Source organism: Nocardia terrae (assembly GCF_009760405.1).
Lineage (GTDB): Bacteria > Actinomycetota > Actinomycetes > Mycobacteriales > Mycobacteriaceae > Nocardia > Nocardia terrae.
Map to the genome: position 1 here is coordinate 1,134,795 of NZ_WRPP01000001.1, position 114,571 is coordinate 1,249,365.

The following is a 114,571-nucleotide window of genomic DNA, read 5'->3' on the forward strand; positions in this document are numbered from 1 at the left end:
TCGCCACCGCGATCGGCACCCTGATCGGCACCGTCGTCGGCGGCGCGCTGGGCTGTGTCGCGGGCATCGTCGTCGGTACCCCGGGCCTGCTGCCCGGCTGGATCGGCGGCTGCATGGCCGGTGCGGCGGTCGGTATCACCCTGGGCGCCGCGGCCGGTCTGGTGCTGGTCGGCGTGCCCGCGGCGATCATCGTCGGCATCGTCTTCCTGAACCGCATCAACGACCCCGCCGAGCAGTAGCCCGAAATTCGCGGCATCAAGGCCCGTGTCCCCCTGTCATTCGGGTGTGACGCGGGCCTTTCGGTGTTCCAGAAAGTTGCCGGGGTCACACAGGAAACTGCCAGCGAACACCCTCTTTACGCAAAACATACTTCTGAAACGCTTTTGGATACGGTTTGGCAACAGATCGGCAACATTAGCTGGCTTATCTTGTCTCGGGTGCCTGATGAGGACCTCGCTCCCTGGAGGGAAGCGCCCGTTCAAGAAAGCGACGAAAATCCATGCGTTTCAAGAAGTTTGCTGCCACCTCGGCCCTGGCCATCGCGGCCCTCGGTATCAGCGCCGGCACCGCCTACGCCGATCCCGCCCCGGCCCCCGCTGCCGACGCGGCCGCCATTCACTGGGACGCCAAGATCGAAGGCGCTTCGGTCGTCCTGAAGACCGATCTCGGCTCCCTGGACACCCAGGACGGCCAGTTCCAGGTGCGTGACGACCAGGGCGCGCTGGTGACCGCGTTCCCGCTGTCGTTCCAGATGGACGGCCTGGCCCACCCGGTGGCCGCCCAGATCGACGGCAACACCGCCACTTTCACCCCGAACATGGACCCGGCCGCCGCCACCCCGGCGCCGCTGCTGCACGACGTCGCCAGCCAGGCCGACCAGGATTCCGCCTGGTCCAACGCGTCGTCGCAGTTCGGCATCGCGACCGGTATGGGCACGCTGATCGGCACCCTCATCGGCGGCGTCGGCGGCTGCGTCCTGGGCGCGGTCCTGGGCACCCCGGTGCTGCTCCCGGGCTGGGTCGGCGGCTGCATCATGGGCGCCGGCATCGGCATCCCGCTGGGCGCCGCGGCGGGCCTGGTGCTCACCGGTGGCGTCGCCGCCGTCGCGATCGGCATCGGCCTGTTCAACCGCCTGAGCGCTCCCGACGCCCCGGCCGCCTCGTAATGAGTTGACCGACAACGCAATCCGGGCCGGATCGTCGAGGACGATCCGGCCCGGATCCGTATGCGAGGACCCCGGGGTCAGGTGTCGGGGTCCCGCGCGGGTGCTACGAGCAGGAGGCGTTGAACGAGTCGATCGCGTCGCTCAGGTCGGTGACATTGTCGTCGATGAGCGCGGTGGCGAACGCCGCGATGGCCGCCTTGTCGTGGGCGTTGGCGTCGATGGCGAGCAGCTGGGCGGCCAGCGACTTCTGGCCGTCGTTGTCGATGCCGTTCGGGTACTGGTCGATGGCCGCGTTGATCAGGTCGACGGCGGAGCCGCAGGCCGCGGACTGGGCCTGGGCGGTGCCGGCCGGCAGGGCCAGCAGGGCGGCCGCGGCGACGGCCACGACGGCGGACGGCAGGATCTTGCGCATGGATGTCTCCGGTTACTCGGTACTGCGTTTTACTCGGTACTGCGTTGTGACGGCAGCGAGTGTGCCGGAAGACACCGACAAAACCCGAATTGCCCTACCGAACTGGTCGGTAGGGCAAGGGATTTCGCGAACGAACTAGCGCGGGCGGCGCGAGAGGATCGAGTCGCGGATCAGGATGAACGCGAGACCGGCCGCGAACAGGATCAGGAAGATGTAACCGACATTGCCGGTGCCCGACGAGCTGCCCTGCTGGTTCTCGAACAGCATGGCCAGCAGGATCACGACGACGACCCAGCCGGCGGCGCGGGCGGTCCGGCGCGATTCACCGCTCCAGCCCCACGCGGCGGACGGAACCTCGGCGGTGTCGACCTTGGTGACGACATCCTTCGGGTGCGCGGGTTCCAGTTCCGTGGCGGCCACTTTGGCTCCTTTACGGCTCGAATCGATTGCTGGGCAATATCGTGACATACGACCCGCTGTCGTAGCGACCAGGGGGCTGACAACTCTCGTAACTCTCAGGGGCAAGCCCCTGAAACCCCAGGAAGAGGCGGGGCGTGTCGCCATCTCTCGAGGCCGCCGTGGGTTGCTCGGTGGGGTACCCCTCAGAGTGACGAGAGTTGCCCACTCGCACGGGGTTGGATTGGGGCGGGGCGGAATCGAGATTCGGACAGGAGAGAATGGGCGCGTGTCCGACGTTGTGAGAGTTCTGCTGCTGGGCAGCACCGGGTCGATTGGTACGCAGGCGCTGGAGGTGATCGCGGCCAATCCCGACCGGTTCGAGGTCGTCGGTTTGGCGGCGCGAGGGGGTAACGCGGAGCTGTTGGCACAGCAGATCGCGGCGACCGGGACCGCGAACGTGGCGGTGGCCGACGCGGCGGCCGCGGCGAAACTCGGTGTGGCGCTGGCGGGTCCGGACGCGGCGACCGAGCTGGTGCGGCGCACCGACGCGGACGTGGTGCTGAACGCACTGGTCGGTTCGCTCGGGCTGGGGCCCACCCTGGCCACCCTGGAGTCGGGGCGGCGGCTTGCCTTGGCCAACAAGGAATCTCTGGTGGCGGGCGGCTCGCTGGTGACGCGGGCGGCCAAGCCCGGGCAGATCGTGCCGGTGGACTCCGAGCATTCGGCGCTGGCGCAGTGCCTGCGCGGCGGACGCGCCGACGAGGTGGCCAAGCTCGTGCTCACCGCCTCGGGCGGGCCGTTCCGGGGCTGGACCACCGAGATGCTGGAGTCGGTGAATCCGGCCGAGGCCAAGACGCATCCGACCTGGTCCATGGGTCCGATGAACACGCTGAACTCGGCGTCGCTGGTGAACAAGGGCCTGGAGCTGATCGAGACGCACCTGCTCTTCGGCGTCCCCTACGAGGACATCGACGTGACCGTGCACCCGCAGTCCATCGTGCATTCCATGGTCACCTTCACCGACGGCTCGACCCTGGCCCAGGCCAGCCCGCCCGATATGAAGCTGCCCATCGCGCTGGCCCTGGGCTGGCCGGACCGGGTGCCCGGCGCGGCCGCCGCATGCGACTTCTCCACCGCTTCCACCTGGACCTTCGAACCGGTCGACAACGAGGTGTTCCCGGCGGTCGAGCTGGCCCGCCGCGCCGGTTTGGCGGGCGGCTGCGTGACCGCGGTCTACAACGCCGCCAACGAGATCGCGGTGCAGGCGTTCCTCGACGGGCTCATCCGATTCCCCGACATCGTGCGCACGGTCGCGCGCGTCGTGGAGTCCGCCGACCGCTGGGCCGCCGAACCCGGTAGCTTGGACGAGGTGCTCGCGGCCGATACGTGGGCGCGCGACACCGCACGCACGATCGTGCGCGGCTGACAGCAGGAGGGTTCGGAAACCGAATGGGCTACGCGATCGGCTTCGTACTGTTCGCCCTCGGCATCACCGCATCGGTCGCCTTGCACGAATGCGGCCACATGTGGACCGCGCAGGCCACCGGAATGAAGGTGCGGCGCTACTTCATCGGCTTCGGACCCAAGGTCTTCTCCTGGAAGCGCGGCGAGACCGAATACGGTCTCAAGGCGCTGCCGCTGGGCGGTTTCTGCGATATCGCGGGCATGACCGCCCTCGACGAACTGGAGCCCGAGGAACTCGACCGGGCCATGTACCGGCAGTCCACCTGGAAGCGGCTGCTGGTTATGTCCGGCGGCATCCTGATGAACTTCCTGATCGGCTACATCCTCATCGTGGTGCTCGCTGTCGGCTGGGGTCTGCCGCGCTTCGATTCGCCGCCGGAAACCCAGCTCTCCCAGCCGTCCTGCGTGTCCGACCAACTCCCGGACCAGAAGGCCAAGGGCTGCACCGGTGAGGGCCCGGCGCAGTTGGCGGGCCTGCGGCGGGGCGACCAGGTGACCGCGGTCAACGGAGTGCCGGTGAAGACCTGGAAGGAATTCACCACCGAGACCCAGAAGCAGACCGGCACCTTCACCTACACGGTGAAGCGCGACGGCCAGAGCCTCGAGATCCCCGTCACCCCGCAGATGGCCGTGATCTACCCGGACAAGAACGGCGCTCCGAAGACGGTCGCCAAGGTCGGTGTGGGACAGGACTACTACGATCCGGTCCAGTACAACGTCCTCTCCGCCATCCCGGCCTCCGGCGCGTTCACCGGCCATTTCGCCGTTCTCACGGTGCAGTCCCTGGCCAAGATGCCGACCAAGGTCGTCGATCTGTGGCACGCCGTCACCGGCGGTGTCCGCGATCCGGAGACTCCGGTCTCGGTCTACGGCGCCAGCAAGATCGGCGGCGAGACCGCCCAACACCACCGCTGGTCCATTTTCGTGGTGACCCTGGCCAGCCTGAACTTCTTCCTCGGCGCCTTCAACCTGCTCCCGCTGCTGCCCCTCGACGGCGGCCACATCGCCGTGGTGCTCTACGAGAAGCTGCGCAACCTCTTCCGCCGCCGCAAGGGCCTGCCCGACGGCGCCCCGGTCGACTACCTGAAACTACTGCCCGCCACCTACGTGGTCGTGGTCCTCGGCGGCGCGTACATGATCCTCACCCTGGTCGCCGACATCGTGAACCCGATCAAGCTGTTCCCCTAGCGTCGGGGGATTCGACGAAAACCGTGTCCGGGCTGAGGTCGTTCAGTCCGGCCTCCGCGTGTAATCCCGCTGCACGCAGGATGGCGATGATGGCCGAGCTCATAGCCACACTGATCTCGAGGCTCTGGCGGGCGGCCGCAGACTCGAATTCTCCCGCTTGCGCGGCGGCGACGACGGCATCCGTCAGTGCGGGAGCCGGTCGCCAATCGATGAATACGCCGCCGATCATGTCGTTTCCGGAATCGACGCCGACAGCGGCCCCACCCGTACGAGCGTCACGGAAGGCGTCATGGGCGGGAAGGCCCGCCCGTCGGAGTTCGGCACGCACACGATCGGCCAATAGGCGGCGTCGCTCGATCTCCTCGGTAGGTGCTACATCTGAATCGGACACTAGCCTCCTGCTTTCTCGATCATCTGCGCGAGCAGCTCATCCCAGCTTTTTCGCATCGTGGGATTCCTGGGCCAGGGCACGGACCAGGTCACCGGGGTACCCGGTGCCAAACTGTTCTCCAGCATGCCCTCGCATTTCTCGGGACAGGGCTGGCGCTCACTGTAGAGGGCGGTGATCGTCTTGGGATCGATCCCACGAGCGCTCAACTTGTCCAGGATGTCGTCCTCGGAGTGGAACGCCTTGCCATTCTTGGACCCTTTGCTGAAACCGATGACCAGATCACCCCATTCGGGATCGTTCCACCCGGGCACCCGGGCAACGGCCACGTTCCTGCCCTTGGACCAGTCGTTCTTGATCCGAGCTCGCAGGGCCGCCCTGCTCAGTTCATCGCTGTTGTAGGGAATTTGCCCGGTGGTGCAGTTGTGCACCAGCACAGGGGTGTTCGCGGCGAGGACGAAGTAGGTCGGGACGCCGTCGATCGAGAGGTTGAAGGTTCGGGCGGTGGCCGAATAGGTCTCGATGGACTCGACAACCGCTGTGCCGGTGGGGGTTCGGAGGAGAAGGCCGGGGGTCAGTGCTGCGGCTTCGGTCCACGTGGCCGCGGTGGCGTTGTAGAAGAGATGGGCGGCGGTCGACTCGATCGTGCCGATGCCGTCGGGTCCCGAGACCGTGAGCCGCACGAAGTCGTGGTCGGCGTCGGTGACGTGGATATCGGTGACGCGGTGGGAGGATGGGTCGGAACCCGCTGCGGCATTGCGGATTTCGTCGCCGGGTCGGATGTCCTCGATCGGCCGGTGCGTGCCGTCGGCCATGAGGACGGGTGTGTCGGCGACGAAACTGTTCTTCGGGCAGGGCGTCAGGCGATTCGTGTCGGCCTGCTCGGCCCGTTCGGCCCCGACCGCCTGGTCGATCTCGGCCTGGATCAGCGCGATGGCCCGCAGGTCGGTGTGGGAGGCGAAGTGGAGGGTGTAGGGAAGTGAGACATCGCGGCCCGACGCGCGGGCCTGGGCGTTGGCCTTGGCCTGGTACTCGGATTTGATCTGGGCGACCACCGGGGCCACGCCGCCGACCACGCAGCTGAGTACGCCGCTGCCGTTGACCGGGAGGGATCCGGTCTGGCTGCAGCCGCCCGCGGGGCGGTCGTCGACGGTGACGGTCGACGTCATGGACACCGTGACGTTGCCGGACAGCTTCGCGCCGCGCTTGGCGGTGGTCGAGGTGGTGGCGTTGGCGGTGACCGTGCAGCTGCTGTCGTTGCAGTCCAGGTTGCCGGTCTGGCTGAAGTTGAAGTTGATGCCGAGGTCGACGGCGTCGCCGAGGGACTGGGTCTGGGTGATGAGGTCGGCGAAGGTCCGATCGATATCGGCGGGGGACATGGGCACGAAGTCGATCGGGCCGTAATCCGTTGAGAGGGGCGACTGTTCGGTGGTCGGCGCGGCCGGTTGGCTGCCGCCCGGGTCGGCCTGGGTGGTGGTCGGGTCGGGCTCGTCGGTATCGGTCGGCGTCGGCGCGGGTGTGCGGGTGGGGGTTGTGGCGAGGTCGGGGCTGGCGGGTGTGAGCCGCAGAACGTGGTAGGGCTCATTCGCGGAGACCGCGAGTGTTCCGATCGGAGTGGCCACCTCGAGCGCCTGCTCGGAGCCGATCTGCACGGTCGGTGCGCCGTAGCGGGGGAAGTCGGCGGTCCGCTCGAGGGCGTCCAGCAGTGCGGCACCGATCGTGATCGGGGACCAGGAGCCGGTCGGAATTCCCGCGGTGAGGCCGTCACTGCCGGTGAGCCACTTGCCGGTGACGGAATCGGCCGACACGTTCGAGGGCAGGGCGCTCTGCACCGCCGAGGCGGGTGGTTTGACGTAATTGCGTCCGCTGACGGTCAGCGCATCGGACTTCTGCCCGGCCGAGGTCACCGATCCGATCGCCTCGCCGCCGGTCGTGGCGCGCATATCCCAGGTCGAGCCGAGCCCGGGGATGGAACTGGTGTAATGCCCGACCGATTGCGTCACCAGGTCGGAGACCGCGGCGTAGAACGGGAGCTGATTCTGCTGGGGGATCGGGTGTCCGGGCACGGTGGCGCAGCCGGTGAGCAGGGCCACGATGCCTGTGAGCACCGTCGCGATCACCGCCGCACGGGCACGCGACCGCCTTCCCGATCCTGCACGACGCTGGAATTGTGCTGCGACACTCCGCATTCGACGATCCCCCCACTACGCGATCTCGATCGCGCATATTGTGCACCAGGCCCGCCGCCCGCGCGCGGCGAGCCGGGCTCAGTGGGCGGGGTCGGTTGCGATGTCGCGCAACAGGGTTCGGCAGAGGTGGTCGGCTCGGCGGGTGGTTTCGGGTTGGCGGAATTCGGGGGTCAGGGCGAGGACCTGGGCGCAGGCGGTGTCGAGGTCGATCAGGTGGCCGATCGAGACGTAGACGGGCTTGACGCCGGTGCGGGTGCGCAGGGCGCGCCCCACCGGGTCGCCGTCGATGGTGATGACGCTGGAGGAGCCGCGTTCGGGTGCGGGGTCCTCGACATCGCCCCAGGCGTTCTTGGCGACGCCGATGGTGGGGACACCGGTCAGCAGGCCGATGTGGCAGGCGAAGCCGAAGCGGCGCGGGTGGGCCAGGCCCTGGGAGTCGCAGATGAGCAGATCCGGTGTGATGGTGAGGTTTTCGAGGGCGGTGAGGGTGGTGGGGAGTTCGCGGAAGGCGAGCAGGCCCGGGACGTAGGGGAAATCGGTGGTGCCGCACGCGGTGGCGACCTCGACGGTCTCCAGGGTTGTGGCGTCCAACACTACGACCGCCGCGACCACGTTGCCGGCGTCGTCATAGGCGGAGTCAAGGCCCGCTACCGTCCGGAAACGCGGTGGCCGGGGGTTCTCCGCGATCACCCGCTCGCGCAGGAGATCTTGCAGTGCCGCAGCCTCTTCGGGGCTGGCCGGCCACGAATCCGGTTTCGCTACCTTCACAATTCAGACCGTAAACCTTCGCGTCACTTGCAACGAATAAGAACTGTAGGTCCCGGCCGATTCCGAGTCCTGCATCCGGCCCGGGTACCCTTGTCGCCGCCGTCACAGGGCGACCGGTATTCGAGCCTCGGTAAGCTCGGAGCCGGTAAGGGTGAGGACTTAGTCGAAAGTAGGCAGCCGATCGTGAGCAGTGCCATCGCTTTGGGGATGCCGGCCGCACCGGCGGCAGTCCTCGCACCGCGGCGCAAGACGCGCCAGCTGATGGTGGGCAATGTCGGAGTGGGCAGCGAGTTCCCCGTCTCGGTCCAGTCGATGACCACCACCAAGACCCATGACGTCAACGCCACCCTGCAGCAGATCGCGGAGCTGACCGCGTCCGGCTGCGACATCGTGCGCGTGGCCTGCCCGCGTCAGGAGGACGCGGACGCGCTGGCCACCATCGCGCGCAAGTCCCAGATCCCGGTGATCGCCGACATCCACTTCCAGCCCCGCTACATCTTCGCCGCCATCGACGCCGGATGTGCCGCGGTGCGCGTGAACCCGGGCAACATCAAGGAATTCGACGGCCGCGTCAAGGAGGTCGCCAAGGCGGCCGGGGCCGCGGGCATCCCGCTGCGCATCGGCGTCAACGCCGGCTCGCTCGACAAGCGCCTGCTCGAGAAGTACGGCAAGGCCACCCCCGAGGCGCTGGTGGAGTCCGCGCTATGGGAGGCGAGCCTGTTCGAGGAGCACGGCTTCGGCGACATCAAGATCTCGGTCAAGCACAACGACCCGGTCGTCATGGTCGAGGCTTACCGTCAGCTCGCCGCCAAGTGCGACTACCCGCTGCACCTGGGCGTGACCGAAGCGGGTCCGGCGTTCCAGGGCACCATCAAGTCCGCCGTCGCCTTCGGCGCGCTGCTGAGCGAGGGCATCGGCGACACCATCCGCGTCTCCCTGTCCGCCCCGCCCGCCGAGGAAATCAAGGTCGGCACCCAGATCCTGCAGTCGCTCAACCTGCGTCCCCGCAAGCTCGAGATCGTCTCGTGCCCCTCCTGCGGCCGCGCCCAGGTCGACGTCTACACCCTCGCCAACGCCGTCACCGCGGGTCTCGAAGGCATGGAAGTCCCGCTGCGCGTAGCCGTCATGGGTTGCGTCGTGAACGGCCCCGGCGAGGCCCGTGAGGCCGACCTCGGCGTCGCCTCCGGCAACGGCAAGGGTCAGATCTTCGTCAAGGGCGAGGTCATCAAAACCGTCCCCGAACACCTCATCGTCGAAACCCTCATCGAGGAGGCCATGCGCCTCGCCGAGGAGATGGGCGACACCACCGAATCCGGCGCGCCCATCGTCACGGCAGGCTAGCCCGCGGCCGCACCCCGGCCAAGCCCCGAGAATCTGTGGCCCGGACTTCGACATTCGTCGAGGTCCGGGCCAATTCTTGTGCGGCGCACGGGCTCTCGCCGTGTTAGTTTTCTCCAAGATCAATACTGCCGAATCCCCGGGGGATCGATGGTCACCTTCGCCGAGCTTCGCGATGCGAAGCCGACGTCCTGGACGACCGCCGCGGATGACCTGCTGGCGGCCGCCAAGCAGTGCGAGCGGATCAAGGACGACATCCACGACAACGGCGTGAAGCCCCTCGACGACAACTGGCGCAGCGCCGCCTACGGCCGGGCGCGCGATGTTCTGACCAAGGTCGCCGACCGGGCCGAGGTCGCCGCCATCCTCGGCAGGTCCGCGGTCGACCCGCTCGACACCCTGTCCCACTCCGTCCAGATCGCTCAGAACGAACTGCACACCGGCATCGAGATCGCCGAACAGGCCGGACTCGTCGTCGATCCGGTCACCGGTGCGGTCTCCGCGCCACCGCACACCTCGCGCATCGACCGGGAGGACATGGCGAAGGCACGCTCGGACGCGCAGCGGATCATCGACGACGCCGTCGAGGCGGCCACCCAGGCCGACACCCTGTGTGCGCAAGCCCTGTTCGACGCCTTCACCCCCGACATCACGAAAACCAGCGTCGACGAGGCCAAGAAGATCCAGGCCGACAATACGAAGAAGGCCCTGGAGGAAATCCGGGACACGCTCCCGGACGGACTGTCCCCCGATCAGGTCACCGCGTGGTGGAACGGACTCACTCCCCAGGAGCAATACGATCTGTCGCGGGCCAGCCCGGTCGAGCTGTACGACCTGCCCGGGATTCCGGATTCGGTGAAGAAGAGCCTCGATCGGCCGGAGCTGGGCTACAGCTCCATCGGCACCGTGCGCTACGCGCTCGACAACTGGGACAACCACCGGCTGGACTGGGTGGACAAGGACAACTGCACGAATTTCGCGTCGGATGCCCTGAAGTACGGAGGCGGCATGAAAGAGAAGGAAAGCGACTTCGGGCTGATCCCAAGGCATTTCGACGACGATGGCTGGAGTGACGGCTCGAACGGGGAAGGTGACGACATCACCCCGCCCGGCTGGTCGCACACCAGGTCCTGGGGCGGTGCGCAGCGGAACCACGACTTCTTCGTGAAGAACGGCGGCAAAGAGGTCTCACCCGATCAGGCGAAGCCGGGCGACGTCATGTACTACGAGGGCGCGAACGACCCCGGCAACCCGCATCCCGGCGAGGTCCACCACACGGTCATCGTCACCGGCGTGCTCCCGGATGGGCAGATCCTGTACACCCAGCACTCGGGCGACGCCAAGAACTATCCGTTGAACGGCCGACTACCCGAATTCCAGCAGGATCTCGGGCGGCAGGACATCAAGATCGTGCAGCCGCAGGTGACCTGGTGAGGCACGGGCGGTGGATCGCGGTGCCGATCGTTTCGACGGTCGTGCTGCTCGTGCTGCTCGCGCTGCGTATCCGCATCGTCATCCAGCGCACCGGCCACTGGTCCGGTGAGACCTGTGTGATCGGTCCGTACAACCCGGCCGAGCGCACCTACCTGTACGTGATCACCGCGGTATTCGTGCTCACCGTGGTGAGCGCCGTGGTCGTCGCAGTCCGAACCGGGCCCGGCGCGGTCCGATGGACCGCGATCGCGCTGCTGGCCCTGTGCGCGGTGATCGGGCTCTATCTGCTGACCGTCTGGGGTGGCCTGGAGTCCAACAACAAGCCGATTCCCGAGGAGCCTTGCCCGACCCTGAAAGAACGGCACGCCAATGAGTGACGACGATCTGTACATCGAGCCCGGAATGGTCAGTGCCGCGGGCAACCAGTTGGCCGATATCGCCGCGCAGGCCATCAAGCAGACGAACCAGTATTTCGATTCGCAAGCCGTCGCCGCGCGGGACAATCCGGGATTCGCCAGTGGCGCGAAGCTGATCGATTTCGCGGACAAGTTCCACGGCGAGATCACCGGATTCATCACCGATCTCGATACCAACGCACAGCAGATCGTGGCGGCCGCGCAGTCCTACCAGACGACAGATGCCGACAATGCGGGGTTCCTGCGGGAACTGAGCGCCCTGAACGGGCAGACGAAACCGGAGCTCCCCGGGCGCTGACCATCGACGTTTTGGCTGGTCAGTGGGCGGTTGGGGACAATACGCGGCGTGCGGGCGGAAGTTCTGGCAGGCTGTCAGCGTGCGGAGTGTGCTGGAGCCGACTCGCCGGGGCCGGGTGTCCGGAGCCCGTCAGCTCGCGAACCGCGATCTGACACAAGTGTTGCGCGTGCTCGACACCGATCCGGTGGCGACGTGCATGGTCGCCGCGCGCCTGCAGGAATTCGGGCTGGACCCGCGGGGGACGTACGGGGAGTTGTGGAGTCGGGGCGGTCCGGGGGAGTCGCTGTGCTTCTCGGGGGCGAATCTGGTTCCGCTGCGCGGTGGCCGTGCGGATATGAAGGCGTTCGCCGAGCGGGCGGTCAAGGGGCCGCGGCTGTGTTCGTCGGTGGTGGGGCGGCGGGAGCTGGCCTTGCCGCTGTGGGAGTTGCTGAGTGAACACTGGGGTCCGGCGCGCGAGTTGCGGGAGGATCAACCGCTGCTGGCGTTGGAGCGGCCCGCGAGTATCGCCCCGGATTTGCGGGTGCGGCGGGTGCGGCCCGAGGAGATCGATCGCTACATGACCGCGGCGGTCGCCATGTTCACCGAGGAGATCGGGATCGACCCGCGGGCGGGCGACGGCGGGCGCAGCTATCGGCGCCGGGTGGCGGGTTTGATCGAATCCGGCCGGGCCTGGGCGCGTTTCGAGGACGGCGAGGTGGTGTTCAAGGCCGAGGTGGGGGCGTTGTCGCGGCGGACCGGGCAGATTCAGGGGGTCTGGGTGCATCCGGACAAGCGCGGTCGGGGCTGCGGCACCTCGGGCACCGCGGCTGTCGCGAATGTCGTGGTTTCTTCCGGTCGCACGGCCAGCCTGTATGTCAACTGCTACAACGAGGTTGCGCGCCGCGCCTATCGGAAGGTCGGATTCCGGCAGATAGCTACCTTCGCGACCGTGCTGCTGGATTGATCCGATTTCTGTGATGTAGTCGTGAAATCCGTTCCGGTGCAGTGTGTCGCCCCGGTTTGCCGATAGTTGGCTCTAGCATCTGACCCGATGTCAACACGGGTCTTCACCTCGCTGATCGCCGCCGCGGTCGCCCTCCCGGTCGCCGCGCTCGCGGCCGGCTGCTCCTCGGGTCCGCAGGGCCCCGCGCAATCGGCCGAGGCCTTCGTCTCCGCCTTCGCCGACCATGACGCCCAGGCGGCCGCCGAGCGCACCAGTCAGCCCGAAAAGGCCCGTGCCGCTATGACTTCGGCGTGGGATCAGCTGCAGGCCGAGAAGCTGGTGGCCACCACCGGCGACGCCCGCGTCACCGACGACACCGCCGTCGTCGACTACACCTACGAATGGCATCTGCCCAAGGACCGCGTCTGGACCTACAAGGGCCAGTTGCAGATGGGCCGCACCGACGGCCGCTGGGAGGTGCGCTGGTCCGCGGCCGACATCCATCCGCGGCTCGGCAATACCCAAACCCTGCAACTGCGTTCGACCCCGGCCCCGCGCGCCCGCGTGAACGAACGCGCGGGCAGCGACGTGCTGGTGCCGGGGTCGCTGTACCGGGTGCTGTTCAAACCGTCGGCCTCCGCCGATCCGCGCCGCGTCTCGGCCACGCTGGCGAACACCCTGCGGCGCTTCGACGAACACCTCACGCCGGACTCGCTGCTCACCGCCGCGCGCAAGTCCGACGGCGCCTACACCGCGGGCCTGCTCACGGAATGGGAGTTCGGCGAGGTCAATTCGGAGTTGCTGGGCCTGTCCGGGGTCACCTTCAGCAAGGAATTCGATCTGGTCCCCACCGACCGCCGCTTCGCCCCGGACCTGATGACCCAGGTCCGCAAGACCGTGATCGACGAGGTCGACGGCAAGGCGGGCTGGAGCGTGGTGACCGTCAATGCCAACGGCGTCGACACCGATGTGCTCGCCGAGGTCGATCCGCAGGCCTCCCCGTCGTTTTCGCTCAGCGTCGACCGCAATGTCCAGAACGCCGCCCAGCGTGCGGTGGACGCCCGCACCGAGCAGACCATGATGGTGGTGCTGCAACCGTCCTCCGGCGCGATTCTGGCCATCGCGCAGAACGAGGCCGCCGACGCCGACGGCCCGATCGCGGCGACCGGCCTCTACCCGCCCGGCTCGACCTTCAAGACGGTGACCGCCGCCGCGGCCATGACCACCGGCCACGCCACGCCCGACACCTCGGTCCCGTGCCCGAGCCAGATCGTGGTGGGCCAGCGCACGATTCCCAACTACAACCTCTTCAGCGTCGGCACGGTGTCGATGGCCACCGCCTACGAGCGCTCCTGCAACACCTCCTTCGCCAAGCTGGCCTCGGAGCTGGGCGGGCGGGATCTGCGCACGGCGGCTTCGGCGCTGGGGCTGGGCCCGGATTACACGGTGGCGGGCCTGCCGACGGTGTCGGGTTCGGTGCCGCCCGACGACAACGAGGTGCAGCGCGCCGAGGACGGCATCGGTCAGGGCAAGGTGCTGGCCAGCCCGTTCGGTATGGCGTTGGTGGCGGCGACGGTCGCGCACGGTTCGACGCCGGTGCCGTATCTGATCGCGGGCCATCAGACCCGGGTGTCCGGGGATCGCGCGCAGTTGTCCCCCGAGGTGATCGACGGTCTGCGCCTGATGATGCGCAAGGTGGTGCTCGGCGGTACGGCCGAGCGCATCGTCGATCAGGGAGAGGTCTACGGCAAGACCGGTGAGGCCGAGGTGGACGGCGGTTCGCACGCGTGGTTCATCGGATACCGCGGTGATCTGGCCTGGGCGACGCTGCTGGTGCGCGGCGGCAGTTCGGACAACGCGGTCGCGGCGACCCGGGACATGCTCACGGCGCTGCCCGCCGGGTACTGACTGTCAGCGGTCGTCGCCGTAGCGGCCGTCGAGCCGGACGCAGGCGGCGGGGTAGATGCCGCCGGTGCTGTCGGTGACGAAGCGTTGTGCGGCCAGGGATTTGGCGGGCGGTGCGTCGCCGGAGGCGTCGCCGATCATTTCGGTGACCCCGGCACCGGCGAGAATCATGCCTGCGGTGGTGACCAGCAAAAGGGCCGAGCGCTTCATGTCCCTCTCCCTTGTTTGGGGATGAGTTAGGAAGCCCGAACGGTCTGTTACGGGGTTCCGTGCTCATTAGGGTTGGCTGACTGTTTGCCAATGCAAGGAACGGTAATCGGTCATTTATGCCGAAGCAAGACATAAGTGTGCCGCCGCACACCCGTCAAAAGAGGGGGCAGCAGGTCGCGGCCGAGTTTGCTACGAGAAGTTCGCCGTCAATTCGCACGCTGCATGGTCGCGGCCAGATGGTGGGTCAGCGGTTGCTGGACCGCCGCCATTCGCAGCGAGTACTCGAGGGTGTCGCCCGCGACGGTGATGGTCCGGCCCAGCGCGGTCACCGATTTGGCGCTGCTGCTCAGCCCGATCGAGGTGGAGTCGAGTTCGAGCCGCAACTCACCGTCCTCGTTGACGAGGCGCCCCTCGCAGATCTCGGTGATCCCGGTCGGATGGGCCAGGATCAGCTCGATCCGATCGGGCCCGGTGGCCCGCAGGTATCCGGTCTCGCTGTGCATGGGCCGGCTGCCGTCGGCCGCGCGGGTGCGCTGCCGGTAGGTCAGGAACGGCCGCCCGACATGCCCGAAGTGCACTTCCTCCAGATACTCGAACGATTCGATGGTCGGGTATTCGCCTCGGCCGCGACCACGCCAGGTCCCCAGCAGCGGGGCGAGGTGGGCGATATCGGGATGGGGCGCGACGGCGGTTTCGGGTTCGAGCACGGCGGTCAGCTTAATCCGCTCGCCCGATCCCGGTAGCCCCTCGACGCGCCGACCGCGAGGTATTTACGGAAAGGGGGATGGACCGCGGTCACTTCACACAGGGGACGCCGCTGGAGTCCATGGTCGACAGGTCGGTCGGGGCCGGGGCGTTGTCGCCGGTCTGGGTGGCCGCGACCGGGGCCGGCGGCGGGGTGGTGGCGGTCGTCTTGGTCGTCGTGGCGGTGTCACTGACGGTGGCGGCGAGATCGGCGATCGGACCCGTGGCGGCCGAGTCGCTGCCGACCACCAGTTCGATCGTGTTCGAGGCCAGACTGCTGGACTTGGTGGCGGTCAGGCCCAGCTGGGAGGCGAGTGCGTTGGCCGCCATGTCGGCGCCGGGGGCGTAGCTGAGGGTGCTCGATGTGCGGTCGGCGCCCGTGGTCGCCGTGCCCGGGGTGAATCCCTTGGCCGCCAGCGCGGTTTCGAGCTTGCCCGCCAGACCGGAGACGCCGGAGCTGTTGGTGACGTCGATCGTCATGCTGGTCGCGCCGGGGATGGTGGTCGAGGCCGGGGTCGCCGAGGTGGCGGCGTTCGACGAATTGGGCTGGGGGAGCAGGCCCTTCACGATGCCGTGGATCTCGTCCAGATCCACGATATTGATGTCCTCGCCCTCCTCGTTCTGCCCGAAGTCCTTGACCGGCAGGGTGAACAGCGACATGCCGCCGCCCATTAGACCGGTCGCGCGGTGCATGAAGTCGATCAGATCCAGCGAGTCGTCGAACCACATGTTCTGCTTGGCGACATCGAGCAGCTTCTGCAGCGTGCCGGTATTGGCCAGCGTGCCGTTGTTGTTGAGCTTGTGCGCCAGCGACACGATGAACGCCTGCTGGCGGCGGGTGCGGTCGAGGTCGGTGAAGTTCAGCGTCTCGTCCGGATCGCGACGCTGGCGCACGAAGGCCATGGCCTGCGAGGCGTCGATGTCCTGGGAGCCCTTCACGAAGTCGGCGCCGGAGAAGTTGTCGGAGGTCTTCTCGTTCAGGCACACCGTGATCGGCTGCACCGCCTGCGCGATCTGGAAGAACGCGGCGAGGGTCACCTCCACCGAGTTGTTGACCTTCACGTTGTTGCCCAGGAAGGTCTTCACCGTATTGATCTCGGCCACCCGGCCCGCATTGCGCGCCTTCTGCTCGAGTTCCTCGTCCACCGGTTCGGCGGTGGTGGAGGTCGAGGCCGACTTGCTGGTGGTCTTCCCGGCCGCCGCCTGGAGCTTCTCCTTTTCCTTCTCGTAGGCGAAACCGTAGGCCTGCTTGATCTTTCCCTTGCACGGGCTGCTGTAGAGGCAGGCGGCCGGGTCCAGGGTCACGTAGTCGTCGCGGGGAATCGAGATTCCGGTGGCCTTCGACCCGTCACCCGGAATGTGCAGCAGGATCAGCACATTCGAGTTGTAGCCGCCGACGCTGTCGTCACCGGCGTGGATCGCGTCGTACATGTCCTGCGGCAGCGGATACCCGCGCTCGTCCAGGCGACTGTCCAGGCCCATGATCAGAATGTTCTGATCCGAATGTTTGCCGGGATCCGGCTTGTCGAGGACGTCGATGTGCGAGGTATTGACGTTCTTCATCACATGGTCGTATTCGCGCCAGGTGAACCCGGTGGTCACGAACACCGCGGCCGCGAGCACCAGACCCGCGCCCCGCCCGGCGAGCAGCGCCCGCCGCGCCCGCGGCGGCGTCGCTTTCCGCCGCCGACGCGCACCGCGCGGACCACCCGGATTCGGACCCCCCTGATACGGGCGCAACGGTGTCGTCACCGGGTCTTCGATCGCCCGGCGGCTCGCCCGTGTGTAGCTCATAACGATCGAATATAGGCATCGACGGCGATTCGGACCATTTGTCCAACTCGCCGGACCTTTATCCGGCGGGAAGGGTCAGCGCCGGCTGGCTCGGCGGTAGCCGTAGGCGGCGGGCACGGCGAAGACGACGATCAGGCCGAAGGACCAGGCGAGGGTCTGGGTCAGCGGGGAAGCGATCGGCCCGCCTTCGGCCAGGGCGCGCATGGTGTCGACGGCGACGGACATGGGCTGGTGGCTGACCACCGGTTGGATCCACTTGGGGTAGGCGCCCAACGGGACGAAACCGCTGCTGAAGAACATGAGCAGGGAAGAGAGCAGGGCGATCGCCTCGACCAGGGTCGATTTGGCGGTGAAGACCGCGATGGCGGTGACCATGGTCGCGAAGGCCAGGCCGAACAGGACCGGAAGCCACAGGAAGGCGAAGGCTTGCAGCGGGCCTTGCCGAAAGCGGAAGCCCAGCGCCATCCCGAACAGGATGATGACGACGGTCCCGGCGAAGATGCGGCAGCCCTCGGCGAGAATGCGGGCGGCCAGCCCCGACGCGCGATGCACCGGCAGGACCCAGAAGCGGGACAGGATCCCGGCCTCGCGTTCGCGGCCGAGCATGACGCCGCTGGCCACGGTTCCCGAGAGCGCGCCGACCAGCGTCACCATGGGCGTCGAGCCGTAGAGGGCGCTGTGGCCGGAGAACTTCTGGATCTGCGAGCCCACCACGATGTCGAGCATGAGCAGCAGCAGGCACGGCACGATGAGCGTTTCGAGCAGCGTGATCGGGTCGCGGACCCAGCGCAGCAGCAGGCGCTGGGTTTGAATCCAGGTGTGCCGCAACAGGGCCGGGACGGTGGCCTCGCCGAAGTCGAGGGTATCGGTGAGTCTGGGGCGGTCGAGGGTTGCCATCACGACCTCTTCAGGTTTTGCCGGGCGATGAAGTAGCAGGACACCGCGATGATGGCGGCGATCCACAGCAGCGGCGGCGTCATGAGCGACCAGGTGACCGGATGCGCCTTGCCGAGGCTGTCGCCGCCGAGCGCGCGCAGGCCCTCCGCGAACTGCGATACCGGCTGATTACGCACGAAAAGCTGGACCCAGTGCGGGAATTGGTGGGCGGGGGCCAGTCCGGTGGAGAGCATGCCGAGGATGAGCGGCGGCAGCACCAGCATCTGGGTGGTGGCCTCGGGGCTGCGGGTCCAGGTGCCGATGGCGTCCGCGCCGAGACAGAACGCGATGCCGATGAGCAGTGAGAGGGCGAGCATCCCGAGGCTGTGCGCGGCCCCGCCGTGGAAGCGGAACCCGATCCAGTAGGTGCTCGCCACGGCCGAGGCGATGCCGATGAGCAGTCGGAAGACGTTGGAGGACAAGCGCGCCGCGGCGGGGACGAGCGGGTGCATGGGCATGGAGTCGAAGCGCCGATCCAGCCCGGAGACCGCGTCGGTGGCGGCCCGGAAGGCGGCTGAGACCGCGGTGAAGGCGGCGGCCTGCAGGAAGACGATGGGCGCCATGAACTGCGCGTAGCTCGAGAATCCCAGTCCGGCGAAGGTCATCACGCGGTTGAGGGGGATATAGAAGCTGACGGTGAAGGTGATGGGCGCGAGGATGGCGGTGGCGATCTCGCCGGTCTGCACCGAGGGCACGATGAGCCGCACCGTGAGCACCCACCACTGCGCCAGGGTGGATTGTGTGGCGCGGGCATCGGTGAGCCAGCCGTTGGGCGCGGCTGCCACGGCGGTCATGCCCGGGTCCGATCCTCGACGGTGAAGCGCCCGTCCGCCGTCCGGAACCGCACGGACGGCGAATCCTCCTCCGGTTCCTCGGTTTTGGCGATGTGCCCGGTGAGTTCGAGGAACACGTCGTCGAGTGAGGGCCGCCGCAGCGCGATGTCGACCAGTTCCATTCCGGCCGCGTCCAATCGGCGCAGCGCCTCGGCGAGGGTCTTGGCCCCCTCGGGTGCGGGGATGGCGATCCGGTCCGAATCGCCGGTCAGCGCTTCGCGATTGGCGGCGGGCAGCAGATCGCCGAGCGCGCGGGCGATGAACGGCAGGTCCTCCATGCGCAGCGGCACGATCTCGCAGTAGCTGCCGCCGGTGCGGGCCTTGAGTTCGTCGGCGGTGCCGTCGGCGATGACCACGCCGTGGTCGATGACGATGATGCGGTCGCACAGCGCGTCGGCCTCTTCCAGGTACTGCGTGGTGAGCAGCGTGGTGATGCCGTGCTTGCGGAAGCCGCCGACCAGGTCCCAGACGCCTTGGCGGCTGCGCGGATCCAGTCCGGTGGTGGGTTCGTCGAGGAACACCACCTCGGGCCGCACCACCAGCCCGCAGGCGATGTCGATGCGCCGCCGCATACCGCCGGAGTAGGTGCCGACCCGGCGTCCGGCGGCCTGCACGAGGTCGAATTCCTCGACCAGTTCGTCGGCGCGGGCGCGGGCGGCGCGTTTGCGCAGCCCCATGAGGCGACCGAACATGACGAGGTTCTCGTACCCGGACAGCGCGTCGTCGAGCGCGGCGAACTGCCCGGTCAGCATGATGGATCGGCGTACCGCGGCGGCGTCGGTGACCACGTCGTGCCCGGCGACCAGAGCGCGTCCGGCATCGGGGGCGATGAGGGTCGAGAGGATATTGACCGTGGTGGTCTTGCCCGCGCCATTGGGCCCGAGAATGCCGAGCACCTCCCCGGGCGCGGCCCGGAAGGTGATGCCGCGCAGCGCCTGCACCGCGCCGAACGATTTCTCGACGTTCTCGACCACGACGCCGTCGAAACTGGTTTCCACGTTTGTTGTATCGGGTTTGCCATTGTCGGTGTTCACGGCGTCCCTCCCCAATGTGTGTCGAGCACGCGCGCGATGGCCGCGAGCGCGTGCGGTGCGGTCAGCTCGTCGTGACTGACGTCGATGTCGTGGTTGGTGATGGTCCCGGTGATGTAGGGCCGCCAGCCGGTCGGCCCGAAGATCTCGGAGGTGTGCACGGTGGCGCTGAAATACAGTGCGTCGCCGTGGAATACGGGTCGTTGATAGCCGGTGCGGGTGTCGGCGGAGGCGTTGTAGGAGGCGGCCATGCGTTCCAGCGTCGCGGCGTCGACGAGGGAGACCCCGCCCATGCGTTCGCGGATCAGGGCGGCGGCCTGTTCGGCGCTGGTGTCGGCGGGAATGTCGGTGATGCCGAAGACCGACCCGAAGGCGGCGACGAACGATCCGGCGGTGAGCTTGTCGATGCTGCCGCCGTCGATATCGGTGCTGTCCGCGTCGAGTAGGGCCAGGGTGGCGACCTCGTCTCCGGTTGCCTCGAGCTGGGCGGCGACGGCATGCGCGATGAGGCCGCCGAAGGACCATCCGAGCAGATGATAGGGGCCGTGCGGCTGCAGTCGGCGGATTTCGGACACGTAGCGGTCGGCGAAGTCGGCGATGGAGCGCGCGTGCGCTGCGCCCGAGAGGTCGGGAGCCTGCAGGCCGTAGATGGGCCGGCCGGGCGCCAGCGCGTCGGCCAGGCCGAGGTAGGTCCAGGCGATGCCCGAGGACGGGTGGATGCAGAACAGGGGAGCCTCGTCGCCGTCCGCCCGGATGGGCAGCACCACGTCCAGCCCGAGTCCCGGGTGCGAATCCGCCCGGGCCGCGGCCAGTTCGGCGGCGGCCTGCTGTTCGCGCAGCTCGGCCATGGCCTGGCGTTCGGCCTCGGCGGCGAGTTCGGCGGCCGGGGAGACGGCGAAAGCGGCTGCGGCCGAGAGCGCGTCGGCCCACAGGTGGGCGAGCATGGTGATCTCGTGCCGGGGCAGCAGGGTTTCGGGGAAGCTGAAACTCGCTTGCAGCCGGTCGCCGATCACGACGGCATTGATCTCGATCTCGGCGGTGACGGGCACGTCGGGGTGTTCGGTGGCGTGCAGGTCGCCGAATTCGTCGGTGGGCAGCCAGCCCAGATCCTCCAGTCCGGCCGGAATGTCGGCGGTGGCGTAGCGGCCCAGGTAGTTGAAACCGATGCGGCCGGGCACCCGGGCCGGGAGTTCACCGGCGGTGTCGGTGTTGAGGTAGCGCAGCATGCCGTAGCCGATGCCCTTGTCGGGTACGGCCGCCAGCTGGTGTTTCACCGCGCGGATGGCGTCGCCCATGGCCGGTCCGCCGGCGAGCGCGTCGCGAATCGGGATGCCGGACAGGGCGATCCGCACCGGATAGACGGTGGTGAACCAGCCGAGGGTGCGCGAAAGGTCCGCGCCCGCGATGATTTCCTGCTGCCGTCCGTGGCCTTCCAGACGCAGGAGTACGGCGTCGATCGGCTCCATGCGCCAGCGCCGGATGGCCAGCGCCAGCCCGGCCAGCAGGGCGTCCTCCACGGTCCCGTCGAAAAGCGCGGGCAGCGTGGTGAGCAGCGCGGTGGTGGTGTCCGCGTCGATCTCGATATCGACCGTGCGCACCGCCGCGACGCGATCGACGGCCGGATCGAGCTCGCGCGATCCGAGGCGCGGGTCCGGCGTGGCGGCGATCTCGCGCCAGTAGTCCAGTTCGGCGATCCGGCCGGGCTGCCGCGCGGCCTCGTCGAGCGCATGGGCCCAGCGCCGCATGGAGGTTCCGGTCTCGGCGAGGATCGGTTCCGCGCCGCCGCTGATCTGGGCCCACGCCGCGATGAGATCCGGGATGAGGATCCGCCACGACAGCCCGTCGATCACCAGGTGGTGCGCCACCAGGATCAAGCGCCCGCGGCGGTCGGGCGGGCTGTCGGGCGCGGGATCCAGCCACACCAGGCGCAGCACGTCCCCGCGGTCGGGATCGAGCCGTGCGAGCGCGGAATCCAGTTCGGTGACGGCGAATTCACGCAGTTCGACGGGGTCGCCGGTATCGAATTCGATGCGCTGCAGCAGCGCGTCCACATCCACCGTGCCGGGCGGGCGGGTGCGCAGCCGCCAGTCGCCGTCGACGACGGCGAGCTGGGCGCGCAGCATGTCGTGCTGGTCGACGACCGCGGTGACGGTGGCGACGAGCTGTTCGCGGCCGATGCCGCGCGGCAGCTCCAGGACCGCGGTCTGCGCGAATCTGCGGTGGTCGCCGCCGCGTTCGAGCATCCAGCGCACGATCGGGGTGAGCGGCATTTCGCCGACTCCGCCGCCGGGCAGTTCCTCGAGCACGACCGTCTCGCCCGCGGCCGCCGCGAGCGCGGCCAGTGCGGCGACGGTCCGATGCTCGAACACCTGCAGCGGGGTGAGTTCGATGCCGCGCAGCCGGGCGCGCGACACCAGCTGGATGGCGAGGATGCTGTCCCCGCCGAGGGCGAAGAAGGAGTCGTGCACGCCGACCCGGTCCCGGCCCAGCAGTTCGGCGACGATCTCGGCGAGCACGGTCTCGAGTTCCGTGGTGGGAGCCCGGTATTCGGTCTCGGCTTCGAAGGCCGGCTCGGGCAGCGCCCGGCGGTCGAGCTTGCCGACCGCGTTGAGCGGGATGGCGTCGAGGACCACGAACGCCGCCGGCACCATGTAGCCGGGCAGCCGGTCGGCGGCATGGGCCCGCACCGCCGCGAGGTCGATCGCGTGTCCCGGCTCGGCCAGCAGATAGGCGGCCAGCGCGGTGGCCCCGCCGGGTCCGGGAACGCCGAGGGTGACGGCGAATTCGACGCCGTCGGCGGCCGAGAGCGCCGCGTCGATCTCGCCGAGTTCGATGCGCTGTCCGCGCACCTTGACCTGGAAGTCGGTGCGCCCCAGGTATTCCAGGCGCGGCTCGTCGAGGTAGCCGGTCCAGCGCACCAGATCGCCGGTGCGGTAGAGCCGTTCGCCGGGCCGTCCGTACGGGTCGGCCACGAAGCGGGCGGCGGTGAGGCCGGGCCGATTGTGGTAGCCGCGGGCCAGCGCGGGCCCGGCCAGATACAGTTCGCCCGCCACGCCCATGGGCACCGGCCGCAGCCGGTCGTCGAGGACCAGGGTGCCCGCGCCGCGGATCGGGGTGCCGATGGTGACCGGCTGCCCGTCCGCCAAGGGTTCGGAAGCCGTTGCCCAGATGGTGAATTCGGTCGGGCCGTACAGGTTGATCAGGGTGCGCCCGGTCGACCAGCGGGCCACCAGATCCGGGCCGATGGCCTCGCCCGCCACCGCCAGCACCCGCACGCTCGTCACGGCGTCCGGGTCCAGGGTCGCCAGCGCGGACGGGGTGATGACCAGGTGGGTGACGCCCTGCGCGGTGATGAGATCGGTGAGCGGCTGCCCGCCGAACACCTCCGGCGGGGCGACGACGGCGGTGCCGCCGGACCCGAAGGCCATCAGCGCCTCGAAGGCCGAGGCGTCGAAACTCGGTGAGGCGACCTGCAGCACGCGGCAGTGCTCGCCCAGGGCCAGCAGTTCCCGCTGCGCCCGGACCAGATCGGCGATCCCGCGGTGCGAGACGGACACGCCCTTGGGGGTGCCGGTGGAGCCGGAGGTGTAGATCAGCCACGCGGGCTGGTCGGGATGGGTGGTCATGGCGCGAATACGGCCGTGCCCCAGGTCGATCCGCACACTGGAGGCGGCGGGATCGTCGAGGACCAGCCACCCGACCGTGTCCGGCAGCAGCGCCCGGTGCGCGCTCGTGGTGAGTCCCAGCACCGCCCGCGAGTCGGTCAGCATGTGGTCGATGCGATCCAGTGGATGCCGCGGATCGATGGGCAGGAACGCGGCCCCGGCCTTGGCACAGGCCCACATGGCGGTGAGCAGCTCCGCGCCCCGGGACAGCGCCAGCGCCACAATGCTTTCCGATCCGGCTCCGGCCGCCGAGAGCTGCATGGCCAGCCGCTGCGAGGCGGTGTCCAGCTCCCGGTAGGACACCGTGCGCCCATCGGCGATGATGGCCGGGCACAACCGGTGCGCGGTGGCCGCGGCCCGGAAAACCTGTGCCAGCGTGGTGGTTTCGGTGTGCCCCGGCCCGCGCACCGGCACGAGCGCGGTGCGCTCGGCCGCGTCGAGCAGATCGATCTCCGACAACCGCACGCCCGGATCGGCGGTGATCGCGGTGAGTACCCGCTCCCACCTGGTCACCAGCCGCGCCGCCGTGGCCTCGTCGAACAGGTCGACGGCGAAGGTGAGGGTGCCGTCGAGTCCCTCGATTCCCGAACCCGGCAGCGGCGCACGCAGATCGAAGGTCAGATCGAACTGCGAGGCATCCCGCTCGATCGGCTCGACCTCCACCCGCAGTCCCGGGAATTCCACGGTCGGCGGCGTGAAGTTCTGCAGCGACAACGACACCTGGAACAATGGATGCTGGGCGGTCGACCGCGGCGGATCCAGCACCTGCACCAGCCGCTCGAACGGCACTTCCGCATGCGCGAACGCATCCAGGTCGACGGTCCGCACCTGTCCGAGGAACTCCCCGAACCCCTTGGCCGGATCGACCGGAGTGCGCAGCGCCAGCGTATTGACGAACATCCCGACCAGATCGTCCAGCGCCGCCTCCCCGCGCCCGGCCACCGCCGTCCCGATCAGCACATCGTGCGTCCCCGCCAGCCGCGACAACAACACCGCCAGCGATGCATGCAACACCATGAACAGGCTGGTCTCCGTCGCCGCCGCCAATTCCGTGAGCGCCCCGTGCAATTCGCCCGACAACCGGAACCCCAGATCGGCACTCCGCATGCTCTGCACGGCGGGCCGCGCCCGATCCGTCGGCAGCTCCAGCACATCCGGCGTGGATGCCAACTGCTCGCTCCAGTACCGAATCTGCCGCGCGGCCCGGGATTCCGCGTCCTTCTCATCCCCGAGCAGCTCCCGCTGCCAGATCGAGTAGTCGGCATACTGCACCCGCAGCGGCGGCCGCCCGTCACGTGCTGTCGCTCCGGCGTGCGTTTGGGTGTGATCCGCTGTGGTGGAGTGGATTCCACTGGAAGGCAGGCCAGGGCGGCGAGGGCTCGAGCTCCGCGCCAGATAGGCCGCCACGAGGTCGGTGGCGAGCGGGGCCATCGATGCCCCGTCCGCGCTGATGTGGTGCACCACAAGGACGACTACATGAGCGACCGTACCTTCGGCCGTTGCACCGGTGCTTCCCCGAGGCGGAGTGCCGCCGGGAGGAGGTGCGTCGCTGCCGGCGGGGTGGGTCGTGTCGCTGCTGTCCGCCGGAAGGGCGTGGCCGACACCGGGTGACGGAACGCGGCGGGGATGGTGGGGGTCCTGCTCCGCTACGCGGAGGATACGGACCCGCAGGGGCGTGTCCCGAGTGAGATCGAAGCCCGCACTGGTGCATTCGGCGATAGCGGCGCGCAGGGCCGGGCCGTCCTCGACATCGACGAGCGCGACCTCCGGTGCGGCGGCCTCGACGCCCAGGATGACCTGGCGGGGTCCTTCAGGGTCGGCCGGATAGGTTGTGCGCAGGCTCTCGTGGCGGGCGACCACATCGGAAATGGCCAGGCGCAGTGCGTCGAGGTCCAGTTCGCCGGTGAGGCGCAGCGCGGCGGTGATGTTGTAGGCGGGCGAGGTGGGGTCGAGGCGGTTGAGGACCCACATGCGTTGTTGGGCCGGGGACAGGGGGATTCGGTCGGGGCGGATGCGGGGGGCCAGGGTCGGGAGGCCCGCGATCTCGGTGCCCGGGACGATGCGGGAGGAGAGTTGGGCGACCGTCGGGGCGTCGAAGAGGTCGCGCAGGGCGATGGTCGCGCCGAGGGCGGCGTTGACGCGGGCTACGACGCGGGTGGCGATCAACGAGTTGCCGCCGAGTTCGAAGAAGGAGCGGTCGATGCTGACGCGGTCGGTGTCGAGGACGTCGGCGAAGACCTTGGCCACGGCGGTTTCGACGGGGGTGCGCGGGGCGAGGTAGCGCTCGTTCAGGGAGGCGAAATCCGGTGCGGGGAGGGCGGTTCGGTCGAGTTTGCCGACGGGGGTGAGCGGGACTTCGTCGAGTTCGATGAGGTAGCTGGGGACCATGTAGCCGGGCAGGGCGGCGGCGATGCGGGTGCGCAGGAGTTCGGTGTCGAGGGTGTGGCCGGGGGCGGCGACCACGTAGGAGACCAGGACGGTCTGGCCGGCGGGGCCGGGGCAGCCGAGGGTGGCGGCGTAGTCGACCTGTTCGTCGGCGTTCAGCACGGCGTCGATCTCGCCGAGTTCGATGCGCAGGCCGCGGATCTTGACCTGGAAGTCGCTGCGGCCCTGGTATTCCAGCTCGAGTTGCGCGCCGTCGGGCGTCTTCACCTCGACCCAGCGCACCATGTCGCCGGTGCGGTACATGCGCGCGCCGGGCTGGGTGTACGGATTGGCGACGCTGTACGGATTGGCAACGAAGCGGGCCGCGGTGAGCCCGAACCGGTTGAAGTAGCCACGCGCCAGCGCGGGCCCGGCCAGATACAGCTCGCCGGTCACGCCGATCGGCACCGGGCGCAGCCAGGTGTCGAGCACCAGCGCCGCCGCGCCGCGGATGGGCGCGCCGATGGTGATCGGCTCGCCGGGCCGCAGTTCGCCCGGTCCGGTGGCCCACACGCTGAATTCGGTGGGGCCGTACAGGTTCACCATGCGCCGTCCGGCCGACCACGCGGCCACCAGTTCGGGTCCGGCGGCCTCACCGGCCACCGACAGGCAGCTGAGCTCGTTCAGTCCTTCCGGGTTCATGGTGGCCAGCACCGACGGCGTGATGACCGCGTGCGTGACGCCCTCGGTCCGCAGCAGTTCCTCGAGCGCGCTGCCGCCGTACACGTCCGGCGGCGAGACCACCAGCCGCCCGCCCGCGCCGTGCGCCATGAGCAGCTCGTGCACCGAGGCGTCGAAGCTGGGTGAGGCCACCTGCAGCGCGCTGGTGGTCTCGTCCAGCTCCAGCAGACTCTGCTGGGAGGCGACGAGATTCGCGAGCCCGCGATGGCTGAGCAGCACGGCCTTGGGTTTGCCGGTGGATCCGGAGGTGTAGATCAGGTAGGCGGTCTGGGCGAGGTTGATCGGGCCGCCGCGCTCGGCGTCGGTGATGTGCGCGTCGGAGACCGTCATGACCCGGCGAATGGTGTTGAGGTCGTCGAGCAGCAGCCAGTCGATGCTGCCGGGCAGGGTTTCGCCGACCTCGCACACGGTCACGCCGATGGGTGCGCGCGAGTCGGTGAGAATGTGCTCGATCCGCTCGACCGGATAGTTCGGATCCAGCGGCAGGAACGCCGCCCCGGTCTTGGCCAGCGCCCACACCGCGACCACCGACTCCACCGACCGGGTCAGCGCGAGCACCACGAAGGTCTCGCGGCTCACCCCGCGCCGCAACAGGATTCGCGCGAACCGGTTGGACCAGGCGTCGAGGTCCCGGTAGGTCATGCTCAGCGACCCGGAACTGACCGCGATCCCGTCCGGATTGGCCCGCGCACCGGCGGCGAGAATGTCGGGCAGGGTGCGCAGCGGCGTGGGTTCGCCGCCGCGCACGGGCAGCAGCCGCGCCCGCTCGAGCGGATCGCAGTGCTGCAGCTGCGCGACCCGGCGCTGCGGATGGTCGGCGATCTGGTTCAGCAGCAGCACGAACCGGTCGAGCAGCCGCCGCGCCGCGGCCTCGGGCAGCTCGTCGGCCATGAATTTGATGGTGATGCAGAGGCTTTCGACCCCGTCGGCCGCCCGCTGCGGAATCACCATGAGGTTCAGCGGATACGGCGTGGCATCCGTGCCGGACACGTCCAGGATCCGCATGCCCGCGATATCCAGTGCCCGCGAGAGGGTTTCGCGGTCGATCGGATAGGATTCGAACACGGTCAGCGTGTCGAACAGCTCGGGCAACCCGACCGCCCGATGGATGGCCGCCAGCCCGACGTGCTGGTGATCCAGCAGCCGCGCCTGCTCGTCCTGCACCCGGGCCAGCAGATCGCCCACGCGCTCACCGGGATCCAGCCGCACCCGCACCGGCAGGGTGTTGATGAACAGTCCCACCATCTCCTCGACCCCGCCCAGTTGCGGCGGCCGCCCGGAGACGGTGCCGCCGAACACCACGTCGGTGCGGCCGGTGAGCATGGCCAGCAGCAGCGCCCACGCCGCCTGCACCGCCGTGTTGACGGTGGCCCCGGCCGTGCGCGCGGCGCCGGTCAGCCGCTCCAGGCGCACGGTGTCGAAGTCGGCGGAGACCATGCCGGATTCGGTGGAGGTGATGCCCGCGAGGGTGGGCACCGCGCGGGTGGGGGAATCGACCCCGGCCAGCGCCTCGGTCCAGGCGGCGAGGGAGGCGGCATCGTCCTGTTCGCCCAGCCAGGTCAGGAATTCGCGATAGGAGTGCGCCGGGGTCTGCGGGATCTGATGCCCGGTGACGGCGGCGAGGTATCCGGCCAGCAGCTCCCGCACCACCAGCGGCGTGGACCAACCGTCCAGGGCCAGATGGTGATTGGTCATGAGCAGCGTGTACGCCTCGGGCTCGGTGCGGATGAGGCACAGGCGCAGCAGCGGCGGCCGGGTGAGGTCGAAGCGGGTGCCCGCGTCCACGGCGATCAGCCGGTCCAGTTCTCGCTGCCGCTCGGAAGGCTCGGTGATGGCGGTGAGATCGATTTCCTGCCAGGGGATTTCGGCTGACCCCAGTACCAGCTGCCGGGGCCCGTCGGCGGTCTCGACGAAGGCGACGCGCAGCACCTCGTGGCGTTCCAGCACCGCCGCGGCCGCGGTGCGCAGCCGGGCGGCCTCGACCCGCCCGGCCAGCGAGAGCCGGGTCTGGACGGTGTAGCCGTCGGCGGTGTCGCTGTCGTAGCGGGCGTGGAAGAGCAGCCCGTACTGCAGCGGTGAGAGCGGCCAGATGTCGGTGAGCTCCGGATAGGCGCGCTCCCACTCCTCGATCTGCGGCTGCGAGACGGCGACCAGGGGAAAGTCCGAGGGTGTGTGCCCGCCCGCCCCGGCGTGCCGGGCATGGGTGACCAGCGCGGTGACCGCGCGCCCCCACAGCTGGGCCAATTCCCGGACCTGGTTCGCGCCCAGGACCCGCGACGCGTAGGCCCAGGTCACTTCCAGCCCGGCGGCGGTGTGGAAGGCATTGATGTCCACGACCGCCTCCAGCGGCGCGTCGTCATCCTGGGTGGACGCGAATCGCACCGGCACCCACGGGGTTTCGGCGCCACCGGGATGCTCGACCCCCGCTCCGGTGCGACCGAGATAGTTGAAGCTGAGCTGCGGGGTCGGCGCGCCCGCGAACTCGGAGGCGGCATCGAGATACCGGAGCATGCCGAACCCGACACCCTTGTCCGGGATCGCCCGCAGCTGTTCCTTGACCGCCTTGAGCGCCGCCCCCGCCGCCGGGCCGCCCCGGAAGGCGTCGTCGAGATCGATGCCGCCCAGATCGAGCGCCACCGGGAACACGCTGGTGAACCAGCCGATGGTGCGCGAGAGGTCGGCCCCCGGCAGGATCGATTCCTCCCGCCCGTGCCCCTCCACGGTGAGCAGGGTCCGTTCGGTGCCGCGCAGCTTGCCGACCGCCATGGCGAGCGCGGTCAGCAGGGCCTCGTCGAGCCCGCAGTGGAAGCGCGCGGTAATGAATTCCTGTGCGGCCGCGGCGGTGTCGGAGTCGATCACGGTGCGCAGCTGCCCCATGGTCGCCACCGTGTCCAGTACCGGATCGAGGGCCCGGCTGCCCAGCCGCGGGTCCGGGGTGGTGAGAATGCCGCGCCACAGCGGGATCTCGGCCGCCCGGCCCGAGGTCTGCGCGAGCTGGCCGTGCGCCCACCGCCGGAAGGAGGTGCCGACCGGCGCGAGGGTGCCGCCCGCCCACGCGGTGGCCAGATCCGGCAACAGGATGCGCCAGGACACGCCGTCGGTGACCAGATGGTGCAGGACGACCCACAGCAGCGGCAGCGCGTCGCCGCGCTCGATCAACACGAACCGGGCCACGACGCCCGCGGCGGGATCCAACAGGTCTGCCGCGCGCTGCAGTTCGTCCTCGCCGTCGCTGTCGGCGGTGGTGGTGACGGTCTCGATGAGCGCCCCGGCCTCGACACCGCCCGGTGCGCCGACCCGCCACTCCCAGGCGCCGTTCGCGGTCGCGTGGGTGAGGGTGCTGCGCAGCAGGTCGTGCCGGTCGAGCAGGGCCTGGACGGCGGCCGTGAGCCGGGCTCTGTCGATGTCATGGGGGAGCGGAATCAATACCGCCTGAGCGAATCTGGGCCAGGTGTCGCCCTGCGCGAGCATGGCGTGCACGATCGGGGTGAGCGCGACCGGGCCGACCGGACCGCCGGGCAGCTCCTCGATCACCGGCGCGGTCACCTCGGTGGCCACCGCGGCCAGCGCCGCAACGGTCTTGTGCTCGAACACATCCCGGGCGCGCAGCCCCAGCCCGGCCTGCTTGGCCCGCGCCACCAGCTGGATGGCGACGATGCTGTCACCGCCGAGCAGGAAGAAATTGTCGTCCGCCGCCACCGATTCCACGCCCAGCACCGCCGCGAACACCTCGGCCAGCACCCGTTCCCGCTCGGTGGCGGGCGCGCGGCCGACCCGGGCGCCGGTACCGAACTCGGGCCGGGGCAGGGCCCGCCGGTCCACCTTCCCGGCGGGGGTGAGCGGCAGCGTGTCGAGCACCATCACCGCCGACGGCACCATGTGCGCCGGAAGATACTGGGCCACCGTGGCTTTCACGTCCTCCGGCGCGACCACCGAGTCGGCCGCCAGCACGTAGGACACCAGCGCGGTCGCCCCGCCCGGGGTGGTCGCGCCCACGGTGATCGCCATCTCGACGCCGGGATGCCGCGCCACCGCCGCGTCCACCTCGCCGAGTTCGATGCGGAACCCGCGCACCTTCACCTGGGTGTCGCCGCGGCCCAGATACTCCAGCTCCCAGCGGCCGTTGCGCCGCCGCCAGCGCACCAGATCGCCGCTGCGGTACATGCGTGCGCCCGGGCTGAACGGGCTGGCCACGAAACGCTCCGCGGTCAGGCCGATGCGCTGGTGGTAGCCGCGCGCCAGACCCGGTCCGCCCAGATACAGTTCGCCGATCACGCCCGGGGCGACCGGGCGCAGCCACGGGTCCAGCACGACGGCCGACACACCACGCGACGGCGCGCCGATCGTAATCGGATCCCCCGGTGCGAGCGGGGCGCTCAGGGTGGCCGTGACGGTGGTCTCGGTCGGGCCGTATCCATTGATGACGCAGCGTCCGGCCCAGCGGACCGGCAACTCCGGCGGGCAGGAGTCGCCGCCGACCACCACCGTGCGCAGGCGCGGCAGGGTGTCGGGCTCCAGCGAACCCGCCACGGCCGGAGTCACATTCAGATGCGTCACCTCGAGCTTGCGCAGCACCCGGGCCAGCTCGTCACCCGCGTAGGCGGTGGGCGGGACCACCGCGACCGTCGCGCCCACGGCGAACGCGACCAGCAACTCCTCGATCGAGATGTCGAAGCTCGGCGAGACCGCGTGCGCCACCACCGCGTCCGCGCCGACCCCGAACGCGGCCCCCGACCCGGTGACCAGATTGGTCAGGCCGCGATGGGTGACCGCGACGCCCTTGGGCAGGCCGGTCGATCCGGAGGTGTAGATCAGATAGGCGACCTGGTCCGGATGGACCGGCGCACGCCGATCGGCATCGCCGACGGGGCCGGAATCAGCTGCGGCGAACAGCTTCTCGGTCTCGGGGTCGTCGAGCACCAGCCAGTCCACCCGGTCCGGCAACGCCGCGCGCGAGCCCGCCACCGTCACGCCCGCGACCACGCCGCTGTCGGTGACCATGTGCTCGATGCGGTCGCTCGGATACCCGGGATCGATCGGCACGAACGCCGCGCCGGTCTGCGCCACCGCCCACATGGCCAGCACCGACTCCGCCGAGCGGGGAATCGAGATCGCCACCGCGCGTTCGGGTCCCGCGCCCGCCGCGATCAGGACCCGGGCCAACCGGTTCGTGTAGTCGGTGAGCTCGCGATAGGTGTAGGCGGTCCCGTCGATGCGCATGGCGATGGCGGCGGGCGCGCGGTCCGCGCCCTCGGTGAGGATCTCGGGCAGCGTGCGCGGGCGGCTGCCGTCGCGGCCGTACGCGGGCACCAGTTCGACCCGCTCCGCGGCCGTGAGGGTGTTCACCTCGGCCAGGCGCTGCTCGGTGCCCCCTGCCAGGAAGCGGTGCAGGAATTCGAGGAACCGGGCGTGCAGGCTCGCGAGTTCGGTGTCGCCGTAGCGGTTCGGGTTGGCCTGGAAGTCGATGTGGGTGCGCTCGCCGCCGACGCCGGGATAGACATTGACGAACAGGTCGTCGATGAGCCCCGAGGTCAGCACGTGCAGCTGTCCGGTGACCCCGCCCAGGCGGATGCGGGTGTCGGCGAGCATGAGGTTCACCGTCGGGCCGAAACCGGCCACCTCGTCCATGGCCCAGCCGAGGTCGCGGATGATGTCCTCCTGCCGGTACCGCTGCCGGCGCAGCGCGGCGGTGAGCTCACCCTGGGTGGCGCGCACCAGATCGCCGACGGTGGCGGCGGGGGCGGGCAGCAGGCGCAGCGGCACCACGTTGGCGACCATGCCGCCGGAGCGGCGCAGGGTGGCGGTGGTGCGGCCGGACACCGGCAGGCTCAGCACGATCTCGCCCGCGCCGGTCATGGCCCCGACGTAGGCGGCGAAGGCGGCCACCACGACCGGGGCCGGGCTGGTGGACAGCGCGGCGGTCACCGAATCCAGCAGGGTCGCGGTCGATTCCGGGAGTGCGCCGCTGAGCAGGCGGGGATGGGCGTCGACCGCGCCGGTGCGCTTGCCCAGCTGGGCCGGTTCGGGCATGCCGGTCAGATGCTCGCGCCAGTAGTCGCGGTCGGCCTGCAGCTTGTCCGAATCCCGGTATGCCGCATCGGCTTCCACGATGCGCTGCAGCGGCTCGGCCTTGCCGGGCGGCACCTCGAGCCCGCGCACGGTGGCGTTGTAGATCTCGGAGGTGCGCTGCAGCATGGTGAGCGCGCCGACACCGTCGAGCAGGATGTGGTGGAAGCGCGAGTACCAGTACCAGCGGTCCTGCGCCAGCCGCAGCATGGCGACCTTGCAGAGCCGGTCACGGGTCAGATCCAGCGGCGCGGTGTACTCGGTGTACATCCACGCCCGGGCCGCGGCCTCCGGATCCGGCGCGCCGCTCAGATCGACGGTCTCGATCCGGTCGTCGAGCGTGGTGTCCACGAGTTGCCAAGGCAGCCCGTCGATTTCGATCAGGCGCAGATAGCCGGTGCCGAACTCGCGCCCGGCGCGGCGCGCCGCGTCGGCCAGCAGCTCCACCTCGACCGCGCCGGTGAACTCGACATACTGCGCGATCGAGAAAGGCGTGTCTCCGGCGAGCTGCTGGGCGAACCAGATGCCGCGCTGGGCCGCCGAGAGGGCGAAGGCCGCGGAAGCATCGGGGATGGAACTGGACAGGGCGCTGCTGTAAGCCATGCTGCTGAGACCTTCTGCGGCCGAGAGAGATTCGGTCTCGTCATTCCGGCGTGCCTCTGGCCGGAATCCACCCAGGTTGCTGTGGATCCCGGCCGGGAGCATGCCGGGATGACGGGCGGGGTGTCGTCGATCTTTCTAGGAAGCCTTCTTGGCCAGGCGGAGTTCGGCGTCGGTGAGCGGCGCGTCCGAGCCGGTGAGGTAGCCCACCAGCGTGGAGCGCTCGTCGAGCACCAGCCAGCGGCTCGCGTCGGTGATCAGCTCTCGGCCGGCCTTGGTGGTGATGCCGAAATCGACACGGGCCAAGGTGGATTCGGTGGTGAGCGGCACCGGCGTGGCGCCGGTCTTGGCAATCGCCAGGCGGGACACCATCGCCTCGAGCTGCGGGGTCTCCGCGATCGCGATGCGGGCGCCGGGGTGGGCTCCGAGGCGCAGCAGCATGCGCGCCAGGCGGTTGCTCCAACGGTCCAGCTCCGCGTTGTTCAGTTCGCAGTCGGCGGCGGTCACCGCGATGGAGGCGGGCGATTCGACCGGCTTGCACATCGAACATCATCCTCTCGGAGGGGGCGCTTGCGGTGGTGTTCGGGATGTATCCACTCTCGCCCGTGCAGGTCGTGGCCGATAGCGACCACAGTGCTGCCCGATTCCGCTCCGAGGGTGCGGGTTCATCCACCCTGGGGTGGGTGGAAGATCAGCCGCTCATTCGATCATGGCTTTTTCCCCAGCTCGTCGATGGCCTGCGAGATCATCGTGATGGAGTCGCGGGGGCTCAGCGCCATGGCGCGCAACTGGTCGAACATGACGCCGTAGCGGCGCACCTCCGGGTGGCCCTCGATCAGCTCGTCGCTGGCGATGCCCTCCACGTAGACCAGTTCGGGGTCGGCGGGATCCGGGAAGTCGAGCAGCGTGAACGAGCCCAGCATGCCCGGGTGCGCGCCGGCGTCGAAGGGCAGGATCTGCAGGATCACATTGCGCTTCTCGGTGTGCTCGAGCAGCTGGGTGAACTGCTGCACCATCACCTCCGCGCCGCCCACCAGACGCCGGATGACGGCCTCGTCGAGCACCACCCACAGCTCCAGCGGGTCGTCCTTGATGAGCACCTTCGATCGCTCCTGCCGGGCCCGGATGCGTTGCTCGATAACCTGATCCGAGACCTTGGGCATGGTGGTCTGGTAGACCGCGAGCGCGTACGCCTCGGTCTGCAGCAGGCCGGGGATGTAGGTGGACTGGAAGAACCGCGCCGACAGCGCCTCGGCCTCGAAGTTGATGTACGCGCCGTAGACCTCCGACACGGCGTCCTCGAAAGACCGTGCCATGCCGGGGCGTAACGCGTCCACCAGCAACTGCAAGGCATCTGAACGCTGCGGCTCGCCGATGCCGTAGAGATCCAGCATCGCGGTCAGGGTGCGGCGCTGTGGCCTGGCCTGAGCCGTCTCGATCCGGTACAGCGTGGTCACGTTGATGCCGGTCTTGGCGCTGACCACCTCTTTGCTGAGCTGTGCGCCCTCGCGCATCTCGTGCAGCATCGCGGCGAGCCGCCGCAACCGGACGGTAAGCACCGTGCGCTTGCCTGCCATGACAACCCTTTCGCCTGGCGCACTTGCTAGAACGCAGTATTGCGTTCTTGCATTTGTAAGAGCATGATCCAGCTAGCCTATTCGTGTACAACCGATCCGATGACCGGTATAGCTGAAATCCGGAGACCAATCATGTTGGTGCGATTAGTGATGCTGTCGGGTGCGTATGGGGAGTCGCGATGACCATGTCCATAGCCGGTGTTCTGCCGACGGCTCCGCAATTGCTCTGCGCCTTCCAAGGACGGCGTTTTCAAGATCGAGTTTTGTTGCGGTCGGCGCATGCACTGGCCGAACTGCACGAACGCCGTAACCAGGTGCGTGATCCCATGATGGTCAGTGAGATCGATTGCCGCCGCGGCGAACTCGTTGACGATATCAACGATTGGGTGGAACAGGAACTGCCACAACACCGCAACGGCGCCACGCTGCACACCGAGAGTCTGGGCGCGGTCGTCGACCGCATGGCCCGGAGCTGGGTGGAGGCCAATCAGGTGATCGATCACGAGGGCGCGGCCAGTGATAACACCCATAAACACTGGTACCATCTGGCCGAACTGGTTGACGGCTACACTGATCTCGTAATCGACGTGGCCGGTGGCCGTCGCCGTTTACCAGAACAATGATTCCAAATGCATTGACACAATTAATGTATTGCTACCGAATCGTTGATCGTCAGCGGTGACGTCAACCCGAGTAAAGCTATCGGACCAATAGCTCACTCGAACCGTAGGACGTCGCCCGCCCAAGACGGCGGGCGCAACGGGGCGCCCCGCCCGGCGTGCCGCGTGGTCGACTGGCGCGGCACGCCCGCCCTGAGCTTTCTGCTTTCCGACCGCACGGTCATCGCGGAGCGCCCGAACGCCATTCGCACTGTGTTCGTTTCGCACGAGTGCGGGTGAAATCGGCATTTCACAATGCGAGGGGACGGAGTTCGTCTATGAACACGGGCGAGGCATCGGCGAGCGAGCTCTACCGGCAGGCCGTGGGCGGCGCCTTCCGCCTGGAAGTGGACACGGCGCGCAAGTGCGCCGCAAACTTCCTGCGGTTCGCAGACGCGCTGGATCCGCAGATCGCGCACAGCCACGGTACCCACACCCTCACCGGCTTCGGCGATTTCGACTCGGCGCGCCAGCTCCGGCGCGGCTTCGAGGACAAGGGTCGCGATCTCACCGAAGCCCTGACCGCCCTGCGGGATTCGGCCGTGGAAATGGCCGCCGCCCACCTGCTGGCGGCGGGCCTGATCCGGGCCACCGACGAGACCAACTCCCGCACCCTGCTGGCCGCCACCGCCGGCCTCTAGAACTTCGGGCCCGATCCCTCCCCGGAGAATAGTTGGGCCGGTGTCCGAACCCTCGGGCACCGGCACAACTCTCAACCGTTGCCGGAGAACGCGACCGTCGTCCCGACCCCGATGATCATCGCCCCGCCGGTGGCGCCCACCGCCTCCAAACGCCGCGGCGAGTGCGCGAACCAGGCCCGCGCCGAGGCCGCGCCCAGCGCCCACACCACATCCGAAAGCACCTGGAGCACAGGGAATATCGCGCCGAGCATCAGGAACTGCAGTGGCAGCCACCCGGCCTCTGGCACGGCGAACTGGGGCAGCACCGCCGCGAAGAACACCACGGTCTTGGGATTGGTCGCCCCCACCAGGAAGCCCTGCCGCAACACCCGGCGACCGTCCGACTCGGGCACCTTGCCGCGCAGCGCCTCGCTCAGCTTGCGCCGCTCCCGAATCGCATTGACCCCCAGGAAGATCAGATACACCGCCCCGGCGATCTTCACCGCCAGGAACAGCATCGCCCAGGCCATCAGCAACGCCCCCAGCCCGGCGGACGCCGCGAGCAGGCACACCGTGGTCCCCGCCCCGGTCCCCACCACCGACAGCACCGCCGCGCGGCGCCCCAGCACCAGCGCACGCCCCACCGCGAACATCACATTGGGCCCCGGAATGACGATGATGATCATGGCGGCCACCCCGAACGCCACCATATGCGACACAGGCACCATCGATCCAGCGTAGCGACCGGCCGCCACCGGTCCTATCCGATTTCGGAATCGCCTGTGATCAGCAGGTTTTCGAGTAGTTGCAGGGGCCGACCACCTGGATGACCTTGTGGGCGGGCGCATCGAGGTTGGGGTTGAGCGAGGTGTCGGTGCTGAGGTTGACGTACAGCGCGTAGGACTCGAACAGGTAGCGGTACTGCTGGCGGCCCCAGCTGGAGTAGGCGGCGGCCAGCCAGGTGTCCTTGTTGGCCTTGCAGACCGAGGCGCCGACGCCGTCGGTCGGGCACCAGATGTCCCAGGTCTGATCCTGGCCCTTGAGGGTGGAGTAGACGGCGTCGGAGTCGGTGTCGGAGTTGAAGGCGAAGACCTCGATGGAGACCTGGATCTGCTGGGCCGTGTCGAGGTAGACGCCGGTCATCAGGCGCTGGCAGTTGTTGTTCTGCAGAGCGGTTTTCACGTTCTGCGACATGTTGCTGGAGACGCAGGTGTCCTTCGCGCCGTAGGACGTGCGGGTGAAGGTGACGTTGTTGCTGTCGGTGAAGGTCACCGGGAGCAGGGCGTCGGCGGTGAAGGGGGTCTTGTCGGTGGCCTGCGAGTTGAGGGTGCTCGTGTCATTGCCCGCGGTGGTCGTGGTCGGCGGCGCGGTGGTCGTGGTCGTGGCAGCGGTCGTCGTCGAGGTCGGCGAGGCGTTGTTGTCGGAGCTCTTGCCGGAGAGCACGACCGCGCCGACGGCGATGGCGATGACCAGGACCACGAGCAGCGCGCCGAGGATCACCTTCAGCGCGGTATTGGTGGAGTTCGACTGCGGCGCGGGCGAATACGCGAGCGGCTGCTGCGGGTTGGACCAACCGGTCGGTGAGGCCGCGGGCGCGGTCAAGGCCACCGTGGGCATGGCCGGCGAGCTGACGGGGACGGCCCGCAGCGTGTCGAACCACTCCTGTGCGGAGGGCCGGGCGTCCGGGCCGAATCCGCCATTGCCGAAGGCGCGGTCGAACAGCGCTCGCAGGCGCGGATCGAGATCGGCCGGATACCCCGCCGAAGGCTGCCCGAGAAACAGCGTGCGGTACACCAGCATCGCCAGGTCGTAGCGATCCTTGTACCGGTCGTAGGCGGCGTCGGCCGGCCTCAGCCCGGCGGTGTCGATCACGTAGGCCAGCGGCGCGGACGCGTGGAACAGCACGTTCTTCGGCGACAGGTCCCCGTGGACCAGCCCCCGCTCCTCGAGCACCCGCACGATCTCGCACAGCCGGGTCGCCAGCGCGGTGCGGAACTCCGCGGCCACCACCTGCCCGGCCCAGAGCTGGTCGAAGGTGCGCGGCCGACCGTCGGGTTGCAGGTAATCCATGGGGATCAGCGGCAGCACCACACCGGGTGGCGTCCCCTCGTTCTGCACGAGATCGATCGGCCAGTTCACGGCCTCGGCGGGATTGCCGGTGGAGCCACCCGCGGCCTCGCCGGCCAGGACCGTCTGCCGCCCGAAGAGCATGGCCTGCCGGGCCCATTCGAACTCGGTGGGGTTCGCCGGCGTCCGGAAGAGTTTGTAGAGCCGCTGCTGCCCGCGCGGATCCCGGCACAGGTACTGCACCGCCCGGCTGCCCGCGGCGTAGAAGGGCTCGGAGTCCACCTCGTAGGACTCCCCGGACAAACCTGTGACCAGCATCGAACTCTCCCCCGCCCGAACAGTGACTCCGAATCCCGAACTTCCAGCAACGCGGCGAGCGTACCGGTCCACTGTCCGCTATGCCCGGCAATAAAGGCAAGACACCGCTGACCGTCCCGTTCGCAGAGTATGTTTGTCGTGCTCTGCGACCTGTGGGATCGCTCCCACAGGGTTGGCCCGCAACCACGGTTTCGGGTCTTCCCGTGGCGATACCGCTGCCAGGCGTGCCTGGTCTTACATGGTTTCCAGCGGGCTCTTTTAACGTCCCGACGCAACTCGCCGAGGACACCGACGCCGCCAGGTTGCGGGCGGCGTTCACATCACGATCCAGTACGAGACCGCAATGACCACAACGGAATATGCGTTCGGACAAGTGCAGCTTGGCTTTCACTGCCTTGCACCTCGAGCATGTCTTGGAGCTGGGAAAGAACCGATCAGCCTTCACCAAAGCTCCGCCACGCCAGTCGGTCCCCAGTTGTAGACGAAACGTGCTGCACCGCAATGTGACCGCAACGCCTCTTCTTGATCGGATGTCGGTTCCAGCACGAAACGGTAGGCCTGCATCGTCGGGCCCGGGGCCCGCGCAGATGACATGAACCCGGCTTCGCTCACGCGTTCGAGGCTAGGTAATCCGGGCGAGACACAGCAACTCGAAATGGCCGACACGCCAACGAGATCCATCGATTCAGCTGAATGCCGAAACCGCTGACCATCCCCTCACGTTTGGTCAGCGGTTTTGGTGCGGTCGAACACGTACTGACCCCGGGGTCAGCGCAGCGCCGCACGACCTTTCAAGCGGCCCAGGATGATCAGGGCGAGGAGGGTGACCAGCACCAGCAGGGTGGTGCTGGCGGCCGCGTCGAAGACCGCGCCGCGGTCGGTGGCGGCGAAGATGGTCACCGGCAGGGTCTTCCAGGTCGCCGGGTAGACCATGATGGTCGCCCCGAGCTCGCCCATGGACAGGGCGATGGCCAGGCCCGCCGCCGCGCCCAGTGCGGGCAGCAGCAACGGGAGAGTAATGCGGAACAGCACACGCGCGGGTCCGGCCCCGAGCGATTCGGCGGCCTGCCGGTAGCCGGGGTCGAGCCGGTCCAGCGCCGCGGACACGCCGCTGAAGGCGTAGGCCAGCACCAGCACCGTATGGGCCAGGATCACAATCCATTTGGTGCCGCCCAACAGCAGCGGCCGTTCGTTGAAGGTGATGAGCACGCCCAGGCCGATCGCCACCGACGGCACCGCGACCGGCACGTGGAACACCGCGTCGGTGATCCGCCGCAGCCAGGCGGGCGCTTCGCTCGAGGCCAGCGCCGCCCAGGTGCCCAGCACCAGTGAGAGCAGGCCCGCCAGCAGCGCGGTCTGCAGGCTCACCGACAGGCTCGCGGACTCCTCGCCCGAGAGCGCCCGATCGAAATTGGCGAAACCCAGGTGCGAGGGCAGCGGCCCGGTCCACCGTCCGGCCAGCGCGGCCGCCACCACGGTCGCGATGGGCGCGACGAACACCACGACGACCACGATCCCGAACACCGCGAGCACCGCGGCCCGCCCGCGTCGCGTCCATACCAGCATGATCAGCTCTCCTTCCGCGCACCGGTCAGGCGCGCGAACAGCAGTCGGTATCCGAGGTACAGGCTCAGCGACAGCAGCACCTGCACCGAGGCCAGCACCGCGGCCCCCGGCAGATCGAAGGTGACGATGCCGCGCGTGTAGATCAGCGCCGGCAGCGTGATGACACCCTTCGCCCCGGTGAACAGCACGATGCCGAACTCGTTGAGCGTCAACAGCAGGGTGAGGCTCCCGCCCGCCGCCAGCGCCGGCCACGCCTCCGGCATGACCACCTGCCGCAGCACCCGCCACGGCGACGCCCCCAGGCTCGACGCCACATCCAGCTGCTCCCGCGGCAACTGCGCGAACGCCGCCAGCAGCGGCCGCACCACGAACGGCGTGAAGAACGTGACCTCGGCCAGGATCACGCCCCAGGGCGTACTGAGAAAGTTCAGCACCGGCTGCGTGCCCCCGGTGATCTGATTGATCAGCGCGTTCACCGCGCCCGCCGTCCCGTACAGGAACGTGAAGGCCAGCGTCACGAGGAAAGACGGCAACGTCAGCACCGAATCGATGAGCCGCCCCACCAGCTGCGACCCCGGAAACGGCACGAACGCCAACACGATCGCCAGAAACGTCCCCAACACCAGACACCCGACGGTCGAGCTCACCGCGATCGTCACCGTGCGCCACAACGCATTCCGGAACGACTCCTCGGCCAGCACCCGCGACCACGTCCCGACCCCTCGCCCGGACTTGGTTTTCGTCGACTCCAGCAACACCCGCACGATCGGATACACCGCGATCAGCAGCACGACCGCCACGGGCGGCAGCGTCCACAACACCGGCCGCCACGACCGCCCGGCTTCCCGCTCCGCGGGAGTCTCGGCCGTGGAAGCAGATTCGAGCAGCGCGGTCATGAAGCCCTCCCGTCCCGAGCCGCCGCCACCCCGGCGACCAGCTCGACCCAGACGTCCGTGCCGATCGCCCGAGGCAGGGTCGTCGCCCGACGATCATCGATCACAGGGCTTGAAATTGCCTTGTAGCAAGCGAATTCACCCGGCGAATGTTGTGGCAGGGCTCGCGTGCACGCGCAGCCCCGGACCTCGGGGCCCTTTGGCGCGGCGGGGGATTCGAGTAGATGCATCACGACTTGCTCCCATCCGGCGTCGCCGTGATTCCTCGGAACCGGTTGGGCGTCGAGGCGGTGGACGCCTCTGGCCACGGCTCCTGACTCGGGTCGGATGTCTGTGCGGCATAGGAGAATTCGCCCGTCACCCGCCGGGAAAGGTGTGCGGCGGTCATGCGCGGGCCTCGCCGTCCGCGGCGGCCTCGGTGCCGATGCCCGGCGGGATGAGGACACCGGCCGGGTCGGGGAAGCGGATGCCGACGTGGTCGCCGGGGGCGATGTCGGTGTGGCCCAGGACGTCCACGGCGAGTTCGGTGGGGATGCCCGCCACTTCGAGGTGCAGGCGGGTGGAGGCGCCCTTCCAGACGGTGGTGATCACGGTGGCGCGCAGGGCATCTCGTTCGGTGAGGGGGACGACCTCGACGGTGTGGGGGCGCACGCACAGTTGGGCGTCCGCGTTGGGGGCCCAGTCGGGGCGGCCGATGCCGGGGGCGGGGGCGTGGGCGCGCAGGGTGTGTTCGCCGACGGTGACCAGGGCGGCGGTGCCGGAGACGTGTTTGACCTCGCAGGCAAGCAGATTCGCGCCGCCGAGGAAGGAGGCGGTGAATTCGGTGGAGGGCTGCTGCCACAGGTTGTGGGCGGTGTCGATGTCGACCAGGCGGGCGTCGCGCATGACGGCGATGCGGTCGGCCAGGGCCAGCGCCTCGGCCTGGTCGTGGGTCACGTACAGCATCGCGGTGTCCGGCAAAGCCTTTCGCAGCTGCTGGAGCTCACCGAGCATGTTCTGGCGCAGCTGCGCGTCCAGCGCCGCGAGGGGCTCGTCGAGCAGCAGCACCTTGGGGCGGATGGCCAGGGCCCGCGCGATGGCGACGCGCTGCTGCTGTCCGCCGGACAGCTCGCGCGGCAGCCGCTTGGCGTAGGAGCCCATGCCGACCATTTCGAGTGCCTCGGCGACCCGGGCCCCGATCTCGTTGCGCGGCACGCGATGCGACTTCAGCCCGAAGGCCACATTGTCGTGCACCCGCATGTGCGGGAACAGCGCGTAGGACTGCACGACCACCCCGATGCCGCGCTTGGCGGGGGACAGGTCGGTGACGTCGCGCCCGGCCAGTCGTACCGCGCCCGAGGTGGGCCGGACGAATCCGGCCAGCGCCTTGAGCGCGGTGGACTTGCCGGAACCGCTGGGTCCCAGGAGCGCGACCGTTTCCCCCGCGGCGACCCGCAGGTTGAAATCGGCCAGTGCGACAGTGGTTTTACGGCCGCGGCCGTAGGTGACCCCGACCCGGTCGAACACGATGGCCGGTTCGGCGGTGGTGTCGGTCGCCACCGTGGATGTCGTCAACGCGGAGGACATGGCTGCTGCTCCTGGGACTAGTGACTAGCTACCGGTGGCCTTGTTGTATGCCGCGACGTCGGCGTCGAGGTCGTCGAGCACCTTGGTCCAATCCGGGTGCAGGATCTCGACGTTCTTCACCACCGAAGCCGGGGAGACCGCGCCCGGCGCGGTGGCCGGGGCGTTGGCGAGCTCGCTGCGGGCCGGGACGGCGTAGGCGTCGGGCAGGGTCTTCTGCGCGTCGGCCGAGAGCAGGAACTCCATGAGCTTCTTACCGGCGTCGGAGTGCGGCGCGCCCTTGGCCAGACCCATCAGGTACGGCAGCGCGACGGTCTTGGCCTTGCCGTCGGTGGTGGCCGGGAAGAAGACGTCGAACTTCGAGCCCTTCTCCTTCGCGGTGGCCAGGTTCATCTGCACATCGCCGTTGGCGACCAGGATCTCGCCCTTGTCCACCTTGGCCTGCAGTTTGCCGGTCGAGGAGGACGGGCCGACGTTGTTGGCCTGCAGCTTGGTCAGGTAGTCCAGCGCGCCCTGCTTGCCGTAGAGCTGCTGCAGCAGGATCAGGACCGCGGTGCCGTCACCGGCCTGGCCGGGGGTGGAGTACTGGATCTTGCCCTTGTAATCCGGCTTCAGCAGGTCGTCCCAGGTGATGGTCTTGGTGGCGTCGACCGAGGGGTTGGCGATGAAGCACAGGTAGTTGCCCGCCAGGGTGACCCACTTGCCGCCCGCGTCCTTGTCGGCTGCGGCGACGGCGGCGGTGTCGACGCCGGAGGCTTGCAGCAGCCCGGACTTGTCGGCCTTCTGCATGAACGGCGGCAGCGTCACGACCACGTCGGCCTGCGGGTTGGACTGTTCCTTCTCGACGCGGCTGACGACCTCGCCGGAGCCCGCCTCGACCAGGTTGACCGAAATGCCGGTCTGGTCCTTGAACTTCGCGAACTGGGCCTTGTACCAGTCGCCGACGCCATCGGCGGAGTAGACGGTGACCGTCTTGTCGCCGCTGGCGTTGCTGCCGGTGCCGCCGCAGGCGGTCAGGCTGAAGGCGACCGCGGTCGCGGAGGTCAGGATGAGAGCGGTGCGGGCGATGTTGCGTGCGAGGCGGTTGTTCGAAATACGCACGGTGACTGCACTTTCAGTTCAGGGGACGGTCGAGTCGAAGGGACGGTGGGGTACTCCGCCGCCCCGGGCGAGGCGCGCCCGGAGCGGCGGAATTCTCTAGCCGCGCTCGGCCAGCAGCAGCTGCGCGAACTCGGTGATGGACGGCACGACATGGGTCGCACCGGCGGAGCGCAGTTGCTCCTCGTCGTGGGCTCCGGTGAGGGTTCCGGCCACGATGCGCGCCCCGGCCGAGAGCCCGGTGCCGATATCGCTGGCCGTATCACCCAGCACCGCAACGCGATCCACGGCGTCGATGCCCAGTCGCAGCACAGCGGTGAGCACCATGTCCGGGTAGGGGCGGCCGCGACCGGCGTCGGAGGGAGCCAGGGTCAGATCGGCGATGTCGTTCCAGCCCAGCACTTCCAGCAGTTTGTCCTGGGTCTCGCGACTGAAGCCGGTGGTCAGCGCCACCTTGATGCCCGCCGCCCGCAGCGCCGAGATGGCTTCGGCGGCACCGGGAATCGGGCTGACGCCGGTCTCGGCGGCGAGTTCGGCGTAGGCGGCCTCGAAGGCCGCGTTGCCCGCCTGCGCGCGCTCCTCGTCACCACCGGTCAGTGCGCGGAAGACGACGATCTTGGACTGGCCCATGGTGTCGACGACGTACTGCCGGGCGGCTTCGCGCTCGGGCCCCTGTTCGGGGATGCCCGCCGCGGTGGCGGCCCGTTCGAAGGACCGGATGACCAGCCCGTCGTCTTCGACGGTGGTGCCCGCCATGTCGAGCACGGCGAGGTCGATCTGCTTGTCGGACACGGTGATTCCTTCGCTGTTCGGATCAGAGCTCGAGCAGGTCGGCGGTCTCTTCGCCGAGCGCGGGCCCCAGCGTCATACCGCGCCCGCCCGGGCCGGTGATCACCCAGACGTTGTCGGCGGCCCGCGCGCGGGTGACGATGGCCCCCGGATCGATGGACTGGCTGTAGACCCCGGCCCAGCGCCGCACGATCGGCGGCAGCTTGCGGCCCAGCAGCTCCTCCATCACGCCGGTGAGGTGCTCGTAGGGGGCCTCGTCGACGTCGAAGGTGAACGGCTCGTCGTACTCGTGGGTGTCGCCGATGGTGAGTCCGCCGTGCAGGCGCTGCACGGCCAGCAGCTGCATCTTGTGCTGGGCCGCGGTGAACGGCTGCGCCTCTTCGCGATTCAGCTTGTCCAGCTCGGGGCCCGCGAAGGCCGGGTAGTAGCGGAAGCTGTCGCCGTCGGCGATGGCGGTGGTGAGCGGTTCGCCCAGGGGAGCGGTCTGCATCATCTGCAGCCGTACCCGGCGCACCGGAATGTCCCCCACCAGTTCACGAGTCAGGCCCGCGTGCGCCGCGCCCGGGCAGACCAGGACCAGATCGCCCTCGTGGCGGCGGCCGCGGTCGTCGACGACGGTGGTGCCGGTGAGAGTGCGCGCCTCGGTCCCCGCGAAGAAGGTGTAGCGCTCGCTGGCCTCCATGTAGCGGCGCAGCGCGGGCAGCGCCTGCCGCGACTCCACCGCGGCGTCGGCCGAACAGTGCAGGCCCGCAAGGAACTTGCCGCGCAGCGCGGGGTTGAGCGCGCGCACCCGGTCCGGGTCCAGCAGCTCGAAGCCGCGTTCGGCGGCCGAGGGGCCCGCCATGGCGGCCTCGGCCACCGCGAGCTCGTTGTCGGTGCGCACCAAGGTGATCGAGCCCGCGGCGCGGAAGCCCACGCCCGGCACCTTGCCGCCGATCTCTTCCCACAGCTGCCGGGACCGCAGCGTGAGCGCCAATTCGCTGGCGCTGCGCCCCGAAACCCACACCAGTCCGAAGTTGCGCACGGTCGCGCCGCGCGCCTCCACCTCGCGTTCCAGGTGAACGACGTCGTGGCCGCGCCCGATGGCGGCGAGAGCGTGGGCGGTACCGAGGATCCCTCCGCCGATGATGACCAATCGCATGACCAACATCCTGGGCAATGGTCTAGACCTAGGAGTGTTTCGTGTGGAAACGCTAGGTTAATAATTGGTATAGACCAATCCTGTGTACGCTGGGGCTCATGGACCAGTGGGAGGCTGCCGGGGTGGAAGACCAGTTGGCGCGCATGCCGAAGTCGTATCGTGTCCGCGCGGAACTGGAGTCGCTGCTCGCCGAACTCTCCGAGGGCGACCCGCTCCCCTCCGAACGAGAACTCGCCCTGCGCTGCGGCGTCGCCCGCGAAACCGTGCGGCAGGCCGTGCGAGAACTGCTGGTGGAGGGCCGGATTCGCCGCCAGGGCCGCGGCACCGTGGTCTCGCGCCCGAAGATGGTGCAGCCCTTGTCACTTCGCTCCTACACCGAGGGCGCGCTGCGCTTCGGCCGCACGCCCGGCCGTCTGCTGGTGGGCTGGACCGATGTGCCCGCCGAACCGGATGTCGCCCAGGATCTGAAGATCGAGCCCGGCACCGTGGTGACCCATCTGGAGCGGGTGCTGCTGGCCGACGGCGAGCGCATCGGCCTGGAGAGCACCTGGATGCCGTTGCCGCGCTTCGCCTTCCTGCGCGAGTTCTACGACCCCACCACCTCGCTCTACGCGGCGACCCGTTCGCGCGGCATCGTCTACATGTCGGCCACCGAGCGCATCGAGACCATGCTGGCCTCCCCGCGCGAGGCCGCCCTGCTGGAATGCACCACCGCCCTGCCGATGCTGCTGCTGCACCGCCGCAGCGTGGACGCCGAGGGAACGCCCATCGAACGCGTGCGGTCGCTCTATCGCGGCGACCGCATCGCGTTCCAGGCCACTTTGCGCGACTACTGACGCACTCCCGCACCGGGATCCACTGACGCGTGTTCCTGCCGTCCTGCGTGGGAGGATCTGCCGACGCGTGGATCCGGCCGCGCGGGGGATCTACTGCGTGGCGTGGGTGTCGTCGAGCCAGTCGAACAGGCGCTGCAGGGTGAGCAGCACGGCTCCGGTGTGGCAGTGCTCGCCCGCGCCCTCCGCCTCGGTGCCGGTGATCAATTCCTTCTTGCAGGTCAGCGCCTCGTGGAGGCGCGGGGCCTCGCCCTTGAAGAAGAGGTCGTTCTCGGCCTCGAAAACCAGTGTCGGGCACTGGATCCGGTCGGCCACACCGGCGAGGGTGTAGTCGGCGGTGCGGCGCACGTAGTCGGCGGGTGAGGCCGCGCCGAAGGTCCACCGCCCGTTGCGCAGCGCCCAGCGCGTGGTGGTGCTGACCGCCATCAGCAGGGCGGCAACGGCATTCGCCTCCTCGTCGCGGCCCTGCGCGATCCACTCGGACAGGAACGGCGGCATGATCCGCTCGTGCGCGGCGTGGTAATCGTAGAGGCCGTCGTCGAGGATCAGCGCCGCCAGCCGCGGCTCGAAGGCGGCGGCACGTGCGGCCAGGTAGCCGCCGAGGCTGTAGCCGAACAGGGAGATTCGCGTCGAGTCGATCTCCGGGCGGGTCAGCGCGAAGTCGACCACCGGGGTGATGACGGCCTCCCAGTCGTGACGGAAGGTGAGGCCCTGCTCGCGGATGACCGCGCCCTGGCCGGGGCCGTCGAAGGCCAGCACGTTGTATCCGCGCGCCACCGCGCCCGCCGCCAGCGCGAAATACGACTCCTCGAGGGTGGAGTCGAAACCGCTGTTGAAGATGACGGTCGGACGCGGCGCGCCCGAATCGTCGACCAGGTAGAGGTAGCCGGGAAGGGTGGTGTCCGCGTAGGGAATCGACACCGGGATCACCGGTGAGTCCATGAGTTGCGCGGCGGCCCAGAAGGTTTCGCGTGCCAGCCGGGACAGCTCACGGGCCTTCGAATCGTTGGCCGGATCGTCGCGGCGGTAGAACTCGGCGGTGCGGTAGTAGTTCGAGGCCCGCAGCAGCGCCTCGCGGGCACTCACCCGGTGGCCCGCGCTCGCGGCCGCCTCGCCGAGGCTGTGCACCCGGCGGGCGGTGGCCTCCCACTCGCGCAGCCAGGCCGCCTCGTCCCCGTCCGGGATGCGGCGGGCGGTGGTGATCACCTCGCCGAGTTCCGCGCCGCCGTAGCAGGCGAACCCGGCCGCGCGCAGGGTCTCGTAGTCGAAGGATTCGTCGTCGAAGAGGAATTTCATGGCTTCTACCTCGCTCTTTACGTCGATACGACACCGTTTCGTCGTACGGGAAGAACGGTAGACCCCGTAACGACGAAACGCAACCGTTTCGTCGTTGATAGACTTCGGGCCATGAGCGAGGAACCCGGTTCGAGCGGACGCAAACCCGCGGGCGCGGCGGTGATGCAGCCGCAGGTGACCGCCGCCATCCGGGCCGCGGCCTTCGAGGAACTGGCCGAGGCGGGCTACGGCAAACTGTCCATGGAGGCGGTCGCCCGTCGCGCGGGCGTGAGCAAGCCGACGCTGTACCGGCGCTGGTCGACCAAGGAGGACCTGGTCCTCGCGCTCATCTCCGAGGTGGCCATCGCCGCCGCCGACCCGCCCGACACCGGAACCGTGCGCGGCGATCTGCGCGCGCTGCTCGCCGTCATGGCCGACGGTCTCACCAATCCCTTTGCCGCCCGGATCATTCCGGACCTGCTGGCCCAGGCCGTCCGGGTGCCCGCGCTGCGCGAGGTGCTCGCCGTGGGTATCGGACAGTCCCGGCGCGCCAGGATCGAGCTCCTGCTGCACCGGGCCGTCGAGCGCGGCGAGCTGCCCGCGACCCTGAATACCGAACTGGCCCTGGACTTCATCGGCGGTCCGCTGTTTCTGCACGTCATGCTCGGCGGTGACCCGACCGGAGCGGAGTATCTCGACGAACTCACCGACATGCTGCTCACCGCCTTCGGGGCGGCCCCGACGAAATGAGTTCGGCCCGCTCATCCACGACCGGGCCAACCCCCGTCGTTCGTGACCGGGCCAACCCCCGTCGTTCGTGACCGGGCCAACCCCCGTCGTTCGTGACCGGGCCAACCCCCGTCATTCGCAACCGGGCCAACCCCCATCGTTCGTGACCGAGCCAACCCCCGTCATTCGCAACCGGGCCAACCCCCGTCGTTCGCGACCGGGTCAACCCCCGTCATTCCGGCGTGCTTTTGGTCGGAATCCAATCACGGTGCCGCTCAGCGGACCTGCGGTGCGACCTTCGCGCCCAGCAGTTCGATGTTGTGCAAGACCTTCTCGTGCGGCAGCGTGCCGACGCTGCTGTGCAGCATGAACCGGTCCAGCCCGAGGGTGTCGCGCACGTCGGCGATCTTCTCGGCGACGTAGTCCGGCGTGCCCACGAACAGCGAACCGCTTTGGGAGCGAAGGGCATCGAACTGCTGCCGGGTCATCGGACCCCAGCCGCGCTCGCGCCCGATGCCGGACATGGCCCGCGCGTAGGAGGCGTAGAAGTCCTCGACCGCGGCCTTGTCGGTGTCGGCGATGTACCCGTGCGCGTGCACCGCCACCGGCTGCGGCTGGTGCCCGCCCTCGTCGAGCGCCCGGTGGTACAGATCCACCAGCGGCTTGAACCGCGCCGGCTGCCCGCCGATGATGGCGATGGCCAGCGGCAGGCCCAGAAGCCCTGCGCGCACGACGGATTCGGGGCTGCCGCCGACCGCGATCCACACCGGCAGCGGCCGGTTCTCGGTGCGCGGGTAGACGATGGCGTCGGTCAGGGGAGCGCGGAACTTGCCCTCCCAGGTGACCGGCTCTTCCTCGCGGATCTTCAGCAGCAGCGCCAGCTTCTCCTCGAAGAGTTCGTCGTAGTCATTGAGGTCGTAGCCGAACAGCGGGAACGACTCGATGAACGAGCCACGCCCGGCCATCAATTCGGCCCGCCCGTTGGACAGTCCGTCCAGGGTCGAGAAGTCCTGGAACACCCGTACCGGATCGTCGGAGCTGAGCACGGTTACCGCGCTGGTGAGCTGAATCCGCTCGGTCCGCGAGGCGATGGCGGCCAGCACCATCGCGGGTGAGGACGCCGCGAAGTCTTTGCGGTGATGCTCGCCCACGCCGTACACGTCCAGCCCGGCCCGCTCGGTGGCCACGGCTTCCTCGACCACCTGCCGCAGCCGCTCGCCCGCGGTCGGCACCGGCCCGTCGCCGCCCACGGGGTGTGTTTCCGCGAATGTCGTCAGTCCCAGTTCCACGGCCGCAGCCCCTCTCGAGTCTTGTCTCCAAGTCAACCGAAAGCGTAAACGGACCACGGTCCGGAAGAATTCCCGCCGCACGTGGACCTGCGGATCTCAGCATTCGGACCGGCAGATACTCTGGTAGCCATGTCTGTGCGCACCCGCAAGCCCCTCGTACCCGGCACGCAGTCGCCCATTCGCGAGGTCCCCAAGAACATCGAGCGACCCGAGTACGTCTGGAAGAAGACCGTCAACGAAGGGCGCGAGCCCTGGGTGCAGACCCCCGAGACCATCGAGAAGATGCGCATCGCGGGCAAGATCGCCGCACAGGCCCTGGAAGAAGCGGGCAAGGCCGTCGCGCCGGGCGTGACCACCGACGAGCTGGACCGCATCGCGCACGAGTACATGATCGACCACGGCGCGTACCCGTCGACCTTGGGCTACAAGGGATTTCCCAAATCCTGCTGCACCTCGCTGAACGAGGTCATCTGCCACGGCATTCCGGACTCGACGGTCATCGAGGACGGCGACATCGTCAATATCGACGTGACCGCCTACATCGACGGCGTGCACGGCGACACCAACAAGACCTTCCTCGCCGGTGACGTGGACGAGGAGGTGCGCCTGCTGGTCGAGCGCACCGAGGAGGCGACCATGCGGGCCATCAAGGCCGTCAAGCCCGGTCGCGCCCTCAACGTCATCGGCCGCGTGATCGAGGCCTACGCCAACCGCTTCGGCTACGGCGTGGTCCGCGACTTCACCGGCCACGGGGTCGGCCCCACCTTCCACTCCGGCCTGGTCATCCTGCACTACGACCAGCCCGCCGTGGAGTCGGTGATCGAACCGGGCATGACCTTCACCATCGAGCCCATGATCAACCTGGGCGGTATCGACTACGAGATCTGGGACGACGGCTGGACCGTGGTCACCAAGGACCGCAAGTGGACCGCCCAATTCGAACACACACTCGTCGTAACCGACGACGGAGCAGAAATCCTGACCCTCCCGTGAAAATCGCCATGCCCCAGCGGGGCACCACGACGCGCGGCATCGGCTCGCGCGGACCTCGCCGCAAGCCCAACCGCTTCCTGCCGCCCAACCCCCGCGACGAGGGCCTCGGCGCCATGCGCGCCGCCATGCGCCGCCACGTCGAACTCTCCGCGGGCCGCCCGGTCGAGGACGCCGAAAAACCCGACGACGCGGCGACCGACACCCGCGACGCCTCCGACAACCGCGACGCCTACACCAGCAGCGGCCGCGAGTACTACGTCTACCGCCCCCGAGCGGAGTACAGCACCCGGTGACCAGCCGTCCCGCCGCGGATTTCCTCCGCCGTTCCGGCGTGCTCTCGGCTGGAACCCACCGCCCGAGTTGGGATCTCGGCCAACGGTATGCCGGGATGACGGGTGGGATTCGCCCCGGGATCACGGGCCGGACCTCGGTCCGGTCGGCCGGCGCCGGGCGGCGGGGATGAAAGGCGCTCTGCGGGTCGCGGGAGCCGCCTTCGATGCGGGGAAAAGCGTTGTCGGAGAGCGTCTCTGCCGCCGCCGTGCAGAGGCGAGCGCGGCTCCGCCGATGAACGACCTCCGGTGGCTCGGGTGAGGGGCGCTCGTGTCGGCGCGGGAACATGCCCGCGCACCTGCGCGTGGGGGGTGTCGGCCGGGTCTCGCCGTCCGGGCGCGCGGCGGGTAACGCGGGGTGGCTTCGGGACGGAAGGAGGCCTCGGATGGCGGTGGTGAAGGGTGCGCTGCTGGTCGCGGGCACTACGTCCGATGCGGGGAAAAGTGTTGTGGTGGCGGGGCTTTGCCGTCTGCTGGCGCGGCGGGGGGTGCGGGTCGCGCCGTTCAAGGCGCAGAACATGTCCAACAACTCCGTGGTCACGCTCGACGGCGGGGAGATCGGGCGGGCGCAGGCGTTGCAGGCTCGGGCGTGTGGGCTCGAGCCGAGCGTCCGGTTCAATCCGATCTTGTTGAAGCCCGGGAGTGATCGGCGGTCGCAGCTCGTGGTGCGGGGCAAGGCGATCGACACCGTGGGGGCCAAGGATTATTTCCGGCATCGGACCGAGTTGCGGGCGATCGTGGCCGAGGAATTGGCCGCGCTGCGGGACGAATTCGATGTGGTGATCTGCGAGGGGGCCGGGTCGCCCGCCGAGATCAATTTGCGGGCAACGGATCTGGCGAACATGGGGCTGGCGCGGGCGGCGGACCTGCCGGTGGTGGTGGTCGGCGACATCGATCGCGGGGGAGTGCTGGCGCATCTGTTCGGCACCGTGGCCATCCTGGAACCCGAAGACCAGCAACTGATCTCCGGTTTTATCGTCAACAAGTTCCGTGGGGACGTCGATCTGCTGAAGCCGGGGCTGGATCAGCTCGAGGCGCTCACCGGGCGGCCGACGCTGGGTGTGATCCCGTTCGCGGAGGACCTCTGGATCGACGCGGAGGATTCGCTCGGCACGGTCGCCGACGCCCCCGTCGGGCGTCCCCGGCCGCCGCTCGGCGCGAACTGGCTGACCGTCGCCGCCATCCGGTTGCCGCGCATCTCCAATTCCACCGATGTCGAGGCGCTGGCCTGCGAGCCGGGCGTTTCCGTGCGCTGGGTGAGCGACCCCTCTCGCCTGGCGGGGGCCGATCTGGTCGTCGTGCCCGGCAGCAAATCCACCGTCAGCGATCTGGAGTGGTTGCGGCGCACCGGGATCGCCGACGCGCTCACCGCGCGCGCGGCGGCGGGCGGGCCGATTCTCGGCATCTGCGGCGGCTATCAGATGCTGGCGCGCACCATCGTCGACCCGGTCGAATCGGCGGCGGGCACGGTCGCGGGCCTGGGCCTGCTGGACCTGGAGATCGAATTCGACGATCCGAAGGTGCTGCGCCGCTCGCGGGGCCGTGTCGGCGATCATGCGGGCCTCGGCGGTGATGACGCTCTCCCGGTGCACGGCTATGAAATCCACCACGGTCGCGTGACTCACACCGGCGACCGCCCCTGGTTCGAACTGGACGGCCTCCCTGAAGGCAGCGTGCGCGAAGCGATCTGGGGCACGCACCTGCACGGAGCCTTGGAATCGGACGAGTTTCGGCGCGCCTGGCTGCGCCGGGTCGCCGAACAGGCCGGTCGCCCGGAATTCATTGTGGCCGACGATGTTTCGGTCGCCGAAGTGCGCGCGTCCCAGCTCGATCTGCTCGCCGACCTGCTGGAGAAGCATCTCGACCTGGACGCGCTGGAACGCCTGATCACCGCGGGTCCATTGTCGAATGTCCCAACTCTGACCGTAAAGAAGTGACCCCGGTCACAGGAATCCGCCCGACTCGCGGTCGACCTCTCTCCGGCTCCTGTAGCGTGAATGACCATGGAATCTCGGCGGATCACGGTCGGTGACCGCGAGTGGGCGGTGCGAATCGGCGGACCCGAAACCCGGCACCACGTCCTGCTGCTACCCGATGCGGGGGATCCGGCCGACATTTACGACCAGGTCTGCGAACGGCTGCAGACCTCGGACCTGCACACCATCGCGATCGAATCGATCGACGGTCTCGACGCCACGGCGGTCTTCGCGATCCTCGACCAGTTGAAGGTCCCGTGGGCCAACCTGGTCGGCAGCGGCGCGGGCGCGGAGCTGGCCTGGCAGTTGGCCGCGCGCGGCTTCGGCCGTTTCATGAGCCTCATCGCGGCGGGCGGCGGACACCCGGCCGCCCCCGGCACGGACGGCGAGGTCAAAGACGCCTCCTGCCCGCCGGTGGAGATCCCCACCACCCTGCTGGCCACCAAGCGCCTGCCGCGCCCGGTGGCCGAGGGTTCCAGCCGGTTCGTCTACGGCGAATTCCGGCTGGTCCCCATGGATGTCACCGATGTGGCCTCCGAAGCCGGCCACGAGCTGGCCACCGAAGTGGTGCTGCGCACCAGCTTCTGGTGATTACCCGCCGTTGATCACGCGCTGGCTTCCGGGCTGGAAGCCAGCCACTTCAGCCATGAATCCAGCTCGGCGAACGCCTGGTTGCGCGGCGTCTCCGCGGACAGGAACACATCGTGCCGCGCACCCTCGATCGGCACGATATTGGTCCGGTCGCCCAGGCAGCCCGACCAGCGCTGGATCTGCTTCACGTCGAGCACCAGATCGGCCAGGTCGGCGGCCGGACCGTACTCGCGCATGAATTTGGTGATCTTGGACCGCAGGATCAGCGCGGGCACCCCGATATCGAGGCCCTTGTGCAGCCGGAACTGCCCGCGCCGGATGGCCCGCAGCCAGCCCGCGTGAACCGCGAAGCCGCTCAACGGTTTCCAATCCAGGTTGTAGTCCCATTCCCCGGAGACGCTCTTGTGCAGGCTGTCGCCGTAGGCGGTGGACACGCCCAGCGGAATCTTCGCGAACGCCCGCAACCGGCCCAGCCCCTCCAGCACCGGGGTGCCGATCGAGCGGTAGTAGCCCGGGCCCTGCAGGTCGAACCACGGGCTGTTGAGCACCAGGCCCGTAATGCCCTGGGCACGAACGCCGCCGGAGGACTGCAGCCGGTTCAGCCACAGCGAGGTGACCAGACCGCCGGTCGAGTGCGCCATGACCAGCACGTCCAGCCCGCTCTCCTCGCGAATGATCTTCAGCGAGCGGTTCAGCTCCACGTCGTAGAGCGCCAGGTCGCTCACGAAGTGCGGGGTCTGCCCGGCCCGCTGTGACCGGCCGCACTTGCGCAGGTCCAGCGCGTAGAAGGCGTACCCCTGCGCGGCCAGATGCTGGGCCAGGTGTTCCTGGAAGAAGTAGTCGGTGAAGCCGTGCACATAGAGCACGGCCTTGGTGGCGACCGGCGTGTCGGCCGGGGCGTAGCGGACCAGCGTGGCGACCACGTCGCCCTCGCCGTCCGGATCGGGTCCCATCGGAATCGTGAGCTGCTGGTAGTCGTCACCCAGCACGTCGGGCTGCCAGGCATCGGGCCGCCGAGTGTCTGTCGACGAGGTGGTGGATGACGTTTCTCGGGTCACAAGCCCAAGATAGACCGCGTCCCAACGATGTCCATTTGGGAGGGATCTCTCACATTCGGGGATTTCGAAGCGGGATTGGGGAATGGTCAGGGGCAGAATTGAGCTCAAGTGAACGACGGGTAACCTAACCCCCACCTGGTGACCCATTCAAGGACAAGGAAGTCGACGAACGCCGTGTCGAACGCTGCCACGATTGAAAAGACCGATGTAGTACTCATCGGAGCCGGCATCATGAGTGCCACCCTCGGCGCCTTGCTCCGACAGGTGCAGCCGGATTGGTCGATCAATATCTTCGAGCGCCTCGACGAGGCCGCCGGGGAGAGCAGCGATCCCTGGAACAACGCCGGTACCGGCCACTCGGCCCTGTGCGAGCTGAACTACACCCCGCGCAATGCCGCCGGCGAGGTGGAGATCGCCAAGGCCATCGACATCAACGAGCGCTTCCAGGTCTCGCGTCAGTTCTGGTCCTACGCGGTGGAGAACGGCGTGCTGGCCACCCCGTCGAACTTCATCAACCCCATTCCCCACGTGAGCTTCACCCACGGTGCGGACGGCGTCGAATACCTGCGCAAGCGCCACGAGGCGCTGTCGCGGCATCCGCTGTTCGAGGGCATGGAATTCATCGACGACGCGGACGAATTCAGCAAGCGACTACCGCTGATGGCCAAGGGCCGCGACTTCTCCGATCCGATCGCCCTGAACTGGACCGATCACGGCACCGACATCGACTTCGGTGAGCTCACCAAGGAACTGCTGGCCTACCTGGGCGCGTCGGGCGCGGATATCGCCTTCGGCCACGAGGTGCTCAATCTCACCAAGCAGTCCGACGGCTCCTGGCTGGTCAAGGTGCGCAACCTGCGCAGCCGCAAGGTGCGGGTGATCAACGCCAAGTTCGTGTTCGTCGGTGCGGGTGGCGGCGCGCTGCCGCTGCTGCAGAAGTCGGGCATCAAGGAGATCAACGGCTTCGGCGGTTTCCCGGTGTCGGGCCTGTTCCTGCGTGCCACCAACCCCGCGCTGGTCGCCAGCCACGAGGCCAAGGTGTACGGCCAGGCGTCGGTCGGTGCGCCGCCGATGTCGGTGCCGCACTTGGACACTCGCGTCATCAACGGTGAGAAGGGCCTGCTGTTCGGCCCCTACGCCGGTTGGACGCCGAAGTTCCTCAAGGACGGCAAGATGACCGACCTCATCAAGTCGGTGAAGCCGAACAACCTGTTCTCCATGCTGGGTGTGGGCGTCACCGAGATGGGCCTGGTCAACTACCTGGTCGGCGAGCTGCTCAAGTCGCAGGCCGGTCGCGTGGACGTGATGGAGGAGTTCATCCCGCGGGCCGACGGCGCGGACTGGGAGCTGATCATCGCCGGTCAGCGCGTGCAGGTCATCCGCCGCAAGGGCGCGGGCGGCGTGCTCGAGCTGGGCACCGCGGTCGTCGCGGCCGAGGACGGCACCATCGCCGGTCTGCTGGGCGCTTCCCCGGGCGCGTCCACCTGTGTGAGCGCCATGCTCGACGTGATGAAGAAGTGCTTCCCGCGCGAATTCTCCACGTGGGAGCCGAAACTCAAGGAAATGGTGCCGTCGCTGGGCACCAAGCTCTCGGAGAATCAGGCCCTGTACCGCGAGGTCTGGGACTGGTCCACCAAGGCCCTCCAGCTGGATTCGGACAACACGCCCAACCACTCCGCTATTTCTTCTCACGCCCAGATGTGATAGCAAGACGCGATGATGTCAACGGTTGCTCTCAAACGGTCGTGGTCCCAAGACCTGGACACCGCGACGCTGTACAAGCTGTTGAAACTTCGCGTCGAGGTGTTCGTCGTCGAACAGAAGTGCGCGTACCCCGAATTGGACGGTTACGACCTGCTGCCGGAAACCCGCCACTTCTGGCTCGACGATGAGGGCGAGGTCATCTGCACCCTGCGCCTCATGGAAGAGCACGAGGACGGCGTCAAGTCCTTCCGCATCGGCCGCCTCTGCACCACCCCCGAGGCCCGAGGCCACGGCTACACCACCCGCCTGCTCCAGGCCGCCCTGGCCGAAGCGGGTTCGGCGACGGTCCGCCTGAACGCCCAGACCTACCTCGTCGACATGTACACCAAGCACGGCTTCAAGGTCGACGGCGAGGAGTACATCGAAGACGGCATTCCCCACATCCCGATGCGCCGCGGCTGACCCCGCACCCAACTGAAAACGTCCGTGCCCGCTGTGCGACCCACAGCGGGCACGGCTGTTTCCGGGTTACCTCGAGACGCCCCAGGGGTCGTCGATCAGGATGGCCCAGGAGTCATCGGCTCGGCGGCGCAGGACGTCGGTGCTGACGGCGGACATGGCAATGGGCCGGCCATCGGGGCGGGTGCCGTCGATGCGCCAGGCGTTCACGACCGTGGCGATGTCGCCGACGACGACGGTTCGGAGCACGTCGTTGTGCATTGTCGGATGTATTGCCACGAGATCGGCCAGCGCCGAACGGATTTCGTCGCGGCCGGTCTTCGGGGCGGTGCCGGGGGCGTAGAAGAAGACGGCGTCGGGCTCATAGAGTGACGCGGCGTCGTCGGGCCGCCCTTCGGCCAGGGCGGTGCCCAGCAGGGACAGAACGGATTCCGGGGTGGATGCGTGCAATGCGGTCATCGGGGCCTCCTGCTTCGAGTATCCGATCGGGACGCGCTTAGAGTTGGGGCGTGTCCGTTTCTCCTGTGGCTTGTTCCGAGAGTGTTCGTGCGGCCGATGATGAGGCCGGGTTTCCGTTCTCCGCGGTGGTGGGGCAGGAGCGGCTGCAGTTGGCGCTGATCCTGTGCGCGGTGCATCCCGGGATCGGGGGTGTGCTGGTGCGCGGGGAGAAGGGGACGGCCAAGTCGACCGTGGTGCGGGCGCTGGCGCAGTTGCTGCCGCCGGTGGTGGACGAGTCGGGGGCGCGGCCCGCGCGGCTGGTGGAGTTGCCGGTCGGCGCGACCGAGGACCGGGTGGTCGGGTCGCTGGATCTGGAGCGGGTGCTGCGCGACGGGGAGCAGGCGTTCAAGCCGGGCCTGCTGGCGGCCGCGCACCACGGCGTGCTGTACGTGGACGAGGTGAACCTGCTGCACGACCATCTGGTGGACGTGCTGCTGGACGCGGCGGCCATGGGCCGGGTGCACATCGAGCGCGACGGGGTCTCGCACACGCACCCGGCGCGATTCGTGTTGGTGGGCACCATGAATCCCGAGGAGGGCGAGCTGCGCCCGCAGCTGCTGGACCGCTTCGGGCTCACCGTCGACGTGACCGCCTCCCGCGACGTGGACGTCCGCATGGCCGTCGTTCGCCGCCGCCTGGACTACGAGGCCGATCCGGCCGCCTTCGCCGCCGCGTACGCCGCCGCCGATCGTGAAGTGGCGGAACGCATTCTGACCGCCCGCGATCGCCTGGCCGAGGTGTCTCTCGACAATGTCGAGCTGCGTCGCATCGCGGCCCTGTGCGCGAGCTTCGACGTCGACGGCATGCGCGCGGACCTGGTGGTCGCCCGCACCGCCGCCGCCCACGCCGCCTGGCGCGGTGCCACCGCGGTCACCGAGGCCGACGTGCGCGTGGCCGCGGAACTGGCGCTGCCGCACCGCCGCCGCCGCGACCCCTTCGACGAACCCGGGATCAGCGAGGAACAACTCGACGAGGCCATGAACCAGGCCGCCGAGGAAGCCGCCCGCGCCGGGGAGGACGACCGCCTGGGAAAAGGTGAGGCGGTCCCGCCGAACGGTGCGGGACCGCAGGATGCGGCGGACGGCTCGCCCGAGGATCGCGACGCGAACCCCGATTCACCTGACGCTGGACCGGATTCGCCATCCGGCGGTCCGGAGCCTCTGGCCGATGGTCAGGAGCCCCGCACCGATCCGGACACGGAGCTCGGACCCGATATCGACCCCGGTCGGCCCGACCCCGACCCGGATTACCGTGGGGGAGATCAGGATCCATCCCCGCGACCGCGCCCCGAGGACGACGGCAACCGGAGCCCCGCCGGTGACCGCCTGTCGCGCGAGGGCCACGTCTCCGCCCCCTCCGGCACCCTGCCCAAACCTCCGCGCTGGGAGGTGCCCGGCGTCGGTGAGGGCGCGCCCGGCCGCCGTTCCCGCGCCCGCACCCGCCAGGGCCGGGTCGTGCGCGCCACCGAGGACACCTCCACCGGCCTGCACCTGCTCGGCACGATCTTCGCCGCGGTGCCCTACCAGTACGAGCGCGGCCGCCTGACCGGCCCGCTCGCCTTCGTCCCCGCCGACCTGCGCGGCGCGTATCGCGAAGGCCGCGAAGGCAACCTGGTCGTCTTCGTCGTCGACACCTCCGGCTCCATGGCCGCCCGCGACCGCCTCTCCGCCGTCACCAGCGCGGTGGTGGCCCTGCTCCGCGACGCCTACCAGCGCCGCGACAAGGTCGCCGTCATCACCATGCGCGGGCAGGACGCGGAGTTGGTGCTGCCCCCGACCTCATCGGTCGACATCGCCGTCCGCCGCCTGTCGGACCTGCGCACCGGCGGCAAAACCCCACTCGCCCAAGGGCTTCTGAAGGCTCGCGAGCTGGTCCGCCGGGAACGCACCCGTGACCCTCACCGCCGCCCGCTGCTCGTCCTGCTCACCGACGGCCGCGCCACCGGCGGCACCGACCCCCTCCCGCGCGCCCGAGCCGCCGCCCGCATGCTCGCGAACGACGCGGTCACCGCCATGGTCGTCGACTGCGAACGCGGCATGATCCGTCTGGGACTGGCCCGCGACCTCGCCGCCGACCTGCGTGGTGGCTACCTCCAATTGACCGACCTCACCGGCGATTCCGTCGCGGGCATAGTCCGCGCCACCCGGGCGGCCTGAGGGCGCTGCCTACTCCATCGAGCCCGAGCCTTACGCGCCCACGACCTGCGGCCGCCTCGCGGGCTGTGTCCGCGCCACCGGGGCGGCCCACACCCTCGGCCCGACATCAGTCTTCGAGGTCGTCTCCCGTGGTTTCGGTGACGTGATCAAGGGCCTCCGCGACCTCTTCTGATGACCGCAGTCCGGGCCGGGAGCCTCCGCATCGGATGCGTATGGCACCGTGAATCCCCGGACTGGTTGTCGTGGAAGGAGCTGGGGTCGATGCCGAAGGGTGTGCCGTTGCCGGAGAGCATTCCGGATGACGGGCTGACGACGCGGCAGCGCCGGAATCTGCCTGTGCTGGCGGTGCACACCGGGCCGGGGAAGGGGAAGTCGACCGCGGCGTTCGGGATGGCTTTGCGGGCGTGGAATCAGGGCTTCGATGTGGCGGTGTTCCAGTTCGTGAAGAGCGCGAAGTGGAAGGTGGGGGAGGAGGCCGCTTTCCGGACGCTCGGGAAGCTGCACGAGGAGACCGGGGCCGGGGGCGCGGTCGAATGGCACAAGATGGGTGAGGGCTGGTCGTGGACTCGTAAGCAGGGCAGCGACGAGGACCATGCTGCCGCGGCGCTGGCCGGGTGGCAGGAGATCAAGCGCCGCCTGGGGGCCGAGGAGCACCGGTTCTACGTGCTCGACGAGTTCACCTATCCGCTCAAGTGGGGATGGGTGGATGTGGACGAGGTCGTCGAGACGCTGCGGAATCGGCCGGGCAACCAGCATGTGGTGATCACCGGTCGCGATGCGCCGCAGGCGTTGATCGACGCGGCCGACCTGGTCACGGAGATGACGAAGGTGAAGCATCCGATGGACGCGGGCCGCAAGGGCCAGCGCGGCATCGAATGGTGAGCACGCCCGCGGTCGTCATCGCCGCGCCCGCCTCCGGGAGCGGGAAGACCACGGTCGCCACCGGATTGATCGGGGCGCTGCGCCGGGCCGGTCATCGTGTCGCACCGTTCAAGGTGGGGCCGGACTACATCGATCCCGGCTATCACGGGCTGGCCGCCGGACGTCCCGGCCGGAACCTGGACCCGGTCCTGGTCGGGGCCGAACGAGTGCTGCCGCTGTATCTGCACGGCAGCGCCGATTGCGATCTCGCGGTGGTCGAGGGCGTGATGGGCTTGTTCGACGGCCGCATCGACGAACACAACACCGAGGCGATCGCGGAGGGCTCCACCGCCCAGATCGCCGCCATGCTGGGCGCACCGGTGATCCTGGTGGTCGACGCCCGCGGCCACAGCCAGAGCCTGGCGGCTCTGCTGCACGGTTTCGCCACCTACGACAGCGGAATCCGCCTCGGCGGAGTGATTCTCAATCGGGTCGGCAGCGAACGCCACGAACAGGTGCTGCGCGCGGCGTGCGCCCGCGTCGGCCTGCCGGTCCTGGGCGCGCTGCCGCGAATGGCCGAACTGGCGGTCCCGTCAAGGCATCTCGGACTGATCCCGGCCGTCGAGCACGGTGCCGCGGCGCAAGCCGCCGTCGACGCCATGACCGATCTCGTCGCCGCCCACATCGACCTCGCCGCGGTAGCGGCCCTGGCGTTCTCGAACGCGCAAGGTCGGAGCTGGGATCCAGCGGCTGAAGTGACGGCCGAGGACTCTGGCCCCGTGGTGGCGATCGCGGGCGGCCCAGCCTTCACCTTCGGCTACGCGGAACACCGCGAACTCTTGGCCGCCGCCGGCGCGCAAGTGCGGGTGTTCGACCCGCTGCGCGATGAATTACCCTCCGGCACAGCAGGTCTGGTCCTGCCCGGTGGTTTCCCGGAAGAGCACGCGGCCGAACTCGCCTCCAACACGGGTTTGCTCGCCACGATTGCCGACCTAGCCTCCCGCGGCCTCCCCATCCACGCCGAATGCGCGGGCCTGCTCTACCTGACCCGCACCCTCGACGGCCACCGCATGGCCGGAGTCGTCGACGCGGACGCCGAATTCGGCCCCCGCCTCACCCTCGGCTACCGAGACGCGGTGGCGCTCACCGACTCTCCGCTCTGGAGCGCCGGTGAACGGGTTCGCGGTCACGAATTCCACCGCACGCGACTGACCGCCCAGAACTCCACCACTCCCGCCTGGGCATGGCGCTCACCGAACGGAGACACGGTCCGGGAAGGCGCAACCCCACACCGAGTCCACGCCTCCTACCTCCACACCCACCCCGCCGGAAACCCGACCGCCATCGGCAGCTTCGTCTCCGCCGCAGCCGATTTCGCCCGCGCCCATGCCCCGGCCTGAGTTGGCGGTCGGAGTCGGACTGCGTCCTGGAACATCAGCCGACGACATCGTCGCCGCAGTAAGGGAAGTGGTAGGCGGTGCGCGAATCGTCCGTCTGGCCACGATGGAACGTCGGGCTTCGGAGCCTGGATTCATCAGTGCTGCTGAGCAATTGAGTGCGGAGATCGCAGCCTTCTCCGCCGAGGAGCTGGAAGGAGCAACGGTTCCCAATCCTTCGGGTCGGGTGGCGGCGGCGATCGGAACCTCGAGCGTTGCGGAGGCTGCGGCGATATTGGCAAGTGGCGGTGGGGAATTGGTTGTTTTGAAAAGTATCGTTTCGGGAATTGTCGTTGCTGCCGCTGCTATTCTGATGGGCGAAGAATTCTGAAAAGCTAAGTTACAACGGACATTTCGGGTTCCGTGGCGATTGTGGCGGGCGTAGAATTAGCTCATGGGTTCGAAGGGGGTAACACTCGACAGCAGCGGTCTCGCCGACCTGGTGACCGCGGTTCAATTCCTGTGCGACACGATCGGACACGGGGACTTGACCCCGTTCGCCGACGGCGAGGTCGTGGAGTTCATGCAGCAGCTCGAAACCTGCAAACGCCAACTCGCCGCACTGGATCCGAAACTGATCCTGGAAGCCTCCGAGCGGTGCTTGCCCGAGTCCACTGGCGCAGGCAAGTTGATTCCGTTCCTGCGCCAAACGCTGGGATTGTCCGCCGCTGATGCGTCGGTGCGGGTCAAGCTCGCCCGCGAGTGTGGAGAGTTCCGTGGGTTGAACGGTCAGCTGAACCCGGCCGCTCTGCCGGTGTTGGCGGAAGCTGCTGCGGCGGGGGAGGTTTCGCGGGAACATGCCCGCAACATCGTCAAGATCATGACTCACCTGCCGTCCGATCTGCCCGCTGAGGAACGTGCCCGCACCGAGGAGCTGCTGGTGGAGAAGTCGTGTGGGGGTTTGCTGCCCGATGATCTGCCCAAGATCGGGCGCGAGATCATGGCACGGGTCGATCCTGACGGGACGGTGTTCAACACCGCCGACCGCCAGCGCAAGCGCGGCATCAAAGTCGGGCGTCCGGGTATCGATGGGATGACGTGGATCGAGGGCTACCTCACCCCGGAGCTGCGGGCCCTGCTGGATCCGTTCCTGGCCAAGTACGCACGCCCCGGCATGTGCAACCCCGACGACGCCGAAAGCCCCAGCACCGCTAGCAATGCCGTCATCGACTCCACAGTGCTCGACGCCGCCGCGCGCCGTGATCGCCGCGACGCGGCCCAGCGCACCCACGATGCGTTCATCGCGATGCTGCAACCCGACGTGGACATGAGCAAGCTGGGTAAGCATCGCGGGATGGCGGTGCAGACGGTGTTCGTGATGAACCTCGCTGATGTCGAACGCGGCACCGGCTACGCCACCACCGCGTCGGGGGTGCAGGTGCCGATCGACTCGGCGTTGAAGATGGCCACCGGCACCCGCCCGGTTCTCGCCGTCCTGGATGAGCACGGCGTCCCGGTTTACCTCGCTCGCGGCAAGCGCCTCGCCTCCGGTGGACAACGCCTCGGCCTGATCGCCCGCGATCGGGGCTGCACCCACCCCGGCTGCGATATGCCTGCGAGCATGTGTGCCGCGCATCATGTGATCGATTGGGCCAAGGGCGGACCGACCGATCTGAACAATCTGGCTCTGGTGTGCGATCACCACCACGCGATGGTGAACGACTCCGAAACCGGGTGGAAGACCGTGATGTTGGGCAAAGACTCCCCGCACGCCGGGCGGGTGGGGTGGATCGCTCCGAAATCGATCGACCCGACCCAGACTCCCCGCGTGAACGAGTCCCATCACGTTGGGGAGCGGGTCGCCTCCACCCTCGAGGCGCGGTCGCGCGAAGAGTTTTCTCGCGCGGCGTGAACATGTGATTCAGATGCTCGAGGCCAGGTAACCCGGGGAAAGACTTCCCGGAGTGAATGAACCAGGGCGGTTTTGCTCGACGCTCGGATGTACCGGAAGTGTGGTCGCCTCGCCTGCCCTACCGGACTTGGGCTGACGCCGAGTCGGGAGCCGTCAGCCTTCGATCCCAGCCCACGGACTGCACGGATCACGTTCCAAGACAACAACACAAAGACCAAAACATCCAAGGCCCCCACCCTCGACACGGCCTCAATCCCCAACATGCCGTGGCCTTTTCGTCGAGTGGCACATTATCGAGGGGTTATGTCTGGTTCGTCCGGAGAAATGTGCCACTCGACGCAAGGGTGAGGCTGGAACCGGGCAACTCGGGCATTCACCCCGGGAGGCCAACGCGGTTCGAGCCTGGAGGGGGCTGGAACCGAGCTCGGGCTCCCAACCCAGCCATCCCCTCTCCCTCCTCCAGGCATCTTTTATCTTTTCTTCTTTTATCTTTGGTTCTCAGTCTCGAGGTCTTTATCTTTTGACGTGTGGCAACCCCCACCGACCTCCCCGACCGCTGGCGCACCTACCTAACCTGGTGGCGCTTCTGGGGAGCAATCGGCTTCTGCCTGACCTTCTTCCTCTCGTTCCTGATCATCAGCGACATGGAAGGCGTCCCCGCTTTCTGCGGCTGGCGCCACCCCTGCTCCCCCCTCATCCTCGGAAGCCTCGGCACCCTACCCATCTACGTCTGGGCAGCAGGCGGCGCCATCTCCTGGTACCTGGGCCGCTTCGCCCTATCCCGAGGCCGAACCCCAGCCTGGGGCATCATCATCGGAGCCCTGGTCTTCCTCCCAGGCGTGATCCTCAGCCTGTACCTGGTAGCCGCCTACTGGTGGCCCGACGCCTGATCCCGCCGCTGCGGCGACTCAACCCGCACCAACCCCGATTGAAACGCGATCACCACCAACTGCGCCCGATTCTGAACCCCCACCTTCGACATGGCCCGCTGCACATGAGTCCGGATCGTCAACGGGCTGACATACATCTTCTCGGCGATCTCATCGTTCGACAGCCCTTCGGCGACCATCGCAACCACCTCGCGTTCCCGCGTGGTGAGAACGTCGAACGCCTCGGTCTCCCCCATTCGGCTTTCGGGCCGAGCCAAGTAGCGGGCGATGAGGGTGCGGGTGGCCGCTGGGGAGAGGAGGGCGTCTCCGGCGGCGATAGAGCGAATGGAGCGGAGCAGCTCTTCAGGGCCGACTCCCTGGGAGGCCGTCGGGTGTACTGCACACGCAGTACGCGGACGGGCGTCGTACTGGCACGGTACGACGCCCGTCCCGCTGCCTCACCGTGTGGTTGGCGCCGGCGAGGCAGCGAGTCTCAGTGCGTCACGGCGCGACCGAGCCCCAGTCGGCGAAGCCGGTCGGATCGTGGCGGCCCATGGTGCCGTGTTCGAACAGGCCCCAGCCCTCGGCGTCGCCGCAGCGGGCCTTGCCGACGTGGTCGATGACGCCGAACGGGATGCGCCCGGCGATGGCCGGATCGGTCAGGTCGTAGAGCTTGCTCTCGACCCAGCCGCGGCCCTTCCACTGCCCGTGCTGCCAGTCCGGGTCGCCGCCGTAGCCGCAGCCGACATTGAGCGCCATGAAGGTGCCCGCCTCGACCTCGAGCTCGAGCGGTTTGCCCTCGCCCGTGGTGAGGTCGAGTCGCACCTTGGTCGGGATGCGGGTGCCCGGCTTGTAGGTGAGATGCACGCGCGGCCAGCCGAGCTGTTCGATCCGGCCGTCCTTCCAGATCCGGGTCGCGTCATTGAGTGTGCGGAACCCGTTGGGTTCCTCCTGCACGATGACGATGATCGAGAACTCGTCGAACAGCAGCGGCACGTACAGCCACCAGAAGCCTTCGGACGGTTCGGAAGCCAGCCGGCCCGGGTGATCGGATTCGCCGACCGGGCGGATGCCCCATGACCGGTCGCGGGTGCCGCACCACGCGGACGGGTCCACCGCGATGTCGGTGCCGTCGACATTCAGTGTGCCCGACCAGGTTCCGACCTGCGCGAAGCGCTGCGCGTCGATGATGGGCCGGTGCACGCCGGTGAGAATGGTGTGCGGCTGCTCGGCGACCGCCGGGAACGAGCCTTCCCAGGTGAGATCGAAGGACAGATCGTCGTGTTCGCACAGCACGCGGATCTTCCGCAGCGGCTCGACGATCTCGATGCGGTAGCCGCCGACCTTGGGTTCCAGCCCGCGCTCGACCAGCGCGTCGGAGAACCGCACGGCCCGCTGGGTGTCGCCGCGGCGCACGGTCGCGAACGCGTCGGTCACCCCCAGGTTCGGGTACACGCCGAAACCGGTCACCAGGAAGGTGTCGCTGCCCTTGTCCAGCGCGTTGAAATAGTTGCGGTCGTAGAAGTTCCGATCACTGGTCCCGACCCGCGACATGGACAGCGGGGTCTGATGGATCGGGTATTCGTCGAGCGAGTTGATCTGATTCTGCGTCATCTCTCAATCCCACGAGTAGGTGCCGTCGAGCATGGCTTCCAGTAGTTGCCGGTGCATCACGTAGTCGTCGCGATCGTCGTTGTCGGGGGCCTCGCCGAAGTGGATCATCCGCCGCCGGATGCGGGCCATCACGATGCCGTGGCGCAGTGCGGCGTACATGAGGTACCAGTCCATATCGCGCGGCGCGTGCCCGCTGGCCTCCTCGTAGAGCTTCTCCACATCCGCGCGCCGCATGTAGTCGGCCAGCCCCGGCTGGTCGAAGCGGGTGGCGATGTCCTGGAAGAAGCGGTGGATGAGGATGGTCCAGGCCACGTCGAGTTCGCGCGGCCCGATGGCGGCCATCTCCCAGTCCAGCACCGCGACCGGATCGAACTCGTCGAACATGACATTGCCCGGCCGGGCGTCGCCCCAGTTCAGCACGTCGGGCCCGGTCTCGGTGGGGAAGTGCTGTTCGAGCCATTCGAAGGCGCGCTCCAGCAGCGGGATCCGGTAGCCGTCGCGTGCGAGCGCCCAGTCGTACCACGCCTTCTGGGCCTCGAAGTGCCGGCGCAGCGCCGAACCTTCGCCCGCGAGCATCGGGAACCGTTGTGCCGGATCCGGAATCGAGTGCACCTTGGCCATGATCTCGACGGTCCGCCGGGTCACGTCGTAGCGCTGTTCGGGTGTGGCGTCGTGCAGCCAGCCGACGAACACGTACGGCGGATTGTCCTCGGGCACACGGCCGTTCACGCGCCGCATGACGAAGAACGGCGCGCCCAGCACATTGTCGGTGCCGGTCTCGAGCCAGCACAGCGGCGGCACCGGCAGATCGGTGGCTTCGGCGACACCGGCGATCACCGCGAACTGTGTTGCCAGATCATAGTTCTCGAACACCGGGAAGGAGTCCGCGTCCGGCGCGAGCCGGGCGACGAAGGAGCCGCCCGCCGGTTCGCCGTGTTCGGTCCATTCGGCGTCGAACAGCAGCGTGGTGCTGGACATGCCGCCCGCCTGCGGTCGGGTGATCGAGGTGACCCGCGGCTGCTCATCGGCTTCGACCTTGGTCCCGAGCCACTGCGCGAGTTCGTCCGCGAGTTCGTCGAGGTTCTGGCCGGAGACGGTGAGTTCCATCCGCTGATTGGGATCGGCATTGGCCGAAGTCATGAGTGTCCTCCCTGCACGGGTAAAGCGGCGCGTGTGCCCGGGACTACCGGGTGCGGGCTAGGAGCCGGTGTGGTAAGCCCGGGCGGCACGTTGGGTGAAATGTAACGCGTTCTAAATGCTGCCGTAAGGGGATCGGGGAGACCCGTTTCACCAGTACCGGTGACCGGGATGCGGGTTGGTCGCTCAGGGTCGGTCGTGCTGACACGTACGTCTCGAGAAGTAGTTCCTAGCAGGCATATTCCGGGTCGGCTCAGGGTTGTCACCGAAGCGCCGCGACGCCCGCCGTTCCTAGGCTCGGTAGGTGCAGACAATCGATACCGTCGTCGTAGGAGCAGACGAACAACAACCAGCGGCCCGATCGTGGAATCCCGTCGGCCGCATTCTCTTCCGCTTCGGATTCCTGTACTTCGGACTTTTCTGCGTCTTCTACCCACAACCCTTGTGGGCCTTCCTGGGGCCGCTCGCGCACTGGCTGCCTGATGACTGGTTCCGCACCTGGCTGGACATGTCGACGCCGCTGGTGAAATGGGTGGGGCACACCTTCTTCGGGGTCGATGTGGTGCTCCACGACTCCGGCAGCGGTGATCAGCGGATCCTCTGGATGCTGGTGTTCACCATCCTGCTCGTCGCGGTGCTCGGCACCGTCGTGTGGAGTGTCCTGGACCGTGCCCGCCCCGACTATCGTCGCCTCTCGGCCTGGTTCCTGCTCTTCATCCGCCTGTGTCTGGCGGGCCAGATGCTGGGATACGGCTTCGCCAAGCTGATTCCGAACCAGATGCCGCAACCCGCACTGTCCACCCTGTTCACCCTATACGGCGATTTCGCGCCCATGGGCGTGCTGTGGAATCAGGTGGGCGTGTCACCGGTGTACGAGAGTCTGCTCGGCGCTGCCGAAGTCACCGGTGGTCTGTTGCTCCTGCTGCCCCGCACGCAGCTCGCGGGTGTGCTGTTGAGCCTGGTGAGCATGGCGCAGGTCTGGATCCTGAACATGACCTTCGACGTGCCTGTGAAGCTGCTCTCGTTCCATCTGATGCTGCTGTGCCTGGTGCTGCTGGCGCCCGAGCTGCCGCGTCTCACCGCCGTGCTGACGGGCCGGGCCGCCGGACCCGCGGCCACCCCGCAACCGTTCCGCTCTCGCCGGGCGATCCGGATCGCGGCCGCGGCGCAGGTGCTGCTGGCCGTCTGGATGTCGGCAGGCGATCTGTGGCAAGGCTGGCGCGGCTGGCACGACTACGGTCCGGGCAGTGCCAAATCCGAGCTGTACGGCGTCTGGTCGGTCGCCGACTTCACCCGTGACGGCCAGTCGGTGCCGCCTCTGCTCACCGATGAGACTCGCTGGCGGCGGCTGATTTTCGAGGTTCCCAAGGTCGCGGCCGTGCAGGGGATGGACGACGAGATGACGGTGGTCGGCACCCGGTTCGACACCGGCGCACACCGATTGGTGCTGCGCGCACCCCAGGCCACGACCGATCTGGCGGAGTTCACCTACGAGCAGCCGACATCGAAGCGTCTGGTGCTCACCGGTCGACTGAACGGTCATCAGGTGACCATCGCGTTCGATCAGGTCGATCTCGACAGCCTCCCGATCCGGCAGAGTCGTGGACTGCACCTCATCCAGGAGAACGCCAACTGGGGCAAGATCATGGACTACTGATATCGCTGGTCTGGTTGGCCCAGGCGGGATTCGGGGCGAGGAACTCGCCCGATCCCGCGAAGGCCCGCGCGGCGTCGGCGTTCCCGAGCAGCCGCGCCGCCAGCCAGGCGGTGGGGTAGCCGAGATAGCCGTACACACCCGTCGTGCAGGGCCAGGACGCGTTCGCGCAATCCGGCTGGCCCTGCACGTCATTATGATTCGGGCCGACCAGCGTGCCCCACGCCTTCGGGATCGAGGCGGGCAGCGCGTCGTAGTAGGCGCGTTCCGACTGGAGGCCGACGGCCTGCGGCGGCAGGGCCTGTTCGGACGGCGAGATGATGGTGTCGGCCGAGCCGTTCACCAGGAACACCGAACCGCGGGTGACGCGGCCCGGATCCGGGCACGAGCCGTTGAAGCACCACATCTGGGCGGGAAGCTCGATCGGCACCGCGGTCGCGATCCGGCCGCCGGAATTCGCCATGGCGTTCAGCACCCCCGTCGCCCCCTGCGAATGCCCCACCGCGCCGACCGCATCGGGGTTCAGCTTGTCGTGGAACGCACTCGCCGGATCGGCGGCCAGGCCCAGCAGTGCGTCCACCGCCCCGGCGATGTCGACCCCGGAACCGGTGGCCGAGTTCTCGGTGGCGATGACCACGAACCCCCACGACGCGAAATGCCGCAGCAGATAGTCGTATTGGCCGGGATGGGCATTGGTGCCGTCGCCCCAGGTGATGATGGGATGGCGAAAACCGTTCGCTCCCAGGTCGGTCGGATACCAGATGTCGTAGGCCGCGCCGGTGGAGTCACAGCAGGCGACGTCGCGTTGTTCGGTCACCGCCCAGGGGCCGGGTTGCGAAAAGGTCGATTCCACCGTCGAATCCGCGTGACCGGCCATCGCGGGCAGTCCGAGTGCGACCAGCGCGGCGAGCAGAAATCCACGGATCCACACGGCGCACCGGTTCATAGCTCATAAGCATAGAAACGACCGGTGCGTTCCTGGCATGAGATGGTCGCACCGCTGTGAACTTCCTATCGATTGCCGCACGGAAGCCGGGCGATTGTCGTCCCGCGCCGGGCACGCCGTAGGCTCAATCCTCGTGCAGAACGCCTCCACCACCCCCGATGACCAGCCGGTTCCGGATTCGCAAGCCCCGACCGGCGACCCGAACTACCTGGTCGGCCTCGATCTCAACGGCCGCCGCGTGGTCGTGGTCGGCGGCGGCACGGTGGCGCAGCGCCGGCTCGGACTGCTCATCGCCTCCGGCGCGGACGTGCACGTGATCAGCCGCGAGGTGACCCCCGCCGTCGAGGGCATGGCGACCTCGGGTCAGCTCACCGTCGAACTGCGCGCCTACGCCGACGGTGACCTCGAGGGCGCCTGGTACGCCATGGCCTGCACCGACGAACCCGAGACCAATGCGGCCGTGGTCGCCGAGGCCACCCGTCGCCGCGTGTTCTGTGTGCGCGCCGACACCGCCCGCCTGGGCACCGCCGTCACCCCGGCCACCGCCCGCTACGACGGCATGACCCTGGGCGTGCTGGCGGGAGGTCAGCACCGCCGCTCGGCCGCGGTGCGCAACGCGCTGCTGGAGGCGCTGCAATCCGGTGTGGTGACCGATGATTCGGCCCCTGTCACCCCCGGCGTCGCCCTGGTCGGCGGTGGTCCCGGCGACCCGGACCTGATCACCGTGCGCGGTCGCCGCCTGCTGGCCCGCGCGAATCTCGTTGTCGCCGACCGCCTCGCGCCGCCGGAGCTGCTGGCCGAGCTGGGCCCCGACGTCGAGGTCATCGACGCCGCCAAGATCCCCTACGGCCGGGCCATGGCCCAGGAGCACATCAATGCCGCGCTCATCGAGGGCGCGAAGGCCGGCAAGTTCGTGGTCCGCCTCAAGGGTGGCGACAATTACGTCTTCGGCCGTGGATATGAGGAACTCGAGGCGTGTGTCGACGCCGGTATCCCGGTGACGGTGGTCCCCGGCGTCACCAGCGCGATCTCCGTGCCTGCCCTGGCCGGTATCCCCGTCACCCACCGCGGTGTCACCCACGAGTTCGTGGTGGTCAGCGGCCATGTCGCCCCCGACCACCCGGATTCCCTGGTCGACTGGCCCGCCCTGGCCAAGCTGCGTGGAACGATCGTGCTGCTCATGGCCGTCGAGCGCATCGAGAAGTTCGCCGACGCCCTCATGTCCGGTGGCCGCGCCGCCGACACCCCGGCCACCGTCATCCAGGAGGGCAGCCTGCGCACCCAGCGCGTCCTGCGCGCGGACCTCTCGACCATCGCCGAACGTGTCCGCGCCGAAGGCATCCGCCCGCCCGCGATCATCGTCATCGGCCCCACCGCAGGATTCACCGCGGGCGCACCCGACCTCGAGTGACCGGAATCCCCATGGGTATCAGGGTTTTGTGGCGGACCTCCGGAGTTGTTCCGGGGGCCCGGGGGCGGGGTCCCCGAAATGCTCCTGGGGGTTCGGGGGCGAAGCCCCTGAGAGTCACCGAGGGTTGGTTTTCCCCTACAGTGGGCGGGTGCTCGATAACCCCGCTGCGACGACGCAGTATCCGGTGACCAAGCGGGCGTTCGGGCTCGCCATTCTCGTCTTGAGCGGGTTGCAGCTGATGGTGGTGCTCGACGGCACCGTCATGATTCTCGCGCTGCCCCGACTACAAGAGCAGCTGGGCTTGTCCAGCGCGGGCAGCGCGTGGACCGTGACCGCCTACGGTCTGCCGTTCGCGGGCCTGATGCTCTTGGGCGGACGACTCGGCGACTCGTTCGGCCGCAAGCGGATGCTGATCATCGGCGTCACCATGTTCACGCTCGCCTCGGCGCTGTGCGGCACCGCGCAGAACGAGGCGTGGCTGATCGCGGCCCGCGCGCTGCAGGGCACCGGCGCCGCGATCGCCGCCCCGACCGCGTTCGCGCTGGTGGCCAGCACCTACGCGCCCGGCCCCGCCCGCAATCAGGCGGTGGCCATCTTCGGATCCATGGTCGGTGTCGGCTCGGTCGGCGGTCTGGTCATCGGTGGCGCGCTGACCCAGGTGGACTGGCGCTGGATCTTCTGGATCAATGTCCCGATCGGCATCCTCATCGTGTGGGGCGCGGTCTACCAGCTGCGCGACACCGCCCACCACCGCATGTCCATGGATGTGCGCGGCGCGATCCTGGGCACGCTGGCCTGTGTGTCGATCGTCTTCGGCGCGACCGAGGGGCCCGAAATGGGTTGGGGCTCTCCGGTCATCCTCGGCACCCTGATCGGCGGCCTGGTGCTGCTGGTCGTGTTCGTCTTCGCCGAGCGTGACGTGGACAACCCGCTGCTGCCGTGGTCGCTGTTCGACAGCCGCGACCGCGTGATCACCTTCGCCGCCATCTTCCTGGCCTCGGGCGTGCTCGGCGCGACCACCTTCTTCGTCGCCCAGTTCCTGCAGAACGTGCTGCGCTACAGCCCCTTGCAGGCGGGCCTGGCCAGCATCCCCTTCACCCTGGGCGCGGGCGTCGGCACCGCGGTGGCGTCCAAGGCGTGCATGTACGTCAAGGCGCGCTGGCTGCTGCTGGCTGCCGCCGCCGTGCTGTCGGGCGCGCTGTATTTCGGCTCGACACTGGACAGTTCGGCCGACTACTTCCCGACGCTGCTGGTCATGATGTCGATCGTGGGCTTCTGCATCGGCACCGCGATCGTCATCCTGCCGCTGTGCGTCCTGGTAGGCGTGGACATGGCCCACATCGGCCCGCTGTCCGCGGTCGGGCAGATGTTCATGAACATGGGCACCCCGTTCGCGGTCGGCATCCTGAGCCCGGTTGCCCTCTCGCGCACGCTGTCGCTGGACAAGAGCGCCACCGGAAAGGTGAGCGAGATGTCGCAGCACGCGATCGACGCGCTCGGAAACGGATACACGTTCGTCCTTCTGGTATGCGCCATCGGCACCGCGATCATGGGTCTGCTCGCCTTGACTCTGCGGTACACGCCAAGCCAATTGGCCCAGGCGCAGCACGCCCAGGACGAAGCCCAGAAGAACTAGGGGCAGCTGAGCTCAGTTTCGGTGTAATCTGAAACTTCCCTGATCCCAGCCACTTTCACGGCGGCGGCCGGTACCCGATCGGGTACCGGCCGCCGCCGTTCTGATTCGATTGACCCGATCCGCCGATTCGCACAGCGAGCCGATCAGATTCCCGAAGCGCACCTAGAACGTGTTCCACTCGGGTAGCGTCTGCCCGCAAGATCGACGTGGGGGTATGCGCGGCTGGTGGGGCAGTCGCGGCCTGCGGGTGATCGTCCAGGGGAGTGACGAAGTGCCGTAAGGGAGTTTGATGTCCACGGCTGAGACGCAAGATCGATCGGATGCCACGGAAATGTCCGGGGCGCAGGTGCTACGAAGGAATTTCGGATCGACAGTGCTGTCGAGCCTGGCGACGCTGGGGCGTTCGCTGCGCATGGGTGCGGACGCGGTGCGGGCCGGAAGCACGGATATGGTGCGACTACGGTTCCCGGTACACGAAACACTCACGCAGGCTTGGTTTCTCATCAGAGTAACCGCGATTCCCAGTGTGCTGATGGCGATTCCGTTCGGCGTCATCGTCTCCGCCCAGGTCGGCAATATCGTTTCCCAGCTGGGCGCGGATTCCATGATCGGCGCGGCCGGCGGGCTCGGCGTCATCAAACAGGGCGCGCCGATGGCCACCGCCATGCTGCTCGGCGGCGCGGGCGCGGCGGCCATCGCCGCGGATCTGGGCGCGCGCACCATTCGCGAGGAGGTCGACGCCATGCGGGTGATGGGCGTGGATCCCGTGCAGCGGCTGGTGGTTCCGCGCATGGCGGCCATGATGCTGGTCGCCCCGCTGCTCAATGTGCTGATCATCTTCATCGGCATCGCCTCCGGTTTCGCGGTCGCGGTGACGGCGCTGGGGGTGACGCCGGGCTCGTACTGGCAGTCGTTCGGCTCGTTCACCACGCCGATCGACATCTGGGTGTCGCTGATCAAATCGCTGATCTTCGGCTTCCTGGTGGTGGTCATCGCCTGCCAGCGCGGCCTCGAGGCCAAGGGCGGCCCGCGCGGCGTCGCCGACGGCGTGAACGCCGCGGTGGTCATGTCGGTGGCGGCGGTCGCGGTGCTCAATACGGCGATCACGCAGGTGGTCACCATGTTCATCCCGGTGCGGATGGCATGATGGCGACCTCGCAGATACCGCCCGTGCTGGGCTGGACCCGTCGCCTGCGCCCGCTGGGCCCGATCGAATCCCTGGGATTCGTCCTGGGTTTCATCTGGCAGGTGCTGTCCTCGGTGCCGTACACGCTGGTCCACTATCGGCGTCAGACCGCCGCGGTGGTCACCGATATGACCTGGGGTCGCGGTTCGGTGATCATCGGCGGCGGCGTGGTGCCGCTCATGCTGCTGATGGGCGCCGCCATGGGCGCGTCCATCGGCATCGAGGCGTTCAGCGCCCTGAATCTGTTGTCGCTGGGCCAGCTCAGCGGATTGATCTCGGCATTCGGTGTGACCCGCGAGCTGGCCCCGATCGCGGCGGGCATCGGGTTCGCCGCGCAGGCGGGCTGCCGGATGACCGCCGAGATCGGCTCCATGCGCATCTCCGAGGAGATCGACGCGCTGGAATCGCTGGGCATCCGCTCGGTCCCGTTCGTGGTGACGACCCGGGTGATCGCCGGAATCATCGCGGTGGCACCGTCTTTCGTGGTGGCGCTGATCCTCAGCTACGCCTCGTGCGAGCTGATCGTGACCACGGTGCACGGGACGCCCAGCGGCACCTACAACCACTACTTCGATCAGTTCGTGGTCGGCTGGGACGTGGTGGCCGCGACCATCAAGGTGATGCTGTTCGCGGTGGCCGTGGTCCTGATCCACTGCTACCAAGGGTTTTTCGCCACCGGCGGTCCGGAGGGGGTGGGCATCGGCTCGGGGCGCGCGATTCGCGCCAGCCTGGTGTCGATCATCGCCCTGGACATGCTGGCCACCATCGTGCTGTGGGGCTTCCGCTCCCCGATCTCCTTCACCGGGTGATTCCGTGCCTGAATACACTCTGCCCGGCACCGAGACCGGTCCGCGCCGCGCGCGTGTCCTGGGTGCCTGCGCTCTCGTCCTCACCCTGCTGACCGTCGTCGGCTGGCGGTTCTGGCCCGATCCCGCGGATCCGGGCGATCTGCGGGTGGCCCTGCTGGTCGGCAAGGTCGGCGCGGGCGTCGAGCCCGGCACCGATGTGCGCCTGGACGGCGTGCGCGTCGGCGCGGTCACCGCCATCGACGCCGCCGGTTCCGGCCGGCAGCGGATCACGGTGAACCTGAACGGTTCCCAGCTGTTCGGGCTCACCGACGCGCTGAACCTCGACTACGCGCCGGGCAATCTGTTCGGCATAAGTGCCGTCGAATTGCATTCGGGCACAGGTGGTTCCGTGCTCGCGAACGGCTCGACGGTGGACCTCACCGGCGACGCCGACCGGGTCCGCGACGCCACCCTGGCCACCCTGCTGAAATCCACGGGCACGCTGACCGATCGCGTCCTGACCCCCGAACTGGTCGAGCTGCTGCATCGCTTCGCCCACGATCTGGACGGCTTCGTGCCGCTGCTGCAGGCCATCGGCGCGACCGCCCGCGCCTTCGCCGAAACCCAGCAGCTGCCGCCGTCGGTGGTGTTCGACCGCTACGGGTCGGCGCTGGCCGGACTGCCGCCCATGCTGACCGGCGGCCTGGCCGTGCTGTGGGCCTCCTACACCAACGAGCATCTGCACACCACGGAACAGGTGCAGCGCTACGGCGAGATGTTCACCCGGATCCGCTCGGAGCTGCTGCCGGTGGCCACCGCCATGCTCGGTACCTCGCAACAGCAGTTCCAGGGACTGCTGCCGATGGGCACGGTGATCCTCGATCGGATCGGCGGTTCGGTGAGCACCCCCGAGCTTTCGGCCCAGCAGCTCACCGATCTGCTCGACCGCGTCGGCGCGGCCTTCCACGACACCCCGGACGGGCCCGTGCTCAATGCCTCGGTCGAACTGGTTCCCGCGCTCGCGCAACCGCTTTCGGCGCTGCTCGGGCAGACCACGGGTGAGGGGCCGCGATGAGGACCCGTGCCCTGCTGCTGCGCGTCGGCACCGCCGTCGTGCTCATGACCCTGGTGCTGGCCGGGGTCTTCCGGGTGGTCGAACGCCCGGTCGGCGGCGACACCGACACCTACACAGCGCTTTTCACCGATGCCAACGGTGTCCGCGCGGGCGATGACGTGCGCCTCTACGGCGTGCAGGTCGGCAAGGTCGATCAGGTCGGGCTGTCCGGCAGCCTGGCCCGGGTGCGGTTCACCGTGAGTCGCGCGCACCCCGTGTTCGTCAACACCAAGATCGCGGTCCGCTTCCAGAACCTCACCGGCTTCCGGTATCTGGACCTGGAACAACCGGATCAGCCGGGCGGCCGCCGGGCTCCCAAGGCCACCTTCACCACCGCGGAAACCGTGCCCGCCTTCGACATCACCACCTTGTTCAAGGGCCTGCAGCCGGTGCTGGCGCAGCTCTCGCCCGAGGATATCGACCAGTTCGCGACCAGCCTGCTGGCCGTCATCCAGGGTGACGGCAGCGGTCTGGGCCCGGCCCTGGGTGCGATCGAGAAGCTCAGCCACTACGCCACCGATCGGCAGACGGTGCTGTCCACCCTGGTCGGCAATCTCTCGCAGATCTCCGAGCGCATGGGCGGCAAGTCGGGCAACGCGATGAAGCTGCTCACCAACCTGACCGACCTGTTCGTCACGATCAGCGACAAACTCCCCGGCCTGGTGCAGTTCTCCGCCACCATTCCGCCGGTGCTGCAACCACTTCGGAATCTGCTGACCGTGCTGGGCGTCACCGGTGCCCGGGACCGCGATCTGGACACGGTGCTGCAGCAGGCGTTCCCGAACCCGCAGCAGGCGGTCGCCGTGTTCGACCAGCTGCCGGGACTCATCCAGACCATGGCCGCCGCGGTCCCGCGGACCGGTCCCGACGCCGACTCCACCTGTTCGCACGGCCCGGCCACCGCGCCCGAGCCGCTGCGTCTGCTCATCGCCGGACAGAGGATCACGCTGTGCCAGAACTGAGGCCGTGGCGGCGCCGGACCGCCCATCGCCAGACCAGCGACATCCGTTGGGGGATAGCCGGATTGGTCGTCGTCGTGCTGCTGGTCATCGCGATCGGCGTGGTGTACGCGACCGGCACCACCGATGAGCGCACCTACCGGGCCGACCTGTCGCAGGCGGGCACCGTTCGCGTCGGCGACGACGTCCGGGTCGCCGGCATTCCGGTCGGCAAGGTGAAATCGCTGACGCTGCTGTCGGATCGGGTGCGCATGGAGTTCAGCGTCGACGCCGACACCTTCCTCGGCGACCAGACCACCCTCGACGTCCGGATGCTCACCGTGGTCGGCGGGTACTACCTGGCGGTGTCGCCCGCGGGCACGAAACCGTTGGGGAGCACGGTGATTCCGCAGGACAAGGTGCTGTTGCCGTACAGTCTCACCCGCGCCTTCCAGGACGCGATCGATCCGGTGCGCAAGATCGACGGCGGCACGTTGCAGCAGGATCTGGCCGCGGTCTCCGAATCGGTGAACGGCAGCCCGGATTCGGTGCGCGCGGCCGTGCGCGCGGCCGGTGACCTGGTCGGCATCCTCGACAAGCAGAACGCCGACATCTCCCGCACGCTGTCCATGACCGACGAGTACCTGTCGGCGCTCGACGCGAATGCCGATGTGCTGTCCCGGCTGCTGACCACCTTCGGCACGCTGGAGTCGATCGTGCGCAACGACAAGGTGACGGTCTCGACGGCCCTTGATGATCTGGCGGCCGTCGCCACCGACTTCACCCCGCTGGGCCGCGCCTGGGACGCCGGTCTGAAGGACAAGGCGCAAACGCTCGCCGACGCCATCCCGAAACTGAGCGAGTTGGGGGATCGCCTCGGCGCGCTGCTGGATTCGGTGCGCGACCTGGAACAACGGCTGCTGCCGCTGCTGCCCGCGGGCGGCGGTGTGACCGTCGACCGCTCCGCGGCGACCGTCCGGCCGGTGTCGGTGTGCGTGCCCGTGCCCGGAGGAGGGTGCTGATGTTGAAGCGAATGCTCGGATCTCGTGGGCTGATGTCGGCCACCGTGGTTCTCACCCTGGTGCTGGCCGCCGCGATCGGCCTGCGCATCAGCAAGCCCGAGGTGCCGACGCGCAGCTATTGCGCCGAAATGCCCGACAGCATCGGCCTGTACAAGGGCAGCGCGGTCGCCATCCTCGGGATACCGGTCGGCCGGGTCACCGAGATCACGCCCGACGGCCCCACCGCCCGGGTGCGGTTCACCGTGCGCGCCGACCGCAAACTGCCCCCCGACGTCGGCGCGGTCACCGTGAGCGACACCCTGGTCGCCGACCGCACCCTCACCCTGATCGGGGCCGAACCCACCGGCCCCGCCTGGAATCCGGACACCTGCATCACCAAAACCCTGACACCCAAGAGCCTCACGCAGACCTTCGAGGCCCTCACCGGCCTGGTCGACGGACTCAACGGCGGCGGGGATCCCGCCAAGCGCACCGCGGTCGCGGGCGGCATCGACGCCCTCGACACCGCGACCAACGGCACCGGCGACCAGATCAACGCCCTCATCAAGCAGCTGTCCACCGCACTGACCGCCCCCGACGCCGCCATCGGCCACCTCGGGAAGCTGCTGGACGCGCTCACCGAACTCGCGCACCGCGCTCGCAACGGTTGGACCGGGGTGCAGTCCACCGTCATCGGCCTGCCGCAGGCGTTCAGCGATATCGTCACCCTCGCCTTCCCGCCCGTCATCAGCCTGGTGGCCGCCCTGACCGACACGCTGCCGCAGGCCAACGACGCCATCATGATGCTCGCCGCGCCCATGCTGAAGAAGCTGGATGTTCCGAATCTCGCCCGCCTGATCGCCTCCGGCGTGGGCTCGCTCATCGAGGTGATCCGCATGACTCCGGCCGTGGCCACCGGTTTCGCCACCGCGCTCGACCCCACCACCGGGCAGCTCACCATCGGGTACTCGCCGCCGAAAATAGCGCTCGGGCAGGCGGATTCCGACAGCGTGTGCGCGGCCGTGCAGGCTCTCACCGGACAGGGGTGCACGGTGTCCGGGGGAGTGGCGACCATCCCCGCCGTGCCCGCCCTGCTGGCGGCGGTGAGCGCGCGATGAAGACCTGGCGGCGTGCCGGCGCGCACGTGATCACCTGTATAGCAGTGCTTTTCGCTGCCACCGGCTGCGATTTGCAGCCTGCCGACATCCCCGTTCCGGGCTCGGGCGTCTCCGGCCCCACCTATGCGCTGCGCATCGAATTCGCCGATGTGCTCAATCTGCCGCAGGGCGCGAAGGTGCTCGCGGGAGGTGTGCGGGTAGGCCAGCTCACCCGGGTCACCCTGGTGGATCCGACTCCCGCCACCGGCGACCGAGCCGCCCGCGCCGGATACGCGATCGCCGATATCGCCGTCAGCGATTCGGTGCGCCTGCCTCGGGGCACCACCGCCGAACTGCGCCAGGACACCCCGCTGGGCGACGTCCACATCGCCCTGAGCGAACCGGCGAAATCGGCTGCGGGACAGCTGGAACCGGGTGCGACGATCCCGATCGCCGACACCACCCGCTCGCCCTCGATCGAGGACGTGCTGGCCGGGCTGTCCACCTTCATCGGCAGCGGCGCGGTCTCCGACTTCCAGGACATCGTGCGCAAGATGAACGGGGTGCTGCCCCGCGACCCGGCCGACACCGCCCACATCGCGGGAGTGCTCGGCGGCGATCTCACCGATCTGGGCGACCATCTGAACTCGGTCGACGCCCTGCTCAACGGTTTACAGGCCACCGTCGACGACGGCCTGCTCGGGAACACCACCCAACTCGACGGCCTGCTCACCCCCGACGGCGTCCAGCACACCACCGACGCCATCAATGCCGAGATCGGCGTCATCTTCGTGCTCACCGCGCTCGGGCCGCTGGGTCCGGCCGCCGCCTGGCTGGGACCGCTGGTGGGTTCGCTCGACGGTGCGGCGAAAGCGCTGGTGCCCATGCTGTTCGGCAGCCATCCCCTCGACAGCGGGTCGCCGTCGAACATGAAGCTGCTCACCGATCTCATCCAGAACAAGCTGATCCCGTTCGCCGAGCGCGGTCCCAAGGTGAACCTGGTCGGGGTGAGCGCACCGGGCATCTCGGTCGCCGACCGCACCGACCGCATCGTCGACACCCTGCGCATGATCGGAGCGGTGCGATGAATCCGCGCACGCTGCTGTCCTTCTCGGCCATCGCGGCGGTGCTGCTGCTGGGCATCGGCTACATGACCGTCGGCGTGCTGCACGTGGATCCGCGGCGCGCCTATTTCACCGCCGAACTGCGGCTGGAGAATTCGGGCGGGCTCGGGGTCGATTCGCCGGTGCTGCTGACCGGCATCCAGATCGGCCGCGCCGAGTCGGTCGACAAGCAGGCCCACGGGGTGCGGGTTCGGCTGCGCATCGACGACCGCTACCGCGTTCCGCTGGCCAGCGATGTGCGGATCGAACAGCTCTCGGCGCTCGGCGAGCCCTATCTGGAGTTCGCGCCGCGCTCGGCCGCCGGACCGTATCTGGCCGACGGCCAGGTCATCTCGGCGGACCGGGTGCACGCCCCGACCACGGTCACCGATCTGGCCGCCCGCGTGGTGGACCTGATGAACCAGCTGCATCCGGAGTCCATCGGCCGCCTGGTCGACACCTTCGACCGCGCCCTGGCCGGCACCGATGCCGCCGTGACGACGCTGCAACGCTCCACCGACCTGCTGGCCGCTACGCTGCTCAGTCGCACCGCGTCCATCCGGCAGCTGTTCAGCGATCTGCAGGCGATGGGCGGCGACATGGACTGGCTCGGGCCGTCGCTGGCCGCCGCCGGACCCGAGCTCGGCAAGTTCGGCGTCACCCTCAACGACATCGTCGCCAATGGCGCGGCCTTGGCCGAAAGTCGGCCGGTGGCCTCGTATTTCACCGGCGACGGCCTGACCCCGTTCCTGAAGTCGCTGGACTCGCTGATGGCGCAGATCGGTCCCGGCCTGGCCCCGCTGGGGCCCGCCCTGGAACCGGTGGTGCGCGACGCGGTGCAGCGCACGCCCGCCCTCGACATCAGCGCGCTCATCGGCCAGGCCCTCCAGGGCGTGGGCGACGACGGTGCGGTGCACCTGCGCGTCGGCCTCAAATAACCTGCCTCCCTGCCGATTCGGCGAAAGGACCATCATGACCACCACCATCGAGGAGACCCCGGCGGCGTCCGAGAAGTCCGCCGAGACGCCCGCCGAGAAGTCCGCCGGGAAATCGCGCGCGGCCGCGAAAACCTCGTTCACCGTGTCGATTCGGCTCTCCACCGTGCTGATCGGCACCGCGCTCGTCGCCCTGCTCGCGGTCGCGATCACCTTCGGGGCGCTGTGGGCCTCGGCGGCCTCCACCCTCTCCGACCGCGACGCCACCGCCGCCGCCGACCGGCACGCCGAACAGATCGCCACCGACTACGCCCTGGGCGCCTCCACCATCGACTACCACGACGTGAAGGGCTGGCTGGGTCGCCTGCAGGCGGGCACCACGCCCGCGCTGTCGGCCAAATTCGACGCCACCGCACCGCAACTCGAGCAGATCCTGCTGCCCCTGCAGTGGACCTCCAAGGCCACGGCTCTCTCGGCGGCGGTGACCTCGGAATCCGGCGGCATCTACAAGGTCAACGCCTACCTCAATGTCACCTCCACCAGTGCCCAGACCGCCGACGGCACCCAGAGCACCGTCACCTACGCGCTGACCATCGACCGCAACTCGGGGTGGAAGATCACCGAGGTGGGCGGGCTGCAGAACGCCCTGCCCACCAAATAGCCCGCGGGACTAGGGGACTCGGGTGACGGCGATGGCCGACTCGGTGAGGCTGCCGAGGAAGATCGTGCCGCCCTGTTCGGCGACGCCGGTGACCATGGCGTAGTCGGTGCCCTCGCGCTGCAGGTCGTGAACCAGCGTGCCGTCGAAATCGAAGGCCTGCACCCACACCGTGCGCGCCGGTTTCGGTTGCAGGGCTTCGGGAATCGCCCAGACCAGCCGCCGCAGCACGCCCGGGAGCGGAAGCAGCGTGTCCAGCAGTGGATTTCGCGGTGACACCAGCGCCACCCAGATCAGGCCGTCGGAGCCGAGGCCCATATTGTCGGGGAAGGCGGGCAGATTCTGCGTGAAGTAGTCGTGGGTGCCCGCCTTCGGCCCGGACAGCCAGTAGCGGGTGATGCTGTAGCCGCCGGTCTCGGCGACCAGCACACAGGAGCGGTCCGGGGCGAGCACGATGCCATTGGCGAACTTCAGTCCGTCGACCAGGGGTTCGACGCTGCCGTCGGGGTTGCGGCGCAGTAGTCGCCCGGTCTCGGAGTGCTCGAGCATGTCGCCCATGTACTCGCCGAGCTTCCAGTGCCGGGTGGACTCGGAGAAATAGACGGTGTCGCCGTCGGCGAACACATTGCTGGCGAAGTTCAACGGCACGCCGTCGACCTCGGAGACCAGCACCTCGAACTGTCCACCCGGCTTGTCGAGACGCAGCAGCCCGCGTTCGGCATCGCAGATGAGCAGTGACCCATCGGGGTTCGCGTGCAGGCCGAGCGGCCGTCCGCCGGTATGCCCGATCTCCTCGACGGCACCGTCGGCGGGATGGACGGCGACGAGGGTGCCGTCGGCCAGCCCCGCGATCACTCTGCCGTCGGCCGCGACCACCACATCCTCGGGCCCTGCGCCGGGCACTTCGAGCCGTCGCAGCGCGGGCATCGGTGGCTCACTGTGGGTTTCACGGGCGCGCGGCGTCGCCTTGGGCGGCGTCCAGCGCCGGGGCTGCATAGACATGCCCTCATCTAACCGCGCCGCACCCGGCGGCGACACCGGTCGCTCAGGGCTGCGAATCCCGGTAGGTGGCCAGCACATTCAGCCGGTGCAGGTGGCCCAGCAGTTGCTCGAATTCCGGAGTGGGGTGAACGTTGGCGGGCAGCCGCAGCAAGGCCGGGGTCGGGATGCGGTCGATCGTCTCGTCCACCGTCCAGCCCGCAGCGGCGGCCTTGCCCACCTCGTCCCGCAGGAACTCGAGGTACTCGATGAAATTGCGCAATGCCGCCGGGCCGTCGCCCATCGGACCGTGGCCGGGGACCACGAGCTCGACGGGCAGCGTCTCCCGCATGGCCCGCAGGCTCTCCAGGTACGGGCCGGGGCCGCCCTCGAGCAGCATCGGCGGCAGGCCCGCGCTCATGAGGAAGTTGCCGGTCCAGGCCGTGGCCGTCTCGGGCTCGAACACGATGGTGTCGCCGGGGCCGTTGCCGGGCCCGAAGTGCCACAGCTCCACGGTCTTTCCACCGAGGTCGATCGCCGCGTGCCGGTCGAAGACCACCTCCGGCTTGCGCCAGCTGGTGACGCTCGCCAGCGGGTTCTCGTCGCCGCGCATATTGCCGAACCGCATGCGCTTCTCGTAGTCGAGGTCGCGCATGCTGTCGCGATTGGCCTTCGAGCTGACGATCGTCACCGACTCCGGGAACGCCGCGTTCCCGAAGGTGTGGTCACCGTGATAGGTCGTGTTGACCAGGAACTTCAAGGGCCGGTCGGTCAGCCGCTCGACGATTCCCTGGATCTGGTGGGAGACGTCCCCGTTGATGCCCGCGTCGATTACCAGCGCGGCATCCCGTCCGAAGATCACGCCGTTGTTGTCCTTCGGCGGGATGTTCGCCAGCAGTGCGTGCACGCCCGGGCCGATCTCGTGCGGCAGCAATTCCAGTCCGGCCGGGTTGAGGTTCGGCCCGAGGTAGTCCTGCGGTCGTTCGGCGAGTTCGCGGGTCTGGTCGTTCATGGCTGAATCCTTTGTGCGCAAATGTTTTCAAGGTCAACAAGCGTTGGTCAACGTCTGTTGGCATCTACGGTAGCGAGAGGGCGCTTGGGTGTCAACAAATGTTGGCCTACACTTGTGGGCATGACGGTGGAGACGAGTCCGCGGCGGTCCGATGCCACCCGCGCGGCGATTCTGGAAGCGGCGCGGCGGCGGTTCGCCGAGGACGGTTATCGCAAGGCGACGATTCGGGCGATCGCGGCGGATGCCGGGATCGATCCGTCGATGGTCATGCGGTACTACGGCAACAAGGACGGATTGTTCGACGCCGCACTGGATGTCGACCTGGAGTTACCGGATCTCGGTGCGGCCGAGCCGGATTCGCTGGGCGCTCTGATCGCCGGTCGCTTCGTCGAACTGTGGGAGCAGCCGCCGACCAGCGAAATCCTGCTCACCCTCATGCGTTCGGCCCTGAGCGACGAGATGGTGGTCGAACGGACCCAGCGCATTTTCGCCCAGCAGCTCATGCCCGCGGTGCTGCGCTTCGGCGACCCGTCGGACGCGCCGCACCGGGCCGGGCTGATCGCCACCCAGATTCTGGGACTCGCGCTGTGCCGCTACGTCCTGCGGCTGCCGCCGGTGGTCGCGCTCACCCACGAGCAGATCGTCGCCGACATCGGGCCGACTATCCAGCGTTACCTCACCCTCGGCGCGGAGTGACCGTATCCGCCAGTGGTGAATCCCACGGTGCCGGAGCCCTTTTCTCCGGCCCGAACATTGGGCACACTGCCCGGATGGGGAAGAGCCTGCACGCGGATCTGCTGGACCGCTGGACGAAATTGGCCGGGCCGCAGGCGCATGCGGTGGGGGAGGACCTGATCCGCCGCTACAGCGAGCCGCACCGCCGCTACCACACCGTCGACCACCTGGCCGCCATGCTGGCCGTCATCGACGACCTGGCCGCCGACGCCGAGGACCTCGACGCGGTCCGCTACGCCGCCTTCTTCCACGACGCCGTCTACAACATGGACGGCACCGACAACGAGGAGGCCAGCGCGCGCCTGGCCGAAACCACCCTCCCCGCCCTGGGCATCGACGAGGACACCGTCGCCGAGGTGGCCCGCCTGGTCCGCCTCACCGGCGGCCACCACCCCGACCCCGCCGACCGCAACGGCGCGGTCCTCTGCGACGCCGACCTGGCCATCCTCGCCGCCGACCCGACCGCCTACGCCGCCTACACCGCCGCCGTCCGAGCCGAATACGCCCACGTCCCCGACGAATTGTTCCGCTCCGGCCGCGCCGCGGTCCTCAGCGCCCTCGCCGAACAGCCGGACCTGTTCCGCACCCCCACGGCGCGCGCCCGCTACGACTCCGCCGCCCGCGCCAACCTCGCCGCCGAATTGGCCACGCTCACCGGCGAATAGACGCGCAGGCGAGGGCTACTCGACGGGCCTCAGTTGGGGTCCGGAACGAAGATCACGATCGTCGCCGGGTCCGGGTTCGTGCTCACCGTGGCTTCGATGTGCCCGGGACCGACCAAGTTCATCGAGGCGCCACCCGCGCGGAATCCGGTGGGCTGCACCGTGAGTGTCTCCGTCTTGGTGGCCCCGGTGTCCAGATTGTGCAGCGTCACGGTGGACGACAACGCGCAGGGCAGCATCGACCCGCTCGAGTTCGTCCCGCCGGACGTATCGCGATCGAACCAGACCGTGATCTCGGAGAAGGTGTAGCTCGCGGCGTCCATGCCCGCGTACGCATTGGCCGGGAGCGCCGACTGACCGCGCACATTCGCCCGGGCCGTACCGGAGCACCCGGGGATCGACGTGGTGACAGGCGCGGGCGCGAACTCCTGGTAAATCGAGTCGTCCGCCGCGGCGACCGGCGCGGTTGCCGTCAGGACGGTCATCGCGACCGGTGACGCGATCGCGGCGAGCAGCGTGAAGAGCCTCATTCCAGCCCCTTTCCAGGTATCGATGTGAACGCCGATTGAAAAGTGACTACCGATCGGAACGGTAGCTGGCCGATGTCTGTTGGTCCAGCGCTTCGTCAGCGGGTGCAGTCATTGCGGTACCGGCTTCCCGGAGGAATATTTGTTGTCCGCGGCGGCTCGAGCACCGGCGCGGGTTCAAGGCTGCGGTGAGTGCCGAACCCGGCCGGCCGTGCAAAGCGATCTGTCCACCAGGCTCATCTCGGATATCGAGGACGCGCCCGCAGGCCCCTGACGCGGACGATGGGCCTACTCGTGCACAAGTCGTCGTCGGAAGGCGGTTTTCCACCCATCCGGCTGCCTTGGCGCACGTTTAGGCCCATGATCATCGGGATGGCCAGGTCGCGGCCGTCGAGAAGCTCGATGCCGGGCCACCGACCGCCCCGCAGGATTGAAGTTCGGCGAGGCGATGGATTCGCTATCACGTTCCAGCACAAGGACTCCTGAGCTGGGGGAGTCGGCTGATGCGGTCAGCGGGTGCCGTATTTGTAGGTTTGTTTGCGGAGTTTGAGGTAGATCATGATTTCGGCGTGGCGGACGCCGGCGAGGCCGCGGATGCGGGTGGAGACGAGGTCGAGGAGGGCTTCGTCGTCGGGGCAGACGGCTTCGCAGAGGATGTCGTAGCGGCCGGCGCAGACTACGACGTAGTTGATTTCTTCGATGGCGGCCAAGGTGTCGGCCACCGGTTGGACGGGGCCGTCGACCGTGATGGCGATCATGGCCTGGCGGAAGAGGCCGACCTGGAGGGGGTCGGTGACGGCGACGATTTGGATGACGCCCGCGTCGGCGAGTTTTTGGACGCGCTGGCGGACGGCGGCTTCGGAGAGGCCGACGGCTTTGCCGATGGTGGCGTAGGCGCGGCGGCCGTCCTCCTGGAGCTGGGCGATGATCTGTTTGGAGATGTCGTCGAGGTTGGGGGCTCCCCGGCCGGAGGTCTGGTCGGTCACGAGTGATCATCCTTCCCGATGGGGCACGGTACGTTGGATAGCGCACGCCGATTCCGGCGGTTATCGGTCCGACAAGGATGATCTCCCGTGAAGTACGTTCCGCGCGCGGTTCTGTTTCTAGGCATTCCCGCGCTCCTGTTCGCCCTCCCGTGGTGGCTGCTGGTCTACACGACCCTGTCCGGGCCCTGGTTCTGGTTGGGTACGGCGGTTTTCGCGCTCGGCTACCTGGCCCTGCCCGCGGGCATGCTGCTCGGGCACGGCCCCCGGCAATCCGATGCGGCGTCGCTGGTCGGCGACACCCTGCTGGGCCTGATGTGGGTGTTGTTCACCTGGTCGGTGATCGGTGCGGTGGTGCGCGGCGGTCTCGCTCTCGCGGGCGTGGACGACCCGGCGCGCTCGCGCATCGTCGCGGCCGGTGTGCTCGTGGTGTGGGCCGGGTTGAGCGCGTGGGCGATCTACGAGGCACGACGGCTGCCCCGGGTGCGCGCGGTCGAGGTCGAGATCCCCGGTCTCGGTGCGGGTTTGGACGGACTGCGGATGGTGGTCGTCACCGACACCCACTACGCCGCGACCGATCGGCTGCGCTGGTCGGAGCGGGTGGTCGAGACGGTCAACGCCCAACGCCCCGACATCGCCTGCCACGCGGGCGATCTCGCCGACGGCTCAGTGGCCGCCCGCAAGGCGCAGGTCGACCCGCTCGGCAAGGTCGAATCCGAATTCGGCCGCTACTACATCACCGGCAACCACGAGTACTTCGGCGACGCTCCCGGCTGGATCGAGCACATGTCCGGCCTGGGCTGGCGGCCGCTGCGCAACCAGCACCAGGTCATCACCCGCAACGGCGACAGCCTGGTGCTCGCGGGCATCGACGACCCGACCGGCGCCGGCCTGCCCGGCCACGGCCCCGACATCACCAAGGCCCTGGCCGGAGCCGACCCCTCCCACCCGGTCATCCTGCTGGCCCACCAGCCCAAACAGGTCACCGACGCGGTCTCCGCCGGTGTGGCCCTGCAGATCTCGGGCCACACCCACGGCGGCCAGATCTGGCCCTTCCGCTACCTGGTCCGCCTCGACCAGCCCGTCGTAGCCGGTCTCTCCCGCCACGGCACCCACACCCAGCTCTACACCAGCCGAGGCACCGGCTTCTGGGGCCCCCAACTCCGCCTCTTCGCCCCCAGCGAAATCACCGTCCTCATCCTCCGCGCCCCCGCCGCGTGATCGAAGAGAAGAAGACAAAAGCGGCCTAGAGCGGGCTGAGCCGGGCCCCCTCACCTGCCTTCCAGCCTCCTCGCGGCTCCGCCGTGTCGACCTCCCCGCGCGGCTATTCGCCGAGTGGCACATTTTTCGGGACTGAACGGACAAATACCTTCCGGGATGTGCCACTCGACGAGCGGTTAGGAGTCGAAGCCCAGGCCGGTGTAGTCGAGGGTTTTCAGCCAGAGGTTGCGGCGGCCCTGGTGGGCGTCGGCGCGGGCCAGGGACCAGCGGGTGAGGTGGATTCCCGCGGAGCGCAACGGTTCCGGGGGGAGGGGGAGGGGGCGGGAGCGGACCATGCGGAGGCGGGTGCGGTCGGTGTCGAGGTTCCAGAGTCGGTCGAGCATGACTTCCGCGCCGAAGCGGGTCGCGCCGACGCCGAGGCCGGTGTAGCCCGCGGCGTAGACGAGTCTGCCCTTGTAGGCCGAGCCGAAGAAGGCGCAGAAGCGGCCGCAGGTGTCGATGACGCCGCCCCAGCGGTGGGTGAAGCGCAGGCCGTCCAGTTGCGGGAAGGTCTGGAAGAAGTGCTGGGCCAGGGTTTCGAAGGTGGCCTCGTTGTATTCCAGGGTGGGCGCGATGCGGTTGCCGAAGTGGTAGATGGCGTCGTAGCCGCCGAAGAGGATGCGGTTGTCGCTGGTCAGCCGGTAGTAGTGGAAGCGGTAGGAGGCGTCGCCGAGTCCCATGCGGGTGTGCCAGCCGATGCTGTCGAGCTGTTGCGCGGTGAGCGGTTCGGTCATGAGCGCGTAGTCGTAGACCGGCACCACATGCCGTGACACCTTGGGCACCGGACCCGCGAACGCGCTGGTGCACAACGCGACCCGGGGCGCGCGCACCTCGCCGTGCGGGGTGTGCAGGGTCAGCGTGCCGCCGCAGGATTTCGAAATGCGTTGCACGGGAGTGCCTTCGTAGATGCGCACCCCGGATTCGAGGCAGGCGCGCCGCAGTCCCCACGCCAGCCGCGCCGGATCCAGCATGGCGACCCCGTCGCGGTCCCACCAGCCGCCGAGATAGGTGGGTGAGTGCACCATGCCCCGCACCTGGCCCGCGTCCAGCAATTCGGTGCGGTAGCCGAGGGATTCGGCGGCGTCGTGGCTTTCCCGCAGCCATTCGATCTCGTGCGGCGCGGTGGCGACCTCCATCTCGCCGGTGCGCTCGAAGTCGCAGTCGATGCCGTAGCGCAGGATGGCCTTCTCGATATCGTCGAGATTGGAGCGGCCGAGGCGTTCGAGCTGCCCGATCTCGTCGGGAAAGCGCTCCATGCCGTTGGCCAGGCCGTGAGTCAGGCTGGCGGAACAGAATCCGCCGTTGCGGCCCGAGGCCGCGTGTCCGCAGAGGCCGGATTCCAGCAGCACCACATCGGTGCCGGGATTGCGTTCCTTGGCCAGCAGCGCGGTCCACAGTCCGCTGTATCCGCCACCGATGACGGCCAGATCCGTGTGCGCGGCGGTGGTGAGGGGATCGGTGGGGGTCGGCCGCTCGGGCCGGTCGGTCCAATACGGCGTCGGTACTGAATCTTTCAGGGCCGACGCCCACAGTTTGCTCCCTTTGGCCGACATGGCCGATCAACTCCTTCTCTCTCGCCGATCGGTCCGGCCGTTCGGCTCCAACTACGGATGTGCTGGCCCGTGTGCAGATAAGCGGTAACCCCGTTCCCGGGTATGCGAAAAACCGCCGGTCGGTCCGCGAACGGACGACCGGCGGTCGGGAACGGGGTCAGCTGGTGGCGGCGCGATCGTCGCAGCGGCGGCGCATGCGCAGCTGCCCGGCGATATTCATGGCTGCGTGCTGCAGCCTCGGGTCCGACCCGGCAATGCGGGTGTCCACGGTAACCACCTCAGAACGTGACGTGTGCCGTGAGGATAGCTCAATTCCCGGGGGATTGCCGGAACCGGCTCGATACCGTGTCGTCGCCGTTACTCGGCGCGGAAGATCACCTCGTGCCAGGGTTTGCGCGCGACCGCCGTGATATCGGACATGACGTGCTTGATATTCGTGTACTCGTCGAATGCGTACGCGGACATGTCTTTTCCGAACCCGGAGGACTTGTATCCGCCGTGCGGCATCTCACTGACAATCGGAATGTGGTCGTTGATCCACACACAGCCCGCACGAATCTCCCGGCTCGCACGCTGGGTGCGGTACACGCCGCGGGACCAGGCCGAGGCGGCCAGGCCGTACGGGGTGTCATTGGCCAGCTCGATGGCCTCGTCATCGGTGTCGAAGGGCAGCACGACCAGGACCGGGCCGAAGATCTCCTGCTGCACGATCTCCGAATGCTGGGCCGCTCCCGTGATCAGGGTCGGTTCGAAATAGGCGCCCGCCTCGGGTGTATGGTCCGGAATTCGGCCGCCGCGAACGATTTTCGCGCCGGACTCCCGGGCGCGTTCCACCATGCCCATCACCTTGTCGCGGTGCGCGCGGGAAATGAGCGATCCCATATCGGTCTCCGGGTCCGAAACCGGCCCCAGCCGCACCTGATCCATGAGGTCGGCCACCCGGCCCACGAATTCCTCGAACAGCGGACGCTGCACATAGGCGCGGGTCGCGGCCGTGCAGTCCTGCCCGGCATTGATCAACGCGCCGGCGACCGCACCGCGCGCGGCGGCCTCGAGGTCGGCGTCGTCGAACACCACGAACGGCGCCTTGCCGCCGAGTTCGAGATGGACCCGCTTGACCGCGCCGGCGGCGGTCGCGGCCACCCGTCTGCCCACGCCGGTGGAGCCGGTGAACGAGACCATGGCCACGCCAGGGTGCTCCACCAGCGGCTGACCGGCCTCACCGCCGGTCCCGGTGAGGATATTGACCACCCCCGGCGGCACGCCCGCGTCGACCGCCGCCCGCGCGAACAGCAGCGAGGACATCGGGGTCAGCTCGGAAGGCTTGAGCACCACCGTGTTTCCGGCCGCGACGGCGGGCAGGATCTTCCAGGCCGCCATCTGCAGCGGGTAGTTCCACGGCGCGATGGACCCGATCACGCCGAGCGGCTCGCGGCGGATCGAGGAGGTGTGGTCGCCGGAGTACTCGGCGCTCGCCTTGCCCTCGAGATGCCGTGCGGCCCCGGCGAAGAAGGCGGTGTTGTCGATGGTGCCGGGCACGTCGAACTCGCTCGCCAGGCGAATCGGCTTGCCCGCGTTGGCGCTTTCCACCGCCGCGAGTTCACCGGCGCGTTCGCGCAGCAGCCGCGCCCACTCGTGCATGATGTCCGACCGGGCGCCCGGCGTGCGGGCGGCCCAGTCCCCGAACGCGTCCCGGGCCGCGGATACCGCGGCCTCGACGTCGGCGGCGTTCGCGCCCGCACCCGAGGCGATCTCCGCCCCGGTCGCGGGTTCGATGATCGACAATGGCGCACCCGAACCGGAACACGATGCGCCGCCGATGAATTGCAGTTCCACAGTCATACAGTGTGCCCGTCGGCGACGGTCAGCGCCTGATCGAGAATGGCGAGCCCCTCCTTGGCCTCGGCCTCGGAGATCGTGCAGGGCGGGACCACGTGCAGCCGGTTGAAGTTCACGAACAGCAGCAGTCCGGCGGCCTTGGCGGCGGCGACCGCCTCGGTCATGGCCGGGCTGCTGCCGCCGTAGGGGGCCAGCGGTTCGCGGGTGCTGCGATCGCGGACCAGTTCGACGGCCCAGAACACACCGAGTCCCCGGACCTCCCCGACACTCGGGTGCCGGTCGGCCAATTCGCGCAGGGCGGGCCCGATCACGCGCTCACCCATATCGGCGGCGTTCTCCACGATGCGTTCCTCGGCCATCGCGTTGATGGTGGCGACAGCGGCGGCCGTGGCCAGTGGATGCCCGGAGTAGGTGAGCCCACCGGGATACGGCCGATCGTCGAAGGTGGCGGCGATGTGCGGCGCGATGGCCACGCCACCCAGCGGCACGTACCCGGAGTTGACGCCCTTGGCGAAGGTGAGCAGATCCGGCACCACCTCACTGTGCCCATCAGAAGCATGATCGATGGCGAACCACTTCCCGGTGCGCCCGAACCCCGCCATCACCTCGTCGGCGATGAACACGATGCCGTACTTGTCGCACAGCGCCCGCACCCCGGCCAGGTATCCCGGCGGCGGCACCATGATCCCGGCCGTGCCCGGCACCGACTCCAGAATGACGGCCGCGATGGTGCTCGGCCCCTCGAAGACGATGGTCTGCTCGAGGTGCTGCAGCGCCCGCTCGGTCTCCTCGGCCTCGGTGGTGGCGTGGAACTGCGAGCGGTACAGGAACGGCCCGAAGAAGTGCACCACCCCGGCATTGCCGTGGTCGTTGGGCCAGCGCCGCGGGTCACCGGTCAGGTTGACCGCGGTCTCGGTGCCGCCGTGATAGGAGCGGTAGCGCGCGAGCACCTTGTACCGCCCGGTGTGCAACCGGGCCATGCGCACCGCGTGCTCGACCGCGTCCGCGCCGCCATTGGTGAAGAAGATCCGGTTCAGCGCGCCGGGCGTGCGCTCGGCGATGAGCCGCGCCGCCTCCGAGCGCGCGTCGTTCACGAACGCCGGGCCGATGGTGCACAGCGTGCCCGCCTGCTCCTGGATGGCGGCCACCACCTTCGGATGCTGGTGCCCGATATTGGTGTTCACCATCTGCGAGGAGAAGTCCAGCAGCCGGTTGCCGTCGCCGTCCCACACGTAGCAGCCCTGGGCCGCGGTGATCACCATGGGATTCAGCGATTTCTGCGCCGACCACGAGTGGAAGACGTGCTCACGGTCGAGTTCGTATGCGCGGGCCGCCTTTTCGCGTGCCGCTTCAGGGGTCAGGCCATTGGGGAGAGTCATCGCACGATCCCTTCGATGTGTTCCGGCGCTCTTTGTTCGCGGAGGCTCAGTGGTTCTTTGTTCGCGGAGGCTCAGTGGTTCTTTGTTCGCGGAGGCTCAGTGGTTCTGCGGGAAGCCGAGGTTCAGCCCGCCGTGGCTCGGGTCGAGCCAGCGGGTGGTGACGGCCTTGGTGCGGGTGAAGAAGTGCACGCCGTCGGTGCCGTGCGCATGCGAATCGCCGAACAGGGAGTTCTTCCAGCCGCCGAAACTGTAGTAGGCCATGGGAACCGGGATGGGGACGTTGATGCCGACCATGCCCACCTCGACCTCGTTGTGGAAGCGCCGGGCCGCGCCGCCGTCATTGGTGAACAGGGCGGTGCCGTTGCCGTAGGGGTTGGCGTTGATCAGCGCGAGTGCCTCGTCGTAGCTCTCGACCCGGACGACGGAGAGCACCGGGCCGAAGATCTCGTCGGTGTAGACGCTCATCTCGGTGCCGACATGGTCGAGAATCGTGGGGCCGAGCCAGAATCCGTCGTCTGCGCCGTCCGCCTTCACCGTGCGGCCGTCGAGTACCACGGTGGCCCCGGCGGATTCGCCCGCCGCGATGTAGGCGGCCACCTTGTCCCGGTGCGCCTCGGTGACCAGCGGACCCATGTCGGTGCCGCGGGTGCCGTCGCCGGTGCGAATGGTCTTGGCGCGCTCGGCGATCCGGGCCACCAGATCATCGGCGATGGAACCGACCGCCACCAGCGCGCTGACGGCCATGCAGCGCTCGCCGGCCGATCCGAATCCCGCGTTCACCGCGGCGTCGGCGGCCAGGTCCAGATCGGCGTCCGGCAGCACCACCATGTGGTTCTTGGCCCCGCCCAGGGCCTGCACGCGCTTGCCGTGCGCGGTGCCGTTCACGTAGACGTACTTGGCGATCGGCGTCGAGCCGACGAACGAGATCGCCTTGATGGCAGGGTTTTCCAGCAGCTCGTCCACCGCCACCTTGTCGCCCTGGACCACATTGAACACCCCGGCGGGCAGCCCGGCCTCCTGCCACAGCTCGGCCATCCACAGCGACGAGGACGGATCCTTCTCACTCGGCTTGAGCACCACCGTGTTTCCGGCCGCGATGGCCACGGGGAAGAACCACATGGGCACCATGGCCGGGAAGTTGAACGGCGAGATGATCGCCACCGGCCCCAGCGCTTGGCGCACCGAGAAGATGTCGACCTTGGTGGAGGCGTTCTCGGTGTACCCGCCCTTGAGCAGATGCGGTATGCCGCAGGCGAATTCCACGATCTCCAGGCCGCGGCTCACCTCGCCCATGGCATCGGCGAGCACCTTGCCGTGCTCGCTGGTGATGATCGCGGCCAGCTCCTCCTTGCGCTCGTTGAGCAGCTCGCGGAAGCGGAACAGCACCTGGGTGCGCTTGGCCAGGGACGCGTCGCGCCAGGCCGGGAAGGCGGCCGCGGCGGCCTCGACCACGGTGCGCACATCGGCCGCGGAAGCCAGCGCGACCTGTCCGGTCACCACACCGGTGGCGGGATTGGTGACGGGCGCGGTCGCCGTGCTCGATCCGGCGAAGGGCTTGCCGTCGAGCCAGTGAGCGATGGTCTGCATGTCTCCTCCTGTGTCGTCCGTCCTCACTCTGCGGCATTACCGGCCGGTTGACCCCCGACATTATGTGCGCGATTTCGCGCTTCGTTTTACGATTCGTCGGTGCACCTCACCGTTGCCGACGTCGTAGCCATGCCGGTGGTACGCGCCGGGCTGCCCGAACTCGTGGGCGGCGGATCCCTGGATCGCCCGGTGCGCTGGGTGCATGTGAGCGAACTTCCCGACGTCGCGAAGCTGCTGGTCGGGCGGGAACTGATTCTCACCACCGGGCAGGCGCTGGCCGGTAGCGACGCGGCCACCGTCGGGTATCTGGAAGCGCTGGCCGCCGCCGGGGTTTCGGGCCTGGTCGTCGAATTGGGCACCTACGTGCGGGAATTGCCGCCGGTGGTGGGCGCGACCGCGGACCGTCTCGGATTGCCGGTGGTGGCGCTGCACGAGGTGGTGCGGTTCGTGGAGATCACCGAGGCGGTGCACCGGGTGATCGTGGCCGACCAGTACGACGAGCTGGAATTCGCGCGCACCGTGCACGAGACCTTCACCGCGCTGAGCGTGCGCCGCGCTTCGCTGGCCGAGATCGTGAAGACCGCTGCCGGGATGCTGGACGCCTCGGTCGTGCTCGAGGACCTCACCCACCGCGTGCTGGCGCTGACCGCCCGCCACACCGGCACCCCGGCCCTGCTCGAGCGCTGGGAGTCCACCTCGCGGCTGCTGCCCGACACCGACCCGAATGTCGTTCCGGTGGGCCCGCACACGCAACCCTGGGGTCGGCTCATCCTGCGTTCGGGCCGCGGACCCGACGCCCGCGCCCGCATGGTCCTCGAACGCGCCGCCCAGACCCTGACCCTGCACCGCATGATCGAGCGCGACCGCTTCGGCCTGCACCGGCAGGCGCAGACCGGGCTCATCGACGACATGGTCACCGGCCGTGTCACCGACGAACGCGACGCGGTGGCGCTGGCCGCGGCCCTCGGCCTGGCCCGCCGCGCCCGATACGTTCCCCTGGCCGTGGAGATCGCGGCCGCCGCGGAGGCCGATCCGGTGGCGCAGCAGCGCCGCACGGCCGCCCTGCTCGACGCCGCCCTGCACGGCGTGGCCCTGGCCAAGGCGACCGCGCTGGCCGCGCCCGACCACGGCACTCGAATCACCATGGTGCTGGCCATCTCTCGCGGCGGTGACCTGGACGCCGCCCTCGCCGCCGTCTGCGCCGCCATGCTCGCCGAGATCCGCCGGGTGCCCGGTGTGGAACGCGCCGTCATCGGCGCCGCCGCCGAATCCGACTCCCTGCTCGACTCCGCCCGCGAGCTGGCCCAGGCCGCTCACGTCGCCGAAGTGGCGCTCTCCCTGGCTTCTTCGACCACCCGCCCCTACTACCGCAGCGGCGACATCCGCCTGCGCGGCCTGCTCTCCCTCATCCGCGACGAGCCCGGCGTCCAGCGCTTCGCCGAAACCGAACTGAGCGCCCTGCTGCGCCACGACATCCGCAACGACACCGACCTCACCCGCACCCTGCGCCTGTTCCTCGACCTGGCCGGCAACAAAACCGAACTGGCCAAACGCCTCAACATCAGCCGCCCCACCCTCTACGACCGCCTCTCCCGTATCGAACGCATCCTCGCCGTCCACCTCGACGACGGCGAAACCCGCACCTCCCTGCACACCGCCCTGCTCATCCGCGATCTGGTCCCCGAAACCCGCTGATCGGGACCCGGGCATACTTGCCGCGTGGAGTTCGGGATCTTGGGTCCGATCGAGGCGTGGCGGGCCGATGGGGTTCCGTTCCCGATCGGGGGTCCGCAGGTGCGGGCCTTGTTGGCGGCGTTGGCATTGGATGCGGGTCGAGTGGTGGGCCGCGAACGGCTCATCGACGAGCTGTATGGGGAGCAGCCGCCGGGGGACGCGGGCCACGCCTTGCAGTCGCAGGTGTCGCGGTTGCGGCGGGCCCTGCGCACCGGGCTGGGGGAGGACGAGTTCGTCGAATCCACCGGGGCCGGTTACCGGTTGGCCGTCGATCCGGATGCGGTGGACGCGCTGCGGTTCACCCGGCTCGCGGCGCAGGGTAGGAAAGCCTTGCAGGACAGGGACGCCGGAGCGGCATTGACGCTGCTGGACGAGGCGCTCGGGTTGTGGCGGGGTCCGGCGCTGGCGGATGTGCTCGAGGCGCCCTTCGCCGAGAGCCGATCCGCCCGGCTGGGTGAGGCGCGTCTGGCCGCCGAGGAGGATCGGGCCGAGGCCGCGCTGGCGGTCGGCGAGCCGCAGGCGGTGCTCGGGGCGCTCTCGGAACTGGTTGCGGCGCATCCGCTTCGCGAACGAGCCCGAGCCCTGCTCATGCGCGGCCTGTACGCGGCGGGCCGCCAGGCCGAGGCCCTGGAGTCATTCGAACAGGGCCGTCGTCTGCTCGCCGACGAGCTGGGCGCCGACCCGTCGGCCGAGCTGATGGACGCCCACCTGGCGATCCTGCGCGCGGAAGAGGCCGCGGCGGTGTCGAATCGGCGCCTGCCGACACCGCTCACCAGCTTCGTGGGACGCGAGGACGAGCTGGCCCGGTTGGTGCCGCTGATCGCACGGGCCCGGCTGGTGACGCTGCTCGGCCCGGGCGGCACCGGCAAGACGCGTCTGTCGCTGGCGGCGGGCAGTCGGGTCCGGGGCGAGGTGTGCTTCGTCGAACTGGCTCCGCTGGAAGACGGTGCGCAGGTGGCACAGGCCATCGCGGCGTCCATGGGATGCCGCGACCTCTCGGCGCATGGAGCGGCCGGGCCTCGCGACGACGAGTCGCAGCTGATCGCCATGCTCGCCGAGCGCCCGCCGCTGCTCATCCTCGACAATTGCGAGCACCTCGTCCTGGAGGTGGCCCGCCTGGCTCACCGCCTGCTGATCTCCTGCCCGGGCCTGCGCATCCTCGCCACCAGCCGCGAGGCACTGCGGGTGACCGGTGAAACGCTGTTCCCCGTCCCCCAATTGCCGGTGGCCGCAACCGGTTCCGCGCTGGCCGAGCAACTGTCCGCCCCGGCCGTACGCCTGTTCGCCGACCGCGCCGCCGCGGTCCGGCCCGGCTTCGCCCCCGACGCGGGCACGATCGCCCTGGTCTCTCGCATCTGCGCCCGCCTCGACGGTCTCCCGCTGGCCATCGAACTGGCCGCCGCCCGCCTGCGCACCCTCGACCTGCCCGAAATCGACGCCCGCCTGAGCGACCGCTTCCGCCTGCTGGCCCGCGGCGACCGCACCGCCGAACCCCGCCACCAGACCCTCCAAGCCGTCGTCGCCTGGAGCTGGGACCTCCTCGATCCCGGCGAACGGCTACTGGCCCAACGCTTCTCGGTCTTCGCGGGCGGAGCGACCGCCGAACATGCCCGCCACGTCTGCGTCGCGGACGACGATGACCTGAGGTCCGACCTCGACGATCTGCTCGCCGACCTCGCCGACAAATCCCTCCTCGAGGTGACCGCGGGCCGTTACCGCATGCTCGAAACCATTCGCGACTTCGCCCGCACCCGAGCCCTCGAATCCGGCGATCACCCCGAAACCCAACGCGCCCACGCCGAATACTTCACCACCCTCGCCGAAACCGCAGACCCCTTGCTGCGCACCGCCACCCAGCTCGACCACCTGACCCGCCTCACCACTGATCACGACAACCTCCAGTCCGCCCTGCACTGGTCCGTCACCAACGCCCCCACCCTCGCGGCCCGCCTCATCGCCGCCCAAGCCTGGTACTGGTGGCTCACCGGCCGCCCCGGCGACGGCCCCGCCCTCGCGAACAAGCTCCTGCCGGAACTGAATTCGCACACCCTGCGGCACACTCTGCCCCGCCCTCGCAACACCGAGCGAAACGGGTCATCCGCGGCGGATACGCCCCTGGGCCGCGGCGAATTCGGCGCACCGTGTGCGGATCCGGTCGCGACCGCCGGACCGGCCGGGCCGCCGGTCACCGTCGATGCGGAGCGGGTCGGGCGGTCGGCCCTTGAAGCGACTCGTGAGCGCGATGGATTCGATGCGCCGTGTGCGGATCCGGCGGCGAAGGCTTCACAGGCCGAGGCACGGGTCATCGTCGATGCGGAGACCTTCGCGCTGTGCGTGGCGGTGGCCGCGCGGGGGCGGAATGATCTCAGGGCCGAGCTCGAGCGGGCGGGTGTGGGGGTCGCGGCGCTGGAAGGGCCGCTGCGGCAGCCGCATCTGGTGTTCCTGCTGGCGATCGCTGGCGGCATCTTGCCCGGCGAACCAGGGGAGTTGCGCCGGTTGTTCGGCACCGACCCCTGGTCACTGGCGTTCCTGCACCTGGGGGATGGGCTCGCGTTGTTCATGTCCGGCAGGGTTGAGGAGTCCGAACCCGAATTCACCATGGCGTTGGCGGGTTTCCGGGGGACCGGGGATCGGTGGGCGATCGCCGCGAGTCTGGACAAGCTGGCGGCGGTGGCCGAGCGGCGCGGGGATCTGGCCACCTCGCTGGCCCTGATCGATGAGGCCATCGCGGTGAACACCGAATTGGGCTGGGCCGCCGACACCGCCGATCTGCTGACCAGGCGGGGCGATATTCATTTCGGTGGTCCGGACTCCCAGCGCGATGTCGCGGCGGCGCGAGCGGATTACGAGCGTGCGGTGGAGCTTTCGCGGACCGACGGTGCTATCGATATGCGTGCCAATGCCCTGCGTGGACTGGGCGACGTCGCGCGGACCGAAGATCCGGAGCTGGCACGGGAGCACTACACGGCGGTGCTGGCCATCCCGGCCGGTGGTTCGCTCACCATCGCCGAGGCCCACGACCGCGCGCGGGCGGGTTTGGCGCTGCTCGACGGGGAATAATCCCAGGTCGGAGCGTCGGTGAGGGATGGTGAGCCGACGGTGAGGGGTTGGTGAGCGCACCCGGTCAAAGTTCGTGTCATGACCAGCACACAGCAGTTCGCCAACAAGACCGTCCTCATCTCCGGCGCCAGCGTCGCGGGCCCGGCCCTCGCCTTCTGGCTGACGAAGTACGGCTTCACCGTCACCGTCGTGGAGCAGGCCCCGGCCCTGCGGGAAGGCGGCTACAAGGTCGACCTGCGCGGCGTGGCGATGGAAGTCATCGACCGCATGGGCCTGTCCGAGGAGATCCGCGGGGCCTCCACCGATATGCGCGGTGGCGCGTGGGTGGACGCGAACGGCAAGGCCATCGCCACTCTCGGTCCGGACCTGATCGGCATGCGTTCGCCCGGCGACGACGAGGTGCTGCGCGGGGACCTGGCCCGGATCTTGTTCGACGCCACCAAGTCAGGCGTGGACTACCGCTTCGGCGATGCCATCACCGAGCTCGTCGAGCACGCCGACGGCGTCGAGGTGCACTTCCGTCACGCCGCGCCCCAGGTGTTCGACCTGGTGATCGGCGCCGACGGCATGCATTCCACGGTGCGCCGCAGCATCTTCGGCGCGGAGGAGCAGTTCGCCCGCCACACCGGCATGGCCGCCTGCGTCATCTCGGTGCCCAACTACCTGGACCTCGATCACTGGGAGCTCGTCCACCCCACGCCCGGCCACATCGTGCAGATGTACAGCACCCAGCGTTCGACGGCCAAGGTGCAGTTCATCTTTCCCGCCCCCGAGCAGCTGCCGGACCGCCGCGACACCGCCACCCAGCAGCGGTTGGTGGCCGAGGCGTTCGCGGGCGGCGGCTGGGAGGTGGCCGATCTGCTGCGCGCCATGCCGGAGTCGCCCGACTTCTACTTCGACACGGTGAGTCAGATCCACCTGGAGCGGTGGTCCTCGGGCCGTGTCGCCCTGGTCGGCGACGCCGCGTACTGCCCGTCTCCGCTGTCGGGGCAGGGCACCAGCATGGCCTTGGTCGGCGCGTACGTCCTCGCCGGTGAACTCCACGCCGCGGCCGGTGATCACCGCGTGGCCTTCGCCGCCTACCAGGAGCGCATGCGCGAATACGTCGAAGAGAACCTCACCCTGGGCTGGAACAACGCCACCCAGATGGTCGCGTCCAACGCCCGCACCCTGCGCCTGCATCTGACCGCCATGCGAGTGATGGTCCGGCTGCCGTGGAAGGGCATGGCCCTGCGCTCGATCATGAAGCCGATCGAGAAGGCGGCCAACGCCATTCGACTGCAGGACTACTGAACCGCACCGCGGCTCGGCCCCGGGGTCCACCCGGGGCGGCGGATCCTCATTCTCCGGGTGGATCCCTGATGTGCGGATATGTCGTTGGATGGGAATCTCGACAAGTCGGATCGCTCGAAAGGAACGCCGGACGTGACCATCGCCGTATACACCACCTGGGCGTGGGTGGCATTCGAGATCGCCCTGCGAGTGCGGGATCGGGTGCGCGGCACCGGTTCCACCGCGGGGGACGGCGGTACCCGGCTGGCCATCATGCTGCTGGTGGCGGCGGCCATGACCGTGGCCAGCTTCGCCGGAATCCTCCTGCCCGCCGACAGCCCGCTGCGTTTTCCCGGTCCGGTGGTCCCCTGGCAGGTGGTCGGCATCGCCCTCATGTGGCTCGGCCTGGCCATCCGGGCCTGGGCGATCACGGTGCTGGGCAAGCACTTCCGCACCACCGTCGAGGTGGACGCCGATCAGCCGGTCGTCAGCCACGGCCCCTACCACTGGATCCGCCACCCCTCCTACACGGGCGTCCTGCTGATCACCGTCGGTTTCGGCATCGCCTCGGCCAACTACCTCTCGCTGCTGCTCACCACGGTCGTCCCCGTCTACGCCTTCCTGCGCCGCATCCGCCTGGAAGAGCGGACCCTGGTCGACACCCTGGGCGCGCCCTACGAGAACTACCGCCTCACCACCAAGCGGCTGGTCCCCGGCGTCTGGTGATCCCACCGGATGACCCGTCAGGATTTCTTGACGCTCCCCGGTCGTCAGGTTAACCTGACGGCATGAGTGGTGAAGCGTTGTCCACCTCCGCATTGGCCGAGCAGGTCACCGATCCCGATCCGGCCGTCGGACTCGCCGCGGTCGCGGCCCTGCGCCGGCTGCTCGAAGAACTCGAGCGGGTACAGGTGGACAACGCGCGTGACAGTGGCTGGAGCTGGCAGCAGATCGCCGAGGCGCTGCGGGTCAGCAAGCAGTCGGTGCACGAGAAGCACTCGGGCAGAAGAAAAGTCAGCGGCAAGGAGTAGATCCGTGTTCGAACGATTCACACTCTTGGCACAGCGGGCGGTCGCCAACGCGCAGGACGCGGCGCTCGCGCTGGGGCACGATTTCATCGGAGCCGAACACCTGTTGCTCGGCCTCTGCGCGACCGCCGGAACCGGCAGCGAGGTCTTGCGGGCGCACGGCATCGAACTCGAGGCCGTCCGCGACCACACGGTGACGCTGGCGCGGCAGGCCGGAATCCCCGAAACCAGGGGACAGCCGACGCGCGACGCGCTGGCCACCCTGGGCATCGATGTCGACGCGCTCCGGCAACGCGCCGACGCGTCCTTCGGGCCGGGCGTCTTCCGATTCCCGCGCCCGGCCTTCACCCCCGGCGCGCAACAGGTGCTGGCGACCGCGGTTCGCGAGGCGGGCGCACTCGGCTCCCCACGCGTCGACACCGAGCACCTGCTGCTGGGCCTGCTGCACGAGACCGACGGCCTCGCACACCGATTGCTGACCGACCTGACCGCCGACCACACCGCGCTCCGCACGGACATCCTCACCCGCACCGCCCGGCGAGCAGGCTGAACGGCCGATCCCGGACCCTATCGAGCTGTCTCGTACCGGATCTCGTGCCGCGCGGCAATCGGATTGATCTTGGCCGGATCGAGTGCGCCGTCCGTGAGCACCGCCGGACCGGCCTCGATCAGGTCCTCCAGATAGCACTCCCAGCCACCCGGCGAGGAGATCTGGATGAGCCGCGGCGGGGGTGTGGAACCGCGGCGCAGGGCATGCGGAACACCGTGGGGGAGCAGCACGAACGCACCGGCGGCGGCGTGCACGACACGGTCGTCGAACTCCACCTCGAGGATGCCGTCGAGCACGTAGATGCTCTCGTCGGCGACATGGTGGGTATGGCGCGGAATATCGCGTGCCAGAGTGACTTCCAAGAGCGAGAAGCGGCCTTCGGTATCGGCGGTGGTGGCCTTCACGGCGAACGCGGGCGGCAGGGGAATGCGGCCGGGGCGGACCGTGCCGGGATCGAGCAGCAGAAATCGATTGCGGGACATGGTGGTACCCTCTCCATCGAGATAAACGGAACCGGAATCCGATTCCGTTTCGAGTGTAGGCCGAGAGGGAACCCGAGTGTCAAGCCCGTCATCGCCGGCACGCAAGGCGCGTGCGGACGCCTCGCGCAATCGCGACCGCATCCTGGAAGCCGCGCGAAACCTGTTCGCGGAGCGTGGAAGCCGAGTGCAGCTCCCGGAGGTGGCGCGCGCCGCCGGTGTCGGCATCGGCACCGTGTACCGGCACTTCCCGACCCAGGCCGCGCTCATCGAGGCCGCCGCCGCGCAACGCTTCGCCGAGATCGAGGAATACGCGCGCACCGAGTGCCTGCGGCGGGCCGAGCCGGGGCAGGGTCTGCTGCGCTACCTGACCCATGTCGGTGAAACCCTCGCGGCCGACAGCGGATTGTCGGCCGCGATCGAAGCCGCCCGCGACTCGCGCGGCAGCGAACCGCGCGGCGAGGCCCTCGACCGGCTCGCGGTGGTGATCGGCGGCATCATCGAATCGGATTGCACCGCAGGGGCATTGCGCGCCGATCTGACGGTCGCGGATGTGTACATGGTGGTCGGCGCGCTCTCGGCGACCATCCGGGCGGACAGCGGTGACTGGCGTCGGCTGCTGGCCCTGCTGTTCGAGGGTCTGCGGTCCTCCTGAGGCCCTTGCCGAGGTATGCGTCAGGCCGGATCGGCGCCCATGGGGTTGGGGTAGGGGACCTCGCCGCTGCGAGCCACCGCACGCGCGGCGGGGGTGAGCACCGACAGTGTTTCGAGCATGCCCGGCACCCCGCGGTAGGCGGTCATGGCCAGGGCGTCGGTGCGGGCCTCGAGGTGTTCGCGCAGGGCGCGGCCGGGGTCGGTGATGCCCTCGGCGTCGAGCAGTTTGCGCTCGATGAGGCGCTCTCGCGCTGCCTCCCAATCGGTTTCGCTCCAGCCGCGATTGTCGCGCCACAACTGGGGTGGTACGCCCCGCGCGGCCGAGAACAAGACGTGCGCCTCGCAGCCGTCGATTCCCTCGCTCAGCAGGCACGCCACATGACCGTCGCCGCGATGCTCGCGCAGCGCGGTGGCGGCCTGCCACAGCGCGTGCACCGCGTCACCCGGGACGGGCAGGTCGCGGTTGGCGGCGAAGAGCGGACGTCCCGCGACCTCCGCGGCGGCGATCGCGTCGCGCAGGTGCGGCACCGTGCGCGCGGCGACAGTGGTGATGTCGGGCACCAGGTTTCGCAGCACCGCGGCGGCCGCGATGGTCCGGGTGGCGATGACCGTGTCGGGCGTGGCGAAGGACCAGGCGTCGGGGATGGCCCGCCGGACCATCGCGGGATGGAAACCGTAGAAGGTGGCCTCCACGACCGACGGGCCCACCGCCCCCAGCGGTGCCGAGCGGGTCGCGAAGTATCCCATCCAGAAGCCGCGCAGCCCGATCGCTTTGTTGGCCGCCCGGCACTCCGCGGAGAAGTAGGAAACGGCGTGCAGCGGTTCCAATACGCGCCACATGTCCCGCGCGAGGTCGGTGTCCATCGACCCACCCTAGCCGCTGAGTACAGCCAGCTGAAGCCAGGATGTGCGAATCCGGGTCACACACTTGGTATCTGCTGGTAACCCAAACACATATCCACGCAACATTCCGGGTCGCACAATTCCTCCCATGACCGAGATTCAGGAGCGGTCGGCCTACGGTGACCGGGTGATCGCCGTGGAGCCGGGCGGCGACGACTTCATCCCCGAGGACGCCCGGCACGGGACTCCTCGAAAACTGTTCTGGACGTGGATGTCTCCGAATATGGAGTTCGCCACGGTGTTCGTGGGCGTGCTGGCGGTCACCGCCTACGGCATGAACTTCTGGCAGGCGAGCCTGGGCCTGGCGGTCGGCACCGCCCTCGGGGCGGCGGCGCACTATCTGCTGTCGGCGCGCGGCCCGCTGCACGGCGTTCCGCAAATGGTGCTGGGGCGCTTGGCTTTCGGCTATCGGGGCAACAAGCTGCCCGCCGCGTTCATGTCGATCATGTGCGGTGTCGGCTGGTTCGCCACCAACTCGGTGAGCGGGGCGTTCGCGCTGAACTCCCTGACCGGACTGCCGAAGGTGCCCGCGCTGCTGGTGATCGTGGTGGTGCAGACGGCGTTCGCGTTCTTCGGCCACAATCTGGTGCAGGCCGTCGAGCGCATCGCATTCCCCCTGCTGGCGATCGTCTTCGCGCTCGTCACCGTGGTGATCTTCAGCAAGGCGCACCTGGGCGCGCCCGCCCCGGCCGGGGGAGTGGGCGGCATGGGCGGATTCCTGCTGACCGTCGGCACCGCGTTCGGTTACGGCGCGGGTTGGAACCCGTACGCCGCCGACTACTCCCGGTATCTGCCGGTCTCCTCGTCACGGCGCGCGACCGGCGGCTACGCCTCGGCCGGACTGTTCCTGTCCTGCCTCTGGCTGGAAGTAGTGGGCGCGGCCTCGGCCACGGTGACCGGCTCGGCGCAGGGCAGCCCGACCGATGTGTTCACCGCGAATCTGTCCACGCCGCTGGCGGATCTGACCCTGCTGGCCATCGCGGTCGGAGCGGTGGCGGCCAATGCGCTCAACGTCTATTCGGGCGCGATGGCCTTCGTCACCATGGGATTCCGATTCTCGCTGCGGGCACAGCGGGCGGTGGTGTCGGCGGCCTTCGGCGTGATCGGATTCCTGGTCGCCTGGTGGGCGCTGCCCGACGCGGCCGCCAGCTACGAGGGCTTCCTGCTGATCGTGGCGTACTGGATCGGCCCGTGGCTGGGCGTGGTCTTCGCCGATGAGTACCTGCGCCGCGGGCAGCGCGTCGACGACCTGCTCTACGACCGCTCCCACACGAATTGGGGTGGCGTGGGCGCGTTCCTGGTCGGCCTGGTGGTGTCGGTGCTGTTGTTCTCCAATCAGGAGAAGTTCGTCGGAGCCGTCGCCAAGGCGGTCCCGCAACTCGGTGACATCACCTTCTTCGTCGGGTTCCTCCTCTCCGGCGCGGCTTACGTGGCCGTCAACCGCTCCCGGCTTTCGCGGGTACCGGTGGCAGCATGATCGACATGATCAACGCACAGGATCTGCTGACCACCGCCTACGACGAAGCGATGCTCGGATTGCGGGAGGGCGGAATCCCGATCGGCGCGGCCCTGTTCGACAGCGCGGGGAATCTGCTCGGCCGCGGCCACAATCGCCGCGTCCAGAACGACGATCCGAGCGTGCACGCCGAGACCGACGCCTTCCGCAATGCGGGCCGCCGCCGCGACTACCGCGACACCATCATGGTGACCACGCTGTCCCCGTGCTGGTACTGCAGCGGGCTGGTCCGCCAGTTCGGCATCGGCGCGGTCATCGTCGGGGAGTCCCGCACCTTCACCGGCGGCCACGATTGGCTTGCCGCGCACGGTGTCTCGATCACGGTGCTGGACGACCCGGCCTGCGTCGACATGATGACCCGCTTCATCGCCGAACGGCCCGAGCTGTGGAACGAGGACATCGGAGTGGCCGAATGACCGCGATCGCGACCATCGACCTGGACCGTTGGCGCGCAGGCGGCGAAGCCGCGGACCGGGTGCTGCGCGAGGTGGACGCGGGCATGCAGCGCGCCGGGTTCCTGCTGGTGCGCGGACACGGTGTGCCGGAAGGACTTCCGGCCGCCCTGCGCGCGGCGGCCCGGCGCTTCTTCGCCCTGCCCGAGGCGGTGAAGCAACAGTACGCGGTCTCGGTCGGCGGCCGCGGCTGGATCGGTCCCGGCCTCGAGGCCAATGGCTACGCCGAGGGCACCGAGACCCCGCCCGACCTCAAGGAGACCTTCGCCATCGGCGCGGACACCCGCACCGGTGACCCGCTCGTCGACGAGGTCTGGTTCCTCGACAATGTGTGGCCCGCCGAGGTGAGCGAGTTGCGCGAGCTGTTCCTCGCCTACACCGCCGCCGTGCACACGCTCTCCGACGAGCTGCTGGCCCTGTTCGCCGCGGCACTCGCCCTGCCGCACAACCCGTTTCAGGGCCTGGCGAGCCGACCCACCTGGACCTGCAATATCAACCACTACCCACCCCTGGCCGAGGTCGGCCCGCCCGAGCCGGGCCAGTTCCGCATCGGACCGCACACCGATTTCGGCACCGTCACCGTCCTGGACCGCGAACCCGGCGCGGGCGGCCTGCAGGTCTACACCGACGAGGGCGGCTGGGAAGACGCACCCTACGACCCCGCCGCCCTCACCGTGAACATCGGTGACCTGCTGGCCCATTGGAGCGGCCAGCGCTGGCCCGCCGGCCGCCACCGCGTCCTGCCGCCCCAGCAATCCGCCCCCGACGAGGACCTGATCTCCCTCATCTACTTCTACGAACTCGACCACGACGCCCGGGTGACACCCCTCGAGCCACCCATCGGCCGCGTCCCCGGCCTGAAACCGGTCATCTCCGCCGAGTTCCTCCGCACCCGCCTCGACGCCATCACCCTCGGCTGAAAGATGAACCCTCTCAGACCATCTGACGAGTTCCCACGGCCGTCGCATCACGATCGGCGGCCGTGGGAGCGATCCTCATCCGCAGCCTTCGACTATTCCGGCGGTCGCCTCCGCACCATTGCGGGGGAGCTCGGCCGTCATGCGGCCGGCGAGCGGTGGGGTCCGGTGCTTCGATCATCCATCGCGTGGGGCGATGCGCACGGGGCTCCGGCCCTTGCTCGCCGAGACGCATCGCCCGAGTATGTGGTGGGCCGGAACTGGCTGTGTTGGAAGCGGATCCCGATGCAAGGGCGGCTACCTGGATCGGCTGGGTGATGAGTCACGCGGTCGCTGTTCCCGGTGCGGGCACGGTATTCGTCATACTCGGGGGAGTGGTGTTGGCTGCGGGCGCGGTGGGGAGTGGGGGCGGAGTAGCGGCCGGGTCGGTGGACCGGTTGGTCGCTGCGTGCAGGCTGATCGCCAGTAGTCCTAGCGCGCCGATCACCAGAATCACGCCGATCCAGCCGAGTGAGTCCGCGCCCCACCACTGCAGGCCGAGGCCGCCTGCCGCGCCGCCGATGGCGATGCCGAAGTACTGGGCCGAGGCGTTGAGGCCGAGCAGCAGCGGCGAGCCCTGGGGTGAGAGTTCCACCAGCCGATGTTGTTGTGCCACAGCCCAGATCCAGCCGGGGATGCCGAAGGCCACGCACCAGATCAGGGCGGTGGCGAAGTGTTGTCCGGCCGCCTGGATCAGGGCCACGACCACGCCCGCACCGATCAGGGTGAGCGGCATGATCTTCCGTGAGCCGAGGCGGTCGACCAGCCGGCCGCCGAGCGTGCTGCCCGCCACGGCCATGAGGCCGTAGACCCACAGCAGGATCGTGAATCGGCCGGTGCTGCCGCCGGTCGCCGGATGCATGGCGGCGGCCAAATACGTGTAGACGGTGAACATTCCGCCGAACAGCAGCACCGCGTGCAGCAGGCCGGTGGCGATCGTCCTGTCGCGCAACGGCATCAAGCGTTCCCGCAGCCGCGCGGGCGCGGGCAGGTGCACCGCCGGGACGATCGCCGCCACGCTCGCGAGCGCGACCGCGCCGAGCGCCGCGACCAGCCACAGCGTGGCCCGCCAGCTGAACGCGCCGCCGATCCAGGAGCCGATCGGCACGCCCAGCGCGGTGGCCACGGTCAATCCGCCGATGACCACCGAGATGGCCCGCCCGCGCCGTTCGGGTGCGGACAGCGCGGCCGCCACGGCCGTCGCGTTCGGCGTGTACATGGACGCGCCCGCCGCCGCGATCACCCGCGAGGCGAGGACGAGCGCGAAGGCTCCGGCCGATGCGGTGACCACATTGCCGAGCACGAACAGCGATAAAGCGATGAGCAGCACCCTTTTCCGGGACAGCTGCGCGGTGGCCGTGGCCAGGATCGGCGACAGCACCGCGTAGGACAGCGCGAAGACGGTGACCAGCTGCCCGGCCGCCGAGGTCGAGACCCCGAGGTCGGCCGACACCGGCGTGACCAGTCCGGCGGTGACGAAGGCGTCGATGCCGATGGCAAATGTCCCCAGTGCCAAGGCGATCAGTCGTGAATTCACCCGAGACTCCTCGTGGTGGGTGAGCGGGAATCCGCGTTAGTTTGACGTCCGTCATACTATGAAGACGGTTTGATAGATGTCAAACAATCCAACTATTGCTAGGGTGACGCCATGCGGTACCTGCCCCAACCCGCCACCGGCGACATCGAATTCGTCGCCGTCATGCACGCCCTGTCCGACCAGGTCCGCCTGCGCCTGCTCGCCACCCTCGCCGACGACGCCGAACACGCCTGCGCCGCCGCCGCCGAGGGCATCGACGTCCACAAATCCACCATGTCCCACCACTTCCGGGTCCTCCGCGAATCCGGCCTCATCACCACCCGTCAAGACGGCCGCAACCGCTTCGTCTCCCTCCGCCGCACCGACCTCGACACCCGCTTCCCCGGCGTCCTCGACGCCGCCCTCACCGCCGCCACCTCCCTCGATGAACGTTGAGCGGCACATCAGCGAGGGGAAATCGGGCAAATCCCCTCGCTGATGTGCCACTCAACGGGTTCGGGAACATTGGGCGGCGGGGGTGCGTTGGGAGCGGGCATGACGACGCTTGGGTTGATCGGGAGTGGGAATATCGGCGGCACGCTGGCTCGGCTGGCGGTAGCCGCGGGGATCGATGTGGTGCTGAGCAATTCGCGAGGGCCGGAGACGCTGGCCGAACTCGTCACCGAGCTGGGGGAGAAGGCGCGGGCCGGTACTCCGGCCGAGGCGGCCGCGGCGGGGGACATCGTGGTGGTGACCGTGCCGCTCAAGGCGTACCGGGACGTTCCGGCCGACCCGCTGGTCGGCAAGGTGGTCATCGACACCAACAACTACTACCCGGACCGCGACGGCGAATTCCCGGACCTGGCGGCCGGGGTGGCCACCAGTTCCGAACTGCTGCAGCGGCATCTGCCGCGCTCGCGAGTCGTGAAGGCGTTCAACAACATCTACTTCGAGCACCTGGCCACGCTGGCCCGCCCGGCCGGGGCCGCCGACCGCACCGCGCTGCCGATCTCCGGTGACGACGCCATCGCGAAAATCGCTGTGGCGGAGTTCATCAGCGCGCTCGGCTACGACACCATCGATATCGGCACGCTCGCCGACAGCTGGCGCACCCAGCCGGACACCCCGGTCTACGGAATCCCCTACGGGGCGGCCCAGCCGTTCTGGGAGCACGAGGGCGCACCGGCCGACGCGGCGAAGGTCCGCAAGGCGGTCGAGGCCGCCGAGCGCTGAGGAGCCAGCGAAAGACGCTCCGGTGCAGGAGGTTCGGAGCCGGACGCGATGGTCCGGCTCCGGGTGGTCAGTCGTTGCAGATGGCCGTGCGCACGATGGTCGAGTCGGGGTACCACCGGGCGTTCGCCTCGGCGTCCTCCGGGGTCGCGCCGTATCCGCCGGTGTACTTGTTCATCGAGTTCGAGAAGGCCGCCGCCCCGCACTGCGGGAAGGTGGTGATGACCGAGCAGCTGGCCTTCGCGCACTTGTCGACGGCGGCCTGATTCGCCTCGTCCTCGGTGTCGTAGTTCCAGGCCCAGCCCAGATCTCCGTAGTCGGACACTGCGATCGCGCCCCACGCGCCGCCCGCCGCCTGTGCGGGGGCGGTGGGCAGTACCGCGGCGGCGGTGGCGAAGGCGAGGCCGGACAGGGCGTACAGAGTCTTGCGCATGATGGTCCTAGCGTTGATCGAAGCGATATCGCCATCATGATCGACAGAAATCTGCCGCGTGTTAATCGGGTCCCGCGGGCTCAGACCTGTTCGGGCGCCCAGCGATTGGCCAGTAGCGCGTAGCCGGGCAGGTCCGCGGTGGACTGTTTGGACTCGTAGATGCGCTCGTATCCGGTGGAGGCGATGCGCCACACGCCGTCCTCGCGGCGGTAGGTGTCGTTGTAGTAGGCCGCGCCGCGAATCAGCAGGCCGTAATCGGCGGCGATGACGGTGTCCTCCATGCACCAGCTGCCGGTGGCGGTGTCCCCGTCGACGGTGATCTCCGGGTGATTGGCCACGTGCACGGTGATGATGTTGGCGCTGAGCGCATTGCGCATGAAGTCGACGATCGAGTCGCGGCCCTGGAACTCGGCGGGCAGCCCGCCCGAGGGGGAGCCGTACGCGCCGACGATGTCCTCGCACAGGGTGTCGGCGAACTCGTCCCACAGTTTCAGATCGAGGGTGCGCAGGTAGCGGTACTTGAGTTGGCGAATCGCCTCGAGTGCTTCGAAATCCATCACCGCAATGTAGCCGAATCGGACATGCACCTACCAAGCATTTGCTACGTTCCGTTTCATGATTTCCACGCTGGTCTGGGGTACCGGCAATGTCGGCCGGGCCGCCATCCGGGCCGTCACCGCCCACCCCGGACTGGAACTGACCGGCGTCCTGGTCCACAACCCCGCCAAGGTCGGCCGCGACGCCGGCGAATTGGCCGGACTGGACACCGAATCCGGGATCGCCGCCACCGACGACGTCGACGCCGCCCTGGCCGCGAGCCCCCGCGCGATCGTCTACGCCGCCTCCGGAGACATCCGCCCCGACGACGCCCTCGCCGACATCGAACGCGCCCTGCGCACCGGAGCCGTGGTGGTGACCCCGGCGCTCTACGCGCTCTACGACCACCGCAGCGCACCGGCCGAACTCAGCGACCGGGTCTCCAAGGCGGCCACCGAGGGCGGCGGCGCGCTGTTCGTCTCCGGTATCGACCCCGGCTGGGGCAACGACGTCCTGCCGCTGCTCATGAGCGGCCTGGGCAGCACCATCGACGTGCTGCGCTGCCAGGAGATCTTCGACTACACCACCTACGACCAGCCCGACTCGGTGCGCTACCTGGTCGGCATGGGCCAGCCCATGGACTATCAGCCGCCCATGCTCGCGCCCACGGTCCCGACCATGGTGTGGGGCGGCCAGATTCGCCTCATCGCGCGCGGACTCGGCGTGGCGCTCACCGACATTCGCGAGGTCGTGGACCGCCGCGCCCTCGACGACACCGTCGAGACCGAGCTCATGGGCAAGTTCGAGGCCGGTACCCAGGGCGCGGTCCGCTTCGAGGTGCAGGGCATCGTCGACGGCAGCCCCCGCATCGTCATCGAACACGTCACCAGAATTCACCCGAGCTGCGCGCCGGACTGGCCGCAGCCGCCCAGCGGTGCCGGCGCGCACCGCGTCCTGATCGAGGGCCGCCCGCGCATCGAGATCACCGTCCAGGCCACCGACGAGGACGGCAATCACTCCGCGGGCGGAAACGCCACGGCCGTCGGCAGATTGGTCAACGCGATTCCCTGGCTGGCCGAGGCCGCGCCCGGCCTCTACGACGCCCTCGACGTCCCGCTGCCCTACGGCACGCTCGGCCGGCAGTGACATTTCAAAGGAGTCCGAAATGATCATCGACATCCCTGTGGGCAAGGACCCCATCGGCTACGTCTGGGGCGAAATGGTCCCCGGCATCGGTGTCGCCGCCTCCAACTTCTCCCTCGCCGTCTACTCCCACTCCACCCTGGGCCTGCGCGAATTCGAGGCCGCCCGCCTGCGCATCGCCCAGATCAACGGCTGCCTGTTCTGTCTGGACTGGCGCACCGACCGCGGCGGCGACAAGGTCGAGGAGTCCTTCGCCGAGGACGTGACCAACTGGCGCACCACCGAGAACTTCGACGACCGCACCCGCATGGCCGCCGAATACGCCGAGGTCTACGCCCTCGATCACCACAGCCTCGACGACGAGTTCTTCGACCGCATGAAGCAGCTCTACACCGACACCGAAATCGTCGAACTGTCCATGTGTCTGGGCTCCTGGCTCGCCTTCGGCCGCCTCAACCACGTCCTGGGCCTCGACGCCGTCTGCGTCCTGCCCGGCCACACCCAGCAGTAGGCAGTTCTCCGAGACCTCGGAAGCGCAGTTCTCCGAAAGCCTCAGAAGCGCCAGCCCGCTGCCTCGGCCAGTTTGCGCAGCGCGGTCCACTGTTCGAAGTCGGCGGCGACGAGCGGCGTGCACCGCTGCGACGACGCGGCCGCCACATCCCATTGCGGGGCATCCAGATTCGGTGCGCCGGTGAAGTCCAGCACCTCGGCGATATTGCGGGCGGCGGCATCCCGGGGAGTCAAAGACCGCAGGCCCCAGCGCCATTCGATGGCCTTCAACACCGAGGTGTGGTCGTACACCTCGTGCGCCACGTGCTTGCGCCGCGCCCGCGGCGAGACGACCAGGCACGGCACCCGGAATCCGCGCAGTCCCCAGTCCGGGTTGGCGTCGGGGGCGACCTGCGGCGGTACGTGGTCGAAGAAGCCGCCCCACTCGTCGTAGTTGACGATCAGCAGCGTACGGGACCAGGCCGGGCCCTTGGTGACGGCCCGATACACCTGGTTCAGAAATGCCTGTCCCGCACGGATATCGGCGTGCGGATGATCGTCGGCCGAGGTGCCGGTCGCCTCGTCGAGGAACTTGGGGTCCACGAACGAGACCGCGGGCAGCGTCCCGGCCGCACAGTCGGACAGGAAGGTCGAGAACAGGTGGCTGATGGACAGGTACTTGGCGCCCCATGCCGCCAGGAACGGCACGTCGTGGAAGTAATAGCGGGCCTGGATCTGCTTCTCCGCCAGCAGATCCCAGATGGTCGGCAGGGTCGAGACGGTCGTCGAGTTGTGGATGCGGTCGGTCTGCGCCGCGTGCTGGTAGACCCGGTTCGGGTAGGTCTCGGCCATGATCGCCGCGAAATAGTTGTCGCACACCGTCCATGCGGGCGCGGCCTTGTCGTAGAAGCCGAGATCGCTCCGCTGGTAGTAGCCGATGGCGAACTCGTCGTTGGTCCCGGCGCGCAGCCAGCCGTCGCACTTGCCGTCGTTGAGCGCGGTGCGCCCGCCCTCGAAGGAGTGGTCCGGGTCCATGTACTGGCAGCCCTGCGCATTGCCCAGGTGGAAAGTCTTGCGCGCCACACCGTTCCGGTCGGTGAACGCCAACCCCGCCTGTTTGCCGTTCGCTCCGGGCAGCCAGCCCAGGTAGTGGTCGAACGAGCGGTTCTCCATCATCACCACGACGATGTGGTCGATCCCGCAGTCCGCGGGTGCGGGCAGCGGGGACGTGGTGGCGCTCGGGGTCTCGGTCTCGGAGGTCTTGCATCCGACGGCCGCGCCGAGCGCGATCGCTCCGGCTCCGGCCAGGACGCTTCTGCGGCTCGCGGTTCGGCGAAGAAGAACAGTCACGAACTAAGAATCGCGGGGCAGGCCCTTTCGGCAACGAGGATTGCTTGTCCGCGCTCCCGCCTAGGGTTACTCTGGTCAGAGTAAGCAGATACTCTGACCAGAGTAACCGGAGGTGAGTGTGGCCACGCAGCGGGCGTTCCGCCGAGTCAATCCACTGGCACTGGCCGTGCTGATGGTGCTCTGGGAACGGCCCATGCACCCGTACCAGATCTCGCAGACCCTCAAGCAGCGCGGCAAGGAGGGTAGCGTCCGGATCAACTTCGGTGCGCTCTATCCGGTCGTCGAATCACTGCTCAAACAGGGGTTCATCGAGGTCGTGGGCGCCGAGCAGAACGGAAACCGGCCCGCGCGCACGGTGTATCGGATGACCGCGGCGGGGGCCGCCGAGGCCCGGGACTGGATGCGGGAATGGCTGTCCGAACCGCAGAAGGAGTATCCGCGGTTCATGGCCGCGCTCTCGTTCCTGCCCGCGGTCGGTCCGGACGAGGCCGTCGCGCTGCTGCGGCATCGGGTCGCGGCGCTGGACGAGCGGATCGCCGAGATCGGTGAGCTGGTCACGCCCGTGCTCTCCTGGCTGCCCGAGGTGCTGCTGGTCGAGAGCAACTACGAGACCCGCATGCTCGAGGCCGAGCGCGACTTCGTCGCCGAGCTGGCCGAGCGCATCGAATCCGGTGTGCTGGGCGGCCTCTCCGGCTGGCGGGCCATGACCGAGCTGGCCGCGCAATACCCCGACGGCGGAGTGCCGCCGGAAGTCAGCGACAAGTTCCTGGAGGAATGGGGGATGCCGAAACCACCCGAGTGAGCAACCACCCCGAGAACAACGGAAGCCCGGATGCGCCAACATCCGAGCCTCCGCCGAATCCGAACGACCGACGGCGAACCGCCGGATGCTCGAACCGCATTCACAGCATATGCTCTGAAATCTTGCAGCCAGGCTGCGCCGTGGTCGTTCCCCACACCTGACAGAGGAACGCACCCATGTCCATCACAGCTGTGCCCTCGGCCGCGGTCGAGGTCCGCGACCTGGTCAAAACCTATCCCGGCGGCCGCCGCAAGCCCGATGTGCG

102 protein-coding genes and 1 pseudogene (2 of these 103 only partly in view) are annotated in these 114,571 nt (G+C 68.7%); 57 read left to right on the forward strand and 46 right to left on the reverse strand.

The window, feature by feature from the left end:
* A protein-coding gene (locus GPX89_RS05225) for a hypothetical protein (RefSeq protein ID WP_157355383.1) crosses the window boundary here: on the forward strand, window positions 1-239 show its final stretch. It extends 478 nt beyond the left edge of the window; the window shows 239 of its 717 coding nt (coding positions 479-717); its start codon lies beyond the left edge, outside the window; its stop codon occupies window positions 237-239.
* A 260-nt stretch (window positions 240-499) separates the two neighbouring features.
* On the forward strand, window positions 500-1,165 hold the full coding sequence (locus GPX89_RS05230) for a hypothetical protein (RefSeq protein WP_157355384.1): 666 nt from the start codon (window positions 500-502) through the stop codon (window positions 1,163-1,165).
* 103 nt (window positions 1,166-1,268) lie between these two features.
* On the opposite strand, the gene GPX89_RS05235 is transcribed toward GPX89_RS05230, so the two are convergent.
* Both GPX89_RS05235 and GPX89_RS05240 read right to left on the reverse strand, forming a co-directional pair.
* Window positions 1,269-1,577, reverse strand: a complete 309-nt coding sequence (locus GPX89_RS05235) for a hypothetical protein (protein WP_157355385.1) — start codon at window positions 1,575-1,577, stop codon at window positions 1,269-1,271.
* A 135-nt stretch (window positions 1,578-1,712) separates the two neighbouring features.
* Window positions 1,713-1,997, reverse strand: coding sequence for a DUF2631 domain-containing protein (locus GPX89_RS05240; protein WP_328601517.1), 285 nt, complete (start codon window positions 1,995-1,997; stop codon window positions 1,713-1,715).
* Between the two features lie 265 nt (window positions 1,998-2,262).
* Here GPX89_RS05240 and dxr point away from each other — a divergent pair, with 265 nt between their 5' ends.
* Window positions 2,263-3,402 (forward strand): 1-deoxy-D-xylulose-5-phosphate reductoisomerase, encoded by a 1,140-nt coding sequence (dxr, locus tag GPX89_RS05245; protein ID WP_328601518.1) that lies wholly within the window; start codon window positions 2,263-2,265, stop codon window positions 3,400-3,402.
* Window positions 3,403-3,425: 23 nt separating this feature from the next.
* The gene (locus GPX89_RS05250; protein WP_157355387.1) at window positions 3,426-4,628 is read left to right on the forward strand and encodes a M50 family metallopeptidase; all 1,203 of its coding nucleotides are present in this window, start codon (window positions 3,426-3,428) and stop codon (window positions 4,626-4,628) included.
* On the opposite strand, the gene GPX89_RS05255 is transcribed toward GPX89_RS05250, so the two are convergent.
* The 3 genes from GPX89_RS05255 to GPX89_RS05265 all read right to left on the reverse strand — a co-directional run bounded on the left by GPX89_RS05255 (window position 4,612) and on the right by GPX89_RS05265 (window position 7,973).
* Window positions 4,612-5,019, reverse strand: coding sequence for a hypothetical protein (locus GPX89_RS05255; protein WP_157355388.1), 408 nt, complete (start codon window positions 5,017-5,019; stop codon window positions 4,612-4,614). The two genes, GPX89_RS05250 and GPX89_RS05255, sit on opposite strands and share 17 nt — an antisense overlap.
* On the reverse strand, window positions 5,019-7,124 hold the full coding sequence (locus GPX89_RS45770; protein WP_198347263.1) for a nucleic acid/nucleotide deaminase domain-containing protein: 2,106 nt from the start codon (window positions 7,122-7,124) through the stop codon (window positions 5,019-5,021). Before GPX89_RS45770 ends, GPX89_RS05255 begins: the two co-directional genes overlap by 1 nt.
* 159 nt (window positions 7,125-7,283) lie before the next feature.
* Window positions 7,284-7,973, reverse strand: a complete 690-nt coding sequence (locus GPX89_RS05265) for an endonuclease V (protein ID WP_328601519.1) — start codon at window positions 7,971-7,973, stop codon at window positions 7,284-7,286.
* 207 nt (window positions 7,974-8,180) lie between these two features.
* Between GPX89_RS05265 and ispG the strand changes: the two genes are divergently transcribed.
* The 6 genes from ispG (at window position 8,181) to GPX89_RS05295 (ending at window position 14,289) form a co-directional block, all read left to right on the forward strand.
* Entirely contained in the window at window positions 8,181-9,314 is a 1,134-nt protein-coding gene (ispG, locus tag GPX89_RS05270) for a flavodoxin-dependent (E)-4-hydroxy-3-methylbut-2-enyl-diphosphate synthase (RefSeq protein ID WP_157387055.1), read from the forward strand.
* A gap of 147 nt (window positions 9,315-9,461) precedes the next feature.
* Window positions 9,462-10,745: an amidase domain-containing protein gene (locus tag GPX89_RS05275; protein ID WP_157355390.1), complete on the forward strand. Its 1,284-nt coding sequence runs from the start codon at window positions 9,462-9,464 to the stop codon at window positions 10,743-10,745.
* Window positions 10,742-11,122: a hypothetical protein gene (locus GPX89_RS05280; RefSeq protein WP_157355391.1), complete on the forward strand. Its 381-nt coding sequence runs from the start codon at window positions 10,742-10,744 to the stop codon at window positions 11,120-11,122. The genes GPX89_RS05275 and GPX89_RS05280 overlap by 4 nt, the downstream gene beginning before the upstream one ends.
* Window positions 11,115-11,459 carry a hypothetical protein gene (locus GPX89_RS05285; RefSeq protein WP_157355392.1) on the forward strand — a complete coding sequence of 115 codons (345 nt, stop codon included), beginning with the start codon at window positions 11,115-11,117 and terminating at the stop codon, window positions 11,457-11,459. Before GPX89_RS05280 ends, GPX89_RS05285 begins: the two co-directional genes overlap by 8 nt.
* A gap of 79 nt (window positions 11,460-11,538) precedes the next feature.
* Window positions 11,539-12,402: a GNAT family N-acetyltransferase gene (locus GPX89_RS05290; RefSeq protein WP_328601521.1), complete on the forward strand. Its 864-nt coding sequence runs from the start codon at window positions 11,539-11,541 to the stop codon at window positions 12,400-12,402.
* Window positions 12,403-12,489: 87 nt separating this feature from the next.
* Entirely contained in the window at window positions 12,490-14,289 is a 1,800-nt protein-coding gene (locus tag GPX89_RS05295) for a penicillin-binding transpeptidase domain-containing protein (RefSeq protein ID WP_157355393.1), read from the forward strand.
* Between the two features lie 3 nt (window positions 14,290-14,292).
* On the opposite strand, the gene GPX89_RS05300 is transcribed toward GPX89_RS05295, so the two are convergent.
* From GPX89_RS05300 to GPX89_RS05340, 9 genes are all read right to left on the reverse strand, one after another.
* Complete coding sequence (locus tag GPX89_RS05300; protein ID WP_157355394.1) at window positions 14,293-14,496, reverse strand: hypothetical protein; 204 nt, start codon at window positions 14,494-14,496, stop codon at window positions 14,293-14,295.
* Between the two features lie 206 nt (window positions 14,497-14,702).
* Window positions 14,703-15,212 carry a peroxynitrite isomerase gene (locus GPX89_RS05305; RefSeq protein WP_157387057.1) on the reverse strand — a complete coding sequence of 170 codons (510 nt, stop codon included), beginning with the start codon at window positions 15,210-15,212 and terminating at the stop codon, window positions 14,703-14,705.
* 79 nt (window positions 15,213-15,291) lie between these two features.
* Window positions 15,292-17,034: an LCP family protein gene (locus tag GPX89_RS05310; RefSeq protein WP_157355395.1), complete on the reverse strand. Its 1,743-nt coding sequence runs from the start codon at window positions 17,032-17,034 to the stop codon at window positions 15,292-15,294.
* Between the two features lie 75 nt (window positions 17,035-17,109).
* Window positions 17,110-17,931 carry an ABC transporter permease gene (locus GPX89_RS05315; protein ID WP_157355396.1) on the reverse strand — a complete coding sequence of 274 codons (822 nt, stop codon included), beginning with the start codon at window positions 17,929-17,931 and terminating at the stop codon, window positions 17,110-17,112.
* On the reverse strand, window positions 17,931-18,764 hold the full coding sequence (locus GPX89_RS05320; protein WP_157355397.1) for an ABC-2 transporter permease: 834 nt from the start codon (window positions 18,762-18,764) through the stop codon (window positions 17,931-17,933). The genes GPX89_RS05315 and GPX89_RS05320 overlap by 1 nt, the downstream gene beginning before the upstream one ends.
* On the reverse strand, window positions 18,761-19,801 hold the full coding sequence (locus GPX89_RS05325) for an ATP-binding cassette domain-containing protein (protein WP_407939357.1): 1,041 nt from the start codon (window positions 19,799-19,801) through the stop codon (window positions 18,761-18,763). The genes GPX89_RS05320 and GPX89_RS05325 overlap by 4 nt, the downstream gene beginning before the upstream one ends.
* A 32-nt stretch (window positions 19,802-19,833) precedes the next feature.
* Window positions 19,834-33,273 carry a non-ribosomal peptide synthetase gene (locus tag GPX89_RS05330; RefSeq protein WP_157355399.1) on the reverse strand — a complete coding sequence of 4,480 codons (13,440 nt, stop codon included), beginning with the start codon at window positions 33,271-33,273 and terminating at the stop codon, window positions 19,834-19,836.
* A gap of 135 nt (window positions 33,274-33,408) precedes the next feature.
* Window positions 33,409-33,813, reverse strand: a complete 405-nt coding sequence (locus GPX89_RS05335) for an AMP-binding protein (RefSeq protein WP_157355400.1) — start codon at window positions 33,811-33,813, stop codon at window positions 33,409-33,411.
* A gap of 164 nt (window positions 33,814-33,977) precedes the next feature.
* Entirely contained in the window at window positions 33,978-34,847 is an 870-nt protein-coding gene (locus GPX89_RS05340; RefSeq protein WP_157355401.1) for a helix-turn-helix domain-containing protein, read from the reverse strand.
* A 263-nt stretch (window positions 34,848-35,110) separates the two neighbouring features.
* Between GPX89_RS05340 and GPX89_RS05345 the strand changes: the two genes are divergently transcribed.
* Window positions 35,111-35,470, forward strand: a complete 360-nt coding sequence (locus GPX89_RS05345; protein WP_407939358.1) for a DUF4254 domain-containing protein — start codon at window positions 35,111-35,113, stop codon at window positions 35,468-35,470.
* 314 nt (window positions 35,471-35,784) lie between these two features.
* Window positions 35,785-36,147 carry a hypothetical protein gene (locus tag GPX89_RS05350; RefSeq protein WP_157355403.1) on the forward strand — a complete coding sequence of 121 codons (363 nt, stop codon included), beginning with the start codon at window positions 35,785-35,787 and terminating at the stop codon, window positions 36,145-36,147.
* Between the two features lie 71 nt (window positions 36,148-36,218).
* Here the strand turns inward: GPX89_RS05350 and GPX89_RS05355 are convergent, their stop codons facing one another.
* The 10 genes and pseudogenes from GPX89_RS05355 to GPX89_RS05400 all read right to left on the reverse strand — a co-directional run bounded on the left by GPX89_RS05355 (window position 36,219) and on the right by GPX89_RS05400 (window position 45,561).
* On the reverse strand, window positions 36,219-36,854 hold the full coding sequence (locus GPX89_RS05355) for a LysE family translocator (protein ID WP_157355404.1): 636 nt from the start codon (window positions 36,852-36,854) through the stop codon (window positions 36,219-36,221).
* 58 nt (window positions 36,855-36,912) lie between these two features.
* Window positions 36,913-38,511, reverse strand: coding sequence for a phosphotransferase (locus GPX89_RS05360; protein ID WP_157355405.1), 1,599 nt, complete (start codon window positions 38,509-38,511; stop codon window positions 36,913-36,915).
* Between the two features lie 310 nt (window positions 38,512-38,821).
* A pseudogene (locus GPX89_RS05365) lies at window positions 38,822-39,013 on the reverse strand (zinc ribbon domain-containing protein); the annotation flags it as partial.
* On the reverse strand, window positions 38,953-39,192 hold the full coding sequence (locus GPX89_RS46190; protein WP_407939325.1) for a helix-turn-helix domain-containing protein: 240 nt from the start codon (window positions 39,190-39,192) through the stop codon (window positions 38,953-38,955). The pseudogene GPX89_RS05365 and the gene GPX89_RS46190, both read right to left, overlap by 61 nt.
* Before the next feature lie 87 nt (window positions 39,193-39,279).
* Window positions 39,280-40,077, reverse strand: a complete 798-nt coding sequence (locus GPX89_RS05375; protein WP_157355407.1) for an ABC transporter permease subunit — start codon at window positions 40,075-40,077, stop codon at window positions 39,280-39,282.
* 2 nt (window positions 40,078-40,079) lie between these two features.
* Window positions 40,080-40,973: a 2-aminoethylphosphonate ABC transporter permease subunit gene (locus GPX89_RS05380; protein ID WP_157355408.1), complete on the reverse strand. Its 894-nt coding sequence runs from the start codon at window positions 40,971-40,973 to the stop codon at window positions 40,080-40,082.
* A 381-nt stretch (window positions 40,974-41,354) separates the two neighbouring features.
* A complete protein-coding gene (locus GPX89_RS05385) occupies window positions 41,355-42,536 on the reverse strand; it encodes an ABC transporter ATP-binding protein (RefSeq protein WP_157355409.1) in 1,182 nt (393 codons plus the stop codon).
* A 24-nt stretch (window positions 42,537-42,560) separates the two neighbouring features.
* Complete coding sequence (locus GPX89_RS05390) at window positions 42,561-43,634, reverse strand: 2-aminoethylphosphonate ABC transporter substrate-binding protein (RefSeq protein ID WP_407939326.1); 1,074 nt, start codon at window positions 43,632-43,634, stop codon at window positions 42,561-42,563.
* A 96-nt stretch (window positions 43,635-43,730) separates the two neighbouring features.
* The gene (locus GPX89_RS05395; RefSeq protein ID WP_328601524.1) at window positions 43,731-44,423 is read right to left on the reverse strand and encodes a phosphonatase-like hydrolase; all 693 of its coding nucleotides are present in this window, start codon (window positions 44,421-44,423) and stop codon (window positions 43,731-43,733) included.
* A gap of 22 nt (window positions 44,424-44,445) precedes the next feature.
* Window positions 44,446-45,561 (reverse strand): TIGR03364 family FAD-dependent oxidoreductase, encoded by a 1,116-nt coding sequence (locus GPX89_RS05400; protein WP_157355410.1) that lies wholly within the window; start codon window positions 45,559-45,561, stop codon window positions 44,446-44,448.
* Between the two features lie 98 nt (window positions 45,562-45,659).
* Between GPX89_RS05400 and GPX89_RS05405 the strand changes: the two genes are divergently transcribed.
* Window positions 45,660-46,397, forward strand: a complete 738-nt coding sequence (locus GPX89_RS05405; protein WP_328601525.1) for a GntR family transcriptional regulator — start codon at window positions 45,660-45,662, stop codon at window positions 46,395-46,397.
* A gap of 90 nt (window positions 46,398-46,487) precedes the next feature.
* Here GPX89_RS05405 and GPX89_RS05410 read toward each other — a convergent pair whose 3' ends face one another.
* Window positions 46,488-47,690: an alpha/beta hydrolase family protein gene (locus GPX89_RS05410; protein ID WP_157355411.1), complete on the reverse strand. Its 1,203-nt coding sequence runs from the start codon at window positions 47,688-47,690 to the stop codon at window positions 46,488-46,490.
* Between the two features lie 111 nt (window positions 47,691-47,801).
* Between GPX89_RS05410 and GPX89_RS05415 the strand changes: the two genes are divergently transcribed.
* A complete protein-coding gene (locus GPX89_RS05415) occupies window positions 47,802-48,419 on the forward strand; it encodes a TetR/AcrR family transcriptional regulator (protein WP_157355412.1) in 618 nt (205 codons plus the stop codon).
* A gap of 254 nt (window positions 48,420-48,673) precedes the next feature.
* Here GPX89_RS05415 and GPX89_RS05420 read toward each other — a convergent pair whose 3' ends face one another.
* Window positions 48,674-49,687 carry an LLM class flavin-dependent oxidoreductase gene (locus GPX89_RS05420; RefSeq protein ID WP_328601526.1) on the reverse strand — a complete coding sequence of 338 codons (1,014 nt, stop codon included), beginning with the start codon at window positions 49,685-49,687 and terminating at the stop codon, window positions 48,674-48,676.
* A gap of 129 nt (window positions 49,688-49,816) precedes the next feature.
* On the opposite strand from GPX89_RS05420, the gene map reads away from it, so the two are divergent.
* From map to GPX89_RS05440, 4 genes are all read left to right on the forward strand, one after another.
* On the forward strand, window positions 49,817-50,680 hold the full coding sequence (gene map, locus GPX89_RS05425) for a type I methionyl aminopeptidase (RefSeq protein WP_157355414.1): 864 nt from the start codon (window positions 49,817-49,819) through the stop codon (window positions 50,678-50,680).
* The gene (locus tag GPX89_RS05430; RefSeq protein ID WP_157355415.1) at window positions 50,677-50,973 is read left to right on the forward strand and encodes a hypothetical protein; all 297 of its coding nucleotides are present in this window, start codon (window positions 50,677-50,679) and stop codon (window positions 50,971-50,973) included. The genes map and GPX89_RS05430 overlap by 4 nt, the downstream gene beginning before the upstream one ends.
* Before the next feature lie 422 nt (window positions 50,974-51,395).
* On the forward strand, window positions 51,396-52,946 hold the full coding sequence (locus GPX89_RS05435; RefSeq protein ID WP_157355416.1) for a cobyric acid synthase: 1,551 nt from the start codon (window positions 51,396-51,398) through the stop codon (window positions 52,944-52,946).
* Window positions 52,947-53,012: 66 nt separating this feature from the next.
* Window positions 53,013-53,576 carry an alpha/beta fold hydrolase gene (locus tag GPX89_RS05440; protein ID WP_157387061.1) on the forward strand — a complete coding sequence of 188 codons (564 nt, stop codon included), beginning with the start codon at window positions 53,013-53,015 and terminating at the stop codon, window positions 53,574-53,576.
* 14 nt (window positions 53,577-53,590) lie between these two features.
* On the opposite strand, the gene GPX89_RS05445 is transcribed toward GPX89_RS05440, so the two are convergent.
* Entirely contained in the window at window positions 53,591-54,529 is a 939-nt protein-coding gene (locus GPX89_RS05445; protein WP_235946885.1) for an alpha/beta hydrolase, read from the reverse strand.
* 279 nt (window positions 54,530-54,808) lie between these two features.
* On the opposite strand from GPX89_RS05445, the gene mqo reads away from it, so the two are divergent.
* On the forward strand, window positions 54,809-56,338 hold the full coding sequence (mqo, locus tag GPX89_RS05450; RefSeq protein WP_328601527.1) for a malate dehydrogenase (quinone): 1,530 nt from the start codon (window positions 54,809-54,811) through the stop codon (window positions 56,336-56,338).
* 12 nt (window positions 56,339-56,350) lie between these two features.
* Window positions 56,351-56,800 (forward strand): GNAT family N-acetyltransferase, encoded by a 450-nt coding sequence (locus GPX89_RS05455; RefSeq protein WP_157355418.1) that lies wholly within the window; start codon window positions 56,351-56,353, stop codon window positions 56,798-56,800.
* A 66-nt stretch (window positions 56,801-56,866) separates the two neighbouring features.
* Here the strand turns inward: GPX89_RS05455 and GPX89_RS05460 are convergent, their stop codons facing one another.
* Window positions 56,867-57,256: a YybH family protein gene (locus GPX89_RS05460; protein WP_157355419.1), complete on the reverse strand. Its 390-nt coding sequence runs from the start codon at window positions 57,254-57,256 to the stop codon at window positions 56,867-56,869.
* Between the two features lie 50 nt (window positions 57,257-57,306).
* Here GPX89_RS05460 and GPX89_RS05465 point away from each other — a divergent pair, with 50 nt between their 5' ends.
* From GPX89_RS05465 to GPX89_RS05490, 6 genes are all read left to right on the forward strand, one after another.
* Entirely contained in the window at window positions 57,307-59,451 is a 2,145-nt protein-coding gene (locus tag GPX89_RS05465) for a VWA domain-containing protein (protein WP_328601528.1), read from the forward strand.
* A gap of 261 nt (window positions 59,452-59,712) precedes the next feature.
* Complete coding sequence (gene cobO / locus GPX89_RS05470; protein ID WP_157355420.1) at window positions 59,713-60,333, forward strand: cob(I)yrinic acid a,c-diamide adenosyltransferase; 621 nt, start codon at window positions 59,713-59,715, stop codon at window positions 60,331-60,333.
* Window positions 60,327-61,712: a cobyrinate a,c-diamide synthase gene (locus GPX89_RS05475; RefSeq protein WP_157355421.1), complete on the forward strand. Its 1,386-nt coding sequence runs from the start codon at window positions 60,327-60,329 to the stop codon at window positions 61,710-61,712. The genes cobO and GPX89_RS05475 overlap by 7 nt, the downstream gene beginning before the upstream one ends.
* A complete protein-coding gene (locus GPX89_RS05480; RefSeq protein ID WP_157355422.1) occupies window positions 61,699-62,079 on the forward strand; it encodes a cobalamin biosynthesis protein in 381 nt (126 codons plus the stop codon). The genes GPX89_RS05475 and GPX89_RS05480 overlap by 14 nt, the downstream gene beginning before the upstream one ends.
* A 63-nt stretch (window positions 62,080-62,142) precedes the next feature.
* Window positions 62,143-63,600 (forward strand): HNH endonuclease signature motif containing protein, encoded by a 1,458-nt coding sequence (locus GPX89_RS05485; protein ID WP_157355423.1) that lies wholly within the window; start codon window positions 62,143-62,145, stop codon window positions 63,598-63,600.
* A gap of 527 nt (window positions 63,601-64,127) precedes the next feature.
* Complete coding sequence (locus GPX89_RS05490) at window positions 64,128-64,490, forward strand: hypothetical protein (protein WP_157355424.1); 363 nt, start codon at window positions 64,128-64,130, stop codon at window positions 64,488-64,490.
* Here GPX89_RS05490 and GPX89_RS05495 read toward each other — a convergent pair.
* The 3 genes from GPX89_RS05495 to GPX89_RS05505 form a co-directional block, all read right to left on the reverse strand.
* Window positions 64,469-64,726, reverse strand: coding sequence for a response regulator transcription factor (locus GPX89_RS05495; protein ID WP_235946663.1), 258 nt, complete (start codon window positions 64,724-64,726; stop codon window positions 64,469-64,471). The two genes, GPX89_RS05490 and GPX89_RS05495, sit on opposite strands and share 22 nt — an antisense overlap.
* Window positions 64,727-64,970: 244 nt before the next feature.
* Window positions 64,971-66,083, reverse strand: a complete 1,113-nt coding sequence (locus tag GPX89_RS05500) for a hypothetical protein (protein ID WP_157355425.1) — start codon at window positions 66,081-66,083, stop codon at window positions 64,971-64,973.
* 3 nt (window positions 66,084-66,086) lie between these two features.
* Window positions 66,087-67,223, reverse strand: a complete 1,137-nt coding sequence (locus GPX89_RS05505; protein ID WP_157355426.1) for a phosphotransferase family protein — start codon at window positions 67,221-67,223, stop codon at window positions 66,087-66,089.
* A gap of 301 nt (window positions 67,224-67,524) precedes the next feature.
* On the opposite strand from GPX89_RS05505, the gene GPX89_RS05510 reads away from it, so the two are divergent.
* On the forward strand, window positions 67,525-68,877 hold the full coding sequence (locus tag GPX89_RS05510; protein WP_407939327.1) for a DoxX family protein: 1,353 nt from the start codon (window positions 67,525-67,527) through the stop codon (window positions 68,875-68,877).
* Here the strand turns inward: GPX89_RS05510 and GPX89_RS05515 are convergent.
* On the reverse strand, window positions 68,864-69,820 hold the full coding sequence (locus GPX89_RS05515; RefSeq protein WP_157355427.1) for a poly(ethylene terephthalate) hydrolase family protein: 957 nt from the start codon (window positions 69,818-69,820) through the stop codon (window positions 68,864-68,866). The genes GPX89_RS05510 and GPX89_RS05515 overlap by 14 nt on opposite strands.
* A gap of 208 nt (window positions 69,821-70,028) precedes the next feature.
* Here GPX89_RS05515 and cobA point away from each other — a divergent pair, with 208 nt between their 5' ends.
* The 11 genes from cobA to GPX89_RS05570 all read left to right on the forward strand — a co-directional run bounded on the left by cobA (window position 70,029) and on the right by GPX89_RS05570 (window position 81,690).
* Entirely contained in the window at window positions 70,029-71,231 is a 1,203-nt protein-coding gene (gene cobA / locus GPX89_RS05520) for a uroporphyrinogen-III C-methyltransferase (protein ID WP_157387066.1), read from the forward strand.
* A 148-nt stretch (window positions 71,232-71,379) separates the two neighbouring features.
* Window positions 71,380-72,867, forward strand: a complete 1,488-nt coding sequence (locus GPX89_RS05525; protein WP_328601529.1) for an MFS transporter — start codon at window positions 71,380-71,382, stop codon at window positions 72,865-72,867.
* Between the two features lie 373 nt (window positions 72,868-73,240).
* Window positions 73,241-74,014, forward strand: a complete 774-nt coding sequence (locus GPX89_RS05530; protein WP_407939328.1) for an MlaE family ABC transporter permease — start codon at window positions 73,241-73,243, stop codon at window positions 74,012-74,014.
* Window positions 74,011-74,862, forward strand: coding sequence for an ABC transporter permease (locus GPX89_RS05535; RefSeq protein WP_157355429.1), 852 nt, complete (start codon window positions 74,011-74,013; stop codon window positions 74,860-74,862). The genes GPX89_RS05530 and GPX89_RS05535 overlap by 4 nt, the downstream gene beginning before the upstream one ends.
* Before the next feature lie 4 nt (window positions 74,863-74,866).
* Entirely contained in the window at window positions 74,867-75,916 is a 1,050-nt protein-coding gene (locus GPX89_RS05540; RefSeq protein WP_157355430.1) for an MlaD family protein, read from the forward strand.
* A complete protein-coding gene (locus GPX89_RS05545; RefSeq protein ID WP_157355431.1) occupies window positions 75,913-76,917 on the forward strand; it encodes an MlaD family protein in 1,005 nt (334 codons plus the stop codon). Before GPX89_RS05540 ends, GPX89_RS05545 begins: the two co-directional genes overlap by 4 nt.
* Window positions 76,905-77,915 carry an MlaD family protein gene (locus GPX89_RS05550; protein ID WP_328601530.1) on the forward strand — a complete coding sequence of 337 codons (1,011 nt, stop codon included), beginning with the start codon at window positions 76,905-76,907 and terminating at the stop codon, window positions 77,913-77,915. Before GPX89_RS05545 ends, GPX89_RS05550 begins: the two co-directional genes overlap by 13 nt.
* Window positions 77,915-79,012, forward strand: coding sequence for an MlaD family protein (locus GPX89_RS05555; RefSeq protein WP_157355432.1), 1,098 nt, complete (start codon window positions 77,915-77,917; stop codon window positions 79,010-79,012). The genes GPX89_RS05550 and GPX89_RS05555 overlap by 1 nt, the downstream gene beginning before the upstream one ends.
* Complete coding sequence (locus GPX89_RS05560; RefSeq protein ID WP_157355433.1) at window positions 79,009-80,079, forward strand: MlaD family protein; 1,071 nt, start codon at window positions 79,009-79,011, stop codon at window positions 80,077-80,079. Before GPX89_RS05555 ends, GPX89_RS05560 begins: the two co-directional genes overlap by 4 nt.
* Window positions 80,076-81,032 carry an MlaD family protein gene (locus tag GPX89_RS05565; protein ID WP_157355434.1) on the forward strand — a complete coding sequence of 319 codons (957 nt, stop codon included), beginning with the start codon at window positions 80,076-80,078 and terminating at the stop codon, window positions 81,030-81,032. Before GPX89_RS05560 ends, GPX89_RS05565 begins: the two co-directional genes overlap by 4 nt.
* Window positions 81,033-81,066: 34 nt before the next feature.
* On the forward strand, window positions 81,067-81,690 hold the full coding sequence (locus GPX89_RS05570; protein WP_157355435.1) for a hypothetical protein: 624 nt from the start codon (window positions 81,067-81,069) through the stop codon (window positions 81,688-81,690).
* A gap of 9 nt (window positions 81,691-81,699) precedes the next feature.
* Here the strand turns inward: GPX89_RS05570 and GPX89_RS05575 are convergent, their stop codons facing one another.
* Window positions 81,700-82,689: an SMP-30/gluconolactonase/LRE family protein gene (locus tag GPX89_RS05575; protein ID WP_235946665.1), complete on the reverse strand. Its 990-nt coding sequence runs from the start codon at window positions 82,687-82,689 to the stop codon at window positions 81,700-81,702.
* Between the two features lie 43 nt (window positions 82,690-82,732).
* Window positions 82,733-83,677, reverse strand: a complete 945-nt coding sequence (locus tag GPX89_RS05580; protein WP_157355436.1) for an MBL fold metallo-hydrolase — start codon at window positions 83,675-83,677, stop codon at window positions 82,733-82,735.
* Between the two features lie 120 nt (window positions 83,678-83,797).
* Between GPX89_RS05580 and GPX89_RS05585 the strand changes: the two genes are divergently transcribed.
* Window positions 83,798-84,373, forward strand: coding sequence for a TetR/AcrR family transcriptional regulator (locus GPX89_RS05585; RefSeq protein WP_157355437.1), 576 nt, complete (start codon window positions 83,798-83,800; stop codon window positions 84,371-84,373).
* A 74-nt stretch (window positions 84,374-84,447) separates the two neighbouring features.
* Window positions 84,448-85,077 carry an HD domain-containing protein gene (locus GPX89_RS05590; protein WP_157355438.1) on the forward strand — a complete coding sequence of 210 codons (630 nt, stop codon included), beginning with the start codon at window positions 84,448-84,450 and terminating at the stop codon, window positions 85,075-85,077.
* A gap of 29 nt (window positions 85,078-85,106) precedes the next feature.
* Here GPX89_RS05590 and GPX89_RS05595 read toward each other — a convergent pair whose 3' ends face one another.
* Together GPX89_RS05595 and GPX89_RS05600 are read right to left on the reverse strand one after the other, a co-directional pair.
* On the reverse strand, window positions 85,107-85,604 hold the full coding sequence (locus GPX89_RS05595; RefSeq protein ID WP_157355439.1) for a hypothetical protein: 498 nt from the start codon (window positions 85,602-85,604) through the stop codon (window positions 85,107-85,109).
* Between the two features lie 506 nt (window positions 85,605-86,110).
* Window positions 86,111-86,587: an Lrp/AsnC family transcriptional regulator gene (locus tag GPX89_RS05600; protein WP_328601531.1), complete on the reverse strand. Its 477-nt coding sequence runs from the start codon at window positions 86,585-86,587 to the stop codon at window positions 86,111-86,113.
* An 87-nt stretch (window positions 86,588-86,674) separates the two neighbouring features.
* Between GPX89_RS05600 and GPX89_RS05605 the strand changes: the two genes are divergently transcribed.
* Entirely contained in the window at window positions 86,675-87,805 is a 1,131-nt protein-coding gene (locus tag GPX89_RS05605; RefSeq protein ID WP_328601532.1) for a metallophosphoesterase, read from the forward strand.
* A gap of 176 nt (window positions 87,806-87,981) precedes the next feature.
* Here GPX89_RS05605 and GPX89_RS05610 read toward each other — a convergent pair whose 3' ends face one another.
* From GPX89_RS05610 to GPX89_RS05625, 4 genes are all read right to left on the reverse strand, one after another.
* Window positions 87,982-89,397, reverse strand: a complete 1,416-nt coding sequence (locus tag GPX89_RS05610) for an NAD(P)/FAD-dependent oxidoreductase (RefSeq protein WP_157355440.1) — start codon at window positions 89,395-89,397, stop codon at window positions 87,982-87,984.
* Window positions 89,398-89,754: 357 nt separating this feature from the next.
* The gene (locus GPX89_RS05615; RefSeq protein WP_157355441.1) at window positions 89,755-91,239 is read right to left on the reverse strand and encodes a gamma-aminobutyraldehyde dehydrogenase; all 1,485 of its coding nucleotides are present in this window, start codon (window positions 91,237-91,239) and stop codon (window positions 89,755-89,757) included.
* Window positions 91,236-92,615, reverse strand: coding sequence for an aspartate aminotransferase family protein (locus tag GPX89_RS05620; protein WP_157355442.1), 1,380 nt, complete (start codon window positions 92,613-92,615; stop codon window positions 91,236-91,238). Before GPX89_RS05620 ends, GPX89_RS05615 begins: the two co-directional genes overlap by 4 nt.
* 96 nt (window positions 92,616-92,711) lie before the next feature.
* Window positions 92,712-94,202 (reverse strand): CoA-acylating methylmalonate-semialdehyde dehydrogenase, encoded by a 1,491-nt coding sequence (locus GPX89_RS05625; RefSeq protein ID WP_157355443.1) that lies wholly within the window; start codon window positions 94,200-94,202, stop codon window positions 92,712-92,714.
* A 99-nt stretch (window positions 94,203-94,301) separates the two neighbouring features.
* On the opposite strand from GPX89_RS05625, the gene GPX89_RS05630 reads away from it, so the two are divergent.
* From GPX89_RS05630 to GPX89_RS05655, 6 genes are all read left to right on the forward strand, one after another.
* A complete protein-coding gene (locus GPX89_RS05630; RefSeq protein WP_328601534.1) occupies window positions 94,302-95,897 on the forward strand; it encodes a PucR family transcriptional regulator in 1,596 nt (531 codons plus the stop codon).
* Between the two features lie 24 nt (window positions 95,898-95,921).
* A complete protein-coding gene (locus GPX89_RS05635) occupies window positions 95,922-98,996 on the forward strand; it encodes a BTAD domain-containing putative transcriptional regulator (RefSeq protein WP_157355444.1) in 3,075 nt (1,024 codons plus the stop codon).
* Window positions 98,997-99,074: 78 nt separating this feature from the next.
* Window positions 99,075-100,289 carry an FAD-dependent monooxygenase gene (locus tag GPX89_RS05640; protein ID WP_157355445.1) on the forward strand — a complete coding sequence of 405 codons (1,215 nt, stop codon included), beginning with the start codon at window positions 99,075-99,077 and terminating at the stop codon, window positions 100,287-100,289.
* A 132-nt stretch (window positions 100,290-100,421) separates the two neighbouring features.
* Window positions 100,422-100,994 carry a methyltransferase family protein gene (locus tag GPX89_RS44325; RefSeq protein ID WP_157355446.1) on the forward strand — a complete coding sequence of 191 codons (573 nt, stop codon included), beginning with the start codon at window positions 100,422-100,424 and terminating at the stop codon, window positions 100,992-100,994.
* 62 nt (window positions 100,995-101,056) lie between these two features.
* Window positions 101,057-101,299 (forward strand): hypothetical protein, encoded by a 243-nt coding sequence (locus tag GPX89_RS05650; protein ID WP_157355447.1) that lies wholly within the window; start codon window positions 101,057-101,059, stop codon window positions 101,297-101,299.
* 4 nt (window positions 101,300-101,303) lie between these two features.
* Window positions 101,304-101,846 carry a Clp protease N-terminal domain-containing protein gene (locus tag GPX89_RS05655; RefSeq protein ID WP_157355448.1) on the forward strand — a complete coding sequence of 181 codons (543 nt, stop codon included), beginning with the start codon at window positions 101,304-101,306 and terminating at the stop codon, window positions 101,844-101,846.
* Between the two features lie 17 nt (window positions 101,847-101,863).
* On the opposite strand, the gene GPX89_RS05660 is transcribed toward GPX89_RS05655, so the two are convergent.
* Window positions 101,864-102,328, reverse strand: a complete 465-nt coding sequence (locus GPX89_RS05660; protein ID WP_157355449.1) for a cupin domain-containing protein — start codon at window positions 102,326-102,328, stop codon at window positions 101,864-101,866.
* Window positions 102,329-102,404: 76 nt separating this feature from the next.
* Here GPX89_RS05660 and GPX89_RS44330 point away from each other — a divergent pair, with 76 nt between their 5' ends.
* A complete protein-coding gene (locus GPX89_RS44330; RefSeq protein WP_328601535.1) occupies window positions 102,405-102,980 on the forward strand; it encodes a TetR/AcrR family transcriptional regulator in 576 nt (191 codons plus the stop codon).
* Window positions 102,981-103,000: 20 nt separating this feature from the next.
* Here GPX89_RS44330 and GPX89_RS05670 read toward each other — a convergent pair whose 3' ends face one another.
* Window positions 103,001-103,843: an SCO6745 family protein gene (locus tag GPX89_RS05670; protein ID WP_235946667.1), complete on the reverse strand. Its 843-nt coding sequence runs from the start codon at window positions 103,841-103,843 to the stop codon at window positions 103,001-103,003.
* Window positions 103,844-103,970: 127 nt separating this feature from the next.
* Here GPX89_RS05670 and GPX89_RS05675 point away from each other — a divergent pair, with 127 nt between their 5' ends.
* The 3 genes from GPX89_RS05675 to GPX89_RS05685 are packed head-to-tail and all read left to right on the forward strand — an operon-like array spanning window position 103,971 to window position 106,770.
* Window positions 103,971-105,359 (forward strand): purine-cytosine permease family protein, encoded by a 1,389-nt coding sequence (locus GPX89_RS05675; protein ID WP_157355450.1) that lies wholly within the window; start codon window positions 103,971-103,973, stop codon window positions 105,357-105,359.
* A gap of 5 nt (window positions 105,360-105,364) precedes the next feature.
* Complete coding sequence (locus tag GPX89_RS05680; protein WP_157355451.1) at window positions 105,365-105,814, forward strand: nucleoside deaminase; 450 nt, start codon at window positions 105,365-105,367, stop codon at window positions 105,812-105,814.
* Window positions 105,811-106,770 carry an isopenicillin N synthase family dioxygenase gene (locus GPX89_RS05685; RefSeq protein ID WP_157355452.1) on the forward strand — a complete coding sequence of 320 codons (960 nt, stop codon included), beginning with the start codon at window positions 105,811-105,813 and terminating at the stop codon, window positions 106,768-106,770. The genes GPX89_RS05680 and GPX89_RS05685 overlap by 4 nt, the downstream gene beginning before the upstream one ends.
* A gap of 319 nt (window positions 106,771-107,089) precedes the next feature.
* Here GPX89_RS05685 and GPX89_RS05690 read toward each other — a convergent pair whose 3' ends face one another.
* Window positions 107,090-108,343, reverse strand: coding sequence for an MFS transporter (locus tag GPX89_RS05690; RefSeq protein ID WP_157355453.1), 1,254 nt, complete (start codon window positions 108,341-108,343; stop codon window positions 107,090-107,092).
* Between the two features lie 111 nt (window positions 108,344-108,454).
* Between GPX89_RS05690 and GPX89_RS05695 the strand changes: the two genes are divergently transcribed.
* Together GPX89_RS05695 and GPX89_RS05700 are read left to right on the forward strand one after the other, a co-directional pair.
* Window positions 108,455-108,778, forward strand: coding sequence for an ArsR/SmtB family transcription factor (locus GPX89_RS05695; protein WP_157355454.1), 324 nt, complete (start codon window positions 108,455-108,457; stop codon window positions 108,776-108,778).
* Window positions 108,779-108,877: 99 nt separating this feature from the next.
* Window positions 108,878-109,555, forward strand: coding sequence for an NADPH-dependent F420 reductase (locus GPX89_RS05700; RefSeq protein WP_157355455.1), 678 nt, complete (start codon window positions 108,878-108,880; stop codon window positions 109,553-109,555).
* Window positions 109,556-109,622: 67 nt separating this feature from the next.
* On the opposite strand, the gene GPX89_RS05705 is transcribed toward GPX89_RS05700, so the two are convergent.
* Window positions 109,623-109,985, reverse strand: coding sequence for a DUF4189 domain-containing protein (locus GPX89_RS05705; RefSeq protein WP_157355456.1), 363 nt, complete (start codon window positions 109,983-109,985; stop codon window positions 109,623-109,625).
* Between the two features lie 80 nt (window positions 109,986-110,065).
* Complete coding sequence (locus GPX89_RS05710; protein WP_157355457.1) at window positions 110,066-110,542, reverse strand: nuclear transport factor 2 family protein; 477 nt, start codon at window positions 110,540-110,542, stop codon at window positions 110,066-110,068.
* Window positions 110,543-110,600: 58 nt separating this feature from the next.
* Here GPX89_RS05710 and GPX89_RS05715 point away from each other — a divergent pair, with 58 nt between their 5' ends.
* On the forward strand, window positions 110,601-111,668 hold the full coding sequence (locus GPX89_RS05715) for an NAD(P)H-dependent amine dehydrogenase family protein (RefSeq protein WP_157355458.1): 1,068 nt from the start codon (window positions 110,601-110,603) through the stop codon (window positions 111,666-111,668).
* 19 nt (window positions 111,669-111,687) lie between these two features.
* Window positions 111,688-112,176 carry a carboxymuconolactone decarboxylase family protein gene (locus GPX89_RS05720; RefSeq protein WP_157355459.1) on the forward strand — a complete coding sequence of 163 codons (489 nt, stop codon included), beginning with the start codon at window positions 111,688-111,690 and terminating at the stop codon, window positions 112,174-112,176.
* 41 nt (window positions 112,177-112,217) lie between these two features.
* Here the strand turns inward: GPX89_RS05720 and GPX89_RS05725 are convergent, their stop codons facing one another.
* Window positions 112,218-113,504, reverse strand: coding sequence for an alkaline phosphatase family protein (locus GPX89_RS05725; RefSeq protein WP_198347266.1), 1,287 nt, complete (start codon window positions 113,502-113,504; stop codon window positions 112,218-112,220).
* Between the two features lie 112 nt (window positions 113,505-113,616).
* Here GPX89_RS05725 and GPX89_RS05730 point away from each other — a divergent pair, with 112 nt between their 5' ends.
* Entirely contained in the window at window positions 113,617-114,306 is a 690-nt protein-coding gene (locus tag GPX89_RS05730) for a PadR family transcriptional regulator (protein WP_157355460.1), read from the forward strand.
* A 176-nt stretch (window positions 114,307-114,482) separates the two neighbouring features.
* Window positions 114,483-114,571: the start of an ABC transporter ATP-binding protein gene (locus GPX89_RS05735; protein WP_157355461.1), read on the forward strand. It continues 934 nt past the right edge of the window; 89 of the gene's 1,023 nt are visible here — the first part of the coding sequence; the start codon lies at window positions 114,483-114,485; the stop codon falls past the right edge of the window.

Coding starts and splice junctions, on each gene's coding strand:
- GPX89_RS05230 (WP_157355384.1), top strand. CDS start 500: ATGCGTTTCAAGAAGTTTGCTGCCACCTCGGCCCTGGCCATCGCGGCC.
- GPX89_RS05235 (WP_157355385.1), bottom strand. CDS start 1,577: ATGCGCAAGATCCTGCCGTCCGCCGTCGTGGCCGTCGCCGCGGCCGCC.
- GPX89_RS05250 (WP_157355387.1), top strand. CDS start 3,426: ATGGGCTACGCGATCGGCTTCGTACTGTTCGCCCTCGGCATCACCGCA.
- ispG (WP_157387055.1), top strand. CDS start 8,181: ATGCCGGCCGCACCGGCGGCAGTCCTCGCACCGCGGCGCAAGACGCGC.
- GPX89_RS05275 (WP_157355390.1), top strand. CDS start 9,462: ATGGTCACCTTCGCCGAGCTTCGCGATGCGAAGCCGACGTCCTGGACG.
- GPX89_RS05285 (WP_157355392.1), top strand. CDS start 11,115: ATGAGTGACGACGATCTGTACATCGAGCCCGGAATGGTCAGTGCCGCG.
- GPX89_RS05295 (WP_157355393.1), top strand. CDS start 12,490: ATGTCAACACGGGTCTTCACCTCGCTGATCGCCGCCGCGGTCGCCCTC.
- GPX89_RS05300 (WP_157355394.1), bottom strand. CDS start 14,496: ATGAAGCGCTCGGCCCTTTTGCTGGTCACCACCGCAGGCATGATTCTC.
- GPX89_RS05310 (WP_157355395.1), bottom strand. CDS start 17,034: ATGAGCTACACACGGGCGAGCCGCCGGGCGATCGAAGACCCGGTGACG.
- GPX89_RS05315 (WP_157355396.1), bottom strand. CDS start 17,931: ATGGCAACCCTCGACCGCCCCAGACTCACCGATACCCTCGACTTCGGC.
- GPX89_RS05320 (WP_157355397.1), bottom strand. CDS start 18,764: ATGACCGCCGTGGCAGCCGCGCCCAACGGCTGGCTCACCGATGCCCGC.
- GPX89_RS05330 (WP_157355399.1), bottom strand. CDS start 33,273: ATGGCTTACAGCAGCGCCCTGTCCAGTTCCATCCCCGATGCTTCCGCG.
- GPX89_RS05335 (WP_157355400.1), bottom strand. CDS start 33,813: ATGTGCAAGCCGGTCGAATCGCCCGCCTCCATCGCGGTGACCGCCGCC.
- GPX89_RS05340 (WP_157355401.1), bottom strand. CDS start 34,847: ATGGCAGGCAAGCGCACGGTGCTTACCGTCCGGTTGCGGCGGCTCGCC.
- GPX89_RS05350 (WP_157355403.1), top strand. CDS start 35,785: ATGAACACGGGCGAGGCATCGGCGAGCGAGCTCTACCGGCAGGCCGTG.
- GPX89_RS05355 (WP_157355404.1), bottom strand. CDS start 36,854: ATGGTGCCTGTGTCGCATATGGTGGCGTTCGGGGTGGCCGCCATGATC.
- GPX89_RS05360 (WP_157355405.1), bottom strand. CDS start 38,511: ATGCTGGTCACAGGTTTGTCCGGGGAGTCCTACGAGGTGGACTCCGAG.
- GPX89_RS46190 (WP_407939325.1), bottom strand. CDS start 39,192: ATGGATCTCGTTGGCGTGTCGGCCATTTCGAGTTGCTGTGTCTCGCCC.
- GPX89_RS05375 (WP_157355407.1), bottom strand. CDS start 40,077: ATGCTGGTATGGACGCGACGCGGGCGGGCCGCGGTGCTCGCGGTGTTC.
- GPX89_RS05380 (WP_157355408.1), bottom strand. CDS start 40,973: ATGACCGCGCTGCTCGAATCTGCTTCCACGGCCGAGACTCCCGCGGAG.
- GPX89_RS05385 (WP_157355409.1), bottom strand. CDS start 42,536: ATGTCCTCCGCGTTGACGACATCCACGGTGGCGACCGACACCACCGCC.
- GPX89_RS05400 (WP_157355410.1), bottom strand. CDS start 45,561: ATGCGATTGGTCATCATCGGCGGAGGGATCCTCGGTACCGCCCACGCT.
- GPX89_RS05405 (WP_328601525.1), top strand. CDS start 45,660: ATGGACCAGTGGGAGGCTGCCGGGGTGGAAGACCAGTTGGCGCGCATG.
- GPX89_RS05410 (WP_157355411.1), bottom strand. CDS start 47,690: ATGAAATTCCTCTTCGACGACGAATCCTTCGACTACGAGACCCTGCGC.
- GPX89_RS05415 (WP_157355412.1), top strand. CDS start 47,802: ATGAGCGAGGAACCCGGTTCGAGCGGACGCAAACCCGCGGGCGCGGCG.
- map (WP_157355414.1), top strand. CDS start 49,817: ATGTCTGTGCGCACCCGCAAGCCCCTCGTACCCGGCACGCAGTCGCCC.
- GPX89_RS05435 (WP_157355416.1), top strand. CDS start 51,396: ATGGCGGTGGTGAAGGGTGCGCTGCTGGTCGCGGGCACTACGTCCGAT.
- GPX89_RS05440 (WP_157387061.1), top strand. CDS start 53,013: ATGGAATCTCGGCGGATCACGGTCGGTGACCGCGAGTGGGCGGTGCGA.
- GPX89_RS05445 (WP_235946885.1), bottom strand. CDS start 54,529: ATGGGACCCGATCCGGACGGCGAGGGCGACGTGGTCGCCACGCTGGTC.
- GPX89_RS05455 (WP_157355418.1), top strand. CDS start 56,351: ATGATGTCAACGGTTGCTCTCAAACGGTCGTGGTCCCAAGACCTGGAC.
- GPX89_RS05460 (WP_157355419.1), bottom strand. CDS start 57,256: ATGACCGCATTGCACGCATCCACCCCGGAATCCGTTCTGTCCCTGCTG.
- cobO (WP_157355420.1), top strand. CDS start 59,713: ATGCCGAAGGGTGTGCCGTTGCCGGAGAGCATTCCGGATGACGGGCTG.
- GPX89_RS05475 (WP_157355421.1), top strand. CDS start 60,327: ATGGTGAGCACGCCCGCGGTCGTCATCGCCGCGCCCGCCTCCGGGAGC.
- GPX89_RS05480 (WP_157355422.1), top strand. CDS start 61,699: ATGCCCCGGCCTGAGTTGGCGGTCGGAGTCGGACTGCGTCCTGGAACA.
- GPX89_RS05485 (WP_157355423.1), top strand. CDS start 62,143: ATGGGTTCGAAGGGGGTAACACTCGACAGCAGCGGTCTCGCCGACCTG.
- GPX89_RS05495 (WP_235946663.1), bottom strand. CDS start 64,726: ATGGGGGAGACCGAGGCGTTCGACGTTCTCACCACGCGGGAACGCGAG.
- GPX89_RS05500 (WP_157355425.1), bottom strand. CDS start 66,083: ATGACGCAGAATCAGATCAACTCGCTCGACGAATACCCGATCCATCAG.
- GPX89_RS05505 (WP_157355426.1), bottom strand. CDS start 67,223: ATGACTTCGGCCAATGCCGATCCCAATCAGCGGATGGAACTCACCGTC.
- GPX89_RS05515 (WP_157355427.1), bottom strand. CDS start 69,820: ATGAACCGGTGCGCCGTGTGGATCCGTGGATTTCTGCTCGCCGCGCTG.
- GPX89_RS05535 (WP_157355429.1), top strand. CDS start 74,011: ATGATGGCGACCTCGCAGATACCGCCCGTGCTGGGCTGGACCCGTCGC.
- GPX89_RS05545 (WP_157355431.1), top strand. CDS start 75,913: ATGAGGACCCGTGCCCTGCTGCTGCGCGTCGGCACCGCCGTCGTGCTC.
- GPX89_RS05555 (WP_157355432.1), top strand. CDS start 77,915: ATGTTGAAGCGAATGCTCGGATCTCGTGGGCTGATGTCGGCCACCGTG.
- GPX89_RS05560 (WP_157355433.1), top strand. CDS start 79,009: ATGAAGACCTGGCGGCGTGCCGGCGCGCACGTGATCACCTGTATAGCA.
- GPX89_RS05565 (WP_157355434.1), top strand. CDS start 80,076: ATGAATCCGCGCACGCTGCTGTCCTTCTCGGCCATCGCGGCGGTGCTG.
- GPX89_RS05570 (WP_157355435.1), top strand. CDS start 81,067: ATGACCACCACCATCGAGGAGACCCCGGCGGCGTCCGAGAAGTCCGCC.
- GPX89_RS05575 (WP_235946665.1), bottom strand. CDS start 82,689: ATGTCTATGCAGCCCCGGCGCTGGACGCCGCCCAAGGCGACGCCGCGC.
- GPX89_RS05580 (WP_157355436.1), bottom strand. CDS start 83,677: ATGAACGACCAGACCCGCGAACTCGCCGAACGACCGCAGGACTACCTC.
- GPX89_RS05585 (WP_157355437.1), top strand. CDS start 83,798: ATGACGGTGGAGACGAGTCCGCGGCGGTCCGATGCCACCCGCGCGGCG.
- GPX89_RS05590 (WP_157355438.1), top strand. CDS start 84,448: ATGGGGAAGAGCCTGCACGCGGATCTGCTGGACCGCTGGACGAAATTG.
- GPX89_RS05595 (WP_157355439.1), bottom strand. CDS start 85,604: ATGAGGCTCTTCACGCTGCTCGCCGCGATCGCGTCACCGGTCGCGATG.
- GPX89_RS05610 (WP_157355440.1), bottom strand. CDS start 89,397: ATGTCGGCCAAAGGGAGCAAACTGTGGGCGTCGGCCCTGAAAGATTCA.
- GPX89_RS05615 (WP_157355441.1), bottom strand. CDS start 91,239: ATGACTGTGGAACTGCAATTCATCGGCGGCGCATCGTGTTCCGGTTCG.
- GPX89_RS05620 (WP_157355442.1), bottom strand. CDS start 92,615: ATGACTCTCCCCAATGGCCTGACCCCTGAAGCGGCACGCGAAAAGGCG.
- GPX89_RS05625 (WP_157355443.1), bottom strand. CDS start 94,202: ATGCAGACCATCGCTCACTGGCTCGACGGCAAGCCCTTCGCCGGATCG.
- GPX89_RS05640 (WP_157355445.1), top strand. CDS start 99,075: ATGACCAGCACACAGCAGTTCGCCAACAAGACCGTCCTCATCTCCGGC.
- GPX89_RS05650 (WP_157355447.1), top strand. CDS start 101,057: ATGAGTGGTGAAGCGTTGTCCACCTCCGCATTGGCCGAGCAGGTCACC.
- GPX89_RS05660 (WP_157355449.1), bottom strand. CDS start 102,328: ATGTCCCGCAATCGATTTCTGCTGCTCGATCCCGGCACGGTCCGCCCC.
- GPX89_RS05670 (WP_235946667.1), bottom strand. CDS start 103,843: ATGGACACCGACCTCGCGCGGGACATGTGGCGCGTATTGGAACCGCTG.
- GPX89_RS05675 (WP_157355450.1), top strand. CDS start 103,971: ATGACCGAGATTCAGGAGCGGTCGGCCTACGGTGACCGGGTGATCGCC.
- GPX89_RS05680 (WP_157355451.1), top strand. CDS start 105,365: ATGATCAACGCACAGGATCTGCTGACCACCGCCTACGACGAAGCGATG.
- GPX89_RS05685 (WP_157355452.1), top strand. CDS start 105,811: ATGACCGCGATCGCGACCATCGACCTGGACCGTTGGCGCGCAGGCGGC.
- GPX89_RS05695 (WP_157355454.1), top strand. CDS start 108,455: ATGCGGTACCTGCCCCAACCCGCCACCGGCGACATCGAATTCGTCGCC.
- GPX89_RS05700 (WP_157355455.1), top strand. CDS start 108,878: ATGACGACGCTTGGGTTGATCGGGAGTGGGAATATCGGCGGCACGCTG.
- GPX89_RS05705 (WP_157355456.1), bottom strand. CDS start 109,985: ATGCGCAAGACTCTGTACGCCCTGTCCGGCCTCGCCTTCGCCACCGCC.
- GPX89_RS05710 (WP_157355457.1), bottom strand. CDS start 110,542: ATGGATTTCGAAGCACTCGAGGCGATTCGCCAACTCAAGTACCGCTAC.
- GPX89_RS05715 (WP_157355458.1), top strand. CDS start 110,601: ATGATTTCCACGCTGGTCTGGGGTACCGGCAATGTCGGCCGGGCCGCC.
- GPX89_RS05720 (WP_157355459.1), top strand. CDS start 111,688: ATGATCATCGACATCCCTGTGGGCAAGGACCCCATCGGCTACGTCTGG.